This window comes from Streptomyces sp. NPDC048416, assembly GCF_043200435.1.
Lineage (GTDB): Bacteria > Actinomycetota > Actinomycetes > Streptomycetales > Streptomycetaceae > Streptomyces.
Genome location: NZ_JBICXU010000007.1, coordinates 56,688 through 168,306 on the forward strand (window position 1 = coordinate 56,688; position 111,619 = coordinate 168,306).

Annotated in this window: 100 protein-coding genes, 1 tRNA gene and 1 pseudogene (2 of these 102 only partly in view); 51 read left to right on the forward strand and 51 right to left on the reverse strand. The window is 71.8% G+C overall.

The window, feature by feature from the left end; genetic code table 11:
- Together ACGFW5_RS11775 and ACGFW5_RS11780 are read left to right on the forward strand one after the other, a co-directional pair.
- Window positions 1-1,160: the 3' portion of an alpha/beta hydrolase family protein gene (locus ACGFW5_RS11775; protein ID WP_393834019.1), read on the forward strand. It extends 118 nt beyond the left edge of the window; 1,160 of the gene's 1,278 nt are visible here — the last part of the coding sequence; the start codon falls outside the window, past its left edge; its stop codon occupies window positions 1,158-1,160.
- Between the two features lie 275 nt (window positions 1,161-1,435).
- On the forward strand, window positions 1,436-2,611 hold the full coding sequence (locus tag ACGFW5_RS11780; RefSeq protein WP_393834020.1) for an alanine--tRNA ligase-related protein: 1,176 nt from the start codon (window positions 1,436-1,438) through the stop codon (window positions 2,609-2,611).
- 133 nt (window positions 2,612-2,744) lie between these two features.
- On the opposite strand, the gene ACGFW5_RS11785 is transcribed toward ACGFW5_RS11780, so the two are convergent.
- Window positions 2,745-3,197, reverse strand: a complete 453-nt coding sequence (locus ACGFW5_RS11785) for a hypothetical protein (protein ID WP_393834021.1) — start codon at window positions 3,195-3,197, stop codon at window positions 2,745-2,747.
- 163 nt (window positions 3,198-3,360) lie between these two features.
- Between ACGFW5_RS11785 and ACGFW5_RS11790 the strand changes: the two genes are divergently transcribed.
- Window positions 3,361-3,981, forward strand: a complete 621-nt coding sequence (locus ACGFW5_RS11790) for an L-threonylcarbamoyladenylate synthase (RefSeq protein ID WP_393834022.1) — start codon at window positions 3,361-3,363, stop codon at window positions 3,979-3,981.
- Window positions 3,982-4,007: 26 nt separating this feature from the next.
- On the opposite strand, the gene ACGFW5_RS11795 is transcribed toward ACGFW5_RS11790, so the two are convergent.
- Together ACGFW5_RS11795 and ACGFW5_RS11800 are read right to left on the reverse strand one after the other, a co-directional pair.
- Window positions 4,008-4,226 (reverse strand): ferredoxin, encoded by a 219-nt coding sequence (locus tag ACGFW5_RS11795; protein ID WP_393834023.1) that lies wholly within the window; start codon window positions 4,224-4,226, stop codon window positions 4,008-4,010.
- A 5-nt stretch (window positions 4,227-4,231) separates the two neighbouring features.
- Window positions 4,232-5,421: pseudogene (locus tag ACGFW5_RS11800) on the reverse strand (cytochrome P450).
- 111 nt (window positions 5,422-5,532) lie between these two features.
- Between ACGFW5_RS11800 and ACGFW5_RS11805 the strand changes: the two are divergent.
- Window positions 5,533-6,132 (forward strand): TetR/AcrR family transcriptional regulator, encoded by a 600-nt coding sequence (locus ACGFW5_RS11805; protein WP_393834024.1) that lies wholly within the window; start codon window positions 5,533-5,535, stop codon window positions 6,130-6,132.
- Between the two features lie 296 nt (window positions 6,133-6,428).
- Here the strand turns inward: ACGFW5_RS11805 and ACGFW5_RS11810 are convergent, their stop codons facing one another.
- Together ACGFW5_RS11810 and ACGFW5_RS11815 are read right to left on the reverse strand one after the other, a co-directional pair.
- The gene (locus tag ACGFW5_RS11810) at window positions 6,429-6,620 is read right to left on the reverse strand and encodes a ferredoxin (RefSeq protein ID WP_393834025.1); all 192 of its coding nucleotides are present in this window, start codon (window positions 6,618-6,620) and stop codon (window positions 6,429-6,431) included.
- A gap of 20 nt (window positions 6,621-6,640) precedes the next feature.
- Window positions 6,641-7,921: a cytochrome P450 gene (locus tag ACGFW5_RS11815; RefSeq protein ID WP_393834236.1), complete on the reverse strand. Its 1,281-nt coding sequence runs from the start codon at window positions 7,919-7,921 to the stop codon at window positions 6,641-6,643.
- A gap of 123 nt (window positions 7,922-8,044) precedes the next feature.
- Here ACGFW5_RS11815 and ACGFW5_RS11820 point away from each other — a divergent pair, with 123 nt between their 5' ends.
- Window positions 8,045-8,710 (forward strand): TetR/AcrR family transcriptional regulator, encoded by a 666-nt coding sequence (locus ACGFW5_RS11820; protein ID WP_393834026.1) that lies wholly within the window; start codon window positions 8,045-8,047, stop codon window positions 8,708-8,710.
- 218 nt (window positions 8,711-8,928) lie between these two features.
- Here the strand turns inward: ACGFW5_RS11820 and ACGFW5_RS11825 are convergent, their stop codons facing one another.
- On the reverse strand, window positions 8,929-9,621 hold the full coding sequence (locus ACGFW5_RS11825; RefSeq protein WP_393834027.1) for a DUF305 domain-containing protein: 693 nt from the start codon (window positions 9,619-9,621) through the stop codon (window positions 8,929-8,931).
- 90 nt (window positions 9,622-9,711) lie between these two features.
- Window positions 9,712-10,209, reverse strand: coding sequence for a hypothetical protein (locus ACGFW5_RS11830; RefSeq protein WP_393834028.1), 498 nt, complete (start codon window positions 10,207-10,209; stop codon window positions 9,712-9,714).
- Window positions 10,210-10,409: 200 nt separating this feature from the next.
- Here ACGFW5_RS11830 and ACGFW5_RS11835 point away from each other — a divergent pair, with 200 nt between their 5' ends.
- The 4 genes from ACGFW5_RS11835 (at window position 10,410) to ACGFW5_RS11850 (ending at window position 14,448) form a co-directional block, all read left to right on the forward strand.
- Window positions 10,410-11,327 carry a MurR/RpiR family transcriptional regulator gene (locus tag ACGFW5_RS11835; RefSeq protein ID WP_393834029.1) on the forward strand — a complete coding sequence of 306 codons (918 nt, stop codon included), beginning with the start codon at window positions 10,410-10,412 and terminating at the stop codon, window positions 11,325-11,327.
- A gap of 348 nt (window positions 11,328-11,675) precedes the next feature.
- Window positions 11,676-12,080 (forward strand): hypothetical protein, encoded by a 405-nt coding sequence (locus tag ACGFW5_RS11840; protein ID WP_393834030.1) that lies wholly within the window; start codon window positions 11,676-11,678, stop codon window positions 12,078-12,080.
- Between the two features lie 226 nt (window positions 12,081-12,306).
- Window positions 12,307-12,474, forward strand: coding sequence for a hypothetical protein (locus tag ACGFW5_RS11845; protein ID WP_393834031.1), 168 nt, complete (start codon window positions 12,307-12,309; stop codon window positions 12,472-12,474).
- A 738-nt stretch (window positions 12,475-13,212) separates the two neighbouring features.
- Window positions 13,213-14,448 (forward strand): MFS transporter, encoded by a 1,236-nt coding sequence (locus ACGFW5_RS11850; RefSeq protein WP_393834032.1) that lies wholly within the window; start codon window positions 13,213-13,215, stop codon window positions 14,446-14,448.
- A 144-nt stretch (window positions 14,449-14,592) separates the two neighbouring features.
- Here ACGFW5_RS11850 and ACGFW5_RS11855 read toward each other — a convergent pair whose 3' ends face one another.
- Window positions 14,593-15,558 carry a maleylpyruvate isomerase family mycothiol-dependent enzyme gene (locus ACGFW5_RS11855; RefSeq protein WP_393834033.1) on the reverse strand — a complete coding sequence of 322 codons (966 nt, stop codon included), beginning with the start codon at window positions 15,556-15,558 and terminating at the stop codon, window positions 14,593-14,595.
- A gap of 220 nt (window positions 15,559-15,778) precedes the next feature.
- Here ACGFW5_RS11855 and ACGFW5_RS11860 point away from each other — a divergent pair, with 220 nt between their 5' ends.
- On the forward strand, window positions 15,779-16,969 hold the full coding sequence (locus tag ACGFW5_RS11860; protein WP_393834034.1) for a PP2C family protein-serine/threonine phosphatase: 1,191 nt from the start codon (window positions 15,779-15,781) through the stop codon (window positions 16,967-16,969).
- A gap of 269 nt (window positions 16,970-17,238) precedes the next feature.
- On the opposite strand, the gene ACGFW5_RS11865 is transcribed toward ACGFW5_RS11860, so the two are convergent.
- Window positions 17,239-17,577, reverse strand: a complete 339-nt coding sequence (locus tag ACGFW5_RS11865) for a thioredoxin family protein (RefSeq protein ID WP_393834035.1) — start codon at window positions 17,575-17,577, stop codon at window positions 17,239-17,241.
- A 524-nt stretch (window positions 17,578-18,101) separates the two neighbouring features.
- Between ACGFW5_RS11865 and ACGFW5_RS11870 the strand changes: the two genes are divergently transcribed.
- Entirely contained in the window at window positions 18,102-19,175 is a 1,074-nt protein-coding gene (locus ACGFW5_RS11870; RefSeq protein WP_393834036.1) for a hypothetical protein, read from the forward strand.
- Between the two features lie 70 nt (window positions 19,176-19,245).
- Here the strand turns inward: ACGFW5_RS11870 and ACGFW5_RS11875 are convergent, their stop codons facing one another.
- From ACGFW5_RS11875 to ACGFW5_RS11885, 3 genes are all read right to left on the reverse strand, one after another.
- Complete coding sequence (locus ACGFW5_RS11875; protein ID WP_393834037.1) at window positions 19,246-20,037, reverse strand: phosphodiesterase; 792 nt, start codon at window positions 20,035-20,037, stop codon at window positions 19,246-19,248.
- A 276-nt stretch (window positions 20,038-20,313) separates the two neighbouring features.
- Entirely contained in the window at window positions 20,314-21,300 is a 987-nt protein-coding gene (gene bla / locus ACGFW5_RS11880) for a class A beta-lactamase (RefSeq protein ID WP_393834038.1), read from the reverse strand.
- Window positions 21,301-21,668: 368 nt separating this feature from the next.
- The gene (locus ACGFW5_RS11885; protein WP_393834039.1) at window positions 21,669-22,052 is read right to left on the reverse strand and encodes a hypothetical protein; all 384 of its coding nucleotides are present in this window, start codon (window positions 22,050-22,052) and stop codon (window positions 21,669-21,671) included.
- A 13-nt stretch (window positions 22,053-22,065) separates the two neighbouring features.
- Here ACGFW5_RS11885 and ACGFW5_RS11890 point away from each other — a divergent pair, with 13 nt between their 5' ends.
- Window positions 22,066-22,689 carry a trypsin-like serine peptidase gene (locus ACGFW5_RS11890; protein WP_393834040.1) on the forward strand — a complete coding sequence of 208 codons (624 nt, stop codon included), beginning with the start codon at window positions 22,066-22,068 and terminating at the stop codon, window positions 22,687-22,689.
- A 208-nt stretch (window positions 22,690-22,897) separates the two neighbouring features.
- Here the strand turns inward: ACGFW5_RS11890 and ACGFW5_RS11895 are convergent, their stop codons facing one another.
- From ACGFW5_RS11895 to ACGFW5_RS11905, 3 genes are read right to left on the reverse strand one after another with little or no spacing between them, the layout of a single operon-like run.
- A complete protein-coding gene (locus tag ACGFW5_RS11895; RefSeq protein WP_393834041.1) occupies window positions 22,898-23,674 on the reverse strand; it encodes an FAD:protein FMN transferase in 777 nt (258 codons plus the stop codon).
- A 2-nt stretch (window positions 23,675-23,676) separates the two neighbouring features.
- Window positions 23,677-24,105, reverse strand: coding sequence for an FMN-binding protein (locus ACGFW5_RS11900; RefSeq protein WP_393834042.1), 429 nt, complete (start codon window positions 24,103-24,105; stop codon window positions 23,677-23,679).
- Window positions 24,106-24,134: 29 nt separating this feature from the next.
- Window positions 24,135-25,499 (reverse strand): ferric reductase-like transmembrane domain-containing protein, encoded by a 1,365-nt coding sequence (locus ACGFW5_RS11905; protein WP_393834043.1) that lies wholly within the window; start codon window positions 25,497-25,499, stop codon window positions 24,135-24,137.
- A gap of 187 nt (window positions 25,500-25,686) precedes the next feature.
- Between ACGFW5_RS11905 and ACGFW5_RS11910 the strand changes: the two genes are divergently transcribed.
- The 4 genes from ACGFW5_RS11910 to ACGFW5_RS11925 all read left to right on the forward strand — a co-directional run bounded on the left by ACGFW5_RS11910 (window position 25,687) and on the right by ACGFW5_RS11925 (window position 30,319).
- Entirely contained in the window at window positions 25,687-26,421 is a 735-nt protein-coding gene (locus tag ACGFW5_RS11910) for a response regulator transcription factor (protein WP_393834044.1), read from the forward strand.
- Window positions 26,418-27,869 (forward strand): sensor histidine kinase, encoded by a 1,452-nt coding sequence (locus ACGFW5_RS11915; RefSeq protein WP_393834045.1) that lies wholly within the window; start codon window positions 26,418-26,420, stop codon window positions 27,867-27,869. The genes ACGFW5_RS11910 and ACGFW5_RS11915 overlap by 4 nt, the downstream gene beginning before the upstream one ends.
- 132 nt (window positions 27,870-28,001) lie before the next feature.
- Complete coding sequence (locus tag ACGFW5_RS11920; RefSeq protein ID WP_393834046.1) at window positions 28,002-28,577, forward strand: TerD family protein; 576 nt, start codon at window positions 28,002-28,004, stop codon at window positions 28,575-28,577.
- A 335-nt stretch (window positions 28,578-28,912) separates the two neighbouring features.
- Window positions 28,913-30,319: a lipase maturation factor family protein gene (locus ACGFW5_RS11925; protein ID WP_393834047.1), complete on the forward strand. Its 1,407-nt coding sequence runs from the start codon at window positions 28,913-28,915 to the stop codon at window positions 30,317-30,319.
- Window positions 30,320-30,475: 156 nt separating this feature from the next.
- Here the strand turns inward: ACGFW5_RS11925 and ACGFW5_RS11930 are convergent, their stop codons facing one another.
- The 7 genes from ACGFW5_RS11930 to ACGFW5_RS11960 form a co-directional block, all read right to left on the reverse strand.
- Window positions 30,476-33,331: a condensation domain-containing protein gene (locus tag ACGFW5_RS11930; RefSeq protein ID WP_393834048.1), complete on the reverse strand. Its 2,856-nt coding sequence runs from the start codon at window positions 33,329-33,331 to the stop codon at window positions 30,476-30,478.
- On the reverse strand, window positions 33,321-35,114 hold the full coding sequence (locus ACGFW5_RS11935; RefSeq protein WP_393834049.1) for an amino acid adenylation domain-containing protein: 1,794 nt from the start codon (window positions 35,112-35,114) through the stop codon (window positions 33,321-33,323). Before ACGFW5_RS11935 ends, ACGFW5_RS11930 begins: the two co-directional genes overlap by 11 nt.
- A gap of 46 nt (window positions 35,115-35,160) precedes the next feature.
- A complete protein-coding gene (locus ACGFW5_RS11940) occupies window positions 35,161-37,068 on the reverse strand; it encodes an amino acid adenylation domain-containing protein (RefSeq protein ID WP_393834050.1) in 1,908 nt (635 codons plus the stop codon).
- Window positions 37,068-40,313 (reverse strand): amino acid adenylation domain-containing protein, encoded by a 3,246-nt coding sequence (locus tag ACGFW5_RS11945; RefSeq protein WP_393834051.1) that lies wholly within the window; start codon window positions 40,311-40,313, stop codon window positions 37,068-37,070. The genes ACGFW5_RS11940 and ACGFW5_RS11945 overlap by 1 nt, the downstream gene beginning before the upstream one ends.
- A gap of 161 nt (window positions 40,314-40,474) precedes the next feature.
- Window positions 40,475-41,767, reverse strand: coding sequence for a non-ribosomal peptide synthetase (locus ACGFW5_RS11950; protein ID WP_393834052.1), 1,293 nt, complete (start codon window positions 41,765-41,767; stop codon window positions 40,475-40,477).
- 93 nt (window positions 41,768-41,860) lie between these two features.
- Window positions 41,861-43,174 (reverse strand): MFS transporter, encoded by a 1,314-nt coding sequence (locus ACGFW5_RS11955; protein ID WP_393834053.1) that lies wholly within the window; start codon window positions 43,172-43,174, stop codon window positions 41,861-41,863.
- Window positions 43,175-43,485: 311 nt separating this feature from the next.
- Entirely contained in the window at window positions 43,486-43,920 is a 435-nt protein-coding gene (locus ACGFW5_RS11960) for a DUF6299 family protein (RefSeq protein ID WP_393834054.1), read from the reverse strand.
- A 356-nt stretch (window positions 43,921-44,276) separates the two neighbouring features.
- Between ACGFW5_RS11960 and ACGFW5_RS11965 the strand changes: the two genes are divergently transcribed.
- Window positions 44,277-45,410 (forward strand): glutamate--cysteine ligase, encoded by a 1,134-nt coding sequence (locus ACGFW5_RS11965; RefSeq protein WP_393834237.1) that lies wholly within the window; start codon window positions 44,277-44,279, stop codon window positions 45,408-45,410.
- Window positions 45,411-45,585: 175 nt separating this feature from the next.
- Window positions 45,586-46,209 carry a hypothetical protein gene (locus tag ACGFW5_RS11970; protein WP_393834055.1) on the forward strand — a complete coding sequence of 208 codons (624 nt, stop codon included), beginning with the start codon at window positions 45,586-45,588 and terminating at the stop codon, window positions 46,207-46,209.
- 73 nt (window positions 46,210-46,282) lie between these two features.
- On the opposite strand, the gene ACGFW5_RS11975 is transcribed toward ACGFW5_RS11970, so the two are convergent.
- The gene (locus ACGFW5_RS11975) at window positions 46,283-47,005 is read right to left on the reverse strand and encodes a ribonuclease H (RefSeq protein ID WP_393834056.1); all 723 of its coding nucleotides are present in this window, start codon (window positions 47,003-47,005) and stop codon (window positions 46,283-46,285) included.
- A gap of 113 nt (window positions 47,006-47,118) precedes the next feature.
- Here ACGFW5_RS11975 and ACGFW5_RS11980 point away from each other — a divergent pair.
- Together ACGFW5_RS11980 and ACGFW5_RS11985 are read left to right on the forward strand one after the other, a co-directional pair.
- Window positions 47,119-47,192, forward strand: a tRNA-Met gene (locus ACGFW5_RS11980).
- Window positions 47,193-47,390: 198 nt separating this feature from the next.
- On the forward strand, window positions 47,391-47,570 hold the full coding sequence (locus ACGFW5_RS11985; RefSeq protein ID WP_393834057.1) for a hypothetical protein: 180 nt from the start codon (window positions 47,391-47,393) through the stop codon (window positions 47,568-47,570).
- 23 nt (window positions 47,571-47,593) lie between these two features.
- Here ACGFW5_RS11985 and ACGFW5_RS11990 read toward each other — a convergent pair whose 3' ends face one another.
- From ACGFW5_RS11990 to ACGFW5_RS12005, 4 genes are all read right to left on the reverse strand, one after another.
- A complete protein-coding gene (locus ACGFW5_RS11990; protein WP_393834058.1) occupies window positions 47,594-48,640 on the reverse strand; it encodes a PHP domain-containing protein in 1,047 nt (348 codons plus the stop codon).
- Between the two features lie 242 nt (window positions 48,641-48,882).
- The gene (locus ACGFW5_RS11995) at window positions 48,883-49,269 is read right to left on the reverse strand and encodes a hypothetical protein (protein WP_393834059.1); all 387 of its coding nucleotides are present in this window, start codon (window positions 49,267-49,269) and stop codon (window positions 48,883-48,885) included.
- 293 nt (window positions 49,270-49,562) lie between these two features.
- Window positions 49,563-50,444 (reverse strand): C40 family peptidase, encoded by an 882-nt coding sequence (locus ACGFW5_RS12000; protein ID WP_393834060.1) that lies wholly within the window; start codon window positions 50,442-50,444, stop codon window positions 49,563-49,565.
- Between the two features lie 191 nt (window positions 50,445-50,635).
- Window positions 50,636-54,400, reverse strand: a complete 3,765-nt coding sequence (locus tag ACGFW5_RS12005; RefSeq protein WP_393834061.1) for a helix-turn-helix domain-containing protein — start codon at window positions 54,398-54,400, stop codon at window positions 50,636-50,638.
- A 397-nt stretch (window positions 54,401-54,797) separates the two neighbouring features.
- Here ACGFW5_RS12005 and ACGFW5_RS12010 point away from each other — a divergent pair, with 397 nt between their 5' ends.
- The 5 genes from ACGFW5_RS12010 to ACGFW5_RS12030 all read left to right on the forward strand — a co-directional run bounded on the left by ACGFW5_RS12010 (window position 54,798) and on the right by ACGFW5_RS12030 (window position 61,634).
- A complete protein-coding gene (locus ACGFW5_RS12010) occupies window positions 54,798-56,582 on the forward strand; it encodes a M4 family metallopeptidase (protein ID WP_393834062.1) in 1,785 nt (594 codons plus the stop codon).
- A 234-nt stretch (window positions 56,583-56,816) separates the two neighbouring features.
- Window positions 56,817-57,020 (forward strand): hypothetical protein, encoded by a 204-nt coding sequence (locus ACGFW5_RS12015; RefSeq protein ID WP_393834063.1) that lies wholly within the window; start codon window positions 56,817-56,819, stop codon window positions 57,018-57,020.
- A 271-nt stretch (window positions 57,021-57,291) separates the two neighbouring features.
- Window positions 57,292-58,836: a carboxylesterase/lipase family protein gene (locus ACGFW5_RS12020; RefSeq protein ID WP_393834064.1), complete on the forward strand. Its 1,545-nt coding sequence runs from the start codon at window positions 57,292-57,294 to the stop codon at window positions 58,834-58,836.
- A gap of 136 nt (window positions 58,837-58,972) precedes the next feature.
- Window positions 58,973-60,481 (forward strand): MFS transporter, encoded by a 1,509-nt coding sequence (locus tag ACGFW5_RS12025; protein ID WP_393834065.1) that lies wholly within the window; start codon window positions 58,973-58,975, stop codon window positions 60,479-60,481.
- 199 nt (window positions 60,482-60,680) lie between these two features.
- Window positions 60,681-61,634, forward strand: a complete 954-nt coding sequence (locus ACGFW5_RS12030; RefSeq protein ID WP_393834066.1) for an NAD-dependent epimerase/dehydratase family protein — start codon at window positions 60,681-60,683, stop codon at window positions 61,632-61,634.
- Between the two features lie 17 nt (window positions 61,635-61,651).
- Here the strand turns inward: ACGFW5_RS12030 and ACGFW5_RS12035 are convergent, their stop codons facing one another.
- Window positions 61,652-62,068 (reverse strand): organic hydroperoxide resistance protein, encoded by a 417-nt coding sequence (locus tag ACGFW5_RS12035; protein WP_393834067.1) that lies wholly within the window; start codon window positions 62,066-62,068, stop codon window positions 61,652-61,654.
- 145 nt (window positions 62,069-62,213) lie between these two features.
- Here ACGFW5_RS12035 and ACGFW5_RS12040 point away from each other — a divergent pair, with 145 nt between their 5' ends.
- From ACGFW5_RS12040 to ACGFW5_RS12055, 4 genes are all read left to right on the forward strand, one after another.
- On the forward strand, window positions 62,214-62,723 hold the full coding sequence (locus ACGFW5_RS12040) for a MarR family winged helix-turn-helix transcriptional regulator (protein ID WP_393834068.1): 510 nt from the start codon (window positions 62,214-62,216) through the stop codon (window positions 62,721-62,723).
- A 289-nt stretch (window positions 62,724-63,012) separates the two neighbouring features.
- Entirely contained in the window at window positions 63,013-63,615 is a 603-nt protein-coding gene (locus tag ACGFW5_RS12045) for a hypothetical protein (RefSeq protein WP_393834069.1), read from the forward strand.
- 155 nt (window positions 63,616-63,770) lie between these two features.
- Window positions 63,771-64,226 (forward strand): hypothetical protein, encoded by a 456-nt coding sequence (locus ACGFW5_RS12050; RefSeq protein WP_393834070.1) that lies wholly within the window; start codon window positions 63,771-63,773, stop codon window positions 64,224-64,226.
- Between the two features lie 81 nt (window positions 64,227-64,307).
- Entirely contained in the window at window positions 64,308-64,790 is a 483-nt protein-coding gene (locus ACGFW5_RS12055; protein ID WP_393834071.1) for a hypothetical protein, read from the forward strand.
- 24 nt (window positions 64,791-64,814) lie between these two features.
- Here ACGFW5_RS12055 and ACGFW5_RS12060 read toward each other — a convergent pair whose 3' ends face one another.
- Window positions 64,815-65,849 carry a methyltransferase gene (locus ACGFW5_RS12060; protein ID WP_393834072.1) on the reverse strand — a complete coding sequence of 345 codons (1,035 nt, stop codon included), beginning with the start codon at window positions 65,847-65,849 and terminating at the stop codon, window positions 64,815-64,817.
- Between the two features lie 243 nt (window positions 65,850-66,092).
- Between ACGFW5_RS12060 and ACGFW5_RS12065 the strand changes: the two genes are divergently transcribed.
- Entirely contained in the window at window positions 66,093-66,479 is a 387-nt protein-coding gene (locus ACGFW5_RS12065) for a PPOX class F420-dependent oxidoreductase (RefSeq protein ID WP_393834073.1), read from the forward strand.
- A 126-nt stretch (window positions 66,480-66,605) separates the two neighbouring features.
- On the opposite strand, the gene ACGFW5_RS12070 is transcribed toward ACGFW5_RS12065, so the two are convergent.
- Complete coding sequence (locus tag ACGFW5_RS12070; protein ID WP_393834074.1) at window positions 66,606-68,825, reverse strand: RICIN domain-containing protein; 2,220 nt, start codon at window positions 68,823-68,825, stop codon at window positions 66,606-66,608.
- Between the two features lie 239 nt (window positions 68,826-69,064).
- On the opposite strand from ACGFW5_RS12070, the gene ACGFW5_RS12075 reads away from it, so the two are divergent.
- Complete coding sequence (locus ACGFW5_RS12075; RefSeq protein WP_393834075.1) at window positions 69,065-69,595, forward strand: hypothetical protein; 531 nt, start codon at window positions 69,065-69,067, stop codon at window positions 69,593-69,595.
- A 23-nt stretch (window positions 69,596-69,618) separates the two neighbouring features.
- On the opposite strand, the gene ACGFW5_RS12080 is transcribed toward ACGFW5_RS12075, so the two are convergent.
- Complete coding sequence (locus tag ACGFW5_RS12080; RefSeq protein WP_393834076.1) at window positions 69,619-70,827, reverse strand: trans-sulfuration enzyme family protein; 1,209 nt, start codon at window positions 70,825-70,827, stop codon at window positions 69,619-69,621.
- 59 nt (window positions 70,828-70,886) lie between these two features.
- On the opposite strand from ACGFW5_RS12080, the gene ACGFW5_RS12085 reads away from it, so the two are divergent.
- Window positions 70,887-71,360, forward strand: coding sequence for an Lrp/AsnC family transcriptional regulator (locus ACGFW5_RS12085; protein WP_393834077.1), 474 nt, complete (start codon window positions 70,887-70,889; stop codon window positions 71,358-71,360).
- A 125-nt stretch (window positions 71,361-71,485) separates the two neighbouring features.
- Here the strand turns inward: ACGFW5_RS12085 and ACGFW5_RS12090 are convergent, their stop codons facing one another.
- The 3 genes from ACGFW5_RS12090 to ACGFW5_RS12100 form a co-directional block, all read right to left on the reverse strand.
- Window positions 71,486-73,042 (reverse strand): GMC family oxidoreductase, encoded by a 1,557-nt coding sequence (locus ACGFW5_RS12090; RefSeq protein WP_393834078.1) that lies wholly within the window; start codon window positions 73,040-73,042, stop codon window positions 71,486-71,488.
- A 7-nt stretch (window positions 73,043-73,049) separates the two neighbouring features.
- Window positions 73,050-74,600: an APC family permease gene (locus ACGFW5_RS12095; RefSeq protein ID WP_393834079.1), complete on the reverse strand. Its 1,551-nt coding sequence runs from the start codon at window positions 74,598-74,600 to the stop codon at window positions 73,050-73,052.
- Between the two features lie 89 nt (window positions 74,601-74,689).
- Entirely contained in the window at window positions 74,690-76,177 is a 1,488-nt protein-coding gene (locus tag ACGFW5_RS12100; protein WP_393834080.1) for an aldehyde dehydrogenase family protein, read from the reverse strand.
- Window positions 76,178-76,460: 283 nt separating this feature from the next.
- On the opposite strand from ACGFW5_RS12100, the gene ACGFW5_RS12105 reads away from it, so the two are divergent.
- Entirely contained in the window at window positions 76,461-77,060 is a 600-nt protein-coding gene (locus ACGFW5_RS12105; RefSeq protein ID WP_393834081.1) for a Type-2Aa cytolytic delta-endotoxin, read from the forward strand.
- A gap of 70 nt (window positions 77,061-77,130) precedes the next feature.
- Here ACGFW5_RS12105 and ACGFW5_RS12110 read toward each other — a convergent pair whose 3' ends face one another.
- Entirely contained in the window at window positions 77,131-78,837 is a 1,707-nt protein-coding gene (locus ACGFW5_RS12110) for a ricin-type beta-trefoil lectin domain protein (RefSeq protein WP_393834082.1), read from the reverse strand.
- Between the two features lie 576 nt (window positions 78,838-79,413).
- Between ACGFW5_RS12110 and ACGFW5_RS12115 the strand changes: the two genes are divergently transcribed.
- From ACGFW5_RS12115 to lepB, 3 genes are all read left to right on the forward strand, one after another.
- Window positions 79,414-80,172, forward strand: coding sequence for an N-acetyltransferase (locus ACGFW5_RS12115; RefSeq protein WP_393834238.1), 759 nt, complete (start codon window positions 79,414-79,416; stop codon window positions 80,170-80,172).
- 213 nt (window positions 80,173-80,385) lie between these two features.
- Window positions 80,386-81,498, forward strand: a complete 1,113-nt coding sequence (locus tag ACGFW5_RS12120; RefSeq protein ID WP_393834083.1) for an alpha/beta hydrolase — start codon at window positions 80,386-80,388, stop codon at window positions 81,496-81,498.
- 148 nt (window positions 81,499-81,646) lie between these two features.
- The gene (gene lepB, locus ACGFW5_RS12125; RefSeq protein WP_393834084.1) at window positions 81,647-82,483 is read left to right on the forward strand and encodes a signal peptidase I; all 837 of its coding nucleotides are present in this window, start codon (window positions 81,647-81,649) and stop codon (window positions 82,481-82,483) included.
- 17 nt (window positions 82,484-82,500) lie between these two features.
- On the opposite strand, the gene ACGFW5_RS12130 is transcribed toward lepB, so the two are convergent.
- The 5 genes from ACGFW5_RS12130 to ACGFW5_RS12150 form a co-directional block, all read right to left on the reverse strand.
- Window positions 82,501-83,019, reverse strand: coding sequence for a hypothetical protein (locus ACGFW5_RS12130; RefSeq protein ID WP_393834085.1), 519 nt, complete (start codon window positions 83,017-83,019; stop codon window positions 82,501-82,503).
- On the reverse strand, window positions 83,016-83,684 hold the full coding sequence (locus ACGFW5_RS12135) for an RNA polymerase sigma factor (RefSeq protein WP_393834086.1): 669 nt from the start codon (window positions 83,682-83,684) through the stop codon (window positions 83,016-83,018). The genes ACGFW5_RS12130 and ACGFW5_RS12135 overlap by 4 nt, the downstream gene beginning before the upstream one ends.
- A 65-nt stretch (window positions 83,685-83,749) precedes the next feature.
- Window positions 83,750-84,259 (reverse strand): LPXTG cell wall anchor domain-containing protein, encoded by a 510-nt coding sequence (locus ACGFW5_RS12140; RefSeq protein ID WP_393834087.1) that lies wholly within the window; start codon window positions 84,257-84,259, stop codon window positions 83,750-83,752.
- Between the two features lie 186 nt (window positions 84,260-84,445).
- The gene (locus tag ACGFW5_RS12145) at window positions 84,446-85,678 is read right to left on the reverse strand and encodes a carbohydrate-binding protein (protein WP_393834088.1); all 1,233 of its coding nucleotides are present in this window, start codon (window positions 85,676-85,678) and stop codon (window positions 84,446-84,448) included.
- Between the two features lie 313 nt (window positions 85,679-85,991).
- Window positions 85,992-86,621, reverse strand: a complete 630-nt coding sequence (locus ACGFW5_RS12150) for a TetR/AcrR family transcriptional regulator (protein WP_393834089.1) — start codon at window positions 86,619-86,621, stop codon at window positions 85,992-85,994.
- Window positions 86,622-86,724: 103 nt separating this feature from the next.
- On the opposite strand from ACGFW5_RS12150, the gene ACGFW5_RS12155 reads away from it, so the two are divergent.
- The 4 genes from ACGFW5_RS12155 (at window position 86,725) to ACGFW5_RS12170 (ending at window position 91,431) form a co-directional block, all read left to right on the forward strand.
- Window positions 86,725-87,813: an aldo/keto reductase gene (locus ACGFW5_RS12155; RefSeq protein WP_393834090.1), complete on the forward strand. Its 1,089-nt coding sequence runs from the start codon at window positions 86,725-86,727 to the stop codon at window positions 87,811-87,813.
- Window positions 87,814-87,840: 27 nt separating this feature from the next.
- Window positions 87,841-89,001 (forward strand): D-alanyl-D-alanine carboxypeptidase family protein, encoded by a 1,161-nt coding sequence (locus tag ACGFW5_RS12160; protein ID WP_393834091.1) that lies wholly within the window; start codon window positions 87,841-87,843, stop codon window positions 88,999-89,001.
- A 725-nt stretch (window positions 89,002-89,726) separates the two neighbouring features.
- On the forward strand, window positions 89,727-90,173 hold the full coding sequence (locus tag ACGFW5_RS12165) for a subtilase-type protease inhibitor (RefSeq protein ID WP_393834092.1): 447 nt from the start codon (window positions 89,727-89,729) through the stop codon (window positions 90,171-90,173).
- 166 nt (window positions 90,174-90,339) lie between these two features.
- The gene (locus ACGFW5_RS12170; protein ID WP_393834093.1) at window positions 90,340-91,431 is read left to right on the forward strand and encodes a phosphatidylinositol-specific phospholipase C domain-containing protein; all 1,092 of its coding nucleotides are present in this window, start codon (window positions 90,340-90,342) and stop codon (window positions 91,429-91,431) included.
- Between the two features lie 136 nt (window positions 91,432-91,567).
- Here the strand turns inward: ACGFW5_RS12170 and ACGFW5_RS12175 are convergent, their stop codons facing one another.
- A complete protein-coding gene (locus tag ACGFW5_RS12175) occupies window positions 91,568-92,188 on the reverse strand; it encodes a class I SAM-dependent methyltransferase (RefSeq protein ID WP_393834094.1) in 621 nt (206 codons plus the stop codon).
- 513 nt (window positions 92,189-92,701) lie between these two features.
- Between ACGFW5_RS12175 and ACGFW5_RS12180 the strand changes: the two genes are divergently transcribed.
- Together ACGFW5_RS12180 and ACGFW5_RS12185 are read left to right on the forward strand one after the other, a co-directional pair.
- On the forward strand, window positions 92,702-93,091 hold the full coding sequence (locus tag ACGFW5_RS12180) for a tyrosinase cofactor (RefSeq protein ID WP_393834095.1): 390 nt from the start codon (window positions 92,702-92,704) through the stop codon (window positions 93,089-93,091).
- A 114-nt stretch (window positions 93,092-93,205) separates the two neighbouring features.
- Window positions 93,206-94,033 carry a tyrosinase family protein gene (locus ACGFW5_RS12185; RefSeq protein WP_393834096.1) on the forward strand — a complete coding sequence of 276 codons (828 nt, stop codon included), beginning with the start codon at window positions 93,206-93,208 and terminating at the stop codon, window positions 94,031-94,033.
- Between the two features lie 183 nt (window positions 94,034-94,216).
- On the opposite strand, the gene ACGFW5_RS12190 is transcribed toward ACGFW5_RS12185, so the two are convergent.
- Genes ACGFW5_RS12190 through ACGFW5_RS12205 form a run of 4 tightly spaced genes read right to left on the reverse strand, consistent with a single transcriptional unit; the run spans window position 94,217 to window position 97,164 of the window.
- A complete protein-coding gene (locus tag ACGFW5_RS12190; protein WP_393834097.1) occupies window positions 94,217-95,017 on the reverse strand; it encodes a class I SAM-dependent methyltransferase in 801 nt (266 codons plus the stop codon).
- Window positions 95,018-95,037: 20 nt separating this feature from the next.
- The gene (locus ACGFW5_RS12195; protein WP_393834098.1) at window positions 95,038-95,907 is read right to left on the reverse strand and encodes an ABC transporter permease; all 870 of its coding nucleotides are present in this window, start codon (window positions 95,905-95,907) and stop codon (window positions 95,038-95,040) included.
- A complete protein-coding gene (locus tag ACGFW5_RS12200; RefSeq protein WP_393834099.1) occupies window positions 95,867-96,703 on the reverse strand; it encodes an ATP-binding cassette domain-containing protein in 837 nt (278 codons plus the stop codon). Before ACGFW5_RS12200 ends, ACGFW5_RS12195 begins: the two co-directional genes overlap by 41 nt.
- Window positions 96,700-97,164 (reverse strand): MarR family winged helix-turn-helix transcriptional regulator, encoded by a 465-nt coding sequence (locus ACGFW5_RS12205; RefSeq protein ID WP_393834100.1) that lies wholly within the window; start codon window positions 97,162-97,164, stop codon window positions 96,700-96,702. The genes ACGFW5_RS12200 and ACGFW5_RS12205 overlap by 4 nt, the downstream gene beginning before the upstream one ends.
- A 209-nt stretch (window positions 97,165-97,373) precedes the next feature.
- On the opposite strand from ACGFW5_RS12205, the gene ACGFW5_RS12210 reads away from it, so the two are divergent.
- The 5 genes from ACGFW5_RS12210 (at window position 97,374) to ACGFW5_RS12230 (ending at window position 101,945) form a co-directional block, all read left to right on the forward strand.
- Window positions 97,374-98,492: a hypothetical protein gene (locus tag ACGFW5_RS12210; RefSeq protein WP_393834239.1), complete on the forward strand. Its 1,119-nt coding sequence runs from the start codon at window positions 97,374-97,376 to the stop codon at window positions 98,490-98,492.
- 137 nt (window positions 98,493-98,629) lie between these two features.
- A complete protein-coding gene (locus tag ACGFW5_RS12215) occupies window positions 98,630-99,298 on the forward strand; it encodes a transcriptional regulator (protein WP_393834101.1) in 669 nt (222 codons plus the stop codon).
- Between the two features lie 130 nt (window positions 99,299-99,428).
- The gene (locus ACGFW5_RS12220; RefSeq protein ID WP_393834102.1) at window positions 99,429-99,749 is read left to right on the forward strand and encodes an alpha/beta hydrolase; all 321 of its coding nucleotides are present in this window, start codon (window positions 99,429-99,431) and stop codon (window positions 99,747-99,749) included.
- 109 nt (window positions 99,750-99,858) lie between these two features.
- Entirely contained in the window at window positions 99,859-101,334 is a 1,476-nt protein-coding gene (locus ACGFW5_RS12225) for an MFS transporter (protein ID WP_393834103.1), read from the forward strand.
- A complete protein-coding gene (locus ACGFW5_RS12230; RefSeq protein WP_393834104.1) occupies window positions 101,331-101,945 on the forward strand; it encodes a TetR family transcriptional regulator in 615 nt (204 codons plus the stop codon). Before ACGFW5_RS12225 ends, ACGFW5_RS12230 begins: the two co-directional genes overlap by 4 nt.
- 161 nt (window positions 101,946-102,106) lie before the next feature.
- On the opposite strand, the gene ACGFW5_RS12235 is transcribed toward ACGFW5_RS12230, so the two are convergent.
- The gene (locus ACGFW5_RS12235) at window positions 102,107-102,298 is read right to left on the reverse strand and encodes a ferredoxin (protein WP_393834105.1); all 192 of its coding nucleotides are present in this window, start codon (window positions 102,296-102,298) and stop codon (window positions 102,107-102,109) included.
- A 31-nt stretch (window positions 102,299-102,329) separates the two neighbouring features.
- Window positions 102,330-103,643, reverse strand: coding sequence for a cytochrome P450 (locus ACGFW5_RS12240; protein ID WP_393834106.1), 1,314 nt, complete (start codon window positions 103,641-103,643; stop codon window positions 102,330-102,332).
- A gap of 201 nt (window positions 103,644-103,844) precedes the next feature.
- On the opposite strand from ACGFW5_RS12240, the gene ACGFW5_RS12245 reads away from it, so the two are divergent.
- Complete coding sequence (locus tag ACGFW5_RS12245) at window positions 103,845-104,852, forward strand: cytochrome c oxidase assembly protein (protein WP_393834107.1); 1,008 nt, start codon at window positions 103,845-103,847, stop codon at window positions 104,850-104,852.
- 4 nt (window positions 104,853-104,856) lie between these two features.
- Here the strand turns inward: ACGFW5_RS12245 and ACGFW5_RS12250 are convergent, their stop codons facing one another.
- Both ACGFW5_RS12250 and ACGFW5_RS12255 read right to left on the reverse strand, forming a co-directional pair.
- On the reverse strand, window positions 104,857-105,267 hold the full coding sequence (locus ACGFW5_RS12250) for a hypothetical protein (RefSeq protein ID WP_393834108.1): 411 nt from the start codon (window positions 105,265-105,267) through the stop codon (window positions 104,857-104,859).
- A gap of 86 nt (window positions 105,268-105,353) precedes the next feature.
- Window positions 105,354-106,124 carry a DUF2127 domain-containing protein gene (locus ACGFW5_RS12255; RefSeq protein ID WP_393834109.1) on the reverse strand — a complete coding sequence of 257 codons (771 nt, stop codon included), beginning with the start codon at window positions 106,122-106,124 and terminating at the stop codon, window positions 105,354-105,356.
- A gap of 188 nt (window positions 106,125-106,312) precedes the next feature.
- On the opposite strand from ACGFW5_RS12255, the gene ACGFW5_RS12260 reads away from it, so the two are divergent.
- Together ACGFW5_RS12260 and ACGFW5_RS12265 are read left to right on the forward strand one after the other, a co-directional pair.
- Window positions 106,313-106,942: a DUF1275 family protein gene (locus tag ACGFW5_RS12260; protein ID WP_393834110.1), complete on the forward strand. Its 630-nt coding sequence runs from the start codon at window positions 106,313-106,315 to the stop codon at window positions 106,940-106,942.
- Window positions 106,943-107,169: 227 nt separating this feature from the next.
- Window positions 107,170-108,603, forward strand: coding sequence for a PP2C family protein-serine/threonine phosphatase (locus tag ACGFW5_RS12265; RefSeq protein WP_393834111.1), 1,434 nt, complete (start codon window positions 107,170-107,172; stop codon window positions 108,601-108,603).
- Window positions 108,604-108,668: 65 nt separating this feature from the next.
- On the opposite strand, the gene ACGFW5_RS12270 is transcribed toward ACGFW5_RS12265, so the two are convergent.
- Window positions 108,669-110,162: a hypothetical protein gene (locus tag ACGFW5_RS12270; RefSeq protein ID WP_393834112.1), complete on the reverse strand. Its 1,494-nt coding sequence runs from the start codon at window positions 110,160-110,162 to the stop codon at window positions 108,669-108,671.
- A 231-nt stretch (window positions 110,163-110,393) separates the two neighbouring features.
- On the opposite strand from ACGFW5_RS12270, the gene ACGFW5_RS12275 reads away from it, so the two are divergent.
- Window positions 110,394-111,530: an aminoglycoside phosphotransferase family protein gene (locus ACGFW5_RS12275; protein ID WP_393834113.1), complete on the forward strand. Its 1,137-nt coding sequence runs from the start codon at window positions 110,394-110,396 to the stop codon at window positions 111,528-111,530.
- Window positions 111,531-111,602: 72 nt separating this feature from the next.
- Here the strand turns inward: ACGFW5_RS12275 and ACGFW5_RS12280 are convergent, their stop codons facing one another.
- On the reverse strand, window positions 111,603-111,619 hold the 3' end of the coding sequence (locus ACGFW5_RS12280; protein WP_393834114.1) for an N-acetylmuramoyl-L-alanine amidase. Its footprint extends 1,312 nt past the window's final position; 17 of the gene's 1,329 nt are visible here — the last part of the coding sequence; the start codon falls outside the window, past its right edge; its stop codon occupies window positions 111,603-111,605.

The following is a 111,619-nucleotide window of genomic DNA, read 5'->3' on the forward strand; positions in this document are numbered from 1 at the left end:
GGTCCGCTTCCCCGCCGCCGGGTGCGCGGGTGACGCTGCCCGCGCCGACGGGACCGTATCCGGTCGGAACCACGTCACTGCACCTCACCGATCGCAGCCGTCCCGACCCGTGGGTGGGCTCGCAGCCCCACCGGGAGCTGATGGTGAGCGTCCGTTACCCCGCACGCGATGTCGCCGGCCATGCAAGGGCGCCGCAGATGCTGCCGGGCGAGGCGGCGGGGTTCGACGCGCTGAACAATCTGACGGACATACCGAAGGGCCGGGTCGACTGGGCGGCCACGCGAACTCATGCGTATGAGCAGGCGCCGATCGCGGCGCACGGCGCACGCGGATTCCCGGTGGTGCTGTATTCGCCCGGCGCCGCGGATCCACGGAGCCTGGGCACCACGCTGTGCGACGATCTCGCGTCACGGGGCTACGTGGTGGTGATGATCGACCACACCTACGATGCGACGGCGGTCGAGTTCCCGGGCGGGCGCGTGGAGAAATCCGTACTGCCGCAGGAGTTCGCCAAGGCGGCCAAAGCCGGCGATGAGCAGGTTACGGCCCTGTTGAAGAAGTCCATGTCGGTGCGCGTGGCGGACACACGGTTCGTACTGGATCAGCTGGGGCAGCTGCCCGGTCAGCTGCGAGGGGCGCTCGACGTCGGCGCCGTGGGGATGTTCGGGCAGTCCGCGGGCGGGTTCACGGCCGCGCAGAGCCTGCACGACGACAGGCGCATCAAGGCCGCGGCCGATCTGGACGGCGTCCTTGGTTACACCCAGCTCGACGACGACCCGGCCAACCCGTCCTCGGTCGGGACGGACGGCGTCGACCGGCCTCTGCTGTTGATGGGCAAGGAGGGGGACGATCATCACACGGTCGCGTCCTGGGGCGCGGCGTGGCAGCACAGCAGCGGGTGGCTGAGGGACTTGACCCTCGTCGGCGCCGAGCATGCGAGCTACACCGACATGCAGTCCGAAATACCGCAGCTGGCAACCGAGTTGGGGCTGTCCAAGCAGACTGTTGCCGCCAACATAGGCACGGTTGCGGCGAAACAATCGGTGGCCGCGCAGGAGACATACGTGTCGGCCTTCTTCGACCGTTGGCTGCGGGGCCAGGACCGGCATCTGCTCGACGGCCCCTCCGAGCGCTTCCCGCAGGTGCGGTTCGTGAAGTGAGCGGAGGCCGGGAGCCGGGGGCGGGAGCGGAATTCGGGTGCGCACGGGTCACGTGCCCCAGTACCGTGGACGGCATGAAGGTCATCATCTGTATCGGCACCTCGACCGCGCGAGCGACCAGCTCGCCGGTTGCCGCCGCCTGACCTCATTCCCCCTCCCCCGGCGACCGGAAACGGCCCGCCCGGCGGAGCGGCGGATTCTCGTTCTGGATCCTTGTTCGCGTGCCGTGCCCGCGGTCCCTTTCCGGTTGCCCAGCCAGCGAAGGATCCCCAGCCATGGACACCGAGAACGTCATCCACACTTTCGTCGAGTACTTCCGCGACCGGGGCCACCGGCGCATCACCGGTTCGACCCTGCTGCCGCCGCCCGGCGACTCCGTCTTGTTCACCACCTCGGGCATGCATCCGCTGACCCCGTACGTGGAGGGCCGCCCGCATCCGCTCGGCCGGCGTCTGGTCAATGTGCAGCGCTGTCTGCGCACCACCGACCTGGACGAGGTCGGCGACAGTACCCATCTGACGGTCTTCGAAATGCTGGGCACCTGGTCGCTCGGGGACTACGACGGCGACCGGAGCATCGCCTGGGGCCACGATCTGCTCGTCGACGGCTTCGGGATCGATCCGGGGCTGCTGCACGCCACGGTGTTCGGCGGCGACGAGCACTGCGGCCCCGACACCGGCTCCCTGCGGACCTGGGAGGAACGCGGGGTCCCGGTCGAGCTGACCGCCGAGGAGAACTGGTGGTCCAACGGTCCGACCGGTCCCTGCGGCCCCGACTCGGAGATCTTCGTCTGGACGGGGGACACGCCACCGCGCTCGACACCGACCGGCGACGAGCGATGGGTGGAGGTGTGGAACCACGTGATGATGCGTTACCGTCGCGGCGCCGACGGCTCCCTGAGCCTGCTGCCGCAGTCGAACGTGGACACCGGGCTCGGTCTGGAACGGCTCACCGCCGTCCTCCAGGGCAAGAGGTCGGTCTTCGAGACGGACCTGTTCGAGCCGTGGATGCGTACGGTGCCGTCGCTGTGGCCGCTGGACGAACCGTCGCTGCGTCTGGTGTGCGACCATCTGCGGTCGGCCATCGTGGTGATCGGCGACGGTGTCCTGCCGTCCAACACCGGGCGCGGGTATGTCCTGCGGCGGCTGGTCCGGCGCGTGCTCACCACGTTGTGGCGGGTCGATCCGTCGCGCACGCTCGGCGATCTGCCGGGCGAACTGTTCCAGCACACCCTGGACCATTTCGGGCAGTGCGGCCACACCGGTTCGGTCCGTACGGTCCTGCTGGACGAGGAGCGGCGCTTCACCAGGCTTCTCGAACGGGGTCGCCGCGTCCTGTCCCAGTCCCGCTTCTCCGGCGGGCTCACGGAGGAGGACTACGGCTACCTCCACGACACTCATGGCCTGCCCCGGGATCTCGTACTCGGTCTGCGCGGCGGCACCCAGGAGTGAACGGCGCGCGGGCGCGGGGCTCGCCGGGCCCGCCCCGCCGACCGGCTCCCTCGCGAAGGGTTGACCAGCGGCCGGGGCCCACAGGGTGTACGCAAAGGTGGGGACCCCGGTGGTCTGACCTCCACGGCCCGATTCAGCGGTAGGCAACGATGAGTGACGCGAGCAGAAGCGCGGCTGAAGACGCGATCCCCAGGGTCCGGTAGCGAGTCCATGCGGTCAGGGCGAGGGAGCAGGACCATGCTCCGCCGGTGATGGCGGCAGCCCACCAGCCGGCGGTCGCTTGTGCGGCGTGGAGAGGGAAGGGTGCCAGCAGGACCGTCGGCGGGATGATGGCGAGCCGTGGCCGGATGTCCAGCTGCTTGTAGACGACGATCAGGATGACCAGGGCAGTCGTCAAGGAGAGGGGGATGGCTGCCCAGTCCCACCAGGTCCAGCAGAGGCCGTCCGTCTTCACGCATGCCCGGTCACTGTCACGCTTGACCCAGGAGAAGAAGGACACGGCACCGCAGGCCAGAACCGCGCCGGTGGCCGTCGCTCCGGACACGCGGGGTACGACGGCGGATGGTTCTGTGCGGGAGGTGTCCATGGCTCCATCCTCCACCGGTCGCCGACCGGTGGCCTGAGTAGACATACTCAGGCCATCGGGTCAGCTCTACGACGGCGGCGCCCCGCGGCAGTCGTCCGTCGGCCGGCCCGTGAGGCCAGCGCGGCCCAAGCTCAGTCGCGCACGACGTCGTTAGACTCGTCGAATGGCAAAGTACTTCGACGTGCACCCCGACAATCCTCAGCGGCGCACCATCAGCAGTGTGGCGGACAGCATCCGTTCCGGCGCGCTCGTCGCATACCCGACCGACTCCTGTTACGCGCTGGGATGTCAGCTGGGCAGCCGTGACGGCATCAACCGGATTCGGTCGATCCGCGCTCTGGACGACCGCCACCACTTCACTCTGGTGTGCCAGAACTTTGCCCAGCTGGGACAGTTCGTGCAGATCGACAATGATGTGTTCCGCGCGATCAAGGCGGCCACACCCGGCAGTTACACGTTCATCCTGCCCGCCACGAGGGAGGTGCCACGGCAGTTGCTGCACCCGAAGAAGAAGACGGTCGGCGTGCGGATCCCGGACCACGCCGTCGCTCAGGCGCTGCTCGCCGATCTCGGTGAACCGCTCCTGTCCAGCACGCTGCTGCTGCCGGACGAGGACGAGCCGATGACGCAGGGCTGGGAGATCAAGGAGCGCCTTGATCACGTGGTGGACGCGGTGCTGGACTCCGGGGACTGCGGTACCGAGCCGACCACGGTGATCGATTTCTCCGGCGGTGAGCTGGAGATCGTACGCCGGGGAGCGGGCGACACCGCACGGTTCGAGTAAGTTCCGGTCCTCGAAACGGCTGGGCGTCAGTCGCGACGAGGGCCGACGACGCCGCTCTCGTCGGACACCGTGATCGCCTGGGCGGGGCAGGCGTCGGCGATGTCCAGGATCCGCTCGTCCGGCTCGATCCCGTCCCGCAGCGCCCGCGCGTGCTCGCCGTCCAGAGCGAACACATCGGGCGCGGCTCCCGCGCACATCCCCGATGCCAGACAGAGCTGCGGATCCACGCGTACGGTCCAGGTCATGGCGCTCACCACGCGACCGGCATGACGCGCGGGCCGCGGACCAGCATCTCGGACTTCCAGGTCACGTCGCCGGCCAGTTTCAGGCCCGGGAAGCGGGTGATGAGGGCGCTCAGTGCCTCCTGGAGTTCCAGCCTGGCCAGGGGGGCGCCCAGGCAGTGGTGGACTCCGTGGCCGAAACCCAGGTGCTGGTTGCCTTCGCGGGCGATGTCGAGCACGCCGGGGGCGGTGAAGCGCAGCGCGTCGCGGTTGGCGGCGCCCATCGCGACCAGAACCGGGGTGCCGGCCCGCACCAGAGTGCCGCCCACCTCGACGTCCTCGGTGGCGTAGCGGGGCTGGCCGGCCCCGCTGCCCAGGGGGACGAAACGCAGCAGCTCCTCCACCGCGTTCGCGACGAGTTCGGGCCGGGCCCGCAGCTGGGCCAGCTGGTCGGGGTGTTCCAGCAGGGTGAGGGTGAAGTTGGGGATCTGGGAGGCGGTGGTCTCGTGCCCGGCCACCAGGACCGCCACGCACAGGTCGACGAGTTCGAGTTCGGAGAGGCGGTCGCCGCCGTCGCGGGCCTCGATGAGCGCGGTCATCAGGTCGTCCTGCGGTTCCTCGCGGTGCCGGGTGATCAACTCGCCCATGTAGGACCGCAGTTCCTCGCGGTTCGCCTCGAACTCCGAGGCGGTGAGTGAGCTCGTCGAGAGAGCCGCGTCGCTCCGATCCGGAAGCGCGGACGGTCTTCGGTGGGCACGCCGAGCAGTCGGCAGATCACCGCCACCGGCAGGGGCAGCGCATAGGTGTCCACGAGATCGGCAGGCGGTCCGGCCGCTTCGAGGTCGTCGAGCAGGCTCGCGGTGAGCTGGCGGACCTGCGGGCGGAGCTTTTCGACCTGGCGGACGGTGAAGGCCCGCGCCACCAGGGAGCGCAACCTCGTGTGGTCCGGCGGGTCCATGCCGAGGATCCCGCTGTCGGTGCGCCCTTCGGACTGGCGGGGCGCGTCGTGCAGGGCCCCCATGGCCCGGCTGAAGCGCTGGTCGCCGAGGACGAGACGGGCGTCCGCATAGCGGGTGACGAGCCAGGCGGGCTCCCCATAGGGAAGCTGGACCCGTAACAGGCCGGGCTGTTCGCGTACGCGTTCGTACTCGTCGGCGAGCCGGAGCCCGTCGGAGGCGTTGAAGGGATAGGCGAGGGGGGTGATGTCGGCTGTCGTCACTGCGGCCTCCCAGATGTAAGCAGCTGCTTACAACGGTAGGGCCGGCCTCGGGGGCGGTCAACGGCGCATTGTGGCCGTTATCCTGACGGGCCGTTCGAGAGGATCGTCCCCATGGACCACGCCCCCGCCCCGCCCGCCCATGAGCGCCGCCGCGATGCCGGGGCCACCCGGCGGCGACTGCTCGACGCCGCCCGTGATCTGTTCGCGGAGCGCGGCTACGAAGGGGCGACGGTGCGCGAGATCGCCCAGCGGGCCGGAGCCAACCAGGCTCTGCTGTTCCGGTACTTCGGGTCCAAGCAGGGGCTGCTCACGGAAGTCGTCGCGCAGGGCGGCCTGGAACAGCTGCGTGCCACACGGCCCGAGGAGCTTTTCGAGACGGCGCTGCGTTCGATGCTGTCCAGCAGCGCGGCCGGAAGCGCCGACCGCTCCCTGGAGGTCTACCTGCGTTCCATCGGCCGAGGTGACGAGGCGACCGGGACGCTGCGGGAGCTGGGCGAGCAGTACCAGAGCGCTTTGGCCGCGCTGTCCGGAGCCGAGGACGGCGCTCTGCGCGCGGACTTGGCCATGGCCTGGCTGCTCGGCATCGGCCTGATGCGAACGGTCGTCGCGCGCGAGCCGCTGGCGAGCGCGGACCCGGACACGGTGTGCCGCCTCGTGGTCGGCACCCTGGACCATCTCTGGTCCGCGCCCCCCGAGAGCGGCCCGCGCTAGCTGTTCACGTCATCTACGGGGAAACGGCGGGGGGAGACGGCAGGGGGAGGCGGTCGTAGGGCGGGCGTCCGCGCTGGACCGTGCGGCGTCTGCCCAGACCGTGCGGCGTCCGCCCGGACCGTACGACGTCCCACGGACTCCCACGGACCGTACGGCGTTCGCCCGGGCCGGAGCCGGTGAGCGCCTTCCGGCACCCGGGGGCAGTGGCCGCACGTGATGCGGTCCATCCGCAGGGGCCGGCGTCACCGGCTGCGGTCCGGTCCGGGGGCCGGACCGGACCGGTGCGGGTGGCGCCGCTATTGCGTGACCCGGACCGCGCCGGACGGACAGAGGCTGCCCGCCTGGCGCGCGGCGGCCTGCTGCGCCGGGGCGGGTTCGGGCGTGATCACATCGACGAGACCGTCGTCGTTCTGGTCGAAGACGCCGGGCGCGGTGAGCGCGCACAGTCCGGCGCCGACGCATACGTTCCGGTCGGCGGTCACCCGCATGACCTCTCCTCTCCCCTCGGTCACCAGGTGACCGGGAGCTCGTTGACACCCTGGATCGTCGAGCCGGGGCGCAACGTCAGCCGCTCCACCGGGACGGCCAGGCGCAAGGTCGGAATACGGTCGAACAACGCGGTGAGGATGACTTCGAGTTCCAGGCGGGCCAGGTTCTGGCCGAGACACTGGTGCACTCCGAACCCGAAGGAGAGGTGATGACGGGCGGAGCGGTGGACGTCGAAGGTGTCGGGGTTCGCGAACACCGAACCGTCGCGGTTGGCAATGGAGTTGGTGACGATCACGCCGTCTCCGGCGCGGATGAGCTGTCCGTCGATCTCGGTGTCGGCCGTGGCGACACGACTGCCCGCGATGTCGGCGATGGCCAGATAACGCAGGAGCTCTTCGACCGCTCCCGGCACCAGGGACGGGTCGGCTCGCAGGGCGGCGTGCTGTTCGGGGTGTTCCAGCAACGTGATCACACTGAGCGATGTCATCGAGGCCGTGGTCTCGTGTCCTGCGACGAGCAGGAGCAGCGCGGTGGAGATCAGTTCCTCGCGGTCGATCGCGCCGTCCGCCAGCTGATGTGTCACCAGGTTGTTCAGGAGCCCGGAGCCGGGCTGCGACTGCATCGTGGTGATCAGGCCGTCCAGATACCGCTGGAAGTCCTTGCGGGCGGCCGCCGCGCCTGCCACGTCCTCGGACTGCACCAGGCGCCTGCTCGCGTCCTGGAAGAAGTCGTGGTCGGCGTAGGGCACGCCGAGCAGCTCGCAGATCACCATGGAGGGGACGGGCAGCGCGAATTGGCTGACCAGGTCGGCGGGGGGCCCGGCGGCGAGCATGCTGTCGATGAAGCCGTGCACGATGCGCTCGACGTCCGGGCGCATGCCCTTGATGCGCTTCACGGTGAACTCACTGATCGTCATCCGGCGACGGACCCCGTGCTCGGGGGGATCCAGGCCGATGAACGCGGGGCGCGCCTGCCGGATGGCTTCGAAGCGCGGGGAGGTGTTGGGGAAGCGGGTGTCCGTGCGGTTGGAGGAGAGCCGGGGGTCGGCGAGTAACGTGCGTGCCGCCTCGTGCTTGGTGACCACCCAGGCCCGCCGCCCGTCGTACAGGGTCACGGGGCGCAGCGCATCCGGCTCGTCCCTCAACTGGCGGTAGGTGTCCGGCAGTTGGTAGGGGCAGGTGCGGTCCGCCGGGAAGGCCGGGGCGTCGTGTGCGGTCGGCTGCGCGGTCGACCGGGCAGTGGATTGCGCGGTCGATTGCCCGGTCGATTGCCCGGCGAGCGTAGGGGTCTTCTCTGTCATGTCGGTCATCGATTCCCTCGAAACCTCAGACGATTAAAGAACGGACTGTTCTCTAATCGGGAGGCTAGGCTGTCCCCCCTGGAGAACGCAACGGCCCCTACGGGACAGACACGGGAGGCAGGGGTGCCCAACGGTGCCGATTCGGCCACGGAACCACCCCTTGACCACCGCAAAGGCCCACGCCGTCGCGGCGAGGAACTGGAAAGCGCCATTCTTCTGGCGACTTTGGACGAGCTCGCCGAGGTGGGCTACGCCTCGTTGACCATGGAGCGGGTGGCCGCCCGGGCCCGTACCGGAAAGGCCGCCGTCTACCGCCGCTGGCCCAGTCGGGCCCAACTGGTGGTGGAGGCCTGCAAGTTGGGGAAGATCTCCGAGGTCGACCTGCCCGACACCGGAGACCTCCGCAGCGATGCGCTGCTTCTGCTGCGCCAGATGGCGGCCTTGATGGCCAGTCCGCTGGGCGACATCATGCGGGGCCTCCTCGCCGAGATGACCCGTGATCGCGAGCTTGCCGAGCTCATCCGGCAGCGGATCCACACCGTGCGGCCTTCCACGGTCATGATCATCCTCGAACGGGCCGTCGAGCGCGGCGAGGTGGAGCCCTGGGTACTGACCTCGCGGCGGGCCACGGTCGCGACCGACCTGCTGCGCAACCAGTTTCTCCTGTTCGGCTCCCCCGTGACGGACGAGGTCATCACGGACATCGTCGACGACGTGTACCTGCCGCTGCTCCGAGCCCCGGCCCCCGCCCGCGAGCCGGGCCCGCGAACTCCGAACAACGCGGGCTAGTTGCCGCGTCCCTCGGTACCCCGCCCGTCCCCGTCCTCCGGAGCCTCCATCCACACGGCCCGGTCCGCCGAGAACGTACGCGGGTGACGCTGAGGACGATGCCGCCCGGCCCCCGCTCCCGACGGGGGCGTGTCGCGCGGCGCACGCGGGCGGCTGCGCCCGCTGGGCGGGTGCGGGGCGCCGGCTCTCGCCGGAGCCGGGCCGGCGCCCCGCTCGTGCTACGGCCGCTTCAACCGATCGAGGATCTTGTTCATCTGCTCGATCTCGGCGTTCTGCGCGGCGATGACGTTACCCGCGAGGCGCTTCGCGTCAGGGTTGTCACCGTTCTTCTGCTCGTCCTTGGCCATAGTGACCGCGCCCTGATGGTGGCCGATCATCAACCGGGCGAAGTCCTTGTCGAAGTCCTCGCCCTTGGCGGATGCGAGTTCGCTCATGTCCTGGTCGGACATCGTCCCCGGCATGGCGGACGAGCCGTCCGAACCGTGGTGCATCCCGGGCATGTCCCCCATCGACGAGGAGGCCGAAGGGAGCGGCTTGCCCCACGCCTTCAGCCAGCCCTCCATCGTGTTGATCTCGGGGTTCTGGCCCTTCGCGATTGCGGTGGCCAGGTTCTTGACCTCGGGGTCGGTGGCGCGGCCGTCGGCGAGCCGGGCCATCTGGAGGGCCTGCCGGTGGTGCGGGATCATCTGCTGGGCGAACGTCACGTCCGCGTCGTTGTACGGGTCGCCGGAGCGCACGCCGCCGGAGGACGAGGCGGTGGCGGGGCCGTGGTGCATGCCGGGCGTGGCGGGGTGGCCGGACGTGGAGCCGCCGGAGGAACCGCAAGCGGTCAACGCCACGGCGAGGACGGCACCGGCGCCGGCTGCCGCCAGCATGCGGCGGCGGGCAGGAGAGGGTCGGGAAACAGACATGGAAGGGGTCTTTCCAGGTGGCCGCACCCCTGCTGGGGCACGGGAAACCGACAGGACATGTGGCCGGGCCCCATGGGTCCGGACGGCCCGTCACGTCCGGGCGACGCACACCTGGATGAGCAGACCTCTGCCGGCGAGCGGTGGCCCGCGCCGCGCCCCGCGCAGCGCCGCCCGGGGGCCGGAGCGTCCTCGGGCCATCACAACCGCCGGACCCAGCACGGCGAGGAGGCCACCGGCCAGCGGCAGCCGTTCGCGGGCGGGAGTGGACACACACAGGTCCCCGCTCGCCCCCGTGACGACTGGCCCGGCATGCGCGCCCGGCCGCTCGGCCGGCATGGCTGAGTGAGCCATCTTCAGGGGCTCGCTCATGGATGCCTTCCAAGGCTCGCTCATGGATGGCGTCAGGGCCGTCTCGCCGTGACATCCCGCCACCGCGTTCGCCGGAGCCCCGTGCATGGAGAAGAGCCCGAACAGGACCGCGCACAGCAGGAACAGCCGGGACGGACCCGCCTTGCTCGTCCACCCGCGGTCCACGGCTGCCTCGGCCTTCTCTCGCTCGTACGGCTTGTGCGCTCCGGGCCCGACCATACCCCCACCGGGTTTATCAGGTGGGACACATCCGCCCGGCGTGGCCGCCCCGGGATGCTCACCTCGACCGCGGCCCGCACTGCCCCCGCGAGGACGGTGCGGGCGGCCGAAGTAGCCAGGTCAGTGGTGGAATTTGGGTTGGCCTTCGGCGGGGGTGAGCTATGTTTTGAGCACACATGGCGCGAGAAGGAGGACCACCGGTGTCATCCGGGCAGCAGGTACGCGCCCAGTCGGCCGCGATCAAGCCGAGCGGGCAGCCCTCGGACCATGAGCGCGTTCCGGCGGACCGGGTCCGCGCCCTGTTCGACGGCCACCGGCTCTCGCCCGGGCAGCGCCGCATCGCCCAGTACCTCATCGACCATCTCACCGATGCCGCGTTCCTCTCGATCACCGAGCTCGCGGAACGGGTCGGCGTGAGCCAGCCCTCGGTGACGCGCTTCGCGGCCTCCCTCGGCTACAGCGGTTATCCCGCGCTGCGGGAAGCGCTTCAGCCGATCGCCCTGAGCGCGGTCGCGGGCACCCCCGAGGGCCGCGAGGAGAGCCGTCACAACGAGCTCCAGGCGGCGGTGGACGCCGAGATCGAGAACCTTCAGCACGTGCGCCGCCTGGTGGCCAACACCACCCAGGTCCTGGAGATCGGCCGCGAACTGGCCCTCTCGGTGCCGCTGACCGTCCTCGGCCTGCGGATCTCGGTGTCCCTCGCGGAGTACTTCGCGTACGCGGCCCGGCGCATCCATCCCGATGTGCGTCTGGTGACGCGCGGCGGCAGCGTCGCCTACGACGCGCTGCTGCAGTCCCGTTCGGCGGGCGGTACGTGGGTGCTGGCGTTCGCCATGCCGCGGCACGCCAAGGAGACGCTGGCGGCGCTGCGGGCGGCCCGGAGCGCCGGCCTTCGGATCGCCCTGGTCACGGACACGACGCTCGGCCCTCTCGTCGACGAGGCCGATGTGGCGCTGACCGCGGGCACGGGCTCACGCCTGGTGTTCGACTCGTACGCGGCGCCCGGTGTCCTCGCCGCGGCCATCCTCCAAGCGATGGCGGACGCCGATCCGGAGCGCACACAGGCACGGCTCGAAGAGTACGAGCAGGCCGCCGACAAGCATGGTTTCTTCCTCTAGTCGGCCCTTCAGCCTTCCGATTGTTCCCTCAGGGCCGGATTCGCCCCTTCAGTCCGCAGGATCTTCACACTCTCGCGCAGCATGAATTTTTTCATACCCTTGTTTACTCAACGGTATATATGTTTACTGAGGCGTGGCGGCCATCGCTCCCCCCACGCCAAAGGAGAGCGACCCCAGTCCCTCTGTGATCGAACATCCGGCGTGACGCCCCCCTCCTCACGTCGCGCCGGATGTCCGATCCAGGCTGTTGGATCCGGTGGCCCGCCCGTGGCGGCCCCGGCTAACCCCTGAGCCGGGGCCGCCCATCACCTCTCGATCAGAGTTCGCCACCCATCGGAAGCGACGAGCATGCCTCCTACGGCCCCCACCACCACGCTGAGCCCCGACTGGCCCTGTCAGGTCAAGCCGCCCGGTAGCCGTGACTGGGAACGCACCGCCACACGCTGGCTGCGCGACCTGCTGCCGGCCCGCTACGCCGGCTACTCCCCCTTGGTCCGCCACCACGTCCTGCTCGCCCGGCACGCCCAGATCCAGGTGCAGCACGAGATCCGTGCGGTGCGCGTGGCCCTTCAGACCAGCCGCGCCGAACTCCCCACCCTCGGGGTGGCCCCTGCCGTCATCGAGAACACCATCAGGATGTACGCGATGGAGCTCGAACAGCTGGGCCGCCTGGCCCGGGGCGTCCGGCTCGTCATGGACGCGCTGGTGGACGACGGCGTCCCTCCGCGCAGGTCACCCGCGCAGCGAAGGTGACCACCGGACCGCCGGACGGATGCGGGCGCCGCCGCCTCCGCCCGGGTCACCGGGGCGCCTGCGCAGGCGACACCCCCCGCACCGCCGGGGCCCGTTGACCACCGCCGGTGCCCTCTGTGCCCCGCGACCCGCGACCCGCGACCCGCAGCCGACATGCGATCTACGGGGGCGCGTGCAAGCGTGGAGGTGGCTCAACCTCCGACCTGCCCAGCAGGGGGCGACCACCATGAGCAAGAAGCAGTCCCGCCAGAACCGCGGAGCCCGCACCGGCGGCCACGAACGCAGCACCACCACCGAGGTCGACGAGCAGACGAAGACCCCCCTCCCGTCGGAGCGCATGCACCCGGCGCCCGAGGCCTCCCACAAGCACCCGCGAAAGTTCGGACACAACTAGGGGGTGTCTGGTGGATCATGGCCGGGGGTGCGGCGCCTGGCACGGCACCTCGCGGCGTTGCCGAAACGCCCCGATAGCTCCGCCATCACGACGTTCCGGCGCCTTGCGATGCACCGCACCAGGCGCCGCACCCTGACCGACCCTGATCCACCAGACACCCCCTAGCGCGGACACAATCAGCGCGGACACAACTGGCGGCGGAGAACGCCCTGTTGGTGGGTCCGCCACCGCTTTCCCCTCCCCGAGGACGCACGCTCCGACGCCCCGCGGCGCCGGAGCGCCCAGGCGTGCGCGTGAGCCCCCGTGGGGGGGAGGGCATGCGGGGGTGGCCGATGTGTGTGGCGGCGGGGGTGAGTGGGGCGGCGCGGGGTGCGCGGCGTGGTGTGGCGAGCGAGGGTGCGCAGGTGAGTGGGGCGGCGCGATCGTGCGGGGCGGAGTGTGGCGAGCAGGGCTGCGCAAGTGAGTGGGCGGCGTGCGATCGTGTGGGGCCGAACAAGCCAGTGAGCCGTCGGCTCGTCCGCCGAGGCGAGGCGCCAACTCCCCCTGTGTCATGCCGAGTTGGCCACATCGAGTTACTTGTGGACTCTCCCCACACCCACCGGCGGCCCGCCCGGCGTTCGCGGAAACGCGACATGACCCTGCGGGTGTGCGGGTGGTGTCGGGAACCCGCCAGATGCCGGCTTCCCGCCCTGCTGGAGTGGGGGCACACCATGTGTCGCCCCACCCAGGACGGGATTCATGCCCACAGCAACCGCCAACTCCCTCGACGCTGTCGCCCCCGCGGCTCGCTCACCGCTGGTCTCCTGGCTGGGCGCGGTGTCGGTGATGTTGGGGATCTTCTCGATTGTCACCACCGAAATACTGCCCATCGGGCTGCTGACGGAGATCGGGTCCAGTTTCACCATCTCGGACGGCATGGCCGGACTCATGATGACCATGCCCGGCCTGCTCGCCGCGGTATCGGCGCCCCTGGTCACCGTGGCGACCGGCCGCGTCGACCGGCGGCTGATGCTGGCCGCGTTCGTCCTCCTGCTGGCGCTGGCCAACTTCCTTGCCGCAGCGGCGTCCAGCTACTGGGTGGTGCTGGTGTCCCGGATCATGGTCGGCGTCACCATCGGCGGCTTCTGGTCCATCGGTGCGGGGCTCGCCGGCCGGCTCGTGCCCCCCGCATCGGTGGCCCGGGCCACCTCGGTGATCTTCGCGGCGGTCCCACTCGGCTCAGTGCTGGGCGTGCCGGCGGGCACGTTCATCGGCGACCTCACAAGCTGGCGGACGGCGTTCCTCGTCATGGGAATCTTCACGCTGGCCGTCCTGGCCCTGCTGCTCGTGGTGGTCCCCCCACTGCCCGCCGTGCGGACGGCCCGCCTGCACGTGCTCGGCGCCATGCTGCGGAACGTCAACACCCGGTTCGCCCTCGCTGCGACCTTCCTCATCGTCCTCGCACACTTCGGCACCTACACCTATGTGACGCCCTTCCTTGAGCGCGTGACCCACGTGAGCCCCTGCCTCATCACGGTCCATCTGCTGATGTACGGAGTGGCGGGCATCGCGGGCAACTTCCTCGGCGGTGCGTACGTCGCCCGCCACCCGCGCGCCACCTTCGCGGTGGCCGCCGCGATGATCGCGGGAGCCACCCTGTTGCTTCCGGTGCTGGGTCGATGGGACCCGGCGGCAATCGTTCTGCTGACGGTCTGGGGCGCCGGGTACGGGGCCGTGCCCGTCTGCTCGCAGACCTGGTTCGCCAAGGCCTCCCCCGACACCCCGGAGGCTTCGTCCGTCCTGTTCACCGCCTCATTCCAGGCCACCTTCTCCCTCGGGGCGCTGGCTGGTGGCATCGTGGTCGACCGGTCCTCGGCGTCGACGGCCATGGCACTCGGCGGTGCGACCGCGATCCTGATGGTGCTCGCGGTATCGGTCCACGCCGCAAGGAAACTGACCTGGCCCGAACCCCGCACTGAGCGCGCCGAGGGGTGACGTACCGGCCCCGTGTCGCCGAGCGGGGCGCGGCCCGTGTGCGTACGCACCATGTGGCGGAGCGCGGCCGCTTCGCGTACGCACCATGTGGCGGGGGGCGGCCCGTTCGCGTACGCACGCGGAGCGGATCTCGCGGACTGGCGGTCAGAAAGCCGAGTGGGCGACCCAGCGCTGGAGCAGGCCGTGGTCGCCGACGGTCTCGATGGCCGCCGCCTTGAGGTCGAGGCGCCCGTACAGGAACAGGAGCAGATCGGCGGCGGCTCCCTGCACGGTGGCGTCCGCAGGGTCCGGGGACTCGGCGTCCGCGGGATCCGCGCCATTCGCGGGCTGCGGCACGAGTCCGAAACCGTCGGGTCGCAGGCGGATCAGCCAGTCGCCCGCCCGGTCGGTGCAGCGGAAGCGAATGGTTTCGTCCTCGCCGCGCAGCTGGGCGGTCTTGGGCGCGAAGGACGCGGCGTAGGGCAGGTTGACCAGGAACTCGTCCACCCCGTCGGCAGCGAGCGCGGGGTCGATCGCGGGCCGCAGGCCCATGGCGAGTTCCGCGTCGACCCGGTGCACCAGCGTCTCGCACAGCATCCGACGCATCCAGAACCGGGCATGAGGGTCGGCGCCCCACACCCACATCGGCAAGCCCGGATCGGTGTGGGCGAAGACACCTGCGGCGACCTGCGCGCTCGCGGTCAACCAGCCGGGGTACCCGTCGTCACTCGCCGGCAGGTCGAGCTCCGTGTCGCGACTGCTGGGGCGCTCCTGGAAGCGCCGGCTCAGCAGCCAGGAGAACATGCGCTGCACGCTTCCGGTGTGCCGGATCAGATCGACGAGCGTCCAGCCGGGGCAGCTGGGCACCGGCGTCGCCAGGTCCGCGCCCTCGACGACCGACACGAATGTGGCGGTCTCCGTCAGGACCGCGGCGCAGTGGAGCGCGGGATCGCCCACTCCGTTCGACTCCCTCGAACCGTCCCCGTCCCCGCCCCCGTTCCCGTCAGTGCCCGCGCCCATCCCCGAGTCCGTGCCCATGCCCATGCCGGGAGCGGCCTCTCCCCCACCGATGTCGCTTCCGACGCCCGAATCCCTATCCATCTCGACGCTCCTGTCCTTGTCCATGGTCATCGGCTGCACGATTTCCGTTTCGTTCTCTCGGTCCGACGGCTCGGACCCGTCCAGGATGTCGTGGCTTTCCCGGCAGGCCCGCCGCGATGGGCCGCCGCTCGGATCAGTCTGCTTCGCGTGCTGTCACCTCGCGGAGTCGGGTCGCTCGCGGGCCGGGCGCCCGGGGCCGTTCGGCCACGCCGGCAGGGTGGTGGACGCGGGTGCGGTGTATGCAGGAGGGATGGATCTTCAGGCACCGCGTGTGGTCCGATTCCGCTTCCTGGCCCCGCGGCACGCTCTGACAGCGGTGCCGTTCGCGCTGATCGCGCTCGTCACCGTGGTCGACCTCCTAGCTCCGCCGGACGTGCACCTCGGCCCGTTCCTCGCGGCCGCTCCCGCCGTCGCGGCGTCGTTCGCCGGGCCACGGACCACGGGCCTGATCGGCGGCGTCGCGGTCCTTGCGCAGGTGGTCGTCGCGATGGTGCGCGGCAGCGTCTCGGACGTCAACCACACGTTCCAGATCATCACGCTGGTCCTGATCTCGGTGTTCGTGACGCTCTTCGCCCATCTGCGTGAGGTGCACGAGAGGGAGCTGGTGCAGTTGCGTTCGGTCGCCGAGGCGGCGCAGCAGGTCGTGCTGCGGCCCTTGCGCGAGCGCCTGGGACCGTTGCGCGTCGCGAGCGTGTACCTGGCAGCGGCGGCGGAAGCCCGGATCGGCGGCGACCTGTACGCCGCCGCGCGCACCGCCCTCGGCACGCGGCTCATCATCGGTGACGTACGGGGAAAGGGGCTCGAAGCGGTCGGGGACGCGGCGCTCGTCCTGGGCGCCTCCCGGGCGGCGGCCCATCAGGAGGCCGACCTCCCGTCGCTGGCCGCTTACCTGGAGCGGGCGGTCGCACCCGATCTGGACGGTGCCCAGGGTCAGGAATCCGGCCCTACGGTGACCGACAGCGGTCTCGCCGCCCGAAGCGGTGACGGCTTGGATGCCGCCCGTTACTCGGACGATCACGGCGAGGCCTTCATCACCGCGGCCCTGGTCGACATTCCGGACACCGGCCGGACCCTGCACCTGGTGAACTGCGGCCACCCGCCGCCGCTGATCCTGCGCGGCAACCGCGTGATCGCGCTGGAGGTGGACCAACCGGCGCCTCCGCTCGGCCTCGTGGAACTGACGGATCTTCAACTCACCGCGCAGTCCTTCCCGTTCGAGCCGGGCGACATTCTGCTGCTCTACACGGACGGCGTCCTGGAGGCCCGCGACGGGAAGGGCGACTTCTACCCGCTGGCCGAGCGCGCGGCCGCCTGGAACGGATCCGGCCCCCGCGCCCTGCTGAGCCACCTGCGCGACGACCTCCTCGCACACACCCCCACCCACACTCTCGGCGACGATGCGGCGATGGTGGCGATCGAAATGCCGGCCCCGCCCGCCTGACGGTGCGTTTCCCGGACCCTGGCGCGTGCTGGCGGGGAGCGTCGCGCGGCGGCCCCGGTGCTGGACGCGAGCGGAGAGACGGCAGGGGGCGGGGAAGACGATGGAAGTCGACATATGACGCCGGAGGACGCCGGAAGACGCCGGAAGACGCCGGAGGACGCCGGAAGACGCCGCCGCGCCAGTCTTGGCCCCTGGCCGCCGGTCCATGGGCACTCACCGCCGGTCCTTGGACCCTGGCCGCCGGTCCTTGGGCGCTGGCCGGGGGCGGCTCAGAGGTTTGCGTCCAGGAATGTTTTCAGCGCGGCCCGGTCCATCGGTCCGGCCTCCGAGGCGACCGCCTCCTCGTCCTTGATCAGGACAACAGTGGGCGCACCGGTGACACCGTAGCGTCGTACGGGGTCGGGGCACCGTGTCATGTCGACCTTGACCGCGGTCAGACGCCCCGCGTACTCCTCTGCGGCGTCGCCCACCACCGGGTCCATCGTCCGGCATGCCTCGACGGCCTTCGGCCAGGTCCCGCAGAAGTACGCGAGCACCGGGCCGCCGGCCATGGCGAGGATGAAGGCGAACTCTTCGTTCTCCCGTGCCTGGTGGACCCTGCGTGCCATGACTCTCCTCGTGTTCCGGATTTGCCGCATGTTCTGATGCGTCCTGCTTCGCACCGCACTACTCCGTACTGCGGCGTCCCATCATCACCCCGGCCGCGTACCGCCCCTGTCCCCGCCCCGCCTGCTTTCCGGGCCGCGAAATGATCTTGCGGCCGGTGTCCGGCCACCCCTTTCGGACGAGTCGTGCGTCCAGGGCGGGGCTCATGAACCCGGTGCGGCTCCCCCCCCTGGAGCGGACCCGGTTCGGTCCGGTGGCCGACGCATTGGGGCGGGGGCGGCTGTGACCGTTGACGCCGCTCAAGCAACCGACATCCACCCACGGCAAGGGCCAACTGCCGTCGTGGCTGCCGGCCCGGTGTACATCGTCGCGCAGCGCGCCGCCGGCATGTGGTCCGGAGCGCCGACACCGGAACGGCTCTCGAAACCACCTGCCCGGCTCGCGGCGATGTGCGCCGCCGCCATGGGGGCGGGGCAGATACTGACCGGGGGGGCCATTGCGTCCGCCGCACGTTCAAGGAGCCGTCATGGCCTTGCCTCCCCTGCCCCGCGGGCTCCCGCCCCGCACCGTCGCACGCCGTGCGGTGCTGCTCGGCACGGCCGCCTGGTGCGTGAGCGCCGACGCCTGCTCGGGCGGCGCGACTCCGGCGCCCTCGGCCTCTTCCCCCACCGCCACCCGGTCCGCACCCGGCTCGTCCGCCCCTGCCTCGTCCGCACCCGGCTCGCGAAAGCCGTCCGCCGGCGTGAGCCCTCATGCCGAACTGCCCCGGCCCGTGGCGTGGCGGCCGGGCCCCGGTGAGATCGAGCCCGCCGCCAAGCTCGCCGCGGTCCGGCTCGTGGAGGCGCTTGGGACGTGGCCTGTAGGACAGGGCGGCGAGGGTGCGGCGGCGGAGCGGGCCGCCAAGCTGGGTATCGCCGATGCGGTCGCGTCTCAACTCGCCGCACAAGCAGGGTCGTTGGCCCCGCCCGCCGATGCGGCCGTGGTCCGGGTGATCGACGCCCAGTACGGCGGGATCCTCTCCGACTCGGCGAGTGTTCTGGTCGTCTGCGACCAGCCGACTCTGACCGGCGCCACTGTCCGGCCCGGCGGCACCACGGTCGACGTACGGCTCAGCCGTGACGCCTCCGGCTGGCGGGTCTCGGCTCTGCACCCCGCGACGCCGGGCCCGGCCCGCGCTCCGGGTCCGGCGGCCCGCGACGTGCTCGCCCAGTCCCGGATCGAGTTGCCGCCCGCCTCCGCCGCCGACATCCGCAGTGGCGCCGTGCACGACAGTGCGTTGCGCGCCATGCTGCGGCTCGCGGGCTCCTACCGGCTGTCGATCAGCGTCGTACGCTCGGGGCATCCGCTGGATGTGTTCGGCACCGACCGCCCCAGCGACCACCCGCTCGGCCGGGCCTTCGACGTGTGGCGCATCGACGGCCGCCCCGTGGTCGATCCGGGCACATCCCGGGCTCTGATCAGCGCCTTCATGCAGGCCGCCGCGGCGGCAGGGTCGTACAACGTGGGCGGCCCCGTGCGGCTGTCGGGCGGCGCCACGGCGAACCAGTTCTTCTCCGACGACACCCACCACGACCACGTGCATGTGGGTTTCGCGAACTGATGGGTCATCAGGGACAGCTTCTGCGCCGGGCGTTGGGCGGTGTGCGCCAGGACCGGTGACGGGACTTCTGTCAGGGGCCCGACCACATGGCCAACGGGGCGCCCGCGTGGCTGACGGGGACGGTGTGGGTCACCCACGCTGTTTCCGTACGCAGATGGAGGAGGAAGGTGGTGGGCTCCGCGAGGTAATTGGGGAGCTCGCCGCGCAGGGCGAGACCGCTCTGGAGATGGGTGCTGGGAGCGATGGCCAGGGTGGTGCCGGCGAACGCGGCGGTGACGCAACGGTGGACGTGACCCGCGAGGACGCGCACGACCTGGGGGTGGCGGCCCACCACCGCGGCCAGTTCCTCACTGTCGGCCAGGCGCATCCCGTCCAGAAAGGGGATACCGACCGGGATCGGTGGATGGTGCAGACAGACCAGCGCCGGGAGGTGGCGCCGGGAGCCAAGTACCGTGTCGATCCACGCCAGTTGGTCGCTTCCGAGGCGTCCTGCGGCGGAGCCGGGGACCTTGGAGTCGGCGACGACGACAGTGAAGCCGGGGTGTTCCACCACGTAGCGCGTCGCATGCGTTCCGCCCAGGAACGCGGTGCCGCCGAAGATGTCACGCAGCGCCTGGGGATCGTCGTGGTTGCCCGCGACCAGATGCAGCGGCAGCGGAAAGCCCGCGAGTATGTCGCGCAGGACCGCGTACTCCTCGGGACGGCCCCGGTCGGTGAGGTCGCCGGTGATGACCACCGCGTCCGGCTGTGGGTCGAGGGCGAGGACACGGCCGAGAGCGCGGCTCAACGCCTGCGCCGGGGCGCCGGCCAGCGCGCCTGCCGTGATGTGCGGGTCGCTGAGATGAGCCATGGCCAAGGTCATCTCCGCACGCTTCACCATCGTGCCCCCGGCCCACAACCCCTCACGCTCAGGGCGAAAGCGTGAGGGCGGGGCGGGCGGGTCGGGCGGGTCGGGAGCGGCGGAGGTGGCGGTGTTAAGGGGGGCGAACGCGGCGCCCCACCGACCGAGCCGAGGGGGCCGGGCGGCGCGCGGCAGGCAGACAGGCGGGCAGGCAGACAGGCGGGCAGGCGGGCAGGCGGGCAGGCGGGCAGGCGGGCAGGCGGGCAGGGGCATCCCGGGGGGCAGCCGGGGGGGATGTCAGTCGGTCGCGACGCCCAGCCCGCGCACCAGCGTTGATGCCGTGCTCTTGATCACCGCCTCGTCGGCGGCCGCGTCGGCCGTCGTGTGGTTGGTGTAGATCGCGATGATCACCGGGTGGCCGGACCTGGGCCATGCGACGGCGATGTCATGGGCCGACCCGTAGGAGTCGCTGGTGCCCGTCTTGTCGCCGACGGTCCAGTCCTTGGGCAGCCCGGCCCTGATGCGCGCGTCGCCGGTGGCGGTGGCGCGGAGCCACGTGTTCAGACGGGTCCGGTCGACAGGTGCCAGGCCCGCACCGAGCGAGACCTCGGCGAGGTCGCGGCCCATGGCCGCCGGGCTCGTGGTGTCGCGCTGCTCGCCGGGCTTCCAGCGGTTCAACTCGGGCTCCCAGCGGTCCAGTCGCGAGACCGGATCGCCGAGGGACCGGTAGTAGCGGGTCAGCCCCGCAGGGCCGCCGATCTGCCGCAGCAGCAGATTGCCCGCCGTGTTGTCGCTCCGGGTGATGGCCGCCTGGCAGAGTTCGGCGACCGTCATCCCCTGCTCTCCCTTGCCCTGAGTGAGTGGGGAGTTGGCGACCTCGTCGGCCTTCGTCCAGTGCACCACCTTGTCCAGCAGACCCGGCTCGGTGTGCCGTGCCCTGTCGAGAACGGCGGCGCACACCATCGCCTTGAAGGTGGACAGGGAGGGGAAGCTCTCGCTGCCGCGGTAGGAGACGGTCCGTCCGGTGCCGGTGTCGAGCGCGAACGCGCCGATCCGTACGTCGTGCGTGGCCTCCAACTGATGGATGGCGTGGGCCACATGGGTGTCGCGCCCGGGAAGCGGCGCTCGAACCGAAGCGATGTGGTCGGGCGCCCTGTCCCGAATCTCGGCCGCCTGCGCGGTCGAGGCAGCGGTGGTGGCGAGCACCGTGAGGGCGAGCAGGACCGCGGGTCCCTTCGTACGGGAGCGACGCGGTGAGGCAAGTCGTGTCGTGTTGTCTCGCATGGCTCCAGCAGAACAGGCCGGGCCCGCGGCGTCCAAGAGGCGTCCGGGCAACACGGCCATAGCGATCCGCCTATCAGGCCTGTTCCAGCGCGTGTCTCCAGCCGTCGACCGGCTTCCCACGTTCCCGTCCACGACCGCGTTCGCGACCGGGACCGGGACCGCGACCGGGACTCGGACCTCGACCTCGACCTCGACCTCGACCTCGACGGCAACGGCAACGGCAACGGCAACGGCAACGGCAACGGCAACTGTCGCTTCGCGGCACGTTCACCTCGCCGGGGCCACTCCCGTCACCCCTACGCCGTAGCGCCGCGCCCGTGCGGACTCGGGCACTTCTGCCCCCAACCGCGTCGCCGTATGGTGAGTCGTCACATATGTCCGGGCAGAGGGGAACTGATGGTGCGCAGGACGAGGATCATCCGAGATGCCGCCGTGTTCACGGCCGCCCTGCTGGCCTCGGCCGGCTTCGGCCCGGCGGCGTTCGCGGCGCCCCCGCCGCCCCCGCGGCCGTCGCCGCCCTTGGCGAAGCCGAATCCGGAGGCCGTGCGGCTCAGCGCGTACTGGACCGCCGCCCGCTTGACGGCCGCGTCGCCCGACATCGGTGGCGTCGGTGGTCCGCTGTCGACCGACGCCGACGCGCTCTCGGTGGACGGGCCGAAGCCCGGCGAGAAGATCCCGCCGAGCAGGAGCTTCGACGGTATCCCGGAGGCCGGCACGTTCTTCTGGACCGACGCCTCCGGTTCGGGTCGCACATGCAGTGGCTCCGTGGTGCGCAGCCCGGGCCATGATCTGGTGCTCAGCGCCGGGCACTGCCTCAAGGGGTACTCCGGCGCGTCGCCGCGTCGCCGGCTTGCCTTCGTGCCGCAGTACCACGACGGTCTCAAGCCGTTCGGTGTCTTCCCGGTCAAGGACGACGGCGTGTACGTCTCCCAGGAGTACTACGACCGGGGTGAACACGCGGGCGCCGCCTACGACTTCGGGTTCGCGGTCACTGAGCCCAACGAGGAAGGGAAGTCGCTCCAGGACGCGACGGGCGCGGTCTCGTTGCTCACTGGGACGGGGTACTCCCACACGCCGGTCCGGATGATCGGCTATCCCGGTGGCGCGCAGAAGCCGCTTGAGTGCATGAGCCGGACCACGAAGTGGGTCAGCGACGACTCGGCCGACCCGGGCACCTTCTGCCGCATCGCCTGCGACGCGTTCGTGGGTGGGACGAGTGGTGGTCCCATGTTGGTGCCGTGGGCCGGCGGGTGGGGGGTGATCGGGGTCATCGGGGGCTACCACACCGGCGGCAACACCTCGCAGATCTCCTACAGCGCGTATTTCGGGACCGCCACCCGGGCTCTGTACGACGCGGCGACCGCGGGCGCCCCGCCTGCCGGGTCCTGACACCACGGGTTCGGGGCCCTCAGCGCGCGGTGCCGGTCGCCCGGTCGCGGAGCCGGTCGCCGGCCGCGGAATTGATCGCTCGCCGCCACCGGGCTCTCACGGCCAGGTGCCGGGCACGGCCGGGAAGTGTCCGCGCTGCCGGTGGGCGGCCCTCATGACGGGATGCCGGGCACGGCCGGGAAGTGTCCGCGCTGCCGGTGGGCGGCCCTCATGACGGGGTGCCGGGCACGGCCGGGAAGTGTCCGCTCTGCCATACGTCACCGGCGGAGGTCAGCAGCAGGGTCTCGTATCCGTCGTGGTCCTCGGTCCAGGAGCGGGCGGCCTCGGCGCCCATGGCGAACAGGGCGGTCGCGTAGGCGTCGACCTGCGTGAGGTGGCGTCCGGTCACGGTGACCGACGCGGGCCCCGCGGCGGGCAGGCCGGTGCCCGGATCGAGTATGTGGTGGCCGCGCTCGGCGGTGCCCGATGTGGCGACGGCGAGGTCGCGTCCGCTGACGACCCTCAGGAGACGGCCGGGATGCCATGGGTGCGCGATGCCGACGCGCCAGGGCGTGCCCGGTGACGCCTCGCCCCTGAGCTGGAGGTCGCCGCCGCCGTTGACACAGGTGTTGTGGGCACCGGCGTCGTACAGGATGTGGGAGGCGCGTTCGGTTGCCCAGCCCTTGACCAGCCCGCAGGGGTCGAGCCGGCCACTCGCGTGGTGGCTGAACCAGCCGTCCGTGACGGCGGTGGCGTCGTCGCACAGGGCCAGGACGTCGGCGACTTCGGGCGGGCAGTCGCTCAGCCCGGTGTCGCCGCGCGCCAGGCGGCTGATGTCGCTGTCCGGCCGGTAGGGCGAGAACACCGCGTCGACGTGGTGCAGCCAGGTGACGGCCTCGGCCAGGGCGTCCCGGATGTCCCGGGTGGGACGGTCGCGTATGTCGAAGGAGAAGACGGTGCCCATCACGTGTTCGGCGTGACGCAGCCCCTCGGTCGCCTGGTTCATTGTCAGGCACCGGCCCTGTCCAACGCGCTCTGCAGGGACTGGATGTAGCCCTCGCTGGTGTAACTCGCGCCGGACACGGCGTCGATCTGCGCGCTCTGCGCACCCAGCGCCTCCTCGGTCAGCCGGGGAACGGCCCGCGCCGCGATCTCCTGGTCCCGGCCTCTTTCCGAGGGCACCTGGAGGACATTGACCGCGGTGAGACGGCCCTTGTCGAGGGTGACGGACACCTGGACGGGCCCGTACCGGGTGCCGATGACGTCTCCGGTGAAGTCACCGGTGCGGACGCCGGTGGCCGGGGTGGTGTGCGTGGAGGCCGCGGGGCGGGGTGCTGGTGCGGACACCGCGGGCGGGTGGCTCTGGTGGGGCTTGAGCGACAGCAGCAGGAGGACGCCTGCGGTGGTCGACAGCGTGGTGACGGCGGCTCGGCGCACGGCAGGTCTCCTCGGCTTCGTTCCGCGCTTCAGAACGCGAAGGATTCGTGGTGGATACGGGCCCGGCGCACTCCCGCGTCGCGCAGGGCGCGCAGGGCCGCGTCGGTCATGCCGGGCGGTCCGCACAGGTACACGTCGCGTTCCCGCAGGTCGGGCACGTACTGGAGCAGTGCCGCGGACGTCAGGGGCATGCGGTGGGCGGCCGGCTCGTCGACGGAGTACAGGACCTGGGCGCCGCGGGCGGCGGCGAGCGCGTCGAGTTCGGCGCGCAGCGCGAGGTCTTCGGGACGGCGGGCCCGGTGGATCAGGACGATGTCGCCGGGCAGGGTCTCCAGGAGGGTGCGCAGCGGTGTGATGCCGATGCCGCCGCCCAGGAGCAGCGTCTTCGTGGTGGTGCGGCGAGCGGCGGTGAAGTTGCCGTAGGGGCCTTCGGCCCAGACGCGGGTGCCGGGAGCCAGCCCGGCGAGGGCGGCGCTGTGGGCGCCGACGGCCTTGACGGTGATGCGCAGGAAGCGGTGGTGGGCGGGCGCGGAGAGTGAGTAGGGATTGGCGGCCCACCACAGACCCGGGGTGAGGAAGCGCCAGCGGAGGAACTGCCCGGGTTGCGCGCCGAGTTCGTCGAGGTGGTCGCCGGTGAGGTAGAGCGAGACGACGCCGGGTGCCTCGGTGCGGACCTCGGCGACGCGCAGCCGGTGGCGCAGTCCGCGCCGCACCGGGACGATGAAGCGGTACCACAGGAGCAGAGCGGCCACGCCCAGGTACATCGTGTACCAGGCGAGCTGGACGGGTCGGTTGCCCACGAAGTCGGCGCCGTTGGACAGTTGGTGCCCGAAGACCAGGAAGACCGCGAGGTAGGTCACGAAGTGGAGGTAGTGCCAGGTTTCGTAGCGCAGTCGACGGCGGGCCGCGCGCGCGGAGACGATGCCGGTGGCCACGAGGAGCAGGAATCCGGCGGTGCCCTTCAGCAGGTCCGGGTAGTGCAGCACGAGGGTGGTGGTCTGCTGCACCACGTTCACGTGTGAGGTCAGGGCATAGCCCCAGATGATCAGCAGGGTGTGGGTGAGGGCGAGACAGAGGGTGTAGCGGCCGCCCATGGCGTGCCAGCGGGCGAGCCGGTCGGTGCCCACATGTCGGTCCAGTGCGGGGATGCGGGCCATGAGGGCGAGCAGGACCGCGCAGGCGTATCCGGCGAGCAGGCCGGTGATGCGGCCGCCGCCGGTCAGCCAGCCGGCGGTGCCGACGACCGATGTGGTGTCGCTCCACCACACGGCGAGCACTCCTGCGGCTCCCGCCCATACGAGTACCCGCACGGCGATGGGTATGACGGCGTAGCCGTGCGGCGCGGCGTGCGGGACTCGCGCCGCGGGCCGGCTGTCGTACATGCTGGCGGCCATGCGGCCCCCTTTCCGGGCGGCCCCCGGGGGCGGCGCCATGGCGGGCGTTGCGCGGCCAGCCTCACATCCGTACTTCTGAGTTCCCTCTGAAAGGGGCGATCCGCGCCGGATCCACAGGTGATTCAGAGGAGATTCAGAGCCGTGTGCTCCCCCGTCGCCGGGGAGTCCGGGGGATGCTGGCAGCATCATGGAAAGTCCTTCACCCCCTGCCCTGCTGCGTCGCTCCGACGGCAGCCCCGTCCGGATTCTCGTCGTGGACGACGAGCCCGATCTGACCGAGGTGCTGTCCGGCGCCCTGCGCGCCGAGGGCTGGGACGTCCGAGCGGCGTCCGACGGCGCGCGGGCGCTCAGTACGGCCTTTGCCTTCCGGCCCGACGCGGTGGTCCTGGACTGGATGCTCCCGGATCTGGACGGGCCGGCGGTGCTGCGTGAGATGCGGAGGGTGCTGCCGGATGTGTGTGTCCTGTTCCTGACCGCGCGCGACTCCGTCGAGGATCGCATCGCGGGCATCACCGCGGGCGGCGACGACTACGTCACCAAACCCTTCAGCCTGGAGGAGGTGCTGGCCCGGCTGCGTGGGCTGCTGCGGCGGGCGGGCATGGCACGCGAACCTGGTGGCAACCGGCTGGTGGTCGGTGATCTCGTGATGGACGAGGACGCGATGGAGGTCAGCCGTGCGGGCCGGCTCGTGGATCTGTCGCGGACCGAGTTCGAGCTGCTGCGCTTCCTCATGCGCAATCCGCGCCGGGTGCTGTCCAAGGAGCAGATCCTGGACCGTGTCTGGTCGTACGACTTCGGCGGCCGCGCGCACATCGTGGAGCTGTACATCAGCTATCTGCGCAAGAAGATCGACGCGGGCCGGACGCCGCTGATCCACACGGTGCGCGGGGCCGGATACGTCCTGAAGCCCGATCCCTCGTGAAGGCGCCCGTCCTGCCGCGCACGCTGCGGGCCCGCCTCACGGCCGGCCTCGTGCTGCTCCTCACCCTGGCGTGTCTGGCCGTCGGGGTGACGAGCGTCCTCGCGCTCGAAGGGTTCCTCGTGGGCCGTCTCGACGAGCAGCTGAGCGCGTCCGGCGGCCGGTTCGCGGCCAGTCTCGAACACGATGAGAAGCATGACGCGAAGCACGAGGAACCGGACGCGGACAACAAGGCGGACACCCGTGGTCAGTCGAACGGAACGTTCGGTGCCCGGCTGTTGCGCGGTGAGGCGACCCAGGCTGCCGTGGTGCGTGCCCAGAACGACGCCGCCGTGCCGCTCACGGCCTCGGACCGCGCCTCTCTCGCGGCTGTGCCGGTGGATGGGCGCGGCCATGACATCCGCCTGTCGACGCTGCGCCACTACCGGGTCGTGGCGGTCGCGGGCGACGACGGCGACGTCTTGATCACGGGGCTGCCGCTGGAGCCGGTCGAGGAGACCGTGCACCGTCTTGAGATCGCCGAGGCCGTCGTGTTCGGCGCCACCCTCGCGGCCACCGGAATCGCCGGAGCGCTGTGGGTACGGGTGTCTCTGCGTCCGCTGCGCAAGATGGCCGCCACCGCGACCGAGGTCACCCAACTGCCCCTGGCGAGTGGGGAGATCGCCATGCCGGAGCCGGTTCCCGACACGGATCCGCGCACGGAGGTGGGTCAGGTCGGCGCGGCGCTCAACCTCATGCTGGGTCATGTCGGGAACGCGCTCGCCCAGCGGCAGGCCGGTGAGGAGCGGCTGCGTCACTTCGCGGCGGACGCCAGCCATGAACTGCGTACGCCGGTCGCCACGGTGCGCGCCCACGCCGAGCTGGCCCTGCGCCATCGCGGCCCGGTGCCGGGCGAGGTGCGCCACGCTTTGGAGCGGATCCAGTCCGAGACCCGGCGCATGACCGGCCTCGTCGACGATCTGCTGCTGCTCGCCCGTCTGGACGCGGGACGACCGCTCGCGCGTGAGCCCGTCGACCTGACCCGGCTGGCGCTCGACGCGATCAGTGACGCGCAGGCCGCCTCGCCGGGGCACCGCTGGCTGCTCGACCTGCCTCAGGAGCCCGTCATGGTGACGGGCGACGACCATCGCCTCCATCAGGTCATCGCCAATCTCCTCACCAATGCCCGCACCCACACACCGACCGGCACGGAGGTGACGCTCAGCCTGGTCGAAAAGGCTTCGGGAGCAACGGAGTTGAGCGTGGTGGATACCGGGCCCGGCATTCCGCGGGAGCTCCTGCCCGAGGTGTTCCAGCGTTTCACGCGAGCCGGTCACGACCGTGCCAGGGCGGCCGGCGGCACCGGTCTGGGCCTCGCCATCGTGCTGGCGGTGGTGCAGGCCCATGGGGGAAGCGTCGACGTGTCGAGCCGCCCGGGGCGTACGTCCTTTCGCGTCACCCTGCCACGCTGACGGCGCGCGGTCCGGCGGCGTCCGCGCCGCCGTGCCGATTCCCGCTTGCGCAAGGGGGTGAGCGTGGAACCGCGGCGCCGCGCCGGGCGTTCTTATGCGAGGACGCATCCGGCACAACCACGGAGGATGAACATGGGCGTGAGCCTCGCCAAGGGCGGCAATGTCTCGCTCAGCAAGGAAGCCCCCGGGCTGACCGCCGTCACGGTCGGTCTCGGCTGGGACGTGCGGACGACCACCGGCACGGACCACGATCTCGATGCCAGCGCACTGCTGTGCAACGAGAGCGGCAAGGTGCTCTCCGACAGCCACTTCGTCTTCTACAACAACCTGACCAGCCCCGACGGTTCGGTCCAGCACACCGGTGACAACCTGACCGGCGAGGGCGAGGGCGACGACGAGACGATCAACATCGACCTCACGGCGGTCCCCGGGCCGGTCTCGAAGATCGTCTTCCCGGTCTCCATCCACGACGCGCAGGCCCGGGGCCAGAGCTTCGGCCAGGTGCGCAACGCCTACATCCGCGTGATCAATCAGGCGGGCGGTGCCGAGCTGGCCCGCTACGACCTGAGCGAGGACGCCTCCACCGAGACCGCCATGGTCTTCGGCGAGCTCTACCGGCATGGCGCCGAGTGGAAATTCCGTGCGGTGGGCCAGGGTTACGCCTCCGGGCTCGCCGGCATCGCCTCCGACTTCGGCGTCAACGTCTGACACCGCCGCGTCACGCGCCCCGCGTGACCCAACGCGCGTCACGCGCCCCGCGTGACCCAGCGTGCGTCACGCATCCCGCGTGATCCATCGCGCGTCATACGTCACGCCGCTGCGCCGCCCGCCGCTCACTTCGTGGCGGGCGGCTACGTCATGCCCGGGACACGGATCGGTGGCAGTGGGGCGAGGGGACGCTCGGTGCGGGCCTCTTCCGATGATCACGGTTGTCGTGCGAGCGGGTGACGTGGTCTTCACCCGGCTGGACTTGACGCGCGGATCCCGGCTACGAAGAGGTCGCACCCCTTCCCCCGCCCACCCCGACCAGGAGGACCGCGACCGTGGACTGGTTCTCGTCGTCGGCGTACTGGCTGGGCCGGCTGGTGTTCCAGCGCTGCCTGGCGGCCGTCTATGTCGTGGCGTTCCTGACGGCGGCCCTTCAGTTCCGGGCCCTGATCGGGGAGCGCGGCATGCTGCCCGTGCCCGCCTTCCTCCGGCGCGTGCCGTTCCGCAGCGCCCCCAGCATCTTCCATCTGCGCTACTCGGACCGGCTGTTCGCGTCGTGCGCCTGGGCGGGGGCGCTGCTGTCCGGGGCGGTCGTGGCAGGGGCGGCGGACGCCGTGCCGCTCTGGGCGGCCATGGTGGTCTGGGCGGTGCTGTGGGCGCTGTATCTGTCGATCGTGAACGTCGGCCAGACCTGGTACGGCTTCGGCTGGGAATCGCTCCTGCTGGAGGCCGGGTTCCTCGCGATCTTCCTGGGCAACGACAGGGCCGCGCCACCCGTGATCCTCATGTGGCTGCTGCGATGGGTGCTGTTCCGCGTCGAGTTCGGCGCCGGTCTGATCAAAATGCGCGGTGATTCCTGCTGGCGCGATCTGACCTGTCTGTACTACCACCACGAGACGCAGCCGATGCCGGGGCCGCTGAGCTGGTTCTTCCACCATCTGCCCAAGCCGGTCCACCGCGTCGAAGCGGCCGCCAACCACGTGGTCCAACTCATCGTGCCCGTCGCCCTGTTCACCCCGCAGCCGGTGGCGGGCATCGCGGCCGCCCTCATCGTGTGCACCCAGCTGTGGCTGGTGCTCTCCGGCAATTTCGCCTGGCTGAACTGGCTGACCATCGTCCTCGCCGTGTCCGCCCTCGACGGCCCGCGCTTCACCGCCACGCCGTCGCTGCCCGCTCCCCCGCTCTGGTACGAGATCGTGGTCGTCATGGTCGCCGCCCTCGTCCTGGCGCTGAGCGTGCGTCCCGCCCTCAACCTCCTCTCCCGCCGCCAGCGCATGAACACGACGTACGACCCCTGCCACCTCGTGAATTCGTACGGAGCCTTCGGCAGCATCACCCGGGTCCGGCACGAGGTGGTCATCGAGGGCACCACGGACCAGGACATCACGCCGGGCACGGTGTGGCGTGAGTACGAATTCCACGGCAAACCGGGTGATGTGCGCCGGCTGCCACGCCCCTTCGCGCCGTACCACCTGCGTCTCGACTGGATGCTCTGGTTCCTGGCGCTCTCACCGTCCTACGGGTACTCCTGGTTCAGCGCGTTCGTCGAGCGCCTGCTGGCCCATGACCGTGACACGCTGCGCCTGGTGCGGCACAACCCCTTCCCCGACGCGCCACCGGTGTTCATCCGCGCCCGCGTCTGGCGCTACCGCTTCACCACCTGGGAGGAACTGCGGGCCACGGGTGCGTGGTGGCATCGGGAGGCACCACGGGACTTCCTTGCGCCGACCACGCTGCGGTGAGCGGCCCATGGGGGGCGCCCTGCGAGGGGGGCGCCCGCCGCATGCCGTGGGGAGCAGGCCGGCGTGCGCGCCCACCTGCCGCCGCCGCACTGCCGTACCGTCACGGTGAGGCAGCTGGTGACGCCCGCCCCACCGGTCGGCGGGCACGGTCGCCGTTCAGGATCCCGTCTTTTTGATCATCGAGGCGAGCACCGAGTGCAGGTCCTCGCCCGGTGCGGGGCGCAGGGCCGCCGCGAGGCGGTCCGCGCGGTAGTGCCAGCGGTGGTCGAGGTCCTGGTGCACCTCGTCGTTGAAGGTGATGTCGCTTTCGCTGCCGAGCAACGTCACCACATGAGCCATCAGTTCGGGCCAGGCGACGTGGCCGCTCACCGCGTTGGCCACGCCGTGGACGGGGGTGTCGAGGCAGGAGGTCACGGCGCGGGCCAGGGCCGCCGCGTGCACCCAGGGCGCCCCGTACCAGTCGTGGCCGCCCGCGCCGGGGGCCGGCAGGCCGATGGGGCGGCCGGCCAGGGCCGCCTGGTAGAGCAACCCGGTCGCTCCCCAGCGCAGTTGGTCGCGCAGCCGGTCGTGGGCCCCCCACACGATGGGCGAGCGCACGGCGCTCGCGCCGCCGCGGCCACCGGTGCCCGCGGCGTGCAGCAGGATCCGTTCGCAGTCGAGCTTGGCCTGGCCGTACGCGCTCAGCGGCGACTGCGAGGCCGATTCCTCCGCGACCTGCGCGGCCGACGGCCTGCCGTAGGCGTCCACGCTGCTCACGAAGACGAACGGGCCGCGGCTCCAGGCGTCGGCCATGGCCCGCATCGCGGCCACGTCCACCTCGGGCCGGGTGAAGGTGCAGGCGGCGTGGATCACCGCGTCGGCGCTCTCCACCGCGGCACGCAGACTGTCCAGGTCACCGAGGTCGCCCTCGACGACCTCGATGCCGTCACCGCTCACGAGGTGCGCGGACTCGGGCCGGGCCAGGGCGAGGACCGGCCGTCCCTGGGCCGCGAGTTCACGCAGGACGAACGCCCCGACGCCGCCGGTGCCCCCGGTGACCAGGACCGTGCCCTCGCGTACTCGGCGCGGACGCGTGGTGGCGGGCGCCGCCGCGACGGCCGCCGCCCGCTGCGCCGCACGCTCGTCGAGGAGGGCCGCGACGGCACGCGGCGTACGGGTCTGCATGATGTCGAGGCCGACGAGCGGCAGGGTGAGGGCGGTGCGCAGGCGTTCGGCGAGCTGGACGGCGGCCAGGGAATGGCCGCCGAGCGCGAAGAAGTCGTCGTCCGGTCCCGGCCTTCGGCCGAGGAGCCCGGCGAACGCCTCGGTGACCGCTTCGGTGTGGCGGCTTCGGGGCGCGGCGGGGCGTGGCGCGGTGGGCAACCGGGCACTGTCCACGGCGCCGTCGGCGGTACGTGGCATCGCGTCCAGCAGGGTGACGGCCGCCGGGACCAGTTCGCGCCCGAGGACACGGCGCAGGTGGGCACGGAGCTGGACGGGCGAGGGCCCTCCGGTGCGGTTCAGCACGGCGTAGGCCAGCAGCGGGCCGCCGTCCGGGTCGGGTACGTGCGCCTCGGCGACGTCCGGGTGGGCCAGGAGCCGGGTCTCGGCGGGGTGCGCCGCGCCGGCGGGGGGCCCGGCGAGCCGGCCGGGCAGTCGGGAGAGCGGGAGTGCGGGGTCGGCGGCGACGGCGGCGAGCAGTGCGGCGAAGAACGCGGCCAGTTCGTTGCCCGTGTCCTCGTCGAGGGCGGCGCGCGCGAACTGGACCAGGCTCGCGGGGGAATCGGTGTACAGGAGGCCGAGCGTGAGGTCGAACTTGGCTTCGCCGAGGCCGACTTCGACGGGCGATGCGTCGAGCCCGGCGAGCCGCAGGGCCGTCGGCTCGCCGACGATGTCCGTGGTGACGCGCACCAGGGCGGTGCCGTCGTCGCCCCGGGCCCCGGCGCCGAGCCGTTCGAGGATCAGGTCGAAGGGCACGTCGCGGTGTTGCTGTGCTTCGAGCAGGGCGTCGCGTACGCGCTCGACGAGGGTCGCGAAGCCGGGGTCGCCGGACAGGTCGACGCGTACCGGCAGGGTGTTGACGCACAGTCCCACCAGGCCGCGCATGGCCTGACCCTCGCGGTGGGTGGCGGCGCAGCCGATGACGAGGTCCAGTTCGCCGGTGAGGCGGTGCAGCGCGGCGAACGCGGCGGCGAGGCCCACCGTGAAGACGGTGGCACGGCGCTCCCGCCCCAGCTCGCGCAGCGCGGGCAGCACGTCGTCGCCGAGCGTCGTGGTGCGGGTCAGTGCCGGGCGCCGGGCCAGGTCCGCGGGCTGCGCGGCGGGCCGGGGCAGGCGCGGCGGGGCGGCGCCCGCGAGACGGCGCGTCCAGTGGGCGAGACCGTCCTCAAGGCGGGCCGCGTCGGTGTGCTCGCGGCGCGCGAAGTCGGCGTACTGCGGCGGCTCGGGCAGCGTGTGGGGGTGGCCGTCCACCGCGGCGGTGTAGAGGGCGGCGATCTCTTCGGCCACGGTCTCCAACGAGCCGCCGTCGACGGCTATGTGATGGAACGTCACCAGTACGGTGTGGTCCCGCGGTCCGTGCCGCAGGACGAGGGCCCGCGGCAGGGTGTCTTCGGCCAGGTCGAAGGGGCGGCGGGCTTCCTCGGCGAGGAGGTCGTCGCCGTCACCGGGCGACTCGACGAGCCGCACGGTGATCCTGTCGGGGGCGGCGAGCACTTCCTGGTGGGGCTCGTCGCCGTTCTGGCCGTAGCGGGTGCGCAGGATGGTGTGGCGTCGTACCAGTTCGGTGAGCGCCGTGCTCAGGGCGTCCAGGGCGAGGGGGCCGCGCAGCCGGGTGGCGAACGGCACGCTGTACTGGGCGCCGCTCTGGCCGAGGCGTTCCATCAGCCACATGCGGCGCTGTGCGTGGGTGAGCGGGACGGGGCCGTGGTCGTGTCCGGTCGTGGGCGCCGGGACGGCCGTACGGTCCGCGGCGCGGGCGCGGGCCCTGCGCAGCAGCTCTTCTTGCAGGGCGGCGGAGCTGTCAGTGGCCATCGGTGTCCTCGGGCGCGTCGGGGCGCAGATCGGTGTGGGCGGCGAGCAGGGCGCGCTCGACAAGGGCGGCGTGTCCGGCCACCGTGGGGGCGGTGAAGAAGTCGGCGAGCGACAGTTCGACACCGAGGTCTTCGCGCAGGTCATCGGCGACGACGAGGGCGAGCAGGGAGTGGCCGCCGAGGTCGAGGAAGTCGGCGTCGGGCCGGGTCACTTCGCAGCCGAGCGATCGGCTCCACACGTCGGCGACGGCCTGCTGGAGCGGGGTGAGCGGTTCGGCGGGGCCTGCGCCACCGGCCGTCGTGCCGAGGTCCCCGAGGGCGCGGCGGTCGACCTTGCCGGAGCTGGTGAGCGGGAGGTGGTCGACGACGGTCAGTTCGTCGGGGACCAGGTGCGCGGGCAGCACGGCGGTCAGGCGGGCCACCAGCGCCTCGGGGCGGGGCACGGGGCCGGAGCCCGCCACGACGAACGCGGCGAGACGGGCGTCGTCGGGGGTGGGGCGGCGTACGGTGACGGCCGCGTCGTCCACCTCCGGCAGTTCGCGCAGGGCGTGTTCGATCTCGCCAGGCTCGATGCGGTAGCCGCGTACCTTGACCTGGTCGTCCGTGCGTCCGTGGAAGTCGAGTACGCCGTCGGGGCGGGCCGACACGAGGTCGCCGGTGCGGTAGAGGCGGCCGAGCGCCGGGTGGTCGACGAAGCGTTCTGCGGTCAGCTCGGGCTGCCCGGTGTATCCGTGGGCCAGCCTGCTGCCGCCGATCCACAGTTCGCCGCGTGTGCCGTCGGCGACGGGCAGGCCCGCCGCGTCCAGGATGTGGGCGGTGGCTCCGGCTATGGGCCGGCCGATGGGGACCGGTCCGTCGCAGTCGGCGTCGCGGACGCGGTGGGCGGTGGCGAAGGTGGTCGTCTCGGTCGGGCCGTAGCCGTTGACCAGTTCGACCCAGGGGAAGGCGCGCAGGACCGCGCGGGCGTGCTGGGCGGCCATCGCCTCGCCGCCGACGACCACCGTGCGCAGCAGCGAGAAGACCCGGGAGCGGCGTGCGGCGAGTTGGTGGAAGAGGGCCGTGGTGAAGAACGCGACGGTGACGCCGTGCCGTTCCACCTCCTTGGCCAGGTCCTCGAAGGAGGGGCGCTCGGTGGTGGACACGATGACGGCGGCGCCGTTGGCGAGCGCCGACCACACCTCGAAGGTGGATCCGTCGAACGTGGCCGGGGAGTGCAGCAGCACCCGGTCGCGTGCGGTGACGGTGACGTAGTCGGGCCGGGTGACGAGTTCGGCGATGGCGCCGTGGCGGACGGCGACGCCCTTGGGGCGGCCGGTGGAGCCGGAGGTGAACATGACGAACGCGATGTCGTCGGGGCCGGGCCCCTCGGTGGTTGTCTCCGCGTCGGCCAGCTGCTCGTCGTCGGGCAGCGCGAGGGTGGCGCCGGGGGGCGCGGCGGCTTCGAGCAGTTTGCCGGCGCCGACGGTCAGCGTGGCGCCGGAGTCTTCGAGCATGGCCGCGGTACGGGGGGCGGGGTGTCCCGGGTCGAGGGGCACACAGGCGGCGCCCGCCCACCACACGGCGAGCTGGGCGACGACGGTCCTGGCCGAGCGGGGCGCAAGAAGGGCCACGGAGTCGCCGGGGCGTACGCCGTGCTGGTGGAGGTGGGCGGCGAGACGACGGGCGGCAGAGACCAGCTGCGCGTACGTCAGGGTGGTGTCGCCGTCCGCCACGGCCAGGGCGTGCGGGGTGTGTTCGGCGTGCCGCGCCACCAGGGCGGGCAGACCGGTCCGGGCCACGGTCACGTTCGTTTCCTTCCGGTCGTCGAGGAGGGGCTGCGAGGCCGTCACGTCAAGACCCCGGGGTGCGCGTGGCGGTGCGGCGCTTGTCGAGTACGGCGGCGATCGCCCTGAGGTCGGGCTGGCGCAGCAGCTCGGGCGCGCGGAGCCTGACGTGGGTGGCCTTCTCCAGTGCTTCCAGGAGGCGGGCCGCGAGCAGGGAGGTGCCGCCCGCGTCGGTGAAGTTGTCCTCAAGGCTGGTCTCGGGGCGGCCGAGCAGATCGCGGACGGTGGTGAGTACGAGCAGTTCGTCGGCGCTCGCGTCCTCGGGCAGGGCGGCGTCGGCCGCGGCCGCCGTCGGTGTCTGCCGGTCCTCCTTCAGGAGGGCCGCCCGGTCCACCTTGCCGTTGGCGTCCAGCGGGAAGGCGTCCACGATCCGCAGCGTGGAGGGCACCGCCTGCTCGGGCAGCCAGGCCCGCACGCCGGCCAGGAGCGCGTCGGCGGTCGGTTCGGCGCCGGGCGCCGGCAGGATGTGGGCGACGAGCCGGGCGCGCCCTTCGGCGTCACGGGGAGCGGTGACCACGGCGCTGCGGACGGCCGCGTCGTGCTCGAACGCGGCCTCGACCTCGGCGGGTTCGATGCGCACTCCGCTGATCTTGACCTGGTCGTCGAGGCGGCCGAGGAAGACCAGGCGGCCGTCGTCGAGCATGCGTACCCGGTCGCCGGTGCGGTACATGCGGTCGAGGTCCGCGAGTTCGGCGGGCGGGGCGGTGAAGCGCCGGACGGTGAGCTCGGGGTCGAGGTAGCCGAGGGCGAGGCAGGTGCCGCCGATGCGCAGTTCACCCTCCTCGCCGCGCTCAAGGACGGTGCCGTCGGTGTCGGTGACGGCGACGGTGGCGCCCGCGATCGGGGTGCCGATGGGCGGCGCCGTGTCGCTGTGCGCGTCGGCATCGGTGGCCCGCATGGCGTGGGTGGTGGTGACGACGGTGGCTTCGGCCGGGCCGTAGGCGTTGTGGACGGTGGCGCTCACGTCGGGGCCGGGGCGCCGGCGCATCCGGTCGCCGCCGACCATGAGGTGGCGCAGCGACAGGTCCTGCGGCCAGGGGCGGTCGAGGAGCGGTTCGATCATGGGGGTGGCCGCGACGCAGGCCGTCACTTCGGCCTCGCGCCACCAGTCGGTGAGGGCGGCCGGGTCCCAGCGGACCTCGTCGGGCGCGGGTATGAGGGCCGCGCCGGACGTCAGGCCGCCCCACAGTTCGAGCAGGTGCGGGTCGAAGGCGACGCCGATGAGCAGGGACTGCCGGTCGCCGGGGGCGAGCCCGGTCTCCTCGCGGTACCAGTCGGTGAGTGCGGCCAGGGCGGGCTCCGCGACGGTGACCGCCTTGGGCCGGCCGGTGGAGCCGGAGGTGAGCACGGCGTACAGGGACTCGGGCGGCACGGTGCGCGCGCCGGGTGCGACGGGGGTGAAGGCGGCCACCACGGAGGCAGCGGCATTGGCGCCGTCCCCCGAGACCGGCAGGGCGAGCCGGTCCGCCGTCCGGTGGTGCCCCGTCAGGACGTCGGGGTCGCCGATGAGGCAGACGACGCCGACGTCCTCGCCGACCGCGGCGATCCGGCGTTCGCCGGGGCGCGGGCCGAGCGGCAGATAGACCGCGCCGATGCGGGCCAGCGCGACGGCGGTGACGACCAGGGCGGCCGAACGGTCCAGGCAGACACCGACGACGTCTCCGGGCCCGACGCGGCCGGCCAAAGCTGCGGCGACCGCGTCGGCCGCCTCGTCGAGCTGCGCGTAGGTCCAGCGGTGGGCTCCGTCGATGACCGCGGGGGCCTGGGGTGTGCGGCGCACCCACTCCTCGTAGCGCGCGAGGACTCCCGGCGCGGTGGACGCGTCGAGCGGGGCGCCGCGCAGGATGCTCGGGGCGGCGCTCGGGCGCTGCTCGCCCTGCGCAGTGTCCTGACGTGTCGTCAACTGCTGGGTCATCACGACTCCTTCGACGTGGCGAGGGCGGGTGCGGTGGCGCCGGTGAGGGCGGCGGCCTGGTCGGCGAGGACCGGGTGCTGGAAGAGCAGGCGCAGCGAGGGGCGCTCGCCCAGGCGCGGTTCGAGCCACGCCGCGAGCTGCGCGGCGAGCAGCGAGTGGCCGCCGATCCGGAAGAAGTGCGAGGTCTCGTCGAACCGGCCGTGTCCGAGCACCTGGCGCCAGCCTTCGGCGAGGAGCACGACGGCGGGGTCGTCCGACCGCGTGGGATCGCTCGTGGGCTCCGGCTCCGCCGCGGGCTCGGCCGGCGCCGACTCGGCGGCGACGCGGCTGAGGGCCACGCGGTCCGGCTTGCCGCCGGCCAGGGTCGGCATGGTGTCCAGGAGTATCCAGCGGGCGGGCACGAGGGCACCGGGCAGGCGCTTGCTCAGCTCGGCGTGCAGTGCCTGCTCGTCCCACTCCTCGCCTTCGCCGGCGCGTTCGCGGAAGGCGACGAGGCGGGGGCCGCCGCCGGCGTCGCGGTCGAGTACGACGGCGCAGGAGCGGCCGCCGAGCACGGCCGAGGCGGCTGCTTCCACCTCTTCGAGTTCGATGCGGTAGCCGCGCAGCTTGATCTGGTTGTCGCGGCGTCCCAGGAAGCGCAGCAGTCCGTCCTCGCCCCGGTGGCCGAGGTCCCCGGTGAGGTAGACGCGCTCGCCGCCCAGGGCGTCGACGGTGACGAAGCGGGCGTCGGTGGCCTGCGCGTTGCCGACGTACCCTTCGGCCAACCCGGCGCCCGCGATGGCCAGTTCACCGACCGCGCCGGGGGGCAGCGGCCGCAGTGCCTCGTCCAGGACGTGGATGCGCTCGCCCGGCAGCTCACGGCCGAGCGGGATCTCGGCGCCGTCCACGAGGCTGTCGGGGGTGATCTCGTGCACGGTGGAGCTGATGGCGGCCTCGGTGACGCCGTAGACGTTGAGGACGGTGAACGCGGCGCCGCTCGTGGTCGCGGCGCCGGAGCCCGTCTCGGCGCCGGGGACCGTGTCGGCGCCGGGGACCGTCTCGGTGAAGAAGGCGCGCATCACGTCGGCCGGGATGCGTTCGCCGCCGAGGACGAGCAGGCGCGGCGTCCAGCGGCCCTCCTTGAGCACCGGTGACAGGTCCTGGCGGGTGGCGAGGAAGTAGCTGGTGGGCAGGTTGGCCACGGTGACGCGGGAGCCGGCCAGCAGGGCCGCGAGCTCGCCCCCGGTCGGCACGTCCTGCTCGGGCACGACCAGGCAGGCGCCCGCGTACAGCGAGGGCAGCACCTCTTCGAGGGCCACGTCGAACGACGGCTGGGCGAACAGGAGCACCCGGTCGCCGGCCGCGAGCGCGAACCGCTCGGCCGCCCCGGTCAGATGGCAGACCAGCGCCTCCCGGCCGACCGCGACGGCCTTGGGTATGCCGGTCGAGCCGGAGGTGTGGATGATGTACGCCGTGTTCGCCACCACGTCGGCCGGGCGGGCGGGGGGCAGGACCGCGGCGTCGACCGGGGCGCTCGGCAGGCCTGCGGGGACGGCCACCGAGACGCCCGGGGCGGTGAGGACGAGCGCGGGAGCGAGCCGGTCGAGCAGCAGCTCAAGACGGGCCGGCGGGTCGGACGGCGACAGCGGGCAGTACACCGCTCCGGTGCGCAGACAGGCGAGCAGCGTCACCACGGAGTCGGCGCCGCGCGGCAGCACGGCGGCGACGGGCTGCCCGGCGGTGACTCCGGCGGCCCGCATCCGCTCGGCGAGCGAGGCGACCTGGGCGTCGAGCTCGCCGTAGGTGATCCTGCGGGCCCCGATCAGGAGGGCGGGCAGGGCGGGGTCCTGGGCGGCGGCCGGGTCGAGCGGGTCGCGGTCCGGCGACACGGCCGCCACGGAGGCCGTGTCTGCGGGGGCGTCGGGAGCGTCGGGGAGCGCGAGGTCGGCGAGGACGGTGGCGGGCGCGTCGAGGTAGGCGCGCAGCAGGTCGAGGAAGCGTTCGGCGAGCAGCTTCGCCACGTCCTCGCCGAACAGGTCGGCGTCGTAGTCCCACACGAGGGTCATGCCGGCCGCGCCGTGGCGCAGGCTCACACCGCGCCGGTCGTCGGGCAGGAGCACCACATCGAGGTCGAAGCGGGTGGTGCCGGTGTTGAACCCTTCGAACAGGGTGATGTCGAGGCCGGGCACGTCGAGTTCGGGCAGCGCCGCGTCGTGGGCGCTGAACATGACGCTGAACAGGGGGTTGTCCGCGCCGGACGTGTGCAGACCGAGCGCCCGGGTCAGCTCCTGAACCGGCACTTCCTGGTGCGGGAGCGCACGGATGAGGGTGTCGGTCACCTCGTCCATGGTGTCTTCGGCTGTGGCGCCGGGGTCCAGGTCGAGCCGCAGCGGGATGGTGTTGACGAACATGCCGACGGCGTCCTCGTAGCCGCGCGGGCGGTTGCCCACGGCGGTTCCCACCACCATCTGGCTGCGTCCGCTGTGGCGTCGCAGCAGTTCGGCGAAGAGTCCGAGCAGGGTGGCGAACGGGGTGAGGCCGCGTTCGCGGGTGTGGGCGCGCAGCCGTTCCGCGAGGTCCGCGCCGATCGACTGGCGCAGCTGGCCTCCGTGGTGGCGGCGGCGTGCGCCGGGCCGGGCGAGGCCGGGCAGCGGCATGTCGTACGAGGCGTCGCGCAGGGTGTCGGCCCAGTATTCGAGGCTGGCACCGAGTTCCTTGGCCCGTACGTCCGCGGCGCGGTCGCGCACATGGTCCGCGTACGAGCTGGCCTGCGGCAATTCCAGCTCTTCGCCCAGGACTTGGGCGCGGTAGACGCTGAAGACGTCGTTCAGGAGGATCGCGAACGAGTGGCCGTCGTGGATCAGGTGGTGCTCGACGTGGATGAGCCGGTGCTGGTCGTCGGCCAGTTTGACCAGGGTCCAGCGCAGCAGGGGCGCGTCGAAGGTGTCGAGGGGGGTCTCCGCCTCGGAGCGCAGCAGGTCCTGGAAGGCGGCTTCGAGGTCGGCCTCCCAGGTGATGTCCACGGTGCGCAGCCGCGGCAGGCAGACGTCGGCGACGCGCTGGCCGGGCATCGCGCCCGCCACGGGGACGAGTTCGAGGCGCAGCCCGGGGTGGCGGGCGAGGGTGGCCGCGAGGCCGCTGCGCAGGGCGTCGACGTCGAGGGTGCCCCACAGGTCGAGTGAGGCGGTGAAGTTGTAGGCGCGGCTGCCGGGCTGCACTTGTTCGTGCAGCCAGACGATCTCCTGCGAGGAGGAGAGGGGGAGCATGGGCGATCCCTTGGGTTGTCGGGTCGGTTGGTGCGGGCACGGGGGTGCGCCCGCACGGCGGCGCCGGCCGGTCCGCGGATCGCGCGGCCCGGCCGGATGCTGGGGTTCAGGGGGTGGGCGCTCGCGCGTCGGCGGCCGTGTGCGGTACGGAACGCGCGAGGTCAGTGGACGGGGGCGTCGGCCGGCAGCGCCGCGCACAGGGCCCGGAAGGCGTCCGAGGCCGACTCGTCGTCCAGGATCGAGCGGTCCCACACCATGCGCAGGTGGAGTTCGGGCCCCTGGGTGGCGGAGACGGCGAACGGGGCGCGGACCTGGCGGCCGTCGATGTGCACCTCGCGGCCCACGGTCGCGCCCAGCCTCAGCGGGATGCGGTGGCGGGAGTCGTCCACGGTGAGCAGCCCGTCGAGCCTGCCGGACCAGGCGGATCCGCCGGCCCGGGCGGCCCGTACCACTTCGTCGAAGGGGGTGTCGGCGCGGTCCAGGTCGTCCCACCACTGGGTGGCCGTCACCTCGGGTGCCTGGGTGCCGTGTGTGTCGGCGGGGAAGACCACGGTGTTCAGGAAGCAGCCGATGACGGGCTCGGCTCCTGCGGGGCGCCCGCCCCAGGGGTAGCCGATGGGCGGGACCTGCCCGGCTCCGAAGAGGGTCGCGGCCGCTGCCCGGCAGGCGTCGAGCAGGGCGGGGAAGGGCACGCCGGTCGGGGGCGAGGGGAGCCTCGACTCCGCGGCGCCCGTGGGGAGTTCGGCGGTCACGGCGCGCGTGCCGGGCAGCGGTGCCTGTTCGCGTGCCGTGCGCAGCCGCTCTCCCCAGTACGCGAGCGCGCGGGGCGATGCGGCGCGGTCCTCGGCGTCGAGCTGGCCGAGCACGGCGTCCTTGTAGGCGGCGAGTTCGGCGGCGGCCTGTGCGGGAGAGAGGTCGTCGGGTCCGAGCCGGTCGCGGTAGGCGGCGCCCAGCTCCTCGACGATGCGGGCGAGGGACTGGCCGTCGCAGGCGGTGTGGTCGAGGACGACGGCGAGCAGTTCCTCCTCGGCCCGCGGGCCGCCCTGGGCGAGGAACAGGCGCAGGGGCGGGCCCTCGGTGACCCAGCCCGCCAGGGTGCGGCGCAGGGCGTCCTCGGCGTCCTCGCCGGGCGCCGGCGTGACGTGCTCCAGGGGTACGTCGACGGGCCCGGGGCGCAGCACGGGCGTGCCCCGTACGACGCGGGCCTGTGAGCGGAGCACGGGGTGGCGCGCGGCCAGGTGTCCGGCGGCGGCGCGCAGCCGTGCCGCTTCGACGGTGCCGCGCGGGAACGCGAAGAACATCGGGACGATGTCCGCGCGGCCGGCCGGGTCCAGGGAGCGCACGAGCAGGAAGCGCCGCTGGGCCCCGGTGACGGGCAGCGGTGCGGCGGCCGGGTCACCTGTGTCGAGGCGCTGGTAGCGGGCGAGATACTGTCCCGTGATGCTGGGGAGCACGTGATCCTCTCTCGGGGTTGGGAACGCTCGGGGGTGCCGGGTGCGGGGACGGCCCGGCTCGCCGCCGGGGGAAGTCGGCGGCCCGTGAAGCGGTCAGGCGACGGGGACGCTGTCGTCGTGTCCCGGCGCGGTGTCCTTGCGCACGTCGTCGTCGGGGTGCGCGGCCGTGGGCAGGTCACGCATCCGGCGCAGCGGGGAGAGCAGCAGGGGCAGCGGTACGACGAGGAAGCCGGCCGCGCAGATCCACAGGGCCGAGCGTGCTCCGAACGCGTCCGCGACGGCGCCGCCGACGAGCGCGCCAAGCGGCAGGGTGCCCCACATGACGAAGCGCAGGGTCGCGTTCATGCGGCCCAGCAGCCTGGGCGGGCACACGGTTTGACGGAAGCTCACCTGGGCGACGTTGTAGACCACGGCGCCGAAGAAGACCACCGCGGAGGCGAGCGCGAACAGCGCGGCGGCCGCTCCCCCACCGGACAGCGGCCACAGGAGCGCGAACGGTCCGGTGATCAGCGGCGAGAGCCAGATGAGACGTGCCTGGCCGAAGCGGGCGGCGAGCGGGCCGGCGCTCAGCGCTCCGGCGAGTCCGCCGACGGCCGACGCGGAGAGCATCACGCCGACGGCGGCCGGCTCCAGGCCGAGGACGCGGACCAGGAAGATGGTCTGGGTGGCCATCAGCACCGCGGTGAAGAAGTTGCCGAGCCCGGTGGTGCCCGCGATGACGCGCAGCAACGGGTGGCCGAGCACGAAGCGCAGGCCTTCCGCGACGTCCTTGCGCAGGGATGCGCCGGGCACCGGCTCGGGTTTGGCCTCGGGTCGGCGGATGGCCAGGAGGAAGAGGGCGGAGAGGGCGTAGCCGATGGCGTCGGCGACGATCGCCAGATGCGCGCCCATGATCTGGACGAGCCCGCCGCCGAGCCCGGGCCCGGCCACCTGCGCCGAGGAACGCACCGTCTCCAGCGCCCCGTTGCCTGCCACCAGGTGCTCCCTGGGCAGGAGTTGGGGCAGATAGCTCTGGTGGGCCACGTCGAAGAAGACGGTCGCCACGCCGGTGACCAGGGCCACGACGTACAGCTGGGCCATGGTCAGTACGTCCGCCACGGCGGCGAGCGGAACGCTGGCCATGGCCAGGGAGCGGACCACGTCGGCGCGGATCATGAGCGACAGCTTGCGCATCCGGTCGACCCAGGCGCCCGCGGGCAGCCCGATGAGCAGGAACGCGGCGGTCTCGGCTGCGGTGAGCAGTCCCACCTGGAAGGCGGGCGCCTTCAGTTCGAGCACGGCCACCAGGGGCAGGGCGACCAGTGTGACCTGGGCGCCGACCTGCCCGGCGGCCGCTCCGGCGAGCAGGAAGCGGAAGTCGCGCATACGGAGCAGACCACGGGGAGCGGCCTGGGGCGAAGGGGACATGCACGAGACCTTCACCGCGCACCGATCAGGAGTCAAAACAAACAGGACACTTTCGGTCGTTTCTTGTGCCATTCTGACTCTCGATCAAGAAAATCACAGGCCAGATCCGGGCAACGGCCGCATGAATCGCTGGTGTTGGGGCCCGTCGACAGAGGACTTCTCGGGCCTGGGGGCGAGGGATTACCGGGGGCGGCAGGCCCGCACACCCCATGAATGCAGGTATGTCCGAAACTCACCGCCCCCACACTTGCGGAAGCAACCGAAAGCCCGCTCACGCATCAGGGGTGGCGGACCCGTTCACGTACGCGCCGTCAGGCCGTGGCGGGGCGGAGGTCCATGCTGTGGCGGTCCATGGCGATGATGCGGGGCAGCGGCAGGCCACTGCGCGTGTCCAGCTGCATGAGGGTCGCCTCGACCTCGGCCGCGCCGGGCTTCATCGCCTCCCCGTGCGTGATCCTGTCGTGGTTGACCCAGGTGTGTTCGGCGCCGTCACACGTCGCCGCCGTGCCGCCGATGCCGTGCCGCACCGAACCGGAGAGCACCGAACTCGACACGAAGACCGGCCCGGGGTCCGTCGGCATGGAACAGCGGTAGGTACCCGAGAGGGTGATGGTGCCGTCCGGGGCGACGGTCCCGGTCGGGTTGGCGGACACGGTGCCCGACACGGCGGCGGCCGGCCCGGAGGCCGCGCCGAGAAGGACTCCGGCCGCGGCAACGGCCCCGGCTGCAACAAGACGTACGCGCATCGGCAGATCACTCCTAGGTCCCTGCGTTCCTGTGGATGGTGCGGGGGCGGCGCAGTCCACTCCCGCACTCGCGCCCAAGCAATACCGGCAACCCGCCCGCACACGGGGGATTCCCCCCGGTCGGCGGCGTGTCAGCACGGCCGGCCGGTGCGCGACCGAGGGGCACGGCCGTGGCGCACGTGACGGCGGATGCGCCGGGACGGCCGGGGGCGCCAGGGGCACAGGGCCCGCGCGGGCCTGACCGAAAGAGGGCCCCCTCCTGGGCGACCGCGGGCGGCACCGGCCGGGCATGCTGGTGACCCCGGCCGTTTGCCGTGCCGCCCGCAGGGGCCCTCGGACAGGATGGGAGCGTCATGGTGCGCACCGTAGGTGTGGAAGAGGAACTGCTCCTGGTCGACCCGCACACCGGAGCGCCACGCGCTCTGTCCTCGGAGGTACTGGCCCGTCTGACGAAGTGTCCCGGTGGAGAACGGGGCGTGCCCGAGGGCGTGTTCGCCGGTGAACTGCAGGGTCAGCAGCTGGAGTTCGGCACACGCCCCCGGAAGGACATGGAAGAACTCGGCGTCGAGATAGCGCGCTGGCGCCGTGCGGCGGCCCGTCACGCCCAGGAGGCGGGAGCCGCGGTCGCCGCTCTCGCCACCTCTCCCCTGCCGGCGCGTCCGGCCGTCAACGCGGGCCGCCGGTACCAGTGGATGGAGGAACAGTTCGGTCTGACCACCCAGGAACAGCTCACCTGCGGCTGCCATGTGCATGTGTCGGTGGCATCGGACGAGGAAGGTGTCGCGGTGGTGGACCGGATCCAGCCGTGGTTGCCCGTCCTGACCGCGCTGAGCGGGAACTCACCGTACTGGCAGGGCGACGACTCCTTGTACAGCAGCTACCGCAGCAGAGTGTGGGGCCGCTGGCCCATGTCGGGGCCGACCGGTCCCTTCGGCTCCGCGGAGCGCTACCACGCCCAGGTCGATGCCATGGTGACCAGCGGTGTGGTGCATGACAGAGGCATGATCTATTTCGACGCGCGGCTCTCCCACCGCTATCCGACCGTGGAGATCCGCGTCGCGGACGTCTGCCTCGAAGCCACCACCACCCTGCTCGTGGCGTGCCTGTCACGTGCGTTGGTGGAGACCGCCGCCCGGGAGTGGAAGAACGGGCGCCCGATCGTCGGGCACGGGGTGAGCCTGCTGCGGCTCGCCGCCTGGCGGGCCGCGCGCTCGGGTATCGACGGCGAGTTGCTGCACCCGCTGACCATGCGGCCGGCGGCCGCCCCCGTGGTCGCGCACGCACTGCTCGACCACCTGCGGGAGGCCCTTGAGGACAGCGGGGACCTGGCCTGGGCCCGCAAGACGACGGCGGAACTGTTCGCCCACGGAAACGGCGCCCGCCTGCAACGTGCCGTGTTCGCACGGACCGGAAGCCTGAGCAGTGTGGTCGCGACATGTGTGCGCCGCACCCAGGGCGAGCGTGAACTCCACTCCCCGGCCACCGAGTGAACACCACCCTCGTGTGCAGGGTGAGACATCACTCGATGGGGTGTCATGGCCATGGGTCCATATGGCTCCATGGCCCTGCGCGGTCTCATCTACGGTGAAGTGGGTGCCTCGCACAGAGGAGACGCGTAACATCCGGCAGCAATCACGTACGCACACACCCCCGGAGGAACCACTCGTGCCGGACAGCACCACGCTCCAGTCCCAGTACGCCGCCCAGATCCAGAGCGACCTGGACAGCAACGTCGCCGAACGCGAACACATCGCCACCCAGATCACCGCGCTCCAGGAACAGTTGACCACCCTGGAGAACAACCACGCCCTGCTTGCTTCCATGCAACAGGCGATCGGCGGCCCCGCGGCGCCGGCGTCCCGCAAGTCCTCCAAGAAGGCCGCCGCGGCGTCCGCCCCGAAGATCCCGCAGGCCCGTTCCGCCTCGAAGTCCGCAGGTCGCGCAGGGAAGAAGCAGACGCGGACCACGGCGAGGACGAAGACGTCCGGAGCCACCATCACGTTGCGCGACCTCGTCGCGGCACACCTCACGCAGAGCGGTGAGCCGCGCTCCGCGGCCGAGATCACCGCGGGCCTCACCGACGCTCACCCCGACCGCACCATCGCGGGCACCGTGGTGCGCAACACCCTCGAAAACCTCGTCGCCAAGGGAGAGGCACAGCGCACCCGGCAGAACCGGTCCGTGTTCTACACGGCTCCCGACAGCGCCTCGGCCGCCCCGTCCACCCCGTCCGCGGACGCCGACGTCAAGAAGGAGGCGGACGCGGTCACCCCCGCCGCGAAGAGCTGACCGGCGCGAGGTGCCGGCCCGGCCGGCACCTGCTCGGCCACCGACCGGAGAGGTGACATGGCAGCCCCGTGCCTCACACCACAGGGCTGCAGTCCGGGTGACCCCAGCCTTCCGCGCGCTTCATGATGGGCGTGCCTGCGGCATATGGCTTGCCGCAGGGGCAGCGTCCGGGGAACTTCGCCTTGATGGTCCGCGGCTTGCCCGAGGACGACGAGGGGGCGGCCTTGGACGCCTGCTTGCCCGCGGAGGCCGACGTGCGCGCCGTGGCCGGCCGGGTGCGCCCCGCGGTGGCCCGGGCCGGGGCCGGTACGGGCATCTCCTGGCCGCCCAGAGCGGTACCGGCGGCCCGTTGCGAGGCGGCCGCGTCGCTGGCGGCCTGGTCCGCGATCGCGTTCAGCGGGTCCCCACCCACCTGGTGCGCGGGCACATGGACGAACTCCACATCCCGCTCGGCCAGCAACTCGTCGATGCGCTCGACGAGTTCACGGTTGGCGACCGGCTTGCCCGCGGCCGTCTTCCAGCCGTTGCGCTTCCAGCCCGGCAACCACTGGGTCACCGCCTTCATGGCGTACTGGGAGTCCATACGCACCTGCATGCGCGTGCCCGCGTCAACGGCCTCCAGCAACTGTTCCAGGGCGGTGAGCTCGCCGACATTGTTGGTGGCGGTACCGAGCGGCCCCGCACCCCAACGCTCCGGGCGGCCCTGCGGGTCGGCGATCACCCAGCCCCAGCCGGCGGGGCCGGGGTTGCCCTTCGACGCCCCATCACATGCGGCAACAACAACACGATCAGACATCGCGCCATCATCCCACCGCCGCACCCGCACCTGAAATCCCGGCCCGCACCGCGGGCACCCCCAGCCCATGTGGTCGGCGGGCCGCCCCCCATGGCATAGGGTGGAGACATCGACGCGGGGTGGAGCAGCTCGGTAGCTCGCTGGGCTCATAACCCAGAGGTCGCAGGTTCAAATCCTGTCCCCGCTACAAAGATCCGGCCCCCCGGCGCTCAGCGCCGGGGGGCCGAGTCATGTGGGGTGCGGGGCCGGCCGACGGGTGAAACACCCACGTCGTTTACGCACCCCCCGTCGCTCATCACGCAGTGTGACGGCCCGGCGCGCGGTGGCTGCACGGACGTGTCACGGTGAGGTGGTTGGATCCCACCCACAGCAGGAGCGAATCTCCATGGGCAAGGCCGAGAAGATCCGGAACAAGGCACAGCAGGCCGCCGAACAGGCGAAGACGAAGGCGTCCCGAGGCAGGGAACAGATGTCCGAGCGCACCGACGACCCGGCGCAGCAGGGCCGTCGGGACCAGGAGCGGGCCGAGCGCATGCTGCGCGAAGCCGGCACCGACCACACCTGACGCAACCCGACCTGACCTGTGCCTCACGTGCGGCCGGCCGCCGCCGGGATGCGGCGGTGGCGGGTCCAGGACAGCAGGTCGTCGAGCGGCCAGGTCGTCACGACGCGGTCCACGGGGACACCGCACTCCTCGGCGCGGGCGCAGCCGTAGATCTGCCAGTCGAGCTGTCCCGGGGCGTGGGCGTCGGTGTCGATGGAGAACAGGACGCCCGCCTCGACGGCCCGGGTCAGCAGCCGGCGCGGCGGGTCGAGCCGTTCCGGACGGCTGTTGATCTCCACGGCGGTCCCGGCGTCGGCACAGGCGGCGAAGACCGCGTCGGCGTCGAACTGGGACTCGGGCCGCCCCCGGCCGGTGACCAGACGCCCGGTGCAGTGTCCCAGGACGTCCGCGAGGGGATTGCTCACGGCCGCGACCATGCGCCGGGTCATCGCGGCGGCGTCCATGCGGAGCTTGGAGTGCACGGAGACGACCACGACGTCGAGCCGGTCCAGCAGCTCGTCCTCCTGGTCGAGTGAGCCGTCGTCGAGGATGTCGCACTCGATGCCGGTGAGCAGTCTGAACGGCGCCCAGCGTTCGTTGAGTTCGGCCACCACCTCCAGCTGGTGGCGCAGGCGCTGTGCCGTCAGTCCATTGGCGACGGTCAGCCGGGGCGAGTGGTCGGTGAGCACGGCCCATTCGTGCCCGATGTCCGCCGCGGCCCGTCCCATGTCGTCGATGGGGCTGCCGCCGTCCGACCAGTCGGAGTGCAGATGGCAGTCGCCGCGCAGGGCCGCGCGCAGCTGCTCGCCTCCCACGGCGAGCGGCGCCGCCGCCTCCAGGTCCGCCTCCAGACGCTGGAGGTAGCCGGGGACCTCGCCGGCCAGCGCCTCGCGCACCACACGTGCGGTCTTCGGGCCGATCCCCTTGACCGACTCCAGCTGTCCGCCGGCCGCCGCCCGCGCCGCGAGTTCGTCCGGCGGCAGCTGACCGATGGCGTCGGCGGCGGTGCGAAAGGCACGGACACGATAGGTGGCCTCATGCCCGCGTTCCAGCAGGAAGGCGATCCGTTTCAGGGCCGACACGGGATCCATGGACACCTCCTGTGCGGGCGGGCCCCGCGGGCCTGTAGGCGGAGCCGCGCGACGCGCGTGAGCGGGCGGGGGCCGACGGCTCACCCTGGCCGCGTCCCGCCCTCCCAGCTTCCCTCAGGCACGGCCGGCCCGCAGCCGCGCCGGGGCGGAGGCCGGGCCCAGGCCGACGCCTTCCGGGGAAAGGGCCGGGCCGCCCGTCGGGGGATCGACGGGCGGCCCGGTGTCTCAGGGCGAGGACTCGGTCAGCACTCGCGCAGACCGGGGGCCGGGTCCTGGCCGGTCTTCACACTGACGGCCGGGACGTTGCCCCAGGCGCCGTTGTCGAGCTGCGTCCAGTACCAGATGTCGTTCTGGCCCTGGTGCGGATCGCCGTGGCCCCAGCACACGAACCAGTTGAATCCGGTGGTCAGGGTGCCGCGCGTCGCCGAGCGGTAGGAGCGGTCGGCGTAGCCCTTCGCGCCGACCGCGTTGCCGCAGTACAGCCGGCCGTCCGAGCGGACCCCGCACTCGGCGGCGGGCTTGGCGGCCTTGGCGGGCGCGGCGGCAGCCGCGGGCAGCCCGGCCGTGGTGAGCCCGGCCGTCAGAGCGGTGGCGGACAGGAACAGGGCGATCTTCTTGCGTGCGTTCACTGCGAACTCCTTGCGGGTGTGGTGTGGAGCTGGGTGATGTGCGCGGTGTGGCTGTGCGCGGTGTGGGCCGTGTGCGGAGTGGGCCGTGTGCGGAGTGGGCCGTGTGCGGAGTGGGCCGTGTGCGGTGTGGTGGCGCGCTGCGTGCCGACGCGCTGCGAGGCCGTGCGTTGTGCGCCGATGCGCTGTGTGGCCCTGTGCTGCGTGGCGGCGCGCTGCGTGGCCTTGTGCTGCGTGGCGGCGCTGCATGGACGTCTGCTGTGTGGCGGCGCGCTGCGTGGCCGCGCAGTGGACCTTCAGGCGCAGGTCGGGACGCCGTCGAGCCAGGCGGGTCCCTGGATGTAGATGTTGGTGATCCACGCCTTGTAGTCGGGCAGGTAGGACCAGGCGTCGTTGCGGTAGCCGTCGGCCTCGACGAGCTGCGCGTGCTTCTGGCAGCCGACCTTCACGCGGGTCGGTCCCGCGAACTTGTTGACGCGGGCACTGGTCGTGGCCGGGGCGGTGTGCGTCCACACATCGGTGCCCCAGGTGGAGAAGTTGCCGTTCTGCCCCGGGTCACCGCCGATGCGTACGGCGCCGTTGTAGTCGCCGCCGAGCCGTACGTCGCTGACCATCACATGGGTGCCGGACTGCCGCGCCTCGACCATCTTGCCCGCGCCCAGGTAGACGGCGATGTGGTGGATGGAGTTGGCTCCGCCCCAGGCCATCAGGTCGCCGGGCAGCAGCGGCCCGGTGCCCTGGCCCGCGCCGAAGCGGGCCGTGACATGCGCGGAGTGGTACTGGCTGTTGGCGGTGCCGGCCAGGATGTCCTGCCCCGTCGCCTGGGCGTAGGCGAAGCGGACCAGGCCCGAGCAGTCGAATCCGCGGCGCTCCGGGTCGTGGTTGCTCGCCGGGTCGGTGGGGTCCACCTGCCCGTAGGTGGCGCCGGGTTGAGGCCCGTGGCCGCCGCCCCAGCTGTACCAGACGCCGAGTTGGGAGCAGGCGGCCCGGACGGCGGCTTCGGCGGCGGCCGATGCGCCCGGGGCCAGCACGTCGCAGCCGCCCGCCGCGGCCCGGGCCGGTGTCGCGGTGCTGCGGGGCGCGGCCGCCGAGAGGTGGGCGGCCGGCACGACGGCGCAGGCCGCCACAAGGCCGGCTGCGGCCAGGGTGCGCCTGGCTCTGGCAAAGGTGTGGTGCATGGTGTGTCCCCGTTTCGTCGTACGTGTGCCGGACCGGCGCCGGCGGACCGCGGGGCGCTCAGGTGCTGAGCGGGATCGTCTGCCGCGGTGCTTCGAGACTGTGCCGTGCCGGGGTGCGCTGTCGAGGAGGCGCCCGTCTCCTGTGCCGTCAGGAAACGGGAAACACGTGGGAAACAGCACCGCGGTGACGGTCAGTCGGGGGTGGGGCACAGGGGCCGGAAGGGCAGGTCGGGCAGCAGGTGGGCCCAGCGGTCCGGCCCCGTGTCACCCAACAGGCGGCACACCTGGGCCTGTTGCCGCGGCACGTCGGTGTTCCAGAGCCGGACGGTGCCGTCGTTGCTGCTGCTCGCCAGGGTGCCGGGCAGCCCGGGGTCGAAGGTGACGCCCCAGACGGCGCCGGTGTGTCCGCTCAGCGTGGCGAGGTGTTCGCCGCTTCCGGGGTCCCACAGACGGATGGTCTGATCGCTGCCGCTGCTCGCGAGGGTCCTGCCGTCGGCGCTGAAGGCGAGGGAGCGCACCGAGCCGCTGTGGCCCGCGAGCGTGCGGGCCGTGGTGGGGTGCGCGAGGTTCCACAGGCGTACGGTCCCGTCGTTGGCGCCGCTGGCCAAGGTGCGGCCGTCGGGGGCGAACGCGACGGAACGCACCGAGCCGGTGTGCCCGCGCAGCACGGAACGCGGCCCGTGGCCGGGGTCGCGCACGTCCCACAGGCGGACCGTCAGGTCGTCGCTCCCGGTGGCCAGGGTGCGGCCGTCGGGGCTGAACGCGACGGTGTTGACGAAGTCCTCGTGGCCGCTGAGCGCCGCATAGGGCCTGCGCGTGGCGACGTCCCACAGGGTGGTGGTGCGATCGGCACTCGCCGAGGCGAGCAGGTGCCCGTCGGGCGAGAAGGCGACCGCGAACACCGAGCCGTCATGGCCGGTGAGGGTCGCGTCGAGGCGGCCCTTCGCCACGTCCCAGAGTCTGACGGTGCGGTCCGCGCCCGCCGAGGCGAGGAGACGGCCGTCGGGTGAGAAGGCCACGGCGAACACCGAGCCGTCGTGGCCGGTCAAGGTGGCGCGCAGCCGGTGACGGGCCATGTCCCACAGCCTGACGGTGCGGTCCGCCTCGGCGGAGGCGAGCAGGCTGCCGTCCGGTGCGAACGCCGACTGCCACGCCTCGGTGAACGGCCGGGCGGTGAGCGCCGAGCGGCCCGGGTCCCACAGCACGACGGACTGGTCGAACCCGCCGGTGGCCACGCGTTCGCCGGGTCCTGCCGCGACCGCCAGGACGTAGTCGGTGTGGCCGGACAGGGTGGTGACGAGACGGCGGTTGACGGCGTCCCACAGTTTGACGGTGCCGTCGCCGCCCGCGCTGATGACGGTGTCTGCGCCGCGGGTGAAGGTCACGGCGTTCACGTCGTCGCTGTGTCCGGTCAGCACGCCGCGCGCCGTTCCGTCGGGCAGGTCCCACAGTCTGACGGTGCGGTCGGCTCCGCCGGATGCCAGGGTGTGGCCGTCGGGGCTGAAGGCCACGCCGAGCACCTGGTCGCTGTGGCCGGTGAGGACCATGGGGGGTTTGCTGCCCGTCACGTCCCACAGGCGTACGGTGCGATCGACGGACGCCGAGGCCACGCTGTGCCCGTCGGGGCTGAAGGCGACGGCCATCACGGTGTCGTCGTGCCCGGCGAGGACGGTGCGCGCGGCCGCGTCGGGCACGTTCCACAGGCGTACGGTCCGGTCGGCGCCGCCCGACACGAGGGTCTGGCCGTCCGGGCTGAACGCGACGGAACGCACGGCGCCTTGATGGCCCGTCAGCGTCGCGACGATCCGGTGGGTCCTCGCGTCCCACAGCCGTACGGTGCCGTCGGCTCCCGCCGTCGCCAGGCGCGTGCCGTCGGCGGAGTAGGTGACGGCGGTGACCGCCCCGGTGTGGCCGCTCAGGGTGGCGGTCACCTGGTGGCTCGTGGTGTCCCAGAGCCGCACGGTGGCGTCCGAGCTCGCCGAGGCGAGGGTCGTGCCGTCGGGGCTGAACGCCACGGAGTTGACCGGTCCCGTGTGGGCGCGCAGGCGCCCGTCGAAGTACTGCGCCTGGGTGCTGAGCAGGGCGCCGCGGGCCTGCGGGGTGCGGTCGGTGCGGTAGGCGTCGGCGGCCAGCAGCATGGAGGCCTCCGGCTGTCCGGCGGCGAGCGCGCCGGAGCGCACGGCCAGGGCCTGCGACTGGGCGGTGTGGCTCTGGTCGAGGGCGCGGCGGCGCTGCTGGAAGGCGAGCGCTCCGGCGGTCACCGCGAGAGCGAGGAGACCCGCGAGGGTGGCGAGCAGGGCGCGGCGGATCCGGGTCTGGCGCCGTGCCTGGCGTGCCCCGCGCTCCTCCTCTGCCGCACAGGAGTCGAGGAACTCGCGTTCCACCGGCCCGAGTTGGTCACGGTCGACGTCGTGGCGCGAGCGGTCGCGTACGGCGGCCAGCCGGGTGCCGCGGTAGAGCAGGCTGGGGTCGCGGCCCGATCGCACCCATTGGTTCGCGGCGTCGCCGATCTGCTGGCGCATCACCAGGCCCGCCCGGTCGGCCTCGATCCAGCCGCGCAGCCGGGGCCAGGCGCGCAGGAGGGCTTCGTGGGTGATCTCCACCGTCTCGCTGCCCGCGGTGAGGAGGCGGGCGTCCACGAAGGCGTCGAGGGCGCGGGCGCCGGTCTCGGGGTCGGCCAACTGCCTTATCAGGAGCTCGCGTTCGACGGGCCGACGGGTCTGGGCGGTGTCGTCCGCCACATGGACGAGACATACCAGGAGCCGGCGGGCCGACAGTTGTTCGGCCGGGTCGAGCCTGTCGTACACCGACTCGGCGGTGCGGGCGACCGCGCCGTGGATGCCGCCCGTTGTCTCGTAGCCGGCCACGGTCAGGGTTCTGCTGGTGCGTTGCTGCCAGGTGACGAGCAGGGCGTGCCCGAGCAGGGGGAGCGAGCCGACGGAGGTGGTGGAGTCCGTTCCGAGGTCCCTCAACAGCAGTTCCACCAGGCCCGGTTCGAGGCTGAGTCCGGCGCGTTCGGCGGGTCCTGTGATGGCCTGGCGCAGTTGCGCGCCGGACATCGGGCCGAGCGCGAACAGGCCGTGTGTGAAGACCTCCACGAGGTGGGGGTCGTCCAGGCAGCGACCGCAGAAGTCGGCGCGAAGGCCGATGACGACGGCTGCGCGGGGGGTGGAGCCGTCACGGCCCCGGGTGGTGGCAAGGGCGTGCAGCACGGCGACGAAGTCGCGGCGCTCGCGGTCGCTCTCGCAGAGGGTGAAGGTCTCCTCGAACTGGTCGACGACCAGGACGAGGCCCCGGTCGTGGCCCTGCGCCGTGGAGGCGTCGAGCAGCGTGTCGGGGCGCTCGGTGAGCGCTTCGGGGGTGATCTCGGCGCCCGCCGCGCCCAGGGTGTCCGCTGCGCAGCGCAGGAGTTCCTTGAGGGGGTGGGCGGTGGGCGTGCACACGACGACGGGCCACTGGTCCGAGCCGGGCACGGGCAGCGCGCCGCGGCGCAGGGCGGGCAGCAGCCCGGCTCGGAGGAGGGACGACTTGCCGGCGCCCGAGGGGGCGACCACGGCGAGCGGCCCACGGCCCATCCGTTCGGCGAGCCGGCCGGTCAGTTCGGCCGTCGCGCTCTCGCGGCCGTAGAACCACGCGGCGTCCTGGGGTCCGTAGGCGGCGAGACCGCGGTAGGGGCACAGGGCCGTTTCGCCGGGACCGGTGTGCGCGGTGCGCGGTGCGGGGACGGCGGCCGGTTCCGGCAGGAGGCGCACGAGTGCGCCCCGCGCTTCGAGTACGTCGTCGCAACGGCGGGCGACGTCGAGGGTGGGCGGCTTGCTGCCGTTCTCGATCTTGCTGAGGTATCCCTTGCTGTAGTGGATCGAGCGGGCGAGTCCGGTGAGGGACACCTTGCGCAGGGCTCGCAGGCGGCGCAGCTCCGCTGCGAAACCGCCGGTCGTTTCGTCGTCCGTTGGCACGGGACCTACCTTTCCGTGACGGACGGGGCGTACGCCGGAAAAGGACGAACTTCGTCCGGTTCCGGTCGGCAACGGACGTGCGGGCGGGGTGCCTTCGGCGGGGTGGGTGGACGTCGTGCCGTAGCGAGAAAGCCGGGCGGCCGGAGCAACCTTCTTCCGTGCGCGCGCATCTGTGCCGACGAGTGCGGAGTTTGGACACCTTCCGGCCATTCAAGTCCGGACCATTTGTTAAATCTGCGCTTCTTGAACAGAGAAAGTCGATCTCCCTCTTTACATGCTCATGCCAGGCATAGCAGGGTTCCAGCCGGGACCTCATGGTCCCCGCGGTGCACAACAGCACCGTGCGTACGGGTGGTTGTTGAGCCGACCGCCCCCGCACCTCTAAGGACCCCCCACCGTGCGTACACCCCACATACGCAGCCTGGCGATATCCCTGGCCGTCACCACGGCCATCACCATCACGGCGGGAGGCGGGGCCACGGCCTTCGCCGCCCCCGCCGCCCAGGGGGCCACCGCCCCCGCCGCGGCCGCCGGTTTCCAGCCGGTGATCGACGCGGCCCGCGCCGCCGCCGTCGCCCACGCATCGGCCACCGGCGTCGGCAAGGACGACACACTTCAGGCCACCGACGTACTGGTCGACCCGGACGGCAAGAGCCACGTCCGCTTCGTGCGCACGCACCTCGGTCTCCCCGTCCTCGGCGGCGACCTGGTCATCCACCTCGACAAGAGATCCGCCTACACGGGCGTGACGCGCGCCCTGCGCGGGCAGGTCGCCGTGGCCACCACCAGTGCCAAGGTGACGGCCGAGCAGGCCAAGGCGAAGGCCGCCGCCACCGCCAAGGGCACCGCCGGTACCGCCCAACTCGTCGTGGACGCCCGCGCCGGACGCACCGCACTCGCCTACCAGATACAGGTGAGCAACAGCTCCACCACCGAGTCCGGCGCCCGCACCGTGGTCGTCGACGCGGCCAGCGGCGCCGTCCTCAGCAACACCCCGGCCGGCGACTCCTTCATCTCGCCCACCGTGCAGGACAAGCTCCGCAAGAGCGGCCAGAAGCTCAGCCCGTCGCTGAGCTCCCCCTCCCCCGCCCCGTTCGCCTCCTCCAAGGCGACCGGCTTCCCCGCCGCGGCCACCGGCACCGGCGCGTCCCTGTTCGTCGGCAGCGTGCCGCTGACCACCACGCAGACCGCGAAGAGCGCCTTCACGCTCAAGGACCCGAGCCGCGGCCAGACCGAGACCCGCGACGCCGGCAACAAGGAACTCCAGCAGTTCACCGGCGGCAAGGCGTTCACGAGCACCACCAACCGCTGGGGCACCGGCAAGACGAGCAACCGTGCCACCGTCGCCGTCGACGCGCAGTACGGAATCACCAGCACCCTGGACTTCTACAAGAAGACCCTGGGCCGCGACGGAATCAAGAACGACGGCGCCGGCGCCCATGCGCTGGTGCACTTCGGCAACAAGGTCGGCAACGCGTTCTGGTCCTCCGACTGCGGCTGCATGCTCTACGGCGACGGCGACGGGCAGACCTTCGCGCAGCCCCTGGTCGTCCTGGACGTCACCGGCCACGAGCTCACCCATGGCGTCGTGGACGCGACGGCCAACCTTCAGCCGACCCGCGTCGACGCCGACGACAACCAGTTCGGTGAGCCCGGCGCACTCAACGAGTCCCTTGCCGACATCTTCGGCAGCAACGTCGAGTTCGCGACCAACAACCCCAACAACCCGCCCAACTACCTGATGGGCGAGAAGCTGGGGCTCCAGCAGAAGTTCCTGCGCCGCCTGGACAAGCCGTCCCTGGACAAGCTCGAAGGCACCGTCGACTACTGGTCGAAGGCGTCGTACGACACCGAGGTCCACGCGGGTTCCGGTGTGTCCTCGCACGCCTACTACCTGCTGGCCGAGGGCAGCGGCAAGAAGACCATCAACGGCGTGGCCTACGACTCGCCCACCTATGACGGCTCCACGGTGGCCGGCATCGGACGGGACAAGGCGACGGCGATCTTCTACCGGGCGCTCACCCGGTACATGGTCTCCACGACCGACTTCCACGACGCCCGCACGGCCACGCTGAGCGCCGCCGCCGACCTCTACGGCGCGAGCAGCACCGAGTACAAGACGGTGGACAAGGCCTGGGCCGCCGTCAACGTGACCCCGGCGAACGCCCCGTCGCGCGGCTGACCCAGCACGCCGCTGCCGCCCCGCGATCCGTGGGGCGGCAGCGTCATGTCCACCACCGGCCGGCCGTGCCGGAGCTCCCCCTCACACCGGGATTCGCGTGCGGCGCGGCGTCACCTGCGGCGAGTCCTCGGCATGCGCCCGCGTCGTAGCGGTGTCAGTGTCGAATGGCCGGGGTCCGCCCGGCGCCCGCGGCCGCGAAGCCGGGCGCGGCCCGACACCCATGAGGAGTCACCAGTGCGCCACCGCATCGTTGCCGAACGGCTTCCCGACGGCATGCTCAAGGAATGGCACATGGTCCGCGGCGATGAGCGACAGTCCATGTGCGGACGCGAGGTGGCCGAGGGTGCGGAGGAGCTGTCCGACGACGCCTGGGGCACGGACCGGGCCCACCCCTTCTGCCACACGTGCGGCGCGCTGTATCTGCGCGAGGTTCCCTAGGGCCTCGCGTCGGCACCAGACTCCGCTCCCCGACCCGGCCCGACCCGGCCTGACCCGGCCCGGCCTGACCCGGACGAAAGACCCTGGCCCGCTGCACGGCGGGCGGCCGCGACCCGCCCGCCGCCGGGGCCCGCAGCGCCACGGCCGCCCCAACCGGGCCCAGCAGTCAGGAAGTTGAGGGCGTTCCCGTCCCCGGCAGGGTGCCTCCCCCGGCCGCCCGGGTGCGCGCATACGTCCGTAGGGTGGAGTCCCGCTGCCGAAAGGGACATCCATGACCGGCTCCTCGCGCGCACCCGAAATCCGAACGACCGCCGGAACCGTACGAGGCGTGCGGACGGACGGCATCGCCGTCTTCCGCGGCATCCCGTACGCCCAGCCGCCCGTCGGGCCGCTGCACCTGGCTCCGCCGGCGCCCGCCCTGCCCTGGGACGGCGTCCGCGACGCCCTCGCCTTCGGCCCCCCTCCCCCGCAGTCCCTCGCTCTCGGGTTCGGCGCCGGGCCCGAGAACCCGGGCGGCTCCGACGACTGGCTCACGGTCAACGTGTTCTCGCCCGATCCGAGCCCGGCGGTGCGGCTGCCCGTGCTGGTGTGGGTGTACGGCGGCGCCTATGTGGTGGGCTCCGCGGAGGGCCCCACCTACGACGGTTCGGCGCTCGCCCGGCGCGGAGCGGTCGTCGTGACGTTCAACCACCGGCTGGGCGCCGAGGGGTACGGCCACTTCGCGGGCGCGGTGCCCAACCGGGCGCTCCTGGACCAGGTGGCCGCCCTGGAATGGGTGCGGGACAACATCGCCGCGTTCGGCGGTGACCCGGGACGGGTCACCGTCTTCGGCGAGTCCGCGGGCGCAGGCGCGGTGGCGGCGCTGCTCGCGATGCCGAGGGCGGCGGGCCTCTTCCACCGGGCCGTGGCACAGAGTGTGCCCGGCACGTTCTTCGGTGCGGCGCTGGCCGCGGACGTCGGGGCGAGCGTGGCCGCCGAGCTCGGCCTGCCCGCGACAGCGGACGCGCTGGCTCCGGTCACGCCCGCGGCCCTGCGGGACGCGGCGGACGCGGTCCTCGGCAAGATCACTCAGTACGCGTCGCGTTGGGGCCGGATCGCCCACGCCCACCTCCCGTTCGCACCGGTGGTCGACGGCGAGGTGCTGCCCTGTACACCCTGGGATGCGCTGCGGGACGGCCGAAGCCGCGACGTCGACCTGATCGCGGGCCACAACCGGGACGAGGCGCGGCTGTTCACCGTCATGGCGGGCCGCTACGGCAAGGTCACCCAGGAGGAGGCCGACACCACACTGACCCGGTTCGCTCCGGCGCCCGGGGGTGAGGCGGCGTACCGCGCGGCCTATCCGGACGCCGACCCCACCACGATGCAGGACCTGGTCATGTCGGACTGGCTCTTCAGGATGCCGAGCCTTCAGCTGGCCGAGGCCCACGCCCTGGGCGGCGGTACCACATATGCCTACGAACTGGCATGGTGCGCACCCACGTTGGGCGGGGTGCTCGGTGCCTGCCACGGCCTGGACGTGCCCTTGGTGTTCGGCAACCTGCGCGGTGGGATCGCCACGGTGGCGCTCGGCGAGGAACCGCCGGCCGAGGCCGGAGTGGTCTCGGACGCCATGAGCGGCGCGTGGGCCGCGTTCGCGGCCGACGGCGACCCCGGCTGGGCCCCCTTCCGCACCGGTGAACGGCTGACGCGCGTGTTCACCGCCGAGCCGCACACCGTGCCCTACCCGCAGGAGGCCTCACGCAGGATCTGGGCGGGACACGGCTTCGCGGCCATGGAGTTGGCCGCCGGGACGGATCCCGCGCCCGCTTCCTGAGCGCCACCGGCCCAGGGGCGCGCCGTGCCCGGCCGGGTCCACGGACGTCCGGATGGTTGCGGGGAGTATGTCCGGGGCGCGCCGGGTACTCGCGTCCGGCAGATGCGGTTCGGCTCGCGGCGGCAGGAGGCAGTTCATGAGCAGCACGGTGCAGGGCCCCGGGCCGGGGCCGCGAACCATCACGACCTCCGTGCCGGCCAGGCTGGACCGGCTCCCGTGGTCGCGCTGGCATTGGATGATCGTGATCGGCCTCGGCACCGTGTGGATCCTGGACGGGCTCGAAGTCACCGTCGTCGGAAACATCGCGAGCCGGCTCTCGGAACACGGTAGCGGGCTCGCGATCTCCGACGCCCAGGTCACCGGCCTCGGCGCCGCGCTGTATGTCGCGGGCGCCTGCTTCGGGGCGCTGTTCTTCGGCTGGCTCACCGACCGGTTCGGACGCAAGAAGCTGTTCCTGGTCACCCTCGCGGTGTATCTCGCCGCCACCGCGATGACCGCGCTGTCCTTCACCGCCTGGTGGTTCTTCCTGTTCCGCTTCCTGACCGGCTTCGGTATCGGCGGCGAGTACGCGGCCATCAACTCCGCCATCGACGAACTGATCCCGAGCAAGTACCGGGGACGGGTGGACCTCATCATCAACGGGAGCTACTGGCTGGGCGCGATGGGTGGTGCGCTGCTCTCCGTCCTCGCCCTCAATACCGATCTGCTGCCCAAGGATGTGGGCTGGCGGCTCACGTTCGCCCTGGGTGTGGTGCTCGGTCTCGTCATCCTTCTGGTGCGCCGGCACGTGCCGGAGAGCCCGCGGTGGATGTTCATCCACGGCCAGGAGGACGGCGCCGAGAAGCTGCTGGAGGATGTGGAGCACACGGTGGAGGAGGAGACCGGCGAGCGGCTTCCCGAGCCGGGGAGCTCCATCACCATCGAGCAGCGCACGAGCGTCGGCTTCCTTGAGATCGCCAAAACTCTCTTCCGCTCGTACCCCAAGCGCGCGGTGCTGGGCTTCGCCCTCTTCATCGGGCAGGCGTTCCTCTACAACGCGATCACGTTCGGGTTCAGCTCGATCCTGGTGAAGTTCTTCGACGTGTCGAGCGGCACCACCGGCTACTTCTTCGCCGTGATCGCCTTCGGCAACTTCCTCGGCCCGCTGCTGCTGGGCAAGCTGTTCGACACGGTCGGGCGGCGCAAGATGATCGCCGGGACCTATGTGCTGTCGGGTGTGCTGCTCTTCGTCACCGCGTGGTTCTTCGCGCAGGGCTGGCTGAACGCGACCACCATGACGGCGTGCTGGTGTGTGGTGCTGTTCTTCGCGTCGGCGGGTGCCAGTTCGGCGTACCTCACGGTGAGTGAGATCTTCCCGATGGAGACCCGTGCGATGGCGATCGCCTTCTTCTACGCCATAGGGACGGCCGCGGGCGGCATCTCGGGGCCGCTCGTCTTCTCCACCCTGACGTCCAGCGGGGTGGTCGGCGACGCCGTCCTCGCCTTCAGCATCGGGGCGGCTCTGATGACGGCGGCCGGAGTGGTGGCCGCGTTCCTCGCGATCGACGCCGAGGGTAAGTCCCTGGAGGACATCGCCGCGCCGCTCTCGGCGCGGCTGGCCGCGACGGGCGAGACCACGACGCCGCCCGCGGCGCCCGCGGGGTAGACACGGCCGCCCGCCTTCGAGCGAAGGGGGCGGACAGCTTCAGGAGGGCGGCGAGCAGGAGCTCGCCGCCCTCTGTCGTGTGGAGCTCCACCGACCCCGCCATTGCGTGAGGCATTCGCCGCAGTTATAGTCTCTAACTAACGGCACGCTACATAACAACACCGGGTGCGCACACCTGCCCGGGCAGAGGGGTACGGACATGAAGCACAGCGGAAGCAACCTCCACGTGGTCCTCGGTGCGGGCCCGGCCGGCACGGCGCTCGCCACCGAGCTCGCCCACCGCGGGCACCCGGTCCGCCTCGTCGACCGGTCGGGAACAGGCCCCGCAATAAAGGGCGTTGAGCGCGTGAAGGGCGATGTCGCCACACCCGAGGGGGCGGCCGCGGCCGTTCGGGGGGCCGGGGTCGTGTACCACTGCGTCAATGTCGCCTACCAGCTCCAGGTCGACGTCATGCCCCGCATCCAGCGTTGCGTCCTGGGCGCCGTCGAGGCGCAGGGGGCGCGCCTGGTCGTACTCGACACGCTCTACCCGTACGGCGAGACCCATGGCGACGTCATGACCGAGGACACCCCGTGGCGTGCCACCACCCACAAGGGCAGGATGCGTGCCGAGCTCGACGAGAAGTACCTGGACGCGCACCGCGAGGGCCGCGCCTCGGTGGTGCTGGGCCGCTCCGCCGACTTCGTCGGGCCCGGGGTCCTGAACTCGACGCTCGGCGCGGCCGTCTTCCCGGCGGCACTGAGTGGTGGCGAGGTACTGACCCTGGGCGACATCGACCTTCCGCACAGCTACACCGACATTCGCGCGGTGGCCGGCGGGCTCGCCACGCTCGGCGAGAGCCCGCGCGGCGACGGCCGCGTCTGGCACCTGCCCACGGCGCCGACCCTGACCACCCGCGAGATCCTGGGGATGATCGAGGACCGGGTGGGCCGTCCGCTGAAGATCGTCACTCTCGACGAGCTGCGCCCCTTCGGCCCGTTCGACCAGGTCTTCGTCGACGCGTATGCCGAGATGTTCTACCAGCACACCGAGCCGCAGATCATGCACTCGGGCGCCTTCGAGGCCGCGTTCGCCGCCGAGCCCATCGCGATGAGCGACACCCTCGACGCCACGCTCGCCTGGTACCGCGGCCTGCCGGCCGAGCGCGTCTGACCGCGGCGCGGGGCCCGCTACTCGATGACGATCTCGAACGGGATGTTGCCCCGGGTCGCCTTGGAGTACGGGCAGGCGGCGTGGGTCAGCTCGACGAGCTTCGCGCCACTGTCGCCCTCCAGGTGCTCGGGGAGCTCGACGCGCATGACGACGCCGATGCCGAAGCCGCCGTCGGCGGGGTCCTTGCCGATGCCGACCTCGGCGGTCACCGAGACATCCTTGACGTCCAGCTTCAGCTGCCGGGCGACCGAGCCCATCGCGCTGGCGAAGCAGGCCGCGTACCCGGCGGCGAACAGCTGCTCGGGGTTGGTGCCCTCGCCGTTGCCCCCGAGGGCCTGCGGGAAGGCGAGCGGCAGGTCGAGCCGGCCGTCCGAGCTGACGGTGCGGCCCTCGCGGCCATTGGCGGTCGCCACTGCGGTGTAGAGCGCGTCCATGGGATCGGTTCCTCTCGTGTCCGTCCGTACGGGCCCGGAGCGACTTCGTACGGGGAGGCCGCGGACGGGCCTCGGCTGTCCGGGAGCAACTGAAGCACACAATTAAGTTGCGCACAACTAAATGGCGTGGTGCTAGTCTGGCCGCATGGTGACCACGCCCCCCGCCCGCCCGCAGGACGAGGACTTTCTGCGGCTCGACCTCCAGCTGTGCTTCTCGCTGCACGCGGCCTCGCGCGCCTTCAACGGCGTCTACCGCACACTGCTGAAGGACCTGGGTCTGACGTATCCGCAGTACCTCGTGATGCTGACGCTCTGGGAGCACGGGGAGCTGCCGGTCAAGAGCATCGGCGAGAAGCTGCGGCTCGACTCGGGGACGCTGTCGCCGCTGCTCAAGCGCCTCGAATCGGCGGGTCTCGTCGAGCGACACCGCAGCCGGGCCGACGAGCGCTCCGTCACCATCCGCCTGACGCCCCGGGGCACGGCGCTGCGCGAGCGCGCCCTCGCCGTGCCGCACCACATCGCGCGGGCCGTCAATCTCCCCCCGGAGGACTTCCACACCCTGCGCGCACTCCTGGCCACCCTCACCGAGGGCCTTGACCTGGCGCAGCGGCCGTCGGGGGCGGGTGATGACGAGGCGGTCTGCGCCGGGGACTGACCTGCCCCCCTTTGATCGGAACCGCATGACGCGATCGGGGCCGCACGACGCCCGGGACCTCACGACGCCTGGGGCCGTGCGACGCCCGGGACCCGCAGGACGAGTGGGACCGTACGACGCCCGGGACCTCATGACGCCTGGGGCCGTGTGACGCCCGGGACCCGCAGGACGAGTGGGACCGTACGACGCCCGGGACCGTACGGTGCCCGGCGGCAGTGCTGTGGGCTCCCCCCATCCCCCGGCCCATAGTCACGTGCGCGCCGCACACCCGGCGTCGTAGCCTCACTCGATGAGCGGCTTCGCGACACACCGGCAGCGGGTCCACGACGTGGGGCTCACACTTCGCGCGCGGCATGCGAGTCTGCGCACCTGCGCGGTGATGTTCGCCCCCTATGGGTTTCGCGCGACGTATCACCACCTCTGCCGCAGCGCCGGTGTGCCCGCCGTGCTGGAAGCAGACCCGCGGTCGCTGGTGCGCGCCGTCGAAGAGGTGCACGCAGCACGGCAGTTGTGGCTCACGGACCGGGCCGCGTACATCGCTCACCGCCGGCGCGAGAAGGCCGCGGGACAGCGAGACCCGTCGAGGGGCGGCCCCCGGGGGACGTTTCGCGGCGGGTCCGGCGTGTGCCTCGCTCACTGTCCCGATCCCGGGTTCCATCCCACCGACCCGCTGCCGGTGGTGGTGGCCCGCCTCTTGCGCTGCGAGGGGTCCGCCTCCTGCCCGGCGTGCGACGGGCAGGAGGGCACGACCCGCTGGAACAGCGGCTACGCCGAACACGAGCTCTGCGCACGGTGCGGAATCTCGCTCGGCTCGCGCCCCGTCGAGCGCGATGTCCGCGTGATCAGGGAACGGGACGAGCGCTGGCAGGCGATCTGGCGGCGTACGGCCTGACGCGGCGGGGCCCCCAGGAGGTCCCGGGCACGGCCCGCCGCCCGCGCGGCAGGGCTGCAACGACACGGCCGCGAACAAGGCCGCCGACGCGGGGTCGGCCCCCGCTCGACACGGTGTGGCGGCGGCCAGCATCCTGGGGACCAGGGAGGTGGGCCATGGCCGACGGTGAGACGGCGGGACCGTTCGAGGCGGCGACGGGGCAGGGGCCCGGGGTGGCCGGGGCGGACCGGGAAGCCGCCGTGCGGGCCGCGTTCGCCGGTCTGCTGCACATCCGCCGGGTGATGGAAGGACCCAACGCCCGGGGGCCGGCGCCGTGGGAGCGGCTTCAGCCGGTGCGGGCGATCGCCATCGCTTTGGAAGCCGCGGGGATCGAGCCCTCCGCCGTCGACGGGCAGGGTGTGCGGTGCGCCACCGGCTACCGCGTCAGCGCCGCCGAAGGTCGCGCGACCGCCCGCGTGGAATGGCTCGGCCCGCCCGGCAGCGGCGCCGAGTACGCGGCGGGCGAGTCCCTTCGGCGCTGCGCCGCCGTCCTGCGGCCACTCGGCTGGGTGGCCCTGGAATACCGCGGGCCACGCCGCCGCCACTACCTGGAAGTCGAACCGGCCGGGTGAGAGCGGGCCGGTTCGCGAGCCGCCGACCGCTCCCGCTAGAGTGCGATGCTTGTTCGAACGCCTGGGGACGGTGGGGGAAGCGTGAGCACACAACTGCGGGACACCGCACACGAGTTGGCGGGGCTGCTGTGGCGGGAGCACACCCTGTACCGCGAGCGGACGGGCAGTGTCGTCATCCGCGGCGCCCACGTGGAGCGCTGGATCAGCCTCTCCCCCACCGGCGGCAAGGACCAGGTGCTGATCCGCGCCGGCCGGATCCTCGAAGGCGGCACCACCGCCCCCGCCCGCTCGGAGACGGTGGCCAGCCTCACCCTCGGCATGGGTGAACTCGCCACCGTCTGCCGCAGGTTGCTCGCCGACACCGCCGCGGGTCCGGCGCCCCGCGCCACGGGGCGGCCCCCGAAAATGCCACGACCCGGCCGCCCGAAGAAGACGAAGGCGGCCGGGCGCCCCGGCAGAGCGGCGCGTATGAGCCGGCACACCGGCTTCGCCTCCTGGCTCGTCATCCTTGCCGTCGCCGCTCTCGTGGCCCTGTTCCTGCGCAATGTGACGGCGGCGCTGTGAGGACGGCCGGGCGACCGGGGCCGCTCACACGGCTTCCGCCTCCAGGATCGAGGGCAGTGACGGGGTGGGCAGGACACGGTTCAGTCTGAACCCGGACCGTGAGAACAGGTCCTCGAACTCTCTGGCCGTACGTTCCCTGCCGGTCACCAGCATCATCATGACGATGTCCAGCTCCACCGCGGGGTGCGGGTCACCGTTGTCCGGCAGCACCGAGTCGATCACCAGGAGCCGTGTGCCCGGCGTGGCCGCCTCGCGGACCGCGCCCAGGATGCGCACGCATTCCTCGTCGCTCCAGTCGTGCAGGATGCGCTTGAGCAGGTAGAGGTCCCCGCCGGACGGCACCGACGAGAAGAAGTCGCCGCCCCGCACGCTCCAGCGTCCCCGCACCTCCTCGGTGTCCAGGACGTGGTCGGACACGGTGTCCGGCCGGTCGAAGAGCACGCCGTGCAGGGCGCGTTCACGCCGCAGCACGGCGTGCAGCAGACCGCCTCTGCCGCCTCCGACATCCACCACCGTCCCCTCGGCGGGGAAGGGGTAGCTCCCCACGATGAGGTCGTCGGTGCGGCCGGACATCGAGGCCATGCCCGTGTCGAAGAGCTCCCGCTCGCCGGGCGAGACGGCCAGGTGATCGAAGAACGGGACCTGATAGGCGGCCTCGAAGGGTGTTGTCCCCGTCCGTACGGCGTCCGGGATGCCCACGGCCGCCCGGCGGAACATCTCGTCGGTGAACAACAGGGCCACCGCGTGCTGCGATCCCGGTACGTCGGTGCGCAGCGCCTGGCCGGCGTCGGTCAGACCGAAGGTGTCCTTCTCGTCCTGCGTAAAGAGGCCGTGCATCGCGAGCAGGCGCAGCACGCGCCTGAGCGAGGGGGCGTGCAGGCCGCTGTCCGCGGCGAGTTGTTCGGCGGTGCGGGGCCCGTCGGCCAGCCGGTCCGCGATGTGGTGCTCGGCCACGGCCCTGACCGCGGCCGAGTGGATGTGGCCGTACAGCAGCTGGTTCAGCGGTGAGGGGGTGAACTGGTCGGTGGGGCCGGTCGGAAGGTCCGAGCTGGTCGCCAAGGGTCCGCTCCTGTCATCACGGGGGGGCATACTCTCCCATCGTCGCAGTGTGTGGCGTGAAGCGGTGGGGATTCGGCGGGGCGGACGGGGGCCATGTGGTCTGCTGGGCACGGCGCACCTCGGTGCCGGTACCCGGACGCGCCGCCGGGAGTGCCCCGGTGCCGGCGTTCCGGCGGGGTCGCCCGTAGGCGGGCACCTGCTACAAAGGCCTTCCACCCCTTCACGACCCTTGAGGACGGCGCCATGAATGCCGCTGTGCTGGACCGGCTCGGTGCCGGCAAATATCTCCTCGTGACGAGTTACAAGAAGGACGGTGCGGGCGTCGCGACCCCGGTGTGGGTGGTCCGGGACGGTGACGCCCTGCTGGTCTGGACGGTCACCGACTCCTGGAAGGTCAAGCGCATCCGCAACCGGCCGGGCGTGCTGGTCGGTCCGTGCGACGTGCGCGGCAACCCGACCGGTGAGCAGCGCCCGGCAACCGCCGTGATCTGCGACGCCGCCACCACCGACGCCTGCCGGGCGCTGCTGCGCCGCAAGTACGCGCTGCTCGGCACGCTCACACTGCTCGGCAGCCGACTGCGACGCGGCAGGGGCGGCACCGTGGCCCTGCGGATCACTCTCGACGCCTGACCTGACTTCAGCGGGGGCGTGTCCGCACAGAAGCGTCGTCCGCCCGTATGGCGGGGCCGCTGGGCCGACGGGGTCCGGAGCGTGTGTGCCGGACCCCGCCGGCCGGGTGGGACCGTGAGCCACGGCTCAGGGGCCCGAGACGAGATCGGCCACGTTGCTCGCGGAGTTGGAGGGCCCTGCCTTGTTGTCGATGACGTGGTTGATGGTGCCGGTGCCGCCCAGCGAGACCGTCACCATGTCGTGGAAGCGGATCCCCGGGGCGGCGGGGGCCTCGAAGGCGCGCTCGGCGACCACGGAGGGGGCGGCGCTGAAGTAGCAGTAGCTGCCGAGACCCCATGCCTCGTGGCTGGTGACGGTGGGGGCGACCTTGTACGCGTCGTAGCCGCGCGTCGTACCGTTCATCCAGGAGCCCTGGCCCGGCGGGTCGTACGGCATCTCGTTCTGGAAGAAGTACGTCCGGCCGCCGTTGCCGTTCCACAGGACCTGGTGCTGCTGGTAGTGCTCCACGAACAGCCCGTACATGGTGACGTCGGTGCCGTTGACGATCAGGCCGTTGGCCGCGGTGTTGCTGGTCCAGCCGACGCCGCTGCCGTGGTCGGCCCGCCACAGCCACATGTGGTCGCCGATGACGTCCGAGCTGTTGACGACGAGGCTCTGGGTCGCCTTGCCGACGCCTGCCCCTCCGATCCGGAAGAACACGTCGTGCAGCGAGGTCGGGTCGGCGCCGTGCCGGGCGGTCGAGCCGGTGGGGCCCACCCGCATCAGGGTCTGGGAGTTGGTGGTGCCGGCGTCGATGAGCAGTCCTGCCACGTTCACACCGTCGACGTCGGCCACGTCGATGGCGGTGATGCCGTGGTCGGGGACGAGGGTGGCGAGTCCGAGACCCAGCACGACGGTGTCGGCGCGGGTCACGTTCAGCGTCTGGTCCAGGTGGTAGACGCCGGGTGTGACCAGGAGGTTCTGGCCGTGGGCGAGTGCCTGGTTGATGTCGGCGGCGGTGGCGCCCGGCTTGACGATGTAGAAGGTGTCGATCGGCAGGGAGCTGCCGCTCTGGTGGCCGCCCGCCCATGTGGTGCCCTGGGTGTTGGTGCCCGGGGCCGGTACGAACACCTGGTAGGCCCCGGCGCCGTCCACGTACAGGAAGGGTTTCTCGCGGATCACGGGTGCCTGGGCGACGGTGGTGTACGGCGGGTTGGGGAAGGAGTTGGCGGGGGCGTTGACGTCGCCGACGAACACCATGTTCCAGTTGGCGCCGCTCCAGCTGCCCCACTGGGTGTTGCGGGAGAGCCACTGCTGTTGCGAGCCGGAGCGGACCTGCCCGTCGATCTTCGAGTCGGCGATGAACCCGCCGCTCGACCAGCCGCCGTCGTCGAGCTGGAGGTCGCCCCGCACATGCATGCGGCGGTAGGGAGCGGCCTGCGAGACCGCCCAACGATCGCTGCCGCCGGTGGGGTTGACGGACAGGTTCTCCGCCGAGCGCCAGAAGTTCTGGGTGGCGTTGCCCTGGAACCAGTCGGCCTCGGCGTGGACGGCTCCGTTGATGGTGACGTCGTCCGGTGAGAGCCCGAGCCCGGCGACCTGGGTGTAGAAGCCGACATTGGCGTCGGCGGTGTAGGTGCCTGGTTTGAAGAGCAGGGCGTGACGCTCCGGGCCGAACTGGTTCTTCTCCTGCTGGGCGAAGACCTGGTCGAGCCGGCCCTGGATCGCGGAGGCGGACATCGACGGATCGAAGACCGTGACGTTGGGCCCGAAGTCCGGTGTACCGGCGGGCGGTTGGGGGTCGTCCAGGGCGCTCAGGCTGAAGGACTGGGCCGGTGTCGCGTTGCAGGTGTACTGCTGGACGCGGGCGCCGTCCGCCGTGGAGGCGCCCGGCACGTCCAGACACTTGCCGCTGTTGCGGTTGACGAAGTGGTAGGTGCCGCCCGCCTCTTGGACCGGGAGCCACTGCTGGTTGGCGCCCCCGCCGTAGGACCAGAGCTGGACCGGGGCGGCGTCCGCGGTGGAGACGTCCGTGACGTCCCACACCTTGCTCGGATCGTTGCGGTTGTCGACCCGGACGTATCCGTCGCCGGTCGCCTCGAACCGCCACTGCTGTGCGGTGCTCGCGTTGCAGGCGTACTGCTGGACCGCCGTGCCGTCGGCGGCGCCCGCGGCGGCCGCGTCCACGCAGGCGCCGCTGTGCTCGGCGGCCACCGTGACCCAGCCGGTCGGCAGGGTGGCGGCCCGCGCGGCGGGGGCGAAGGCGGTCGCGGACACGAGGGAGGCGAGCAGGGCGCCGAGGGCGAGCAGGGGGGCGGGCCGGGTCCTGCGCCGCGGGCGCCCGGTGAACGAGGGGGGAGTTGTCATGCGTCTCTCCAGTACCGCGGGGTGCACGGAGTAAGTGGGGGGTGTGCGGGAGGAGTTGCCGGGGCGCGAGAGAGCGTCCAGTGTGACGCGTGGGGTTTCACGCCTTTCTTCAAGGTGTGAAGTTAGGAGGACCGGGCGGGCCCGTCAAGGGTTCGGGAACCGAAGAAGTTCAGGCGCACGCGACGGGCGGCTGGTAGCTTGGCGCGTCCGGAAAGCGCGTCGCAAGGGGACGATCAGCAGTGCACAGGTTCTTGCGTACCACCGGCCTCGCCTCCGTCGGGCTGGCCGCCGTCCTTCTGGCCTCGGGATGCAGCAGTGGCGGTTCGGACAAGGCGTCGGGCAGCGCCTCGGGCAGTACGCCGGGCAGCGCGTCGGCCGGCCCGTCCGGCGCCGCACCGGCTGCGAGCGGCCCGCCGTCCGCCGGCGCCCCGTCCGGGGCAGGGGCCTCAACTCGCCCCGGCGGCACAGGACATGGCACGGCGTCCGCGGCCCCGCGCGACGCGGCGGGTCTCGACGGCAACTGGGTCGCCGTGACCCAGGGCAAGCCCGTCGCGCTCGTCATCAAGGGCAAGAACGCCTCCGTGCTCGGCGAGCACCAGTGCAACGGAACGACGAGCAGCGCCGCCGGAACGGCGACGCTGCATCTCACCTGCCCCGACGGCAACACCTCCCGCACCCGGGGCACGGCCAGGATGAACGGGGCGAAACTGGAGGTCAGTTGGGCCGGGTTCGGCAAGGACGAGTTCACTCGGAACAAGACGTCCGGCTGAGCCCCCCGGCCCGGGACACCCGCTCACGCGTCGGCGAACTGGGCCTCCTCGGTCTCAACAAGCGTGATCGGAGCCGCCGTTGACGCCACCGCCTCACCCAGTGCCTGATCCAGGTCGCACCACAGGTCCTCCACGTCCTCAAGACCCACCGACATGCGCAGCAGCCGGTCGCTGACACCCGACGACGTACGGTCGCTCTCGGGCACGATGCGGTGGCTGATCGAGGCGGGGTGCTGGATGAGGGTGTCCACGCTGCCGAGGCTGACGGCGGGGGTGATCAGACGTACCCGCCCGATCACCTCGTGCGGGTCGGTGCGTGACTCGAAGGCCACCATCGCGCCGCCCACCTTCGGGTAGTGGACGCGCAGCACGCGCGGGTCGTCGGCGAGGCGCGCGGCGAGCTCGGCGGCGGTCGCGGACGCGGCGCGCACCCGGACGGGCAGGGTGGCGAGCCCGCGCAGCAGCAGATAGCCCGCGAGCGGGTGCAGGACGCCACCGGTGGCGAAGCGGATCTGGCGCAGCCTGCGCGCGAAGGCCTCGTCGCAGGCGACGACGCCGCCGAGAACGTCGCCGTGCCCGCCCAGGTACTTCGTCGCGCTGTGCAGCACCAGGCGTGCGCCGCTGCGCAGGGGGCGCTGGAGTACGGGCGTCGCGAAGGTGTTGTCGACGAGCAGGGGCACCGCACCGCAGGCCTCGGCGAGCGCGGCCAGGTCGACCTCGGCGAGGGTGGGGTTGGCGGGGCTCTCCACCATGACGAGGGCGGTGTCGGGACGGATCGCGTCCGCGACGCCCTCGGGGTCGGCCCAGGTGACCTCGGTGCCCAGGAGCCCCGCGGTCAAGAGGTGGTCGCTGCATCCGTACAGGGGGCGTACGGCGACGACGTGACGCAGTTGGGTGGCGTGCTGGGCGAGCAGGACCGCGGAGAGGGCCGCCATGCCGCTGGCGAAGGCGACGGCCGCCTCGGCGCCCTCCAGACGGGCGAGGGCCGTTTCGAAACGGGCGACGGTGGGATTGCCGAGCCGGCCGTAGACCGGCGGGCCATCGGGAGCCTCGCCGGTGGCGGCGAAGGCGTCGATACGGGCAGCCTCGCCCCTGCTGTCGTAGGAGGGGTAGGTGGTGGACAGGTCGATCGGCGGGGCGTGCAGTCCGAGACCGGCGAGGTCTTCGCGGCCCGCGTGCACGGCGAGGGTGTCCACTGCTCTGGCGTCCACAGGTGTGGTGTCGGCGTCCATGCGTCCACTGTGAACAGTCGCCGGGCCCCGAGCGCCATACTCCGTGTTACGTTCGGGCCATGGCCGAATCCGTCGTACTGGACCCGGTGGATCTGCACATTTTGCGGCTCCTGCAAAACGATGCACGCGCGACGTACCGTGATCTCGCCGCCGAGGTCGGCGTGGCCCCCTCGACCTGTCTCGACCGGGTGGCGCGGCTGCGGCGCTCCGGGGTGATCCTCGGCTATCAACTGCGCGTCGATCCGGCGAAGCTGGGCCGGGGGCTCCAGGCACTGCTCTCGGTGCAGGTGCGTCCGCACCGGCGCGATCTGATCGGCCCGTTCGTGGAGCGGGTCAGGGCGCTGCCGGAGTCCCGTTCGCTGTTCCATCTGACCGGCCCCGACGACTATCTGGTGCATGTGACGGTCGCGGACACCGCGGATCTCCAGCGCCTCGTCCTGGACGAGTTCACCTCGCGCCCAGAGGTCGCCCGGGTGGAGACCCGGCTCATCTTCCAGCAGTGGGACTGCGGTCCCCTGCTCCCTCCGGCCTGATCCGGACGGAAGGCCGCCCAGGCGGCCCGGCAGCGCTCAACGGGTCCTTCGCCCGGGCTTCCCGGTGAGGGACCCGGCGCCGGTTCCGGGCCCCTCACCGGGTGCCCGGAACCGGCCGGACGGCGTCAGCGCGCGTCGGCCTTGAGGAGGTCGGCGCACTTCTCGCCGATCGCCATCGTGGTGATGCACGGGTTGACGGTGACGAGGTCCGGCATGACCGAGCCGTCACAGACCCGCAGGCCGTCGATGCCCTTGACCCGAAGGCGGGCGTCGACCGGCGCCATCGCGTCGTCGTCGGCGCCCATCTTCACCGTGGACGCCGGGTGGTAGACGGTGTTGTGGGTCTTGCGGATGTAGTCGAGCAGTTCGTCGTCGGTCCGCACGTCGGGACCCGGCGCGAGTTCGGCGCCTGCCCAGCCGCTCAGCGCGGGCCGGGCCGCGATCTCGCGGGCCAGCTTCAGGCCGTACGTCATGACCCGCTCGTCGTGCTCGTGCGTGAAGTAGCGCGGGTCGACCATGGGCTTGTCGCGGTAGTCGCGGGTGCGCAGGCGCACCGTGCCGCGCGACTTGGCCTGCGTCACGTTGGGGGTGAGGCAGAACGCGTTCTCGGTGGTCGGGTAGCCGTACCGGGCGGTGTTCATGTCGAACGGCACCTGGCCGTAGTGGAACATCAAGTCGGGGCGTTCCAGGCCGGGTTCGGTGTCGGCGAAGATCCCGATCTCCCACCACTGGGTGGAGGCCGTCGTCATGGGCTGCTTGGCCTCCCACATGATGACGCCTTCGGGGTGGTCCTGAAGGTTCTCGCCGACTCCGGGGGCGTCGACGAGAACGTCCACGCCCACCTCACGCAGATGTGCCGCCGGGCCGATGCCCGAGAGCATGAGCAGCTTGGGGGTGTCGATCGAGCCGCAGGACACGATGACTTCGCGGCGGGCGGTGACCGTGCGGGTGTGGATGAGATCGGGGTCGAGGTATTCGGCGCCCGTGCAGCGGCGGTTCGCGTCGATGAGGAGCTTCTTGGCGCGGACCCCGGTCCGTACGACCAGGTTGGGCCGCTTGTCCATCACGGGGTGGAGGTAGGCCACCGACGACGACTGGCGGATGTTGTTCTCGTCGGAGTTGATCTGGAACCAGTTGGCTCCCCGGATCACGGTCCTGCCGTCGTTGAACTGCGTGGTGGGGATGCCCTGTTGGGCACATGCCTCCAGGAGCGCCGCGCCGCACGGGTCGGCCGACTTGACGTTGCGGATCTTCACCGGGCCGCTGCGGCCGTGGTGGTCGCCGGGGGCGTCGTTGGTCTCCAGGCGCTGGTACAGCGGGAAGATGTCCGCCGCGCCCCAGCCCGAACAGCCCGCCGCCTCCCAGGCGTCGAGGTCTTCGGCGGGTGCCCAGAAGGCGATGCACGAGTTGTGCGACGAGCAGCCGCCGAGCACCTTGGCGCGGGCGTGGCGCATGAAGCTGTTGCCGTGGGACTGGGGCTCGACGGGGTAGTCCCAGTCGTAGCCGGATTCGAGCAGACCCATCCAGCGGTCCAGCTTGAGGACGTTGTCGTCGCCGACGTCGGAGGGACCTGCCTCAAGGACGCACACCGTCACCGAGGGGTCCTCGCTGAGCCGGGCCGCGACCACGTTGCCCGCCGTGCCGCCGCCGACGACGACGTAGTCGAACTCCTCGGTGGGCACGGGGGATTCAGTGGGCTGTGTGGGCTGTGTCGGCATGGGGCTGCGACTCGCTTTCGGTGTGGGATGCGGCGTGGCTCGCGAGGACGCCGGTCTTGTGGCGCTGGACGAACCAGTAGTAGGCGAAGCCTCCGAGCAGGACGGCTCCGACGAAGAGGAAGGCGCCCCAGCGCAGGTACCAGTGGTAGGGCGCGGTGGCGTTGTAGACCTCGGCGCGCGGCCAGGCGAGGTTGATGGTCATGGCGCCGCCCCACAGCACACCGACGATGTTGACCGGCAGGCCCCAGCGGCCGAGCGAGAACTTGCCGTCGCCGGCCGGGGTCCACGTGCCGCGCAGCCGTGCGACCAGCATCGGCAGGGTGACCAGGAGGTAGGCGACATAGATCATGATGATGCCGATACTGGTGACCACCGAGAAGATCTGCGGCTGACGGATGTTCACCAGGAGGATCGCCAGCGCCAGTACGCCGATGACGACGGCGGGCAGCACCGGGGTCTTGAAGCGCGGGCTGACCTTCGCCATCAGGGACGCGGCGGGCAGGTTGTTGTCCCGGGACATCGCGAAGGCGAGGCGGATGGCGGCGGTGTGCACGGCGAGCGCGCACACGGTGACCGCGATCAGGACGCACCAGAGCATCAACTTGCCGCCGGTGTCGCCCAGTACGTCGAGGACGACGTACTGGAGGCCGTCGCTGGTGATGCCCTTGCCGTCGAGGCTGGAGACGCTCATCAGGGCGAGGATGAGGATCAGGCCGCCGAGCACGAACGAGGCGAGCAGGGCCCGCAGGATCGCGCGCGGCGCGTTGCGGGAGGGGTCGACGGACTCCTCGCCGAGGGACGCGGCGGTGTCGAAGCCGTACATCACATAGGCGGAGGCCAGCGCCGCGGTGAGGAAGGCGCCCATGTAGCCGAAGCTGCCGCTGCCGCCGTGGCCGTGGGTGTCGAGCACGACGGAGGGGCCGCGTACGACGTGGACGGCGAACAGGACGATCAGGACGACGGTGGCGACGAGTTCGAGGAAGACGCCCGCGGTGTTGATGCGCGCCATCAGCTTGACGCCGAACGCGTTGACCAGGGTGGTGAACAGGATCAGGACGGCGGCCAGGATGACGGCGTTGGTGGCGACGTCGTAGGTGCCGGTGCCGTCGCCGACGATCTGGAACACCTTGGAGATCTGCGGCAGGGTCGCCTGGTAGGCGAGGGCCACCGCGGCGATCGACACGATCGAGGCGATCAGCATCATCCAGCCGGCCAGCCAGCCGACGTGCGGGCCGCCGAGTTTCTTGGCCCAGTTGTAGACCGAACCGGCCACCGGGTACTTGGCGGCGAGTTCGGCGAAGCAGAGCGCGACCATCAGCTGGCCGACGAAGACCAGGGGCCAGGACCACCAGTAGGCGGGGCCGCCGAAGCCGAAGCCGAAGTAGAACAGCTGGAAGGTGCCGGTGAGGATCGAGATATAGCTGATGCCCGCGGCGAAGGTGTGGAAGTTGCCGAGGGTGCGTTTGAGTTCGGGTCTGTAACCGAACTCCCTGAGATCGTCGTCATCCTTCGTCATGCTCATGACCAGACTCCAAGTAGGCAGGGTTCAGGAGGGGCACGGTGTGCGGGGCCGGCCGCCCGCGGGGAGCGGCCGGTCCTGGGATCAGCGGCTCAGCTCTCGAACCACCCCTGGGGCGCGGGGGCGGTGTTGCACCAGATGTGCTTGGTCTCCTGGTACTCGGCCAGGCCCGCCGGTCCGAGCTCGCGCCCCGTTCCGGACTGCTTGTAGCCGCCCCATTCGGCCTGCGGGACGTAGGGGTGGAAGTCGTTGATCCACACGGTGCCGAGCCGGAGCCCGGCCGCCACCCGGCGGGCCCTGGCCTCGTCGGTGGTCCACACCGCGCCGGCCAGGCCGTAGATGGTGTCGTTGGCCAGGCGTACCGCCTGGTCCTCGTCGGTGAAGCGCTCGACGGTCAGGACCGGCCCGAAGGACTCGTCCCGCACGACGCTCATGCCGGCCCGGCACTCGTCGAGGATGGTCGGCGGGTAGTAGTAACCGCCGTCCAGTTCCGAGGAGTTGGGCCGCTCGCCGCCGCAGCGCAGTACGGCGCCCTCGGCGATGCCTGCGGCGACGTACGCCTCGACCTTCTCGCGGTGCGCGGCGGAGATCAGCGGCCCGGTCTCGGCGCGCTCGTCGAAGGGGCCGCCGAGCCGGATCAGCTGGGCCCGGCGTACGAGTTCGTCCACGAAGCGGTCGTGCAGCCCGTCCTCGACCAGGAGGCGGGTGCCGGCCGAGCAGACCTGCCCGGAGTGCAGGAACACGGCAGTGAGCGCGTTGTCCACGGCGGCTTCGAAGCTCGCCTCGCTCGCGGCGACGTCGGCGAAGACCACGTTGGGGTTCTTGCCGCCGAGTTCGAGCGCGGTCTTCTTCACGGTCGGTGCGGCGGCGGCCATGATGCGGCGGCCGGTGACGAGCCCCCCGGTGAAGGAGACGAGGTCGACGTCGGGGTGCTCGGCGAGCGGCGCGCCCGCCTCGGCGCCCGCGCCCAGCACCAGGTTGGCGACGCCCGCCGGGAGGCCCGCCTCCGCGAGGAGCTTCATGAGGTGGATGGCGGTGTGCGGGGTCAGCTCGCTGGGCTTGAGGACGAAGGTGTTGCCCGCCCCGATCGCCGGGGCGACCTTCCAGGCCGTCTGGAGGAGCGGATAGTTCCACGGCGTGATGAGTCCGCAGACGCCGATCGGTTCGTGGACGACACGACTGTCGACGACCGGGTTGCCGGTGTCGACGACGCGGCCCGCGCTCTGCGCGCCGACGAGCGTGGCGAAGTAGCGGAAGCAGTTGGCGATGTCGTCCATGTCGTAACGGGACTCGACCAGACGCTTGCCGGTGTCCAGGGACTCGGCGCGCGCGAGGAGTTCCTTGTCGCGCACCAGCAGGTCGGCGACGCGCAACAGGAGCGCACCGCGCTCGGCCGGTGCCGTCCTCGGCCACGGCCCGTGGTCGAAGGCGGCGCGGGCCGCGGCGATGGCGGCCGCGGTGTCCTTGGGCCCCGCCTCGTCGACGGTGGCGACCAGGGTGCCGTCGGCGGGACACCGGATCTCACGGGTCCGCCCGTCGACGGCGGCACTCCACTGGCCGTCGATGAAGAGTTCGGGCATGTTTCGGATCCTCCGATGGGGTACTGGGGACAAGGCCATCTCCGCCCCTGCCCGGTCGTCCGCGGACCATGCCGAAAAAATCACCCGAAGTGATAGGCGTCACTTTGCGTGGTCCATGCAGGTCAGAGCAGCTCCATATGGTCACGCTCCGCCATCGGAAGCCCGTGCGGGCGCGCCCTGGGTCCCTCCCGTACGGAATATGAGACCGATCTGCCCCTTCGTGACCGCTTGGGCATACTGGCGCGTCGGTAATTGATCGGTTCCAACACCAGCGGGAGCAGCCATGGTTGACCGGGCCACCAGCACGAGGGCCGCCTTCAGGACGGTCGTGGAAGTCGGCCCGGACGCGCTGGACCAGGTGCGTGCCGCCGAGGCCGTGCTCCAGGAGGCGATTGCTCCGGGGGTGAGCGGCGACGTCGACTTCGGCGCCGTGCGGGCGGCCGCGCGCGGACTGCCGCACACCACCCTCGTCAAGATCATCCCCGGTTTCGGCCTCCAGGAGACCGCTCCGCTCCAGGTCATGGTGCTCACGCTGAAGCAGGCCGTGCGCCAGGCCCTGGTCGAGCCGTTCGGCAACCCCGCCTTCTGGGCGCAGGCGGATGCCGCGCTCGCCCGCGTCTTTTTCGACCTCGACGACCAGGACGGCGAGGCATACCTCAGCTTCCAGGACAGCGCGGAGGGCAGCCGCTACTTCTACAACCTCCTCTTCGCGCTCCAGGACGAGGAGACCGCCGGGCACCTCCACCTCGTGGCGTTCCGGGTGGAGGTGGCGGTGGGCGTGCGGCGGGCGGAGCTCCTGTCGTTGGGCGCCGAGGACACCGCGGCGGTCACGCTGCGCCTCGATGCGATCAGCGTGCGCCAGGAGCTCATACCTGCCGGCTGACACCGTCCCCCAGGAGCTCACCCGGCCGGCTCCCGCCCTCCCCCGTGCACCTGGACGACGAGGCCGTCCCTCACGCGGGCAGGGACCACGTCTGGTTGGACTGGTGGTCGCCGCAGGTCCAGGTGTCCAGCTTGGTGCCGGCGGCCGTGCCACCGCCGTACACATCGAGACAGAGCCCCGATGCGGCGTTGACCAGCGCGCCGTCCCGGTCCGGTGTCCATCGCTGGGCGCCGTCACCGGTGCAGGACGACAGGACGGCGGCGCTCCCGGCGTCGGCGCCGCCCGCGGTCAGGCACTTGCCGAGCGCCCGTACGGTGCTGTCGGCGGCCAGGGTCCAACGCTGGCCGGCGTTGCCGCCACAGGGATTCAGGATCACCGGCGTGCCGTCCGCGGTACCACCGTCGGCCACGTCGGCGCAGTTCGCGCCGTTGCCGGTGAGCTGCCCGGTGGGGAGCGCCGGGGCGCAGCCGGCGCCCGGGGTGAGCCGCCAGATGGCGGTGCCGTGGGCGGGAATCGTCGCGGTGAGCGCGGACGAGGTCGTCGAACTCGCCCCGCTCCACAGGTCCTTGGCGCTCACCCGGCAGTCGGGCAGGCCGACCGAGGCAAGGCTCGTGGAGACGGTCCGCGCCGCAGAGGACCGGTTGAGCACGGCCACCGCCCGGTCGCCGTCCGCGAGCGGGCGGGCCAGCACGTCGGTGGCGCCGTCGGTGGCCACCACCCCCGCCTGCCGGCCGGACCTGTCCTGGTCGAGCTCGATGAGCGCGGTGTTGCCGAGCGCCGAGAGCCCGGCGGGGGTGAGGGCCGCCACGTCGGAGGAGAGGATCATCGGGGCGGCCATCATGGCCCAGAGCGCCACCTGGCTGCGCGACTCGTCCGCGGTGAGCCCGGGGGCTCCGGCGAGCAGGAAGTCCGGGTCGTTCCAGTTGCCGGGCCCGGCGTAGCGGCCGATCCAGCGGTTGTAGCCGTAGTTGTGGAGCACGCTCGCCCAGCGGCTCGTGCCGGGTTTGCGCGGGTTGTACACGACGATGTCCGTGCCCTCGCGCCAGAGCTGGCCGTCCTTGCCCACCCAGGAGAGCGCCGAGAACCAGTCCGGGCTGCCCCATTCGCCGTTCGGCTGGAAGTAGGCGGGGGCCGATTCGGAGAAGACGATGTCGCGCCCGGCGTCCCGCAGGGCCTCGGACTGGGCGTGGTAGGCCTGGCGGTAGGCCTCCTGCTTGGTCTGGCCGGGCGCCACGTACATGTTGCAGCCGTCGAGCTTGAGGTAGTCCACGCCCCAGGACGCGAAGGTCTCGGTGTCCTGGGCGAAGTGGTCGTCGCCGCCTCCCTGGGGGCGGCCGCTGCCGGGATAGCCCTCGCAGGTCACCGAGCCGGCGTCCTCGTAGATGCCGAACTTCAGGCCGCGCGTGTGCAGGTAGGAGCCGAGCCAGGCCATGCCGTGCGGGAAGCGCACGGGGTCGGCGACGAGACGGCCGGCCGCGTCGCGGCTCTTGGCCATCCAGCAGTCGTCCACGGTCACCGTGTCGTAGCCCTTGGCGGCGAGGCCCGTGGAGACCAGGGCGTCGGCGTTGTGCACGACGGTCTGCTCGTCGATGGTGCACATGTAGTGCGCCCAGTTGTTCCAGCCCATGGGCGGGGTGGCGGCCGACGGGGCGCTGCGGGCGGCTGTGGCCGTCACGGGGCCGGCCGAGGCGTGGGCCCCGGTCGCGGTCAGCGGAACGGCCAGGACCGCGGCCAGCAGGGCGGTGACTCTCCGGCGGCGGACGGGAAGTGACGGCACGACAGATTCCTTCCTGGCCCGGCCGACGGGGCCCGGGCGCCATGCGTAGGAGGGCAGGGGAAGGTGCCGATCCGCCGGCGCGAGCCTGCCGGAGGACACCCGCCAGTGCAGTACTGCTGCTCGTTGTTGTCAATGGCTCCCATCGAACGAGCAGAAACAAGCATCCGTCGCGCCTCGCGCCGAGCCCGGCATTGCCACGGCGTGTCCGGGCCCGGCCCGCCGCGACCCCGCGAACGGCGCCAGGCCGGCCCACCGCGGGCGGGGCTACCTCGGCCACAACTGGGCACGCCCCTACGGAAGTTGGCGGTGCATCTGGGCGGCTCCGCCACGGCGGGTGCGCTCATCGCCGGGTGGTGCTTCTACGGGACGAACGAGTTCGTACGTACGCCCGCGCCGGGCTCGGTCGCCCCCGGTGCGGCCAGGACGGGCTCGATCGTCCCCGGTACGGCCGGGACGCACTCGATCGCCCCCGGAGCGGCCAGGACGGGCTCGATCGTCCCCGGTGCGGCCGGGACGCACTCGGCCCGGCCGGAAAAGACGGGCGTTGACCAGCGGCTTCTGGCAAGCTCCCCCGTTGTGACGGACAACGAAGACATCGAGATCAGCACGCTCGCCGAGCGGCCCGACCTGGCCGGCCGGATCTACGAGCTCAACGACACCTGGCCGGAGTTCATAGCCCGGGACCTCATCGGCTACGCCCTGCTCGCCCGCGTGCCCGAGGAGTTCCCGCAGTACTGCGTGGTGGCCACCGCGGGCGACCGAGTGGTGGCCCGCGGATTCAGTGTGCCGTTCAACGCGTCACTCGAAGGCCGCGAGGAGATGCCGGACCGCGGCTGGGACCAGGTCCTGGCGTGGGCGTTCGACGACCTGCGGCGCGGACGTCCCGTGACGACGGCCAGCGCACTGGAAATCACGATCGACGCCGATCACCTCGGACGTGGCCTCTCCTCACGGATGCTGGCCGCGATGCGGGAGGCGGTGGGGCGCCAGGGTCTCGGCGCCCTGGTGGCGCCGGTGCGTCCGACGGCCAAGCACCTGCGGCCGAGGCTGCCCATGGCCGCGTATCTGAGCGAGGTCAGGGACGACGGGCTGCCCACCGACCCCTGGCTGCGCGTCCACGTCAAGGCGGGCGGCACGATCGAGAAGGCGGCCCCTGCCTCGATGACCGTGAGCGGGACCCTGGCCGAGTGGCGCCGCTGGACCGGCCTCCCCTTCGACCAGGACGGGGAGACCGAGGTCCCCGGAGCCCTGGTGCCTGCGCACTGTGACACCCGCCACGACCGGGTGAGCTATGTGGAACCGAACGTCTGGGTACGCCACCCGCTGCGGCCCTAGGCCTGGTCCCGCCGTCGGCGGCCGGCGGCGGCCGTCGGCGGCGGCGGCGGCGGCGGCGGCGGCGAGGGGGTGTCGCGGTCCGCACGGGGCGAACCGGACACTTGCACAAGATTTGTAAGACTAATCCGGAACCCTTTGGCCCTTCGTGCCCATCAGCCCTGGTGGAACGAACAGGCATGCCCTCGGGCCACAGAACCATCCGGAGCGATCGCAATGACCCACCCCCGCCAAGGGGCCTACCAGTCTCGCGGCCACCGCCGGGCCGTCCGCGCGAAGCGCTGGATACTCGGCGTGGTCGCCGTCACCGTGCTCGGCTTGATCGCGTGGCCCGTCCTGAACCACTTCGACGTCTTCTCCGACAAGGGGGACGCGATCAGTTTCGGGTCGGGCGGCAGCGGTGCCGGCGGCGACAAGCCGGGGGGCGGCGACGCGGGGAAACCGGACTCCAAGGTGCTCATGCCGACCGGTCCCGAGGCGAAGTTCACGGTGTCCGGCACGGTCCCCGAGAACGGCACCAAGATCGCCGTGACGACCCTTGAGGGCAAGAAGTCCGGCTTCACGGGCAAGGTGTGGGTGTGGGTCCCGCCGGAGTACAAGGACCCCCAGTACGCCAAGAGCGGCTTCCCGGTGATGGTCGCGCTGCCGGGCGGCGCCGGCTACCCGAGCAACTACTGGATGGGCACCGACCTCAAGCTGGAGGCCAGCATCTCCGCGTGGTCCAAGGAGGGCAAGAGCCTCCCGTTCATCCTCGCGATGCCGGTCCTCAACCCCCACCCGGACACCGGCGGCCTGTACTGGGACGCCAGTGACATCCCCGGCCAGCCGAAGATGGGCACCTGGCTGACGGAGGACGTGCCCGACCTCATCAAGGCCAACTTCCGTACGGTCAAGTCCCGCGACGGCTGGGCGTTCATGGGCTCCTCGACGGGAGGCTTCGCGGGCCTCAAGAGCGTGCTGCAAAAGCCCGGCCAGTTCAAGGCGGTCATCGCCTCGGGCCCCGACATCGTCCCCGACTCCCGCCTGTGGGCCGGGCACGACAAGGAGAAGGCGGAGAACAACCCGAACGTGCTCGCCCAGAAGCTGATCGCCGCGAAGAGCCCCGACGTCTACCTGGCCTTCCAGGTCGGCACCGTCGGCTCCGACGCGCAGGACAAGCCGAAGATCGAGGAGTTCATCGCCAAGTACACCAAGGGCCCGATCAAGACGAAGCTCAGCGTCATACAGGGCGGCGGCCACAACGCCAAGACGTATGTGCCGAACATGGCCACCGGCGGGCTCATCCAGTGGATCAGCGAGCACATGCAGGGCCCCGTCCCCGCATCCTGACCGGTCCCGCGATGACTCCGGGGTGGCCCGACCGTCGTGAACACCCTGTTGCCGGGCAGGTGGTGTGGGCCCGGGCGTGAGGCGCACGGGCAGGTGGTGGGCCCGGGCCGTGAGGCGCACGGGCCGTGAGGAGAACGAAGGAGCAGGCGTGGGGAATTCAGCGGTCGCCGCGGGCGGGAGCACCGGGACCGACGGCGGGGAGCCGGACGGGGCGCGCGGCGCCGGGCGCGGCAGGCGTCGCCCCTTCTGGAAGGAACTGCCGATCCTCATCGGCGTCGCGCTGGTGCTCGCGCTCGTCATCAAGACGTTTTTCGTGCAGGCGTTCTCCATCCCGTCCGAGTCGATGCAGAACACGCTGCAGCCCGGCGACCGCGTCCTGGTCGACAAGCTGACGCCCTGGTTCGGTTCGCAACCGGAGCGCGGCGAGGTCGTCGTCTTCCACGACCCCGACGACTGGCTCAAGGACGAGCCGACTGCGAGCCCCAACGCGGTGCAGAAGGCCCTGTCGTTCATCGGCATCCTGCCCTCCGCCGACGAACACGACCTCATCAAGCGGGTCATCGGGGTGGCCGGTGACACGGTCGAGTGCAAGGGCACCGGACCGGTACGGGTCAACGGCAAACCGCTCGTCGAGCCGTACGTCCAGCCCGGCAACACGCCGTGCACCGCCAACCTGGAGTTCAAGGTGACCGTGCCCAAGGGCTCGATGTGGGTGATGGGCGACCACCGGCAGAACTCGGCGGACTCCCGCTACCACCAGCAGGACAAGCACCACGGCTTCGTCCCGGTCGACGAGGCCGTGGGCCGCGCCTTCGTGGTGGCGTGGCCCGTCACACGGTGGGCGACGCTGCCCGTCTCCGGCACGTTCGACCGGGCCGGCGTGAACACGACGGCAGCCCTGGCACCGGGCGCGCTCTCCCTCGCGGGCGCGGCGCCCGCCCTGCTGTGGCGGCGCCGCCGGCGTGCCACGGCCCGGGACGTCTGACCTGCGGGCGCCGGCCGTCAGCGCGCCGCGGGCGGCGACGGGGGTGTGGACCGGTCGGGCACGGCGCCCCGGGAAGGCCCTCGCGGCGTCGGCGACCCGGGAGCCTTGGAGGGCACGGCGGTGGGCCCCCGGCCCGATGACCGCGAGCCGCCCACCGACGGCGGCTCGCCGGACGGGGCCGGATCACTGGGCGGGGCCGAGTCCGCGGGCCGTGGCGTCCTGGCCGGGGCGGGAGTCGGCGGCGGCTTGACAGGGCCCGGCGAGTTCGCGGGCAGCGGGCGCTGCCCGTCGTGGTGCGTGGTGAGCGAGGCGTACCCGATGACCACGGCGGCGGCGGTGGCGAGCCCGGCCAGCGGCAGGGCGAACCGGCGCAGTCGCAGCCGGGCCAGCGGCATCCGGCGCAGATGGGGTCCCGGCGGCTCGGCGGGGCGCAGGTCGGCGGGGGTGATGCTGTGCGCGCGGGCGGCCAATGCCCCGCGCAACCGTCTCTCGACGGGGCGCTCGTGGGTTTCGGGCTCGCTCCAGTGGCCGCTCATGCCCCTGCCTCCAGGATCTTCTCCAGCGCGTCCAGGGCCCGGCTCGCGATGGACTTCACCGAGCCCCGGCTGATGCCGAGGGTCGTCGCGATCTCCGCCTCCGTCAGGTCGCTCCAGTACCGCAGGACGAGCACTTCGCGGCGGCGCACCGTCAACTGCCCCAAGGCGGCGAGGACTTCACGGTGTTCCTCCTGGAGGACGACGCGTTCCTCGGCGGACGGCGCGTCGGGTTCGTGGGGCGGGGTGTAGCCGCGGGCGGTGCGGCGCCTGCGCAGCACGGAGCGCGAGGCGTTGACGACGGCCGTACGCAGATAGGCGAGGGCGTTGTCGATCTCTTCGATCCGCTCGCCGTGGCGCCGGTAGAGCGCGGTGAACGCGTCCTGCACGACGTCCTCGGCGCTCGCCCGGTCGTCGACCAGCATGACGGCGAGATGCACCATCTTGAGGCGGTGCGCGTGGTAGAGCTCGCTGACGGTCGGCGGCGCGGCGCCGGATGCGTGGGCCACGCCGACGGGACCCGGGCTCGATCCGGCCGCTCCCGACGTGAACGGCTCCGCACGCGTGTCGCGCAGGGCGATACGGCTACGGCGCAGCAGCCCGCCCCACCACGGTGTGCGTAGGCGCGGGAAGAGAGGGGCCTGGTGCGGTGCGGCGGTGTGCTCCATCAGTTCCTCGGGTGCGCGGGCATGGCCCCGCCCCGCGTGCGGCGGGACGGGGCCAAGGGGCTGCCTCAGTTCTGGTGCCGCCGGCGGACGGCGTAGACGGCGCCGACGCCGGCGAGGATCAGCGCACCGGCGCCGACGCCCATCACCGTGGTGGCCGTGGACGAACCAGTATGGGCCAACTCCTTCTGGTCGGCGGGAGCGGCCCCCGGGGGGTTGGGTGCCGCGCTCGGCTCGACGCCGCTTCGGGGCGGTGCGGCCGCGGGCCCGGTGGCCGCGGGCCGCTCGGCCTGCGGCTCGGTCGCCTGCGCGCCCTTACCGGCGCGCTTGACGGGCGAGGAAGGGGCGGCGCTCGGCTCCTCGGCCGCGGGGGTCGCGCTCTTCGGCTGGGCGTTCGGTGCGGCCACCACGGCCGCGGCGGGGTGCTTCGGCTTGACGCCGTGCCCGTCGGCGTACGCGGTGCCGGTGAGCGCGGGAGCGGCGAGGGCCAGGAGCAGGCCGGTCGCCGCGGCCGCGCCGGCGAGGCGGCGCGGGCTGCGGGGCGCGGGCTTGGCGGAACTGTGCTGGGGGAGGGTCACGTTGTGCTTCTCCACGGTCGGCGTGCGGCGCGGAATGCGCCTTCACCCCTGACGACGTGCGGCGCCGCCGGGGGTTGCCGCCGCGCCGGAAAAACTTTCCGGCCGCGCGGGCGGGCCCGCGCAGGACCGGAGTTCGGCGGCGGCCCGGGCCTGCCCGGTTGCGCGTTCCGCGCGGGCGGAACGGAGTCAGCAGGAGCCCTCGTCCTGCCAGACCCCCCACTCCCCCGTGGTCCCGGGCTCCTCGTTCTGGGTCCACCACTTGGCCTTCCACTGGTGGCCGTTGTGGGAGACCTCGTTGCCCTGGGTGTAGACGGTGCCCGTGCTCCAGGCCGCCACGGCGCAGGTGCCGCCGCCGGGCGAGGAGGGCGGCGGGGAGGACGGCGGGGGCGAGCTGGGCGGAGTGGCGCCGGCGAACTTCACCGAGTACTTGGCGAAGTCCCAGGCCGCCTGCGGAACGCTGCTGCACGTTCCGGACGTCCTGCCGTTGTTGTCGGGCGGGGTGCACTGCCGGTCCCGGTTGAGGGACCAGAAGGTGAACCGGGCCATGTTGTGGCTCATCGCGTAGTCGAGCACCGTCTGGAAATCGGCCTGCGAGAAGAACTCCCCCGAATCACTGCGCCCGTTCATCCCGGAGAAGCCCTCGTGGGCGTAGGCGGTCGCGGCGTTCCAGCCGAACGTCGACTGGAGTACGGAGTTGAAACTGCTCAGCGCGGCGGTCTGTGCGGCGGCGCCGCTGAACCCGCCGTCGAACGGCATGATCGAGAAGTTGTCCGGCACAAAGCCCTGCGTCTTGGCCTCGTTCAGCATCTGCTTGCCGAACCACCCGGTGCCGTCGGCGGTACCGGCGGTGGTCACCGACACGTACAGGCCCGGGTTGTTCTGCTGGAGGATCTTGGCGGCGCCGATCTCGTGGGAGATGGCGGCGGTGTTCTCGTACTCCGGCTCTTCGAGGTCGAAGTCGATCGCCTTGAGCTGGTACTTGGTGATGACCTGCTGGTATGCGGCGGCGGTGGCGGCCGCGTCCGAGCAGTTCTGGCCGAGCTTGGTGCCGCCGTAGCCGCCGACGGAGACCGAGACGTCTCCGCCCTTGGCGCGGATCGAGGAGATGACCCCGGCGACCGCGGTGTCGGAGGAGACGGGCGCGGTGCCGCCCCAAGTGGGGGTGCAGCCACCCCCGTTGGGGGCGAGGACGAAGGCCAGCTGGAAGGCTTTGAGCCCGGTGGCGTCCATGATGGCGGGGGCGTTGGGCGGGTCGTTGTCGAGGGGCATCAGATACGGCGCGGCGGCGTACCAGCGACTGCCGAGCCCGGCCGCGTCCGCGGTCGCGCCCGACGCCTGGCCGGCCACGAAGGAGGTGAGCCCGGCGGCGGCCAGAGCGGCGCTCGCGGCGCCGCAGAGGAGAGCACGAAGTGGCTTCATGTCGAGGTCTCCTGGGGGTGGGAGGGGCTACCAGAATTGGCCTGTGGCCTGAACACGTCAACGACTTGGACTAGACCATTGCGATTCCTTGAACGAACGGCGCGGCCCCGGAGAGGGGGGGCGGACCGCGCCGCGCCCGGCCACCCCTCTCCAGACATGACCCGCGGCCGGGGGGCGCCGCAGAGGCGGGACCACCAGCCGCACGGCCGAAACCGAGGAGGTCGCGGTCGTCACAATCCGTGACGCCCCCAACTCCGCCTGCGCCACCCGGACTCACCCGCCGGGCAAGAACGCGTACGCAACCCGCCACCGGTCACGCAGGACTCCCCGTGTCCCGTAGGTACGCCCCCGCACGCGCGGCGGCCGCGGCGGCTTCGGCGGCGCGGTCCGCAGCCGCCTCATCGAGGGGGTCGGCGCTGGTCAGCAGGCGGTAGTAGAGCGGGGCAGAGACGGCGCGGATCACCTCATGCGCGTCGGTGCCCTCGGGCAGCTCCCCCCGGTCGACGGCCTGCTGGACACAGGGAGCCCACTCCCGGACACGGACGTCGTAGAAGCGGTGCAGAGCCTCGGCCGCCTTCGCGTCGCAACTCGCGGCCGCGATCACCGCCTTGAACAGCGCACCCTGCCGCGCGTCGGACAAGGTCCGCTGCACGAGGCGGGCATTGGCCTTCAGGTCACCGAGGAGCGAACCGGTCTCGGTCCGCGGCAGCGACTGCTCGGCCATGTCCACCAGCAGGTCGGCCACGAGGCCGGTCGCCGTCCCCCAACGCCGGTAGACGGTCGTCCTGCCCGCCTCCGCGCGGCGCGCGATGTCGGCGAGGTCCACTTGGGCGAAGCCTTGCTCCGCCAGGACGTCTCCGGCCGCCCGCAGCACCGCCGCCCTCACGCGCGCCGTGCGCCCTCCCGGGCGAACGGTCCCCGGGTCCGTGCTGTCCAGGCCCATAACGGGACTCCCGTTTCATTAGTTCACTCACCCTGCTACGTTGGCCACTCTAACGGAACCGCAGAACCATTAGCCTGCATCGCGGGCGAGAGGGGATCAACCAATGGAATACAGGCGACTTGGCGCATCCGGTCTCAAGGTTCCCTCACTGAGCTTCGGCGCCGGCACGTTCGGCGGCCAGGGGCCGCTGTTCGGCGCTTGGGGCACCACCGACGCGCGCGAGGCACGCCGCCTCGTCGACATCTGCCTCGATGCCGGAGTCACCCTGTTCGACACCGCCGACGTCTACTCCGGCGGCGCTTCCGAGGAGGTGCTGGGCCAGGCGATCAAGGGCCGCAGGGACCAAGTGATCGTGTCCACGAAGACCGGACTCCCAATGGGCGAGGGGCCGAACGACGCCGGCTCCTCGCGATCGCGCCTGATCACCGCCTGCGAGAACGCCCTGCGCCGGCTCGGCACCGACCACATCGACCTGTTCCAGTTGCACGCCTTCGACGCAGGTACGCCGATCGAGGAAGTCCAGTCCACGCTCGATGATCTCGTCCGGGCAGGAAAGATCCGCTACCTCGGCATCTCCAACTTCTCCGGCTGGCAGGCGATGAAATCCCTCGCCGTCGCGGAGAAGTACGGCCATCCGCGCTACGTCGCTCACCAGGTCTACTACTCCCTCATCGGCCGCGACTACGAATGGGAGCTGATGCCCCTCGGGCTCGATCAGGGGCTCGGGGCCCTCGTATGGAGCCCACTCGGGTGGGGACGGCTCACCGGCAAGCTCCGCCGCGGCCTACCCCTGCCCGTCGGCAGTCGGCTGAACACGACGGCGGACTACGGCCCGCCGACGGACGAGGAACACCTCTACCGGGTGATCGACGCCCTCGACGAGATCGCGCGGGAGACCGGCAGAGCCGTACCGCAGATCGCCATCAACTGGCTGCTGAGGCGACCGACTGTCTCCTCCGTCATCATCGGCGCCCGCACCGAGCAACAGCTCCGGCAGAACCTCGGCGCGGTCGGCTGGACGCTCGCGCCCGAGCACATGGCGAAACTCGACGCGGCCAGCCGTCGGACGGCCCCCTACCCCTACTTCCCCTACCAGCGTCAAGAAGGCTTCGCCCGGCTCAACCCACCGGTCGGGGACATCACGCCGCGTGATGCGGATCCTAGGCCGGACGGCACAAGCCGACCTGCGTGATGGCCGTTCTGTTCCTACGGTGACTGAATGGTCATCAGATCCGGATTCCGTTCCATGGCGGTGCTCACCGCCACTGCCGCCATCGGTCTGTGCTGCCTCGCTCCGACGCCCGACAGCTCCGCGTCCGCTCCCCTGCCGGTGCCGGTGTCGGGCCAGCAGGTAAGTTTGCGGCCGGGCGCCCCCGCCCTTCCGAGCGAGTTGTCCGCCCTCTCGTTCGTGGTGGCCGACGCCCGCACCGGCAAGGTCCTCGCCGCCCGCGACGCCCACCGTAAGCTGCCGCCGGCCAGCACGCTCAAGACGCTGTTCGCGGTCACCGCGCTGCCGCATCTGCGCGCCCAGGACCGGCACACGGTCTCCGAGCAGGATCTCGCGGGCATCGGGGCGGGCAGCAGCCTGGTGGGGGTGGAGCCCGGCCACACCTACCAGGTCTCCGATCTGTGGCGCGGGGTGTTTCTGAGCTCGGGCAACGACGCCGTGCACGTCCTGGCCACGCTGAACGGCGGCTGGGAGGAGACCGCGACCCAGATGCAGGCGGAGGCCCGGCGGCTCGGCGCGCTGGACACCGAGGTCGTCTCGCCCGACGGATACGACACCCCCGGGCAGGTCTCCTCCGCCTTCGACCTCGCGGTGTTCGGCCGGGCGGGTCTGGCGCGGCCGGACTTCGCCGAGTACTGCTCGACCTCGTCGGCGCAGTTCCCCGGCGGCGGTGGCTCGTACGGGATCATGAACACCAATCGCCTGCTCTCCGGCTCCGACGGAGTCGCCCGGTACCCGGGGATCATCGGCATCAAGAACGGTTACACCACCCAGGCGGGCAACACCCTGATCGCGGCCGCGCGGCAGGGCGAGCGCACCCTCGTGGTGACCGTCATGAACCCGCAGTCCGGCGGCGGGTTCGCCGTGTACGAGGAGGCCCGCGCCCTGCTCGACTGGGGTTTCGGGGCCTGGGACCACGTCGACGCGGTGGGCTCGCTCGAACCCGTACGCCCCACGAAGTCGGCTCAGCATCACGCAGGGGTGCGCACCGCACATGTGGCAGCCGTCAAACCCGCCGACGGCAGGGGCGAGGACCAGACCTCCTGGCCGCTCGCGGGGTCCGTGGCGGGGGGCCTGATCGTCGTCACGACGGTTCTGGTCCTGGTACGACGCCGCACGAGCCGCGATCGCGGGGGGCGCTCGGCGCACTGAGCCCGGGCCGCTGTCGGACCAGCGCCCGGGCCACTCCTGAGCCGATGCCGGGCCGATGCCGGGCCACTCCCGGGCCGACGCCGGACCGCTGTCGGACCACTGCCCAGGCCACTCCCGGGCCGATGCCGGGCCGATGCCGGGCCCCTGTCGGGCCCCTGTCGGGCCACCGCCGAGCCGATGCCGGGTTGGCGCCGGGCCACTGCCGGGCCGATGCCGGGTTGGCGCCGGGCCCGGTCGGGTGACCGGACGAGGCGGCGGCACGGGCTCGAAGGCCGTCGCGGACGGATGCCCCGCGCGATCACGCCGCGGATCCCCTGCGCGCGGTCCTGGCCGAGGACGGCGGGCGGGGCTTCCCGCCGCCGGACCCCTCCGCGACACAAAGCACCCCCGCTTTAAACCTCACGCTCCGGATCCCGACCACGTGAAGATCGTCCTCCGTCGCCCTCAGGGCAAGTCGCATTCTGACCACCCCTCAATCCGGCCTAAGATTCGTAGAATTGACCCTCGGACTGCCTTGAAATCGACGCAACCCCCTCCAACACACCTTTCTTTTGGCCGACCTTGTCCGGCCCGGCGACCTGCACACCCGTGCGACGCCCTGCACGGATACGGCTCCGTTACGTGACTTCACGTGACCGAATGTGTCCGTCGTGGTGCGCGGCGGTCACCAACGCGGTAGAGACTCCTGTTCGTTCTCCGGAAACCAACCCCCAGGAGTGTTCGAAATGCGGAAGATCGCAGCAGTCAGTGCCGTCGCCGTCGCTCTGCTGGCCAATGGACTGGCCGGCACCGGCCTCGGTACCGCGGCCGCCGCTCAGGCCGACGCGATGAAGCCGATGAGCCTGTACGCGCCGTCCGCCCTCGTGCTCACGATCGAGTCGGGCACCGGCGACCAGGCAAGTGCCGTGCAGCGCGCGGTCACGCTCAACTGCGCCCCGACGCCCTCCGGCACCCACCCCGCTCCGGCGGAGGCGTGCGCCGAACTCAAGCGCGCGCAGGGCGACTTCGCCGCCCTGGCCGCGCCCGGCGCACCGCACCTGTGTACGCAGCTGTGGAACCCGGTCACCGTGCGGGCCGACGGCGTCTGGAACGGAAAGCGCGTCAGCCATGTGCAGACCTACGGCAACTCCTGCATGAAGGACGCCGGTTCGGAGGCCGTCTTCAACTTCTAGGCCTTCCACCGTGGCGCCGGGACGGCCTCCCCGCGCCCGACACCTCTGGCTCGGACCGGGCCCAGGGGGTGACAACAGCATTCCCTCTCGTGTTACTTGACATGTCTTCGCCGTTCACCCGGCGACGTCACAGTCCTGATGGAATGTCATCCCCCTAGGAGGAACCGTGTCGGATCCCCGGCCCAGACGCTTCACACCCCGGCTGCGGACAGCCCTGTTCGGTGTGCTCGGCGCCTGCCTGGCCCTCGCCACGACAGGCGCCGCGGGCACCGCCCGCGCGGCGGGGCCGGAAGCCCTGCCGCTGTCCGGGGCCACCGTGTCCGGCCTGCACAACACCTACGATCCGGCCGCGTTCCCCTATCTGGCCCGTGCCCTGGACACCGGCACGTCGATGATCGAGCTCGATGTGTGGGACGACTTCATCACCAAGGAGTGGAAGGTCAGCCACTCCAACCCGCTGGGCAACAACAACAATTGCGTCAACGCCACCACGCCCGACCAGCTTTACACCGGTGGCGCCAACAAGAACCTGGAGAGCTGTCTGGACGATGTGCGGGTCTGGCTGGCGGCCCATCCGGGGCACCCGCCGCTCACCATCAAGCTGGAGATGAAGGCGGGCTTCCAGTCCACGTTCGGTCTCGGCCCCGCCCAGCTCGACCGCAGCATCGCCGCCCACCTCGGCTCCGCCGTTTTCCGCCCGGCCGACCTGCTCGCCAAGCCGGGCGGCGGACAGTACGCCACCCTCGACGAAGCCGCGAACGCGGGCAACTGGCCGACCCGCGAGCAGCTTGCGGGCAAAGTCATGATCGAGGTGATCCCGGGCACCGTCGAGGAGGGCAACCCCACCGACAGCCTGTGGACGGACGTCGAGTACGCGCGGTACCTGCGCGACCTGGCCGCGAACGGCCACGTCGCGCAGGCCCAGATCTTCCCCGCCGTCCACAACGCCCAGGCGGGCGACCCTCGTTCGCGTTACGCGGACACCTCGATCCGTCCGTGGTTCGTGGTCTTCGACGGTGACGCGGCGACGTATGTCAACGGCAGCATCGACACCGCCTGGTACGACACCCACCACTATGTCGTCGTCATGACCGATGCCCAGAACGTGGCACCGGCCCTGGACGACAAGAACCCGTCACCCGCGGACGCACGGGCGCGCGTGGCCCGGCTCGCCGCCGCCCACGCCAGTGTCGTCTCCAACGACTGGACCGCCCTCCCCGAGGTCCAGTCGCTCGCCCTGCCGCGCGGCGTGAGCTGAACCACACGGGCTCCCGCCCGCACCCGCCGGTACCGCCTGCCGTGCCCGCGCCCCCCTCCCACTGAGGGAGGGGGGCGCGGGCGCGTTTCCCTTCTCAGAAGTCTCCGGGGGGGGCGGGCCGTACGCGCCCTGCGCGTCAGCCGCGACGAGTGGCCCAGACCTCGACGTACGGCCCCCGGTCCACACCATCCACCGCGAAGCCCGCCTCGGCTACCGCGGCGGCGAACTCATCCGGGTTCCACACCGTGTACCACCGCCGGCCGTCAGGTTCGTCGAGCCAGCCCGTGTGACCAGTGGCCTTCAGGCATACGTACATCCTGCCCCCGGGCCGTAGCAGTCCGGCGAACTGCTCCAGCACGTGCACCGCGCCCGCCGTATCGAGGTGGACGAGTGAGGCGGAGGCCCAGATCCCGTCGAAGGTTCCGGCCGGGAACCGCGTCCCGACCGCGCGCAAGTCGCACTCGAAGGTGGGCGCGTGCATGTTGGCCATCGCCACGAACACCGGGTTCAGGTCGACACCACGCACCACATGCCCATACCGGCGGAACCTCGCAAGGTCGCGGCCCGGACCGCACCCGGCATCGAGGATCAGCGAAGGAACAGGCAAAGAGGCCGCGAACCGTTCAACACGATCCGCCATCTTCGGAGCATGCACGGCCGCGTAAGCATCGGCGTGATCGCCGTAGACGGCGACTGACTCGGCGACGGGGTCCAGCTGACCACCGCGCAACGTGGTACGTGGCTTCACCATGCCCATCCTGGGCTACTCCCGCATCGCTGGCCACGGGCCAGAACCACAAGGGATCAAGGTCATACTCACTCCGGCGTCACAGGCGCCAGGCGCCAGGCGCCATTGGACGGTTCAGGCCACTGGCCGACCCGCGGCGGGCGTTTCCGGTCGGCTTTTTCAGGTGAGGACGACCACGTGCGTCACGCCAGGACAACAAGATTTTCACGGACTTGGCATATTCCACGTTGAATTTTCACACCTGGCCGCCTGATGACGCCCTGTCGACAAGATCCCCGTCGTTGAACCCTGCACTTCGAATCTGGACATGTCCGCATAGCGACCAACCCCCCGGCCCCCGCTTCCTGTTCACGGGGGACGGCCGATAGGGATGGAGTCGTACGGGTTCGCCGGGCAGCACGGCCGTGACCAGACCGCGCGCCTGCCTCCCGGCGGGCACGCCGGGCCCACGTGTGCCGCTCGACGGCACGGACACGGGCCAGCCACCGGACCACTCGCCCACCGCACACCTTGGGGATCGCTGTGTCACAACCGTCTGGATCGTCCCGACCCACCCGCCGCCAGGCCATCGGCGTCACCGCCGGGGCGCTGACCGCATTCATCCTCGCGGGCATCGCGCACGCCGCCGCCCCGAGCGGTCACGCCATGGCCGACGATGCGCACGACATGCCGGAGGCCTTCGACGAGGTCTTCCAGGGGCGCCGGATACAGGGGACGCCCGGCGCCGGGCACATGCACCACGGCGGTGGCTACGGCGTGCGGATAGACGGCCGGGAACTGCATGTGATGCGCAACGCCGACGGCACCTGGATCAGCGTCGTGAACCATTACGAGACGTTTGCCACGCCCCGCGCGCTCGCCCGCGCCGCCGTGGTGGAGCTCCAGGGCGCCGAGCTCGTCCCGCTCCTCTGACCGACCCCCGGCCCGCCCGTCCCTCCCCAGCACGCCTCACCCCGCCCGACGTCACGTCACCTCACGTCACGCCACCTGACCACACGTGACCTCACCTCAACGAGGAGCACCACCATGGCCGTTCGCAAGAACCAGGCGGTCCTCACCGCCGCCGAGAAGCGGCGTTTCGTCGACGCGCTGCTTCAGCTGAAGCGCGACGGGAGATACGACGCCTTCGTCCGCACGCACAACGCGTTCATCATGAGCGACACCGACACCGGCGACCGGGTCGGACACCGCTCGCCGTCGTTCCTGCCCTGGCACCGCAGATTCCTCATCGAGTTCGAGCAGGCTCTGCAGTCGGTCGACCCGTCGGTCACGGTGCCGTACTGGGACTGGACGGCGGACCGCACCGCGGCCTCCTCGCTGTGGGCGGCCGACTTCCTCGGCGGCACCGGGCGCAGCAGGGACGGCCAGGTGATGGACGGTCCGTTCGCGTCCGGCGCGGGAGGCTGGGCCGTCAACGTCCGGGTGGACGGCCGGACTTACCTGCGCCGGGCGCTGGGCGCGGCCGTCGCCCAGTTACCGACCCGGGCCGAGGTCGACGGCGTCCTCGCCATGGCGACGTATGACATGGCGCCGTGGAACAGCGCATCCGACGGCTTCCGCAACCATCTGGAGGGCTGGCGGGGGGTCAATCTGCACAACCGCGTCCATGTCTGGGTGGGCGGCCAGATGGCGACGGGGGCCTCCCCCAACGACCCGGTGTTCTGGCTGCACCACGCGTTCGTGGACCGACTCTGGGCGCGGTGGCAGGCCCTCCATCCCAACTCGCCCTATCTGCCGGCGCAGGGGACGCCCGATGTGGTGGACCTGCACGACACGATGCGGCCCTGGAACAACGTGACCCCGGCGGACCTGCTCGACCACACCCGCTTCTACACCTACGACTCGGCGGCCTAGGGGGTGTCTGGTGGATCAGGGTCGGTCAGGGTGCGGCGCCTGGTGCGGTGCATCGCAAGGCGCCGGAACGTCGTGATAGCGGAGCTATCGGGGCGTTTCGGCAACGCCGCGAGGTGCCGTGCCAGGCGCCGCACCCCCGGCCATGATCCACCAGACACCCCCTAGGTCTCGCCTTGGTTCGGATCAGGCCGGGCGGCGGCCCCACGCGGAGATCATCGGCGAGGTCGCCAGGTCGAGGCGGCCGGAGGCGACGCTCGCCAGGTGGCGCTCGATGTCGGCGTCGTCGGCCAGCCCCCGGTCGACGAGCTGGTCCCTGACCTGACGCACCGTGGCGGCTTCGAGGACCGCGCCGGCGGGCGAGGTGACCGGGAAGTACGCGTCGGCCTCCACCCGATCCAGGCCCAACTCCCTGAGCAGGCGCGGGAGTTTGCGGCCGTAGGAGAGGTCGGCGCCGCGTTCGGCGAGAAGTTCGCGGAAGCCTCGGCGCAGGCGGTTGGCGCGTTCCTGTTCGGGGCCGTACTCGTCGAGGCAGAGCAGCGGCTGAAGCGCGGGGTCGGCATCCTCGACGAGCAGGACGCCGCCGGGGCGCAGCGCCTGGGACATGGTGCGCAGGGCGCGCTCCCGGTCGGTGACGTGGACCAGGACGAGCCGGGCGTGCACGAAGTCGAAGGAGCCGGCGGGCGCCTCGTCCTGCCCGACGTCGTGGCGGCGGACCTCGACGTGCGGCGGCAGCGCGGCGCCGGTCAGCCAGCCGGTGTCGAGGTCGGTCGCCAGGACCCGCCCCTCGGGGCCGACCCGTTCGGCGAGGCCCCGCGGTACGGAGAGACCGCCCGCGCCCACCTCCCAGACGTGGTGCCCGGTGCGCAGGCCCAGGGCGTCGAAGTGACGGAACGTCGAGTCGTCGAAGAGCTGGGCGAGCGCGTCGAAACGCTCGCCGGCCTCGGTCTGCCGGTTGTCCAGGAGGTATCCGTTGTCCTCGGTCATGGGGATCATGATGGCAGCGCTCAGCGGGCCAGCCTGCCAAGGAGTGAGGACGCGGCCGCGATGCCGAGCGCCGCCGCGACCACCAGCACCCCGTAGTCGAGGGCGAGGTGGCAGGGGGTGCCGAGGAGCAGACCGCGCAGGGCGTCGACCTGGTAGCTGAGCGGATTGGCCTTGCTGACGGCCTGGAGCCAGCCCGGCATGATCGACACGGGGTAGAGGGCGTTGGAGCCGAAGAACAGCGGCATCGTGATGGCCTGGCCGATGCCCATGAGGCGGTCGCGGGTCAGTACGATCCCGGCGATCGTCATCGACAGGCAGGAGAAGAACGCGGAGCCGAGGACGACGGCGGCCCCGACGCCGAGCAGGCGCAGCGGGTTCCATGTCAGGGCCACGCCGAGCAGTGCGGCGATCACGATCACCACGACGGCCTGGATCAGCGCCTTGACGCCTGCGGCGAACGCCTTTCCGGTGATCAGCGCTGAGCGTGGGGTCGGGGTGACCAGGAGCTTGGTGAGGATGCCCGAGTCCCGTTCCCAGATGATCATGATTCCGTAGAAGATGGCGATGAACATGGCGGACTGGGCGATGATGCCGGGCGCCAGATAGTCGATGTACGGGATGCCTTCGGTGGGGATCGCCTTGATGCGGGTGAAGGTCTCGCCGAAGATGAGCAGCCACAGCGCGGGCTGGACGGCCCGGGTGTAGAGCTCGGCGCGGTCGTGGCGGAGCTTTTGGAGTTCGACCGCGCACAGGGCGCCCACTCGGGCCGGCAGCAGCCGCCACCCGGTGCGGGGGCGCGGCGGCAGGAGGAGCAGGTCCATCCCCGTGCCCGCGTCGGCGCCCTCGGGGTCAGCCGAGGCGGGCTGCGGTGCGGCGGGTGCTGCGGACATCGCGGAAGTCACCTCCCTGACTGTCGAGCCCACTGCCGGCGACATCGCGGAAGACGTCATCGAGGGTGGGTGGCGGATCGTCGGGTGCGCTGTGCGCGCGGCGTTCGCGCAGCTCCGCCTTCAGGCCGTCGGGCGTGCCGAGCGCCCGTATCCTGCCGCGGTGCATGAGCGCGAGGCGGTCGCAGTACTGGTCGGCCTCGTCCATGTGGTGGGTGGTCACGAGCACGGTCATGCCGGTGGCGCGGCGCACCGCGTCGATGTGCTCCCACACGCTGGTGCGGGCGATCGGGTCGAGCCCGATCGTCGGCTCGTCGAGCATGAGCAGGCGGGGCGCGCTCACCAGGGCCTGGGCGAGTTCGAGGCGGCGGATCATGCCGCCCGAGTACGTCCTGGCCATCCGGTCGGCCGCCTCGGTCAGGCCGACGGCGTACAGGGCCTGCTCGACGCGGCGGGCGCGTTCCTTGCGCGGGACGTCGAAGACCCGGGCGAACAGCGTCACGTTCTCGCGCCCGGTCAGGCCCGAGTCGGCCGACAGTTGCTGCGGTACGTAGCCGAGCAGCCGCCGTACCGCCATCGGTTCCTTCGCGGCGTCGTGGCCGAACACGCGGACCCGGCCCGCCGGCACGGGCAGCAGGGTCGTGACACAGCGGATCGCGGTGGTCTTGCCCGCGCCGTTGGGGCCGAGCAGGCCGAAGACCTCTCCCCTGGTGACCGCGAGGTCGAGCCCGTCGACCGCTCTGGTCCTGCCGAAGGCGTACTCAAGGCCGTCGCACCGCACGGCGTCGTCGTCGCTCATGGGCCCTCCGTTTCCTCGTGCAGGTTCTGAGCGAGCCGGCGCAGCGCGGGCAGCGCCGCGGCGAGCGCGGCACGGTCGGCCGCGGGCAGGCGCGCCACCTGGTCGCGTACGAGCGCGGCCCGGCGCAGCTGCCAGTCGCGGAGCCGGCCCTTGGCCGCGGCGGTGGCGTAGAGCCGGGCGGAGCGACGGTCGTCGGGGTCCGTCTCGCGCCGCATGTATCCGTCCTTGACCAGCTGGTTGACGAGCGTGGAGACAGAATTGCCCGCGAGGCAGAGCTCCTTGGCGGCGGCCGAGACGCCGATGCCCGGGCGGGCGGCGACGAGCCTCAGCACCTCGACCTGGGCGCCGCGCAGGGGCGGGACGCTCAGCGCTCGGCGCAATCGGCGCCTGATGAGCCGCTGGACACCGGCGAGCACATCGGCCAGGGAGTCGTCGAACGGTTGTGCCTCATCGGCAGCCATGCCCCCATTTTATCTCTCACTGAGAGGTATCGGCCAGACCGCGGAGCCGCCCGGACTCGGGAGGTGTGGCACCGGGCACATGTGGACCCCGCTGAGAACGGACCGGAGCCACATGACATCTTTCACCGGGGCCCCGCGCGCTCCACGGAACGCCATCCGCACCGGGCAGGGAAACAGGAGCTGAACACGTGCCGGCCATCAGTCAGAGGATGCACCTGATCCTGCTCTCCGCGTGGACCGCGCTGTGGTTCGCCGTGGTCGAGCCCAATGGCGGCTTCTCCTGGCACTATCTGCGGGCCGGCGGCGAACTCATCTATCAGGGCCCTTCCGGCGACGGCACCGGCGGGCTCAACCTCTACGCCCACCACCCCGAACTCCAGATGGGCCCGGTCAGCTTCCTGACGGCCGGACTGTTCAATCCCTTCCCCGAGCGGACCGGCCAGTTCCTCGCCGCGCTGCTGATGTCGGTGCTCGGCCTGGTCATCGTGGTACTCGCCGGCCGCAGCGCCGCCTGGTACTTCCTCGGCACCGGCACCAACCACCAACGGCTGCGCCAACGGGTGCTGATCGCGGGACTCGCCTTCATCCCGATGTGGATCGAGGTGTCGGTGCGCTTCGGGCACCTAGACGACGTGCTGGCCCTGTTCTTCACCGCCCTCGCCGTCCGCTCGGTGACCCGGGGCGGCGCGATCGGCACCGGGGTGTGGCTCGCGCTCGCCATGGACTCCAAGCCGACGGCGGTGACGTTCGCCGCGCTGCTCTTCGCGCTCCCGCGCCACCAGTGGCTGCGGGCCGGGCTGTGGTGTGCGGCCGTGGTCGCCGTGGCCTGGGCGCCGTTCTTCCTCAGCAACCCCCACTCGCTGTCGGCCGCCGGTTTCGCGATACCCAACCAGCCCGCGTCCGCGCTGCGCTGGCTCGGCGTCGCCGACCCCGAGACGCCCGGCTGGGACCGCCCCGCCCAGGCGCTGCTCGGGCTGCTGCTCGGCGCCGTCGCGGTGTGGCGGGGGCGGTGGGCGGCGGTGGTGCTGCTCGGCGCCAACGCGCGCATCGTCCTCGACCCCAGCGTGTACACCTACTACACGGCGTCGGTCCTGCTCGGGACCCTGCTGTGGGACGTGATCGGGCAGCGCAGGCTGGTGCCGTGGTGGAGCTGGCTCGCGCTCCTCGCCCTGTACGCCAGTGTGTTCGTGGTGCCGGACGACGCGGTGCGCGGGCTGATCCGGCTGGCGTTCGTGATCGTCTCGACGGCGTATGTGCTGCTGTGGCCGCAACGCGACAGAACCCGTGACCGGCGCCGAAAGCGGGGGGCCGCACCCGTCTCCACCTGACGGGCGCCACGACCGCGCGGGCCGGGCTCGCGCTTGTTCGCCGGCGACCCGTCATCCGGTTGACGGCTCCCGGCCGGCCGGGGCCGCGTGAGACGCTGGGCGGGACCGCACCGGCAGACCGGCGAAGAGAGTCCCGCATGACTCGTCAGACGCGTACGGCCAAGGACATCATCGCGGCGACGACCGCGGAGCTCGCCCCGGCCGCGGACGACAACCGGTTCGTGCCGCTCGTCGAGGCCGGCGCCGCGCCCCTGTCGATGCTGGCAGGTCTTGCCCTGGAGCAGCGCCACATCATCGCTTCCGACCGGCGGGCCTTCACGTTCCTTGCCGAACGCTCCGGGCCGGGAACGGCGTGCGCGCGGTTCTTCGGCACGCTCGCCGACGGCGAGACACTGGCGCTGGAACGGCTCGGGGCGTACGAGGACGCGTGCGGCCTCACCCCGCCGGCCATCGGCGCATACCTGCCGCAGGCCGGCTGCCAGGCCTACCCGGCCTATGTGGCGTGGCTGGCCCTGAACGGCGAGCCGCCGAGCGTGGCCCTCGCGCTCACCGCCAACTTCGCTGCCTGGGGCGGCTATTGCGCCCGCATCGCCGACGCGCTGCGCACCCGGTACGGCTTCACCGACGAGGCGTGCGGGTTCTTCGACTTCTTCGCCGCGCCGGCACCGGAGCCGGCCCGGCAGGCGATCGCGGCCGTCGCCACCGGTTCGGACGACGAACACGGCGAGGGCGTCGCCGACGGGGCGCACTACGGGCGGCTCCTCCAGACGTACGAGTCGATGTTCTGGAACACGCTCGCCCACTGACCGCTCCCAGGCCGTCCGTTCGGGTCGGGCCCCGCGAGCCCCGGCACAACCCAAACGGGAGGCCCTGGGCCGGGTCGAGCGTGGCCATCCTGGCGACGATCTCGTCGATGCCGGCCGGGGAGCACGGGAGTTGACGTTCGCCGCCGTCTGCGCGAGCCGGCCCCAAACGAACGCCCCGCGGATCGAGGTGATCGGCAAGGGGCTGCCGCCCGTCCTGATGCTCAACTCCACACACGACCCGGCGACTTACTACGAGGGCGCCCTGCGCGTCCACCGGGCGTTGGCGGGATCGCGCCTGGTGACGGTCGCCGACGGCGACCACGGGCAGTTCCAGCACGGCAACGCGTGTGTGGACGGCCACGTGGAGGACTACCTCCTGACGGGGGCCCTGCCGGAGAAGGACACCGCCTGCGCCGGGGTGCCGCTGCCGGGGCCCGCAGCGCGCGGCTGACGAGGCGGCAAGGAACTCCCGCAGGAGCGGGGAACGAGGGGTGCACAAGCGTTTACCCTGGGGGTGAACACATGTGCACCCCTGCTCGCGCCCAGCCGTACGGAGAGTCATGCCCCCAGCGATACCCGTGTCCGCCGACCCGCCGCGCCCCCGCTTCTTCGTCGGGGTCCTGGCGTTCTGCGGCGTGGTCGTGGCCGTCATGCAGACGCTGGTGGTGCCGCTGCTCCCGCACGTGCCCGCCCTGACCGGCAGCACCCCGGCCGCGGCGAGCTGGCTGGTCACGATCACGCTGCTCACCGGGGCGGTGTTCACACCGGTCCTGGGCCGGGCCGGCGACATGTACGGCAAGCGACGGCTGTTGATCATCTCGCTCGGCGTGCTGACCGCCGGTTCGGTGATGTGCGCGGTGAGCTCGCACATCGGCGTGCTGATCGCCGGCCGCGCCCTGCAAGGAGCGGCGCTCGCGGTGATCCCGCTGGGCATCAGCATCATGCGGGACGAGCTGCCGCCCGCGAAGGTCCTCTCCTCGGTCGCCCTGATGAGCTCCACGCTCGGCATCGGCGCGGCCGTGGGACTGCCGGTCGCCGCCCTGGTCGTCGAGCACTTCGACTGGCACACCATGTTCTGGGCGTCGGCCGTGCTCGGGCTGCTCGACATCGCCCTGGTGTTGTGGTGCGTGCCGGAGTCGCCACTGCGCTCGCGCGGCCGGTTCGACGCGGTGGGCGCGCTCGGTCTCTCGGTGGCGCTCGTCGCGGTGCTGCTCGCCATCACCCAGGGCGCCGACTGGGGCTGGACCTCGGCGCGCACCCTCGCCCTGCTCGGCGGGGCCGTGGTGATCTGGCCGCTGTGGGGCGCGTACGAGCTGCGCACCCGCTCCCCGCTGGTGGACCTGCGGGTCTCGGCGCGGCCCGCGGTGCTGCTCACCAATGTGGCGGCCCTTTTGATCGGGTTCGCCTTCTACGCCAACTCCCTCGTCACCGCACAGATGGTGCAGGAGCCCAAGGCCACCGGGTACGGGCTCGGCGCCTCCATCGTGGTCAGCGGACTCTGCCTGCTGCCCGGTGGCCTCGCCATGGTGGCGCTCTCGCCCGTGTCGGCCAAGATCTCGGCGAAGTACGGCCCGAAGGCCGCGTTGGCGCTCGCCGCCGCCGTCATGGTGGTGGGGTACGGCGTGCGGTTCTTCACCAGCCACAGCATGCCCATGATCATCGCGGGTGCCACGGTGGTGGCCTGCGGCACCGCGATCGCGTACTCGGCGCTGCCCGCGCTGGTGATGCGTGCGGTCCCGGTGAGCGAGACGGGCGCCGCCAACGGGCTCAACACCCTGATGCGCTCGGTCGGTCAGGCCTGTTGCAGCGCGGTGGTCGCCGCGGTCCTGGCCAATGTCACCTTCCGGGTCGGCGGCACGACCGCCCCGACCCTGCACGCCTACCTCCTGGTGTTCCTGATCGCGGGCGGCGCCGCACTCGCCGCGCTCGCCGCCACGCTGTGCCTGCCGGGCGGCACGGCGCCCGCCCCCGGTAGCGTCGGGCCGGACCGCGCCGAGGGCGCGAGCGGACGCACGACAGCCGAGGAGAGCGCATGACCGAGCCGCCGGCCACGGGGGGCGACACGGAGACGGGCAGGGACGCGATCCTGCGGGCGGCGCGGCGGGCGTTCACGCTGCGCCCGTACGCCGAGGTCACGATGCGCTCCATCGCCGCGGACGCTGGGGTGAGCCCGTCGCTCATCGTCAAGCGGTTCGGCAGCAAGGAACGGCTGTTCCACACGGTCGCGGACTTCGGGCCCGCGGCCGACGCGCTGTTCGCGGCGCCGCTGGACGTTCTCGGCCGCCACCTGGTCCTGACGATGGTGCGGATGCGGCGCGAGGACCAGGGCGATCCCCTGCTGCGGGCGGTGTTCTCACTCGGCAACATGGACGAACGCACCCTGCTGCGGGAGCGGTTCCGCGAGCAGGTCACGTCCCGGCTGGCCGGTCAACTGCGCGGCGAGGACAGCGAGTTGAGGGCCGAATTGATCGCAGGTCTGCTGCTGGGCCTCGGCGCGACCCTCAGTCTGCACCGGCCGGGCGCCGGGGAACGCGCCGCGCCCGGGCAGCTGGCGGACCTCTACGCGCCGGCCGTGCAGCGCCTGATCACCGGCTCCGGGGACCGCCCGGAACCGGACGTCCGGCACGTCCGCCCGACACCCCCCTAGGGGGTGTCTGGTGGATCAGGGTCGGTCAGGGTGCGGCGTCTGGTGCGGTGCATCGCAAGGCGCCGGAACGGCTTGATAGCGGAGCTATCGGGGCGTTTCGGCAACGCCGCGAGGTGCCGTGCCAGGCGCCGCACCCCCGGCCATGATCCACCAGACACCCCCTAGTCATGGAGGGTGATGGCCCCCACCGGGCAGGCCCGGACGGCTTCGCGGAGCAGCGGGTCGCCGGCGCCGTCCTCGCGCCCCGGCAGCAGCTCGCTGAACCCGTCGTCGTCCTGGGTGAAGACGCCGGGGGCGGTCAGCGCACACTGCCCCGCGCCGATGCAGACGTCCTTGTCGATGCCGATCCGCATGGGCGGCTCCTTTCCGTCGGTCCGTCGCCCGCTACCAGGCGACGGGGAGTTCGACCATTCCCTGGATGGTGTCCCCCGGCTTGAACGGGATCTCCTCGGCGGGCACCGCCAGGCGAAGACCGGGCAGCCGGTCGAAGAGGGAGCGCAGCGCGATCTCCATCTCCGCCCGCGCCAGGTTCTGGCCGAGGCACTGGTGGACGCCGAAGCCGAAGGCGACGTGGTGCCGGCTGGAGCGGTGCCAGTCGATCCGGTCGGGGTCGTCGTAGCCGGCGTGGTCGCGGTTGATGAGCGAGGTGGCGAAGACGACGCCCTCGTCGGCCCGGATCGTCTCGCCGCCGATCTCGATGTCCTCAAGGGCCACCCGCAGCATCCCGTCCGCGATCGACAGGAAACGGAGCAGCTCCTCGATCGCGGCCGGCATCAGTGCCGCGTCCGATGTGAGCTCGGCCAGCTGCTCGGGGTGCTGGAGGAGGGTGAAGGTGCCGAGCGAGATCATGTTGGCGGTGGTCTCGTGGCCCGCGACCAGCAGGATGGTCGCGAAGTCCACCAGCTCCCGCCGGTTCAGCTCCCCTTCGTTCAGGCGCTGCTCGATGAGTTCGTCGAGCAGCCCGTCGCCGCGTTCCTTCTGTTTGTGGTCGATGAGCTCTTCGAAATAGTGCTCAAGCGCGTCACGGGCCGCCTCGATGTCGGCGGACTCCGGGCCGCGCAGCAGCTTGCGGGACTGCCCCTCGAAGAACGCGTGGTCCGCGTAGGGGACGCCGAGCAGCGCGCAGATCACCATGGACGGAACCGGCAGCGCGAAGGCACTGACCAGGTCGGCCGGCGGCCCCTGCGCGATCATCCGGTCGAGCAGCCGGTCCACGGTCTGCTGGATCCGGGGCCGCAGCGACGCGGTGCGCTTGAGGGTGAAGCTGGGGATCAGCATCCGGCGCTGGGTCGCGTGGACGGGGTCGTCGACCCCGAGCAGCGCGGTCCGGCGCCTGGTGACCCCGGCGAACCGGGCCGTCGGGGAGGGGAAGGCCTGGTTCTGGCGGTCGCTGGAGAGCCGGGGATCGGCCAGCAGGGCACGCGCCTCGGCGAGCCCGGTGACCATCCACACACTCCGGCCGTCGTACAGCCGGACGCGGGCGAGCGGACGCTCGTCGTCGCGCAGCGGCTGATAGGCGGTGGGCGGGTGGTAGGGACAGCTGCGGTCCTGCGGGAAGGTGACGCCGGCTGCGGTGGCGGCGCCGGCCGCAGGGGTGGCGGGATCCGCGCCGGTATCGGCTGCGGTACCGGCGGGGGCGGCGGGCGTGGGGTCGGTGGCGTTGTGGTCCGTGGTGACGCTGGAATTGCTGCCTGTCATGGAGACCTCGCAAGCGAAGGGATCCGTCGTACCGATCTCCACTACATGCCTTAGGCACCTATGACGTCTACGCGTTCTTCGGCCGATTCCATCCGTTCGGCCGAACGCTCCCGGAGCCCGGTGCGTGATCCGCCGGGAGGCGGCGCTAGCGTGTGGGCGGCCCCGTCGTACGTCAGGGGCCGGTGAGGAGAATCGACCCTGATGTCCGTTGTGGCGCTGAGCGAGAACGCGGCGGGCGGCCTGCCCGAGCTGACCACGGGGCGGCTGCTTTCGGTGTGGGAGCCGGACGCGGCGGCGCTTGCGCTGATCGTCGTCCTGGCCGCGCTGTACGCCTGGGGCGTGCTGAGGCTGCGCCGCCGCGGCGAGCGCTGGCCGCCGGCCCGCACCGCGACGTTCGCACTCCTCGGCCTCGGCGCCCTGGCCGTCGCCACCATGTCGGCGCTCGCGGTGTACGACACCGAGCTGTTCTGGCCGGCCGCCGTCCAGAACGTCCTGCTCGACCTGATCGCGCCGCTGGGCCTCGCGCTCGGCGACCCGCTGCGCCTGGCCGTGCGCGCGCTTCCGGAGCGCGGCGCGAGCCGGCTCAAGGGCGCGATGGCCGGACGCCTGGTGCGGTTCTTCACCTTCCCGCTGGTCAGCACCGCCCTGGTCCTCGCATCCGAGCTCTGCATCTACTTCACGCCGTACTTCGAGACGGCGCTGCGCCACAGCGCGCTGCACGAGCTGATGTATCTCCAACTGCTGCTCGCCGGGAGCCTGTTCGTCCTGCCCATGCTCACCGGCGAGGAGGCGCTGCCCGCCTGGTGCAACCACCCGGTGCGGGCCGCCCTCGTCTTTCTCGACGGGCTGATCGACGCGGTGCCCGGCATCGTCGTGATGACCCACAGCACGCTGATCGCGGGCGCCTGGTACCTGCACCACGCGCCCGCCTGGGCGCCCGACGTCGAGCGGGACCAGCAGCTCGGCGGTGGCGCGATGGTCACCATCGCCGAGCTCGTGTCGCTGCCGTTCCTGCTCGCGATCCTCGTGCAGTGGTCGCGCGCCGACCGCGTCCAGCGCGTGGTGCTCGACCGCCGCCTGGACGCGGAACTGGCTCCGGCCGCCCCCGTGGAGGGACGGCCGGAGGATGCGGAGCTCGTACGGCCCTGGTGGGAGACCGACGGCGGAACGGTCGGGCAGCGGATGCGTCAGGGGCGTCCGGAGAACTGACCGCTCAGTGCCGGTCGCGGCGCCTGCGCAGCCGGCTCACGATGAACCAGATCACGAAGACGACGAGTGCGATGAAGAGGATCACCAGGACGAGCAGGACGATCCCGGCCTTCTTGAAGAAGCCGCTCTTCTTCTTTTTCTTGGACTTCTTGGACTTCTTCGACGCGGTCAAGCCGGACTTCACCGCGACGGTGTGCTGCCCGGCCCGCGGCGCCGCCTGAACCGGCTGCGCCACGTTGCGCGCGGGCGCGGCCTGTTGGGCCGTCGAAGCGGCGGCCAGGGTGCGCGGCGCCGCCTCTGCGGTCACCGGTCCCGCCGCGAGCGAGGCGCCGAGCAGCAGCGCGAGCAGCACGGCCGCCCTGCGCAGCGGCCCGTGGCCCTTCTTCGGCGTGGGCGTGCGGTGCGGTTGGTTCATCGTCGTCATCCCCCAGGGAAACGTCCGGTGCGGCCGGGGCGCCGCACGCTGCCTGTATCTGTACCCGCTGAGCGGGCTCTACGCGTTCAGCGGTGTGCCGCGACGCCCGCGGTGGTCTCCACCTCGATGAGCGAGGCGCTGTGGCGCTCCGCCTCGAACGCGGCGTGTCCGCCCCGCAGCCCGAACAGGCGCTTGGCGAGCAGGATGTAGAGGACCGCGAGGATGTTGACCGTCAGCGTGGCGATCTTCACCCAGCTGATCTTCTCGGTGAGTTCGTAGATCTCCAGCGGCAGGAACATCGCCGTGGCGACGACCGTGAGGTATTCGGCCCAGCGCTTGGCACGCCACAGCCCGACGCCCTCGACGATCTCGATGAGCGCGTACACCAGCAGCGCCACCGCCACGATCACCAGGGTGGAGTGCTTGTAGTCGAAGGTCTTCTGGATGCTGCCGACCACCGGCGAGTGGTCCAGGTCGTAGTGGAAGTGGCGGAAGACCGGCCGGAACACGTCCAGGTACTCGTCGAAGAACCGGCGCACCGAGTCCTGGCTGTTGCTGAACTTCCACACCGCGATCGCCACCAGGACGATGAACACGCCGCGCACGGCCCGCTCCACGGCCAAAAAGCGCAGGATGAACAGATCGCGCAACACCTTGCCGCGCGGCACGAGCGGCGCCTCGTCGGCCGGACCCGCGCCGTGCGGAGCGCCGAGGGCGAAGTCACCGCAGCGCAGACACCGCCAGGCCTCGCCGAGACCGGTCTCGGCGCGCAACCGGTCGCGCAGCACGGCCTCCTGGGGCGCGTACGTCACATGGCCGCGGCGCGCGCAGGTGCGCCGGTCCCAGTCGATCTTCATGCTCTTCCTCCCGTGAGGTCCGCGACGCGTCGCGGACCGGTGTACTCACAGGGACCGTAGTGGACCCTTGTCGTGGACTTGCCACGGGGTCGTCCCGGAGCCGTGACACGTCCGGCGCCCCGTCCAGGACGGGGCGACACGTCCGCGCCGCCGGGCGGCGGGTGTCTCGCGGGGGCGAGAATGCGCGGATGAGTTCCACGACGACCCCGCCCTCCGCCACCCGCGCCGACGAGCGGTTCCTGCTCGTCCTCTCGGCGGCGTCCGGCGCCACCGACGCGTTCGCCTTCCTCTGTCTGGGGAAAGTGTTCGCCGGGGTCATGACCGGCAATCTCGTCCTGGTCGGCGCGTCGGTGGGCGCCGGGGACCGTGACGTGGTGCCCCGCGCCCTGACGGCGCTCACCGGGTACGCACTCGGCGCGGCCGGGGCGGCCGTCACCGCCCGGCGTCTCGCGCCCGGGTCACTGCTCACGGCCGAGACCGCGCTGCTCGCCCTGGTGGCCGTCGGCTGGGCGTCCGGCCTCGGGCGCTCGCTCGGCTCGCAGCTGGCGCTGCTGGCGGCAGCCGCCTTCGCCATGGGCGTGCAGGCACGGGCCTGGGGCACCCCGACCACGTACTTCACGGGTACGTTCACGGGCCTCGCCGGGCGGCTCGGCAGACGGGACACGGGGCACGCGGACCGCTGGGCGGCGGGGCGGCTGGTGGCGGTCGCACTGGGGGCGGCCGTCACGTCCCTCGCCGTCTGGTGCTGGTCGCCCGCGGCGGGCGCGGCGGGCGCCGCCCTGAGCGCGGCGGCGCCGGCGTTCCGTCCGCGGCGCTGACCGGGCGGGCGCACGCGGCGTCGGGGTGGCCGCGACGACCCGGTCCGCATATGCCGGACGACGGACCCCGCTCACGGTGGGCGATCCCGGTCGCCTTTGGCATATGCCTCAAGCACCACCGTATCGAGTGTTGCCAAATGCCTTACGGGGCATCGCTGCCTGTGCAACAGTCGTTACCGGTCCACTTCGCCAGACCAGGCTCTGCCGCGGCCGCATCGGAGAACGTCATGCCGTCCCATCTGTTCGCGGACCGTCCCGCTCCCCAACCGCCCGAGCGGGGCACGGTCGACGCACTGATCACGCAGACCCGCAGACTGCGCGGAGGCGTGGACGCGGTGCGTCGCGACGCGCTCGTGGACGACGACGACGCGCAGGGTCGCTGGCAGCGCGCCCTGTGCGATCTCGCGGTCCATCAACTCGACGACCTGGGCTCGCACTTGGACCAGCTGCGCGAAGGCCTGACCGCCGAGGAGGAGGACGCCGCGGCGCTCGCCGTCGAGAACGCGTTCAGCCCCGGACAGCCTCCCACCGCCCTGCTCAGCCGGGTCGGCAGCGCCGAGTGGAACCTGCTGACCGACGCCGTGAGCTGGTCCGAGGAGCTGTTCGAGATCTTCGGACGCGCCCCCGAAAGCGGGGGGATGTCACTCGACGAACTGCCCACCATGGTCGTCGCCGACGACCAGGCCCTGCTCACCTCGATGGTGACCGGCGCCCTGGTGGACGGCAGGCCCATCGACGGGGAGTTCCGGATCGTACGGGCCGACGGACAGGTCCGCAGCCTCCACATGATGGGCGAGCCGGTGCTCGACGCCGACGGCTGCACCGCCTCGATGTGGGCCGTCCTGCGCGATGTGAGCGAGCTGCGGCGCAGCCAGCGTGCGGAGCGGGAGAGCCGCGACAGCCTGCGGCACCAGCGCCACATCGCGCAGACCGAGCACCGGCTCGCGGTCGAGTTGCAGGAGGCCGTGCTGCCACCGTGGCGCGGCTCCATGCGGCTTCCGCAGGGCGGCCCCGGGGCGCTCGACATCGCCGCGCACTATCTGCCGTCCTCCTCCAGCGCCCTCATCGGCGGCGACTGGTACGACGCGCTCGAACTGCCCGACGGCGCCTCCTTACTGACCGTGGGCGACCTCACCGGTCACGGGGTGACGGCCACCGGCGCCATGGCGATGCTGCTCGGCGCGCTGCGCGGCATGGCCGTGGCGGGCATCGGCCCCGCCGCCCTGATGGGCCACCTCAACCAGCTCCTTGAGACGACCGTGCAGCCCGCCCTGGGCAGCGCGGTCTGCTGTCGTTACGAGCCCGCACGGCGCAGGCTCTCCTGGTCACAGGCCGGCCATCCCGCCCCCCTGCTGTTCCGCGACGGGACGGGGCAGGCGCTCGGCGCACCGGACGGGGTGCTGCTGGGCGCCAGGCACGGCGCGTCCTACGGCCAGGCGGAGTTCACTCTGCGCGCGGGCGATCTGCTGGTCCTGCACACCGACGGGCTGACCCGGCAGGGCGCGCCCGACGCGGCACACCGACGCCGGCTGCTCGCACTCGCCCCGCTCTTCGACGGCGGCCGCACAGCCCAGGACTGCGTGCGGATGATCGTCGAGGAGTTCGGCGAGCACGAGCGTACGGACGACGCCTGTGTGCTGGTGGCCCGCATCGGGTCCTGACGCACAGGCCGGGCGAAGCCCGAGGAAGCGCCGGGGGGTTGTACGTGTCCACGTACAGCCCCCTTCTAGATGTCCGCGATCCGGCTCCGCTTCGACGGGGCCTGGGGCAGCGCCATCTGGATCTCCTCACGCAGGTCCTGGATCTTGCCGTGACTGGCGTACTGGCCGGTGAGCCGGTACATCTCACGCAGCCGGTCCCAGGTGCGGTGCGAGGAGGTCTCCCCCATCGACACGAGCGCCAACCGGGCGTAGCGGTCCGCCTGTTCGGGGTCGTCGGCGATGAAGCAGGCCGAGGCCAGGGAGATGTAGTCGAAGATCTTCGAGCGCTGACGGCCGCCCTCGCGCAGATGGAGCGCCTGTTTGGCGTGGTGCTGCGCGATGGTGGCGGCGGACGGATCGTGCTCGGCGAGCGTGCGGAAGGCCAGAGCCTCCATGCCGTGCAGGTCCGCCTCGTCGAACATCTGCATCCAACTGGGCGGCGGCACATCGCCCTTGTCGGAGACGAACAGCTCCTCCGCCTCGCCCAGGGTGCGGCGCATGGCCTGACCGCGCCCCATGGATGCCTGGGCCCATGCCTCGATGGTGTGCAGCATGGCGCGGGTGCGCGGCAGGGTCTCCTCGCCCGAACCGGACTTGGCGAGCTTCATCAGGTCGAGGGCTTCGCCGGGGCGGCCCAGATGCACCATCTGGCGGGCGGCGCGTGACAGCGCCTCGCCGGCGCGCGGGCGGTCGCCGCCCTCGCGGGCCGCGTGCGCGGCGATGACGAAGTACTTCTGGGCGGTCGGTTCCAGACCGATGTCGTGGGACATCCAGCCCGCGAGGACGGCCAGGTTGGCGGCGACGCCCCACAGGCGCCGCTGGAGATGGTCGGGGTGGTGGTAGGCGAGCATGCCGCCCACCTCGTTGAGCTGGCCGACCACCGCCTTGCGCTGGAGCCCGCCGCCGCGGGAGGCGTCCCAGGCACGGAACACTTCGACCGAGTGCTCAAGGGCGTCGATCTCCTGCGACCCGATGGGGGCCGCCTCATAGCGGTCGAACCCCGCGGGGTCGGCGTGCAGGGGGTCGTGGATACGGGGGGCGTCGGCCGAGAGTACGGGGTCGGTGTGCAGCCAGTCGTGCATGGCGCTGGTGAGTACGGAGCCGGAGGCGAGCGCGGCGCCCGCGCCCACCAGACCGCGTCGGTTGAGCATGAGGTCCATTCCCGTGAATTCGGTGAGGACCGCTGCCGTCCGTTCGGGCGCCCACGGAAGGCCGTCCGGATTCTTGGTGTTCCTGACGTCGTTCCGCTTTCCAGCGCGCCCGTGCCGGTCGAACCCGAGGTCCTCGATGGTCACGACACGGCCGAGCCGCTCGGTGAACAGCGCCGCCAGCACCCTGGGCACCGGATCGCGCGGGGTCTCCCCCATGTCGATCCAACGCCGTACCCGCGAGGTGTCGGTGGCCAGTTGGGGGTGGCCCATGGCCGCCGCCTGTCGATTCACCATGCGCGCGAGTTCGCCCTTGGACCAGCCGGCGAGGCCGAACAGGTCGTTCAGGCGGGTGTTGGGTTGTCCGCTCACGTCAAGCCCCCAGGTTCTCGGCTGAGTTGACAGTAATCCCCTGTCAGATGCGACGCGACTATTCGCCAGGGTTCGCCAGGGCACGCCAGATGGTGTGCCACCCGCGGCCGGGTGTCAGGTATGAGAGCGCCACCCCGACCCGGGGGCCGGACCTCATTCCCCAGGGTGCGGCTCGGCCACCGGGACGGGTAGCGCACGCAACTTGTCGGCACACGAAGGGATCTGTCACCCATGTACACAGCATCGTCCTCCGTGTCCACGCCGCCCCGGCCGTACCGTCCGCTGGGAGCGGGTGGCGGACCGTACCTCGATCCCACGCATGCCGCGCCGTCGCCGTACGGTGCGGGCCGGATGCCGCGCAGGCCGGGGACGGGCAGCCAGCCGCTCAGCGGCAGAATCGACCTGTCCGGCCCGCAGGGAGCCCAGCTGCGCATCGCGATCGCCTCGGTGCAGCGCATCTGTCCCGAGTTCAACGCGGTGCAGGTGTTGCGGCACAGCGGACGTTCGGTGCTGATCGTCGGGACGACAGGGCGCACCACGGCCGTCGCCAAGTGTTTACTGGACCACTCACCCGCGTGGGCCGAGCGGTTCCGGCACGAAATAGCTGCTTACCGCGCGTTCGTCCGGCACCGCCCACCGGTGCGGGTGCCGCGGCTGATCGCCGCGGATCCCGACAACTGCACCCTGGTGATCGAGCGGATGCCCGGCCGGGCGGCGGCGCTGGCGCGACACCCCGTCGAGGCTCCGCCCCGTGCGGACGTGAAGGCGGCCCTCGGCGCGATCCGGCACCTCAACGACTGGCGGCCGCCCGCCGAGATGTTCGGCAGGCCGCTGGACTACGCGCCGCGGATCTCCCGGTACCACGAGCTCGGTCTGTTCACCGACCGGGATCTGAGCGACCTGCAGAAGCTGGTGCACGGGCTGGCTCTGTCGGGCCGGGTGAACTGGCAGTTCTCGCACGGCGACGCGTTGTTGTCCAACATCCTGCTGTCGCCGGCAGGCCCGGTCCTGGTCGACTGGGAGCACGCGGGCTGGTATTTGCCCGGGTACGACCTGGCGACGCTGTGGGCGATCCTGGGTGAGGCCCCGGCGGAGCGGCGGCGGATCAGCCAGGCGGCGCAGGCCGAGGGGCCCGCGGCGCGGGACGCCTTCCTGGTGAACCTGATGCTCGTCCTGACCCGGGAGATCCGGACGTACGAGACGGCGGTGCAGCGCACCATGCGCGAGGCGGCGCCGGCGAGTGCGGCGCAGAACGCGGCGCCGGGCGTGCTCTGCGCCGGGGAGCAGCAGCGCTTGTTGTTGCGCAGGCTGCACGACGACTGCGCGCTGGCGCGGCGCGCGGTGCGGGCGGCGGTCGGCACGCGCTGACCGTCACACGGAGGGGAAGCAGGCCGCGCGCCCGGTACCTCGGTACGGGGCGCGCGGCCTGCTTCCGCGCGCCTATCGCGCGCGGACGA

What these genes read in the sequence shown, in the direction of transcription:
- ACGFW5_RS12260 (WP_393834110.1), top strand. Translation starts at nt 106,313, where the DNA reads ATGAGTTCCACGACGACCCCGCCCTCCGCCACCCGCGCCGACGAGCGG.
- ACGFW5_RS11840 (WP_393834030.1), top strand. Translation starts at nt 11,676, where the DNA reads ATGCCTCCTACGGCCCCCACCACCACGCTGAGCCCCGACTGGCCCTGT.
- ACGFW5_RS12145 (WP_393834088.1), bottom strand. Translation starts at nt 85,678, where the DNA reads ATGAAGCCACTTCGTGCTCTCCTCTGCGGCGCCGCGAGCGCCGCTCTG.
- ACGFW5_RS11810 (WP_393834025.1), bottom strand. Translation starts at nt 6,620, where the DNA reads ATGCGGGTGACCGCCGACCGGAACGTATGCGTCGGCGCCGGACTGTGC.
- ACGFW5_RS12150 (WP_393834089.1), bottom strand. Translation starts at nt 86,621, where the DNA reads ATGGGCCTGGACAGCACGGACCCGGGGACCGTTCGCCCGGGAGGGCGC.
- ACGFW5_RS12190 (WP_393834097.1), bottom strand. Translation starts at nt 95,017, where the DNA reads ATGACCGAGGACAACGGATACCTCCTGGACAACCGGCAGACCGAGGCC.
- ACGFW5_RS12120 (WP_393834083.1), top strand. Translation starts at nt 80,386, where the DNA reads ATGACCCACCCCCGCCAAGGGGCCTACCAGTCTCGCGGCCACCGCCGG.
- ACGFW5_RS12185 (WP_393834096.1), top strand. Translation starts at nt 93,206, where the DNA reads ATGGCCGTTCGCAAGAACCAGGCGGTCCTCACCGCCGCCGAGAAGCGG.
- ACGFW5_RS12165 (WP_393834092.1), top strand. Translation starts at nt 89,727, where the DNA reads ATGCGGAAGATCGCAGCAGTCAGTGCCGTCGCCGTCGCTCTGCTGGCC.
- ACGFW5_RS11910 (WP_393834044.1), top strand. Translation starts at nt 25,687, where the DNA reads ATGGAAAGTCCTTCACCCCCTGCCCTGCTGCGTCGCTCCGACGGCAGC.
- ACGFW5_RS12200 (WP_393834099.1), bottom strand. Translation starts at nt 96,703, where the DNA reads ATGAGCGACGACGACGCCGTGCGGTGCGACGGCCTTGAGTACGCCTTC.
- ACGFW5_RS11815 (WP_393834236.1), bottom strand. Translation starts at nt 7,921, where the DNA reads ATGACAGAGAAGACCCCTACGCTCGCCGGGCAATCGACCGGGCAATCG.
- ACGFW5_RS11920 (WP_393834046.1), top strand. Translation starts at nt 28,002, where the DNA reads ATGGGCGTGAGCCTCGCCAAGGGCGGCAATGTCTCGCTCAGCAAGGAA.
- ACGFW5_RS12000 (WP_393834060.1), bottom strand. Translation starts at nt 50,444, where the DNA reads ATGCACCACACCTTTGCCAGAGCCAGGCGCACCCTGGCCGCAGCCGGC.
- ACGFW5_RS12215 (WP_393834101.1), top strand. Translation starts at nt 98,630, where the DNA reads ATGACTCGTCAGACGCGTACGGCCAAGGACATCATCGCGGCGACGACC.
- ACGFW5_RS12175 (WP_393834094.1), bottom strand. Translation starts at nt 92,188, where the DNA reads ATGGGCATGGTGAAGCCACGTACCACGTTGCGCGGTGGTCAGCTGGAC.
- ACGFW5_RS12045 (WP_393834069.1), top strand. Translation starts at nt 63,013, where the DNA reads ATGAGCGGCTTCGCGACACACCGGCAGCGGGTCCACGACGTGGGGCTC.
- ACGFW5_RS11955 (WP_393834053.1), bottom strand. Translation starts at nt 43,174, where the DNA reads ATGTCCCCTTCGCCCCAGGCCGCTCCCCGTGGTCTGCTCCGTATGCGC.
- ACGFW5_RS11940 (WP_393834050.1), bottom strand. Translation starts at nt 37,068, where the DNA reads ATGACCCAGCAGTTGACGACACGTCAGGACACTGCGCAGGGCGAGCAG.
- ACGFW5_RS11855 (WP_393834033.1), bottom strand. Translation starts at nt 15,558, where the DNA reads ATGACCATGGACAAGGACAGGAGCGTCGAGATGGATAGGGATTCGGGC.
- ACGFW5_RS11790 (WP_393834022.1), top strand. Translation starts at nt 3,361, where the DNA reads ATGGCAAAGTACTTCGACGTGCACCCCGACAATCCTCAGCGGCGCACC.
- ACGFW5_RS12240 (WP_393834106.1), bottom strand. Translation starts at nt 103,643, where the DNA reads ATGACAGGCAGCAATTCCAGCGTCACCACGGACCACAACGCCACCGAC.
- ACGFW5_RS11985 (WP_393834057.1), top strand. Translation starts at nt 47,391, where the DNA reads ATGGGCAAGGCCGAGAAGATCCGGAACAAGGCACAGCAGGCCGCCGAA.
- ACGFW5_RS12160 (WP_393834091.1), top strand. Translation starts at nt 87,841, where the DNA reads ATGGTCATCAGATCCGGATTCCGTTCCATGGCGGTGCTCACCGCCACT.
- ACGFW5_RS12080 (WP_393834076.1), bottom strand. Translation starts at nt 70,827, where the DNA reads ATGGACGCCGACACCACACCTGTGGACGCCAGAGCAGTGGACACCCTC.
- ACGFW5_RS11975 (WP_393834056.1), bottom strand. Translation starts at nt 47,005, where the DNA reads ATGTCTGATCGTGTTGTTGTTGCCGCATGTGATGGGGCGTCGAAGGGC.
- ACGFW5_RS11990 (WP_393834058.1), bottom strand. Translation starts at nt 48,640, where the DNA reads ATGGATCCCGTGTCGGCCCTGAAACGGATCGCCTTCCTGCTGGAACGC.
- ACGFW5_RS12105 (WP_393834081.1), top strand. Translation starts at nt 76,461, where the DNA reads ATGGTTGACCGGGCCACCAGCACGAGGGCCGCCTTCAGGACGGTCGTG.
- ACGFW5_RS11875 (WP_393834037.1), bottom strand. Translation starts at nt 20,037, where the DNA reads ATGACCTTGGCCATGGCTCATCTCAGCGACCCGCACATCACGGCAGGC.
- ACGFW5_RS11930 (WP_393834048.1), bottom strand. Translation starts at nt 33,331, where the DNA reads ATGGCCACTGACAGCTCCGCCGCCCTGCAAGAAGAGCTGCTGCGCAGG.
- ACGFW5_RS11850 (WP_393834032.1), top strand. Translation starts at nt 13,213, where the DNA reads ATGCCCACAGCAACCGCCAACTCCCTCGACGCTGTCGCCCCCGCGGCT.
- ACGFW5_RS12235 (WP_393834105.1), bottom strand. Translation starts at nt 102,298, where the DNA reads ATGCGGATCGGCATCGACAAGGACGTCTGCATCGGCGCGGGGCAGTGT.
- ACGFW5_RS12050 (WP_393834070.1), top strand. Translation starts at nt 63,771, where the DNA reads ATGGCCGACGGTGAGACGGCGGGACCGTTCGAGGCGGCGACGGGGCAG.
- bla (WP_393834038.1), bottom strand. Translation starts at nt 21,300, where the DNA reads ATGCGAGACAACACGACACGACTTGCCTCACCGCGTCGCTCCCGTACG.
- ACGFW5_RS12100 (WP_393834080.1), bottom strand. Translation starts at nt 76,177, where the DNA reads ATGCCCGAACTCTTCATCGACGGCCAGTGGAGTGCCGCCGTCGACGGG.
- ACGFW5_RS11825 (WP_393834027.1), bottom strand. Translation starts at nt 9,621, where the DNA reads ATGTCTGTTTCCCGACCCTCTCCTGCCCGCCGCCGCATGCTGGCGGCA.
- ACGFW5_RS12225 (WP_393834103.1), top strand. Translation starts at nt 99,859, where the DNA reads ATGCCCCCAGCGATACCCGTGTCCGCCGACCCGCCGCGCCCCCGCTTC.
- ACGFW5_RS11960 (WP_393834054.1), bottom strand. Translation starts at nt 43,920, where the DNA reads ATGCGCGTACGTCTTGTTGCAGCCGGGGCCGTTGCCGCGGCCGGAGTC.
- ACGFW5_RS11870 (WP_393834036.1), top strand. Translation starts at nt 18,102, where the DNA reads ATGGCCTTGCCTCCCCTGCCCCGCGGGCTCCCGCCCCGCACCGTCGCA.
- ACGFW5_RS12095 (WP_393834079.1), bottom strand. Translation starts at nt 74,600, where the DNA reads ATGAGCATGACGAAGGATGACGACGATCTCAGGGAGTTCGGTTACAGA.
- ACGFW5_RS12085 (WP_393834077.1), top strand. Translation starts at nt 70,887, where the DNA reads ATGGCCGAATCCGTCGTACTGGACCCGGTGGATCTGCACATTTTGCGG.
- ACGFW5_RS12135 (WP_393834086.1), bottom strand. Translation starts at nt 83,684, where the DNA reads ATGGAGCACACCGCCGCACCGCACCAGGCCCCTCTCTTCCCGCGCCTA.
- ACGFW5_RS12250 (WP_393834108.1), bottom strand. Translation starts at nt 105,267, where the DNA reads ATGAACCAACCGCACCGCACGCCCACGCCGAAGAAGGGCCACGGGCCG.
- ACGFW5_RS11830 (WP_393834028.1), bottom strand. Translation starts at nt 10,209, where the DNA reads ATGGTCGGGCCCGGAGCGCACAAGCCGTACGAGCGAGAGAAGGCCGAG.
- ACGFW5_RS11865 (WP_393834035.1), bottom strand. Translation starts at nt 17,577, where the DNA reads ATGGCACGCAGGGTCCACCAGGCACGGGAGAACGAAGAGTTCGCCTTC.
- ACGFW5_RS12030 (WP_393834066.1), top strand. Translation starts at nt 60,681, where the DNA reads ATGAAGCACAGCGGAAGCAACCTCCACGTGGTCCTCGGTGCGGGCCCG.
- ACGFW5_RS12020 (WP_393834064.1), top strand. Translation starts at nt 57,292, where the DNA reads ATGACCGGCTCCTCGCGCGCACCCGAAATCCGAACGACCGCCGGAACC.
- ACGFW5_RS11845 (WP_393834031.1), top strand. Translation starts at nt 12,307, where the DNA reads ATGAGCAAGAAGCAGTCCCGCCAGAACCGCGGAGCCCGCACCGGCGGC.
- ACGFW5_RS12265 (WP_393834111.1), top strand. Translation starts at nt 107,170, where the DNA reads ATGCCGTCCCATCTGTTCGCGGACCGTCCCGCTCCCCAACCGCCCGAG.
- ACGFW5_RS11795 (WP_393834023.1), bottom strand. Translation starts at nt 4,226, where the DNA reads ATGACCTGGACCGTACGCGTGGATCCGCAGCTCTGTCTGGCATCGGGG.
- ACGFW5_RS12255 (WP_393834109.1), bottom strand. Translation starts at nt 106,124, where the DNA reads ATGAAGATCGACTGGGACCGGCGCACCTGCGCGCGCCGCGGCCATGTG.
- ACGFW5_RS11860 (WP_393834034.1), top strand. Translation starts at nt 15,779, where the DNA reads ATGGATCTTCAGGCACCGCGTGTGGTCCGATTCCGCTTCCTGGCCCCG.
- ACGFW5_RS12210 (WP_393834239.1), top strand. Translation starts at nt 97,374, where the DNA reads ATGCACCTGATCCTGCTCTCCGCGTGGACCGCGCTGTGGTTCGCCGTG.
- ACGFW5_RS12065 (WP_393834073.1), top strand. Translation starts at nt 66,093, where the DNA reads ATGAATGCCGCTGTGCTGGACCGGCTCGGTGCCGGCAAATATCTCCTC.
- ACGFW5_RS12130 (WP_393834085.1), bottom strand. Translation starts at nt 83,019, where the DNA reads ATGAGCGGCCACTGGAGCGAGCCCGAAACCCACGAGCGCCCCGTCGAG.
- ACGFW5_RS12195 (WP_393834098.1), bottom strand. Translation starts at nt 95,907, where the DNA reads ATGTCCGCAGCACCCGCCGCACCGCAGCCCGCCTCGGCTGACCCCGAG.
- ACGFW5_RS12155 (WP_393834090.1), top strand. Translation starts at nt 86,725, where the DNA reads ATGGAATACAGGCGACTTGGCGCATCCGGTCTCAAGGTTCCCTCACTG.
- ACGFW5_RS12035 (WP_393834067.1), bottom strand. Translation starts at nt 62,068, where the DNA reads ATGGACGCGCTCTACACCGCAGTGGCGACCGCCAATGGCCGCGAGGGC.
- ACGFW5_RS11785 (WP_393834021.1), bottom strand. Translation starts at nt 3,197, where the DNA reads ATGGACACCTCCCGCACAGAACCATCCGCCGTCGTACCCCGCGTGTCC.
- ACGFW5_RS12070 (WP_393834074.1), bottom strand. Translation starts at nt 68,825, where the DNA reads ATGACAACTCCCCCCTCGTTCACCGGGCGCCCGCGGCGCAGGACCCGG.
- ACGFW5_RS11780 (WP_393834020.1), top strand. Translation starts at nt 1,436, where the DNA reads ATGGACACCGAGAACGTCATCCACACTTTCGTCGAGTACTTCCGCGAC.
- ACGFW5_RS12245 (WP_393834107.1), top strand. Translation starts at nt 103,845, where the DNA reads ATGTCCGTTGTGGCGCTGAGCGAGAACGCGGCGGGCGGCCTGCCCGAG.
- ACGFW5_RS12040 (WP_393834068.1), top strand. Translation starts at nt 62,214, where the DNA reads ATGGTGACCACGCCCCCCGCCCGCCCGCAGGACGAGGACTTTCTGCGG.
- ACGFW5_RS12205 (WP_393834100.1), bottom strand. Translation starts at nt 97,164, where the DNA reads ATGGCTGCCGATGAGGCACAACCGTTCGACGACTCCCTGGCCGATGTG.
- ACGFW5_RS12230 (WP_393834104.1), top strand. Translation starts at nt 101,331, where the DNA reads ATGACCGAGCCGCCGGCCACGGGGGGCGACACGGAGACGGGCAGGGAC.
- ACGFW5_RS11905 (WP_393834043.1), bottom strand. Translation starts at nt 25,499, where the DNA reads ATGGCCGCCAGCATGTACGACAGCCGGCCCGCGGCGCGAGTCCCGCAC.
- ACGFW5_RS12025 (WP_393834065.1), top strand. Translation starts at nt 58,973, where the DNA reads ATGAGCAGCACGGTGCAGGGCCCCGGGCCGGGGCCGCGAACCATCACG.
- ACGFW5_RS12275 (WP_393834113.1), top strand. Translation starts at nt 110,394, where the DNA reads ATGTACACAGCATCGTCCTCCGTGTCCACGCCGCCCCGGCCGTACCGT.
- ACGFW5_RS11945 (WP_393834051.1), bottom strand. Translation starts at nt 40,313, where the DNA reads ATGCTCCCCCTCTCCTCCTCGCAGGAGATCGTCTGGCTGCACGAACAA.
- ACGFW5_RS11895 (WP_393834041.1), bottom strand. Translation starts at nt 23,674, where the DNA reads ATGAACCAGGCGACCGAGGGGCTGCGTCACGCCGAACACGTGATGGGC.
- ACGFW5_RS11805 (WP_393834024.1), top strand. Translation starts at nt 5,533, where the DNA reads ATGGACCACGCCCCCGCCCCGCCCGCCCATGAGCGCCGCCGCGATGCC.